114 protein-coding genes and 2 tRNA genes (1 of these 116 cut by a window edge) are annotated in these 110448 nt (G+C 70.3%); 47 read left to right on the top strand and 69 right to left on the bottom strand.

Annotation, left to right across the window (positions count from 1 at the left end):
* From parC to lepB, 5 genes are all read right to left on the bottom strand, one after another.
* On the bottom strand, positions 1–1274 hold the 5' portion of the coding sequence (gene parC, locus BO64_RS09800) for a DNA topoisomerase IV subunit A (protein WP_496403108.1). The gene continues 982 nt to the left of window position 1, outside the view; the window shows 1274 of its 2256 coding nt (coding positions 1–1274); its start codon is at positions 1272–1274; the stop codon falls past the left edge of the window.
* Between the two features lie 82 nt (positions 1275–1356).
* Positions 1357–2088: a DNA repair protein RecO gene (gene recO, locus BO64_RS09795; RefSeq protein WP_496403218.1), complete on the bottom strand. Its 732-nt coding sequence runs from the start codon at positions 2086–2088 to the stop codon at positions 1357–1359.
* A gap of 12 nt (positions 2089–2100) precedes the next feature.
* Complete coding sequence (gene era / locus BO64_RS09790) at positions 2101–3018, bottom strand: GTPase Era (RefSeq protein WP_496403107.1); 918 nt, start codon at positions 3016–3018, stop codon at positions 2101–2103.
* Positions 3015–3737 (bottom strand): ribonuclease III, encoded by a 723-nt coding sequence (gene rnc, locus BO64_RS09785; protein ID WP_496403106.1) that lies wholly within the window; start codon positions 3735–3737, stop codon positions 3015–3017. Before rnc ends, era begins: the two co-directional genes overlap by 4 nt.
* The gene (lepB, locus tag BO64_RS09780) at positions 3734–4501 is read right to left on the bottom strand and encodes a signal peptidase I (protein WP_496403105.1); all 768 of its coding nucleotides are present in this window, start codon (positions 4499–4501) and stop codon (positions 3734–3736) included. Before lepB ends, rnc begins: the two co-directional genes overlap by 4 nt.
* A 239-nt stretch (positions 4502–4740) precedes the next feature.
* On the opposite strand from lepB, the gene BO64_RS09775 reads away from it, so the two are divergent.
* Positions 4741–5637 carry an EamA family transporter gene (locus BO64_RS09775; protein WP_496403104.1) on the top strand — a complete coding sequence of 299 codons (897 nt, stop codon included), beginning with the start codon at positions 4741–4743 and terminating at the stop codon, positions 5635–5637.
* A 3-nt stretch (positions 5638–5640) separates the two neighbouring features.
* Here BO64_RS09775 and acpS read toward each other — a convergent pair whose 3' ends face one another.
* Genes acpS through pyrE form a run of 3 tightly spaced genes read right to left on the bottom strand, consistent with a single transcriptional unit; the run spans position 5641 to position 7396 of the window.
* Complete coding sequence (gene acpS / locus BO64_RS09770) at positions 5641–6039, bottom strand: holo-ACP synthase (RefSeq protein WP_496403103.1); 399 nt, start codon at positions 6037–6039, stop codon at positions 5641–5643.
* Positions 6036–6797 (bottom strand): pyridoxine 5'-phosphate synthase, encoded by a 762-nt coding sequence (locus BO64_RS09765; protein WP_496403102.1) that lies wholly within the window; start codon positions 6795–6797, stop codon positions 6036–6038. Before BO64_RS09765 ends, acpS begins: the two co-directional genes overlap by 4 nt.
* A gap of 14 nt (positions 6798–6811) precedes the next feature.
* On the bottom strand, positions 6812–7396 hold the full coding sequence (pyrE, locus tag BO64_RS09760) for an orotate phosphoribosyltransferase (protein WP_496403101.1): 585 nt from the start codon (positions 7394–7396) through the stop codon (positions 6812–6814).
* 99 nt (positions 7397–7495) lie between these two features.
* Between pyrE and BO64_RS09755 the strand changes: the two genes are divergently transcribed.
* Complete coding sequence (locus BO64_RS09755; protein ID WP_496403100.1) at positions 7496–8407, top strand: alpha/beta fold hydrolase; 912 nt, start codon at positions 7496–7498, stop codon at positions 8405–8407.
* A 15-nt stretch (positions 8408–8422) separates the two neighbouring features.
* Here BO64_RS09755 and BO64_RS09750 read toward each other — a convergent pair whose 3' ends face one another.
* From BO64_RS09750 to folK, 5 genes are all read right to left on the bottom strand, one after another.
* Complete coding sequence (locus tag BO64_RS09750) at positions 8423–10591, bottom strand: RelA/SpoT family protein (protein ID WP_496403099.1); 2169 nt, start codon at positions 10589–10591, stop codon at positions 8423–8425.
* A gap of 152 nt (positions 10592–10743) precedes the next feature.
* Positions 10744–11103: a DNA-directed RNA polymerase subunit omega gene (gene rpoZ / locus BO64_RS09745; RefSeq protein WP_496403098.1), complete on the bottom strand. Its 360-nt coding sequence runs from the start codon at positions 11101–11103 to the stop codon at positions 10744–10746.
* A gap of 104 nt (positions 11104–11207) precedes the next feature.
* Positions 11208–11525, bottom strand: a complete 318-nt coding sequence (locus tag BO64_RS09740; RefSeq protein WP_496403097.1) for a hypothetical protein — start codon at positions 11523–11525, stop codon at positions 11208–11210.
* Between the two features lie 5 nt (positions 11526–11530).
* Entirely contained in the window at positions 11531–11947 is a 417-nt protein-coding gene (locus BO64_RS09735; RefSeq protein ID WP_496403096.1) for a YciI family protein, read from the bottom strand.
* 63 nt (positions 11948–12010) lie between these two features.
* Entirely contained in the window at positions 12011–12493 is a 483-nt protein-coding gene (folK, locus tag BO64_RS09730; RefSeq protein WP_496403095.1) for a 2-amino-4-hydroxy-6-hydroxymethyldihydropteridine diphosphokinase, read from the bottom strand.
* Between the two features lie 46 nt (positions 12494–12539).
* Here folK and BO64_RS09725 point away from each other — a divergent pair, with 46 nt between their 5' ends.
* The 3 genes from BO64_RS09725 (at position 12540) to BO64_RS09715 (ending at position 15250) form a co-directional block, all read left to right on the top strand.
* Complete coding sequence (locus tag BO64_RS09725) at positions 12540–13130, top strand: LabA-like NYN domain-containing protein (protein WP_496403094.1); 591 nt, start codon at positions 12540–12542, stop codon at positions 13128–13130.
* Positions 13117–13782 (top strand): uracil-DNA glycosylase, encoded by a 666-nt coding sequence (locus BO64_RS09720; protein ID WP_496403093.1) that lies wholly within the window; start codon positions 13117–13119, stop codon positions 13780–13782. The genes BO64_RS09725 and BO64_RS09720 overlap by 14 nt, the downstream gene beginning before the upstream one ends.
* 73 nt (positions 13783–13855) lie before the next feature.
* Positions 13856–15250 (top strand): M20/M25/M40 family metallo-hydrolase, encoded by a 1395-nt coding sequence (locus tag BO64_RS09715; RefSeq protein ID WP_496403092.1) that lies wholly within the window; start codon positions 13856–13858, stop codon positions 15248–15250.
* A 63-nt stretch (positions 15251–15313) separates the two neighbouring features.
* On the opposite strand, the gene BO64_RS09710 is transcribed toward BO64_RS09715, so the two are convergent.
* From BO64_RS09710 to dapA, 4 genes are all read right to left on the bottom strand, one after another.
* Positions 15314–17140 carry a DUF885 domain-containing protein gene (locus tag BO64_RS09710; protein ID WP_496403091.1) on the bottom strand — a complete coding sequence of 609 codons (1827 nt, stop codon included), beginning with the start codon at positions 17138–17140 and terminating at the stop codon, positions 15314–15316.
* Between the two features lie 69 nt (positions 17141–17209).
* Positions 17210–17944, bottom strand: a complete 735-nt coding sequence (locus tag BO64_RS09705) for a GNAT family N-acetyltransferase (protein ID WP_496403090.1) — start codon at positions 17942–17944, stop codon at positions 17210–17212.
* Positions 17941–18399, bottom strand: a complete 459-nt coding sequence (smpB, locus tag BO64_RS09700; protein ID WP_496403089.1) for an SsrA-binding protein SmpB — start codon at positions 18397–18399, stop codon at positions 17941–17943. Before smpB ends, BO64_RS09705 begins: the two co-directional genes overlap by 4 nt.
* Before the next feature lies 1 nt (position 18400).
* On the bottom strand, positions 18401–19288 hold the full coding sequence (dapA, locus tag BO64_RS09695; RefSeq protein WP_496403088.1) for a 4-hydroxy-tetrahydrodipicolinate synthase: 888 nt from the start codon (positions 19286–19288) through the stop codon (positions 18401–18403).
* A 123-nt stretch (positions 19289–19411) separates the two neighbouring features.
* On the opposite strand from dapA, the gene BO64_RS09690 reads away from it, so the two are divergent.
* Positions 19412–21568 carry a transglycosylase SLT domain-containing protein gene (locus tag BO64_RS09690; RefSeq protein ID WP_496403087.1) on the top strand — a complete coding sequence of 719 codons (2157 nt, stop codon included), beginning with the start codon at positions 19412–19414 and terminating at the stop codon, positions 21566–21568.
* Here BO64_RS09690 and BO64_RS09685 read toward each other — a convergent pair.
* From BO64_RS09685 to BO64_RS09670, 4 genes are read right to left on the bottom strand one after another with little or no spacing between them, the layout of a single operon-like run.
* Entirely contained in the window at positions 21565–22329 is a 765-nt protein-coding gene (locus tag BO64_RS09685) for an ABC transporter ATP-binding protein (RefSeq protein WP_496403086.1), read from the bottom strand. The two genes, BO64_RS09690 and BO64_RS09685, sit on opposite strands and share 4 nt — an antisense overlap.
* A complete protein-coding gene (locus tag BO64_RS09680) occupies positions 22326–23312 on the bottom strand; it encodes a FecCD family ABC transporter permease (protein WP_496403085.1) in 987 nt (328 codons plus the stop codon). Before BO64_RS09680 ends, BO64_RS09685 begins: the two co-directional genes overlap by 4 nt.
* Entirely contained in the window at positions 23309–24037 is a 729-nt protein-coding gene (locus tag BO64_RS09675) for an ABC transporter substrate-binding protein (RefSeq protein ID WP_496403217.1), read from the bottom strand. Before BO64_RS09675 ends, BO64_RS09680 begins: the two co-directional genes overlap by 4 nt.
* A gap of 56 nt (positions 24038–24093) precedes the next feature.
* Positions 24094–24729, bottom strand: a complete 636-nt coding sequence (locus tag BO64_RS09670; protein WP_496403084.1) for a TetR/AcrR family transcriptional regulator — start codon at positions 24727–24729, stop codon at positions 24094–24096.
* 132 nt (positions 24730–24861) lie between these two features.
* Between BO64_RS09670 and BO64_RS09665 the strand changes: the two genes are divergently transcribed.
* Together BO64_RS09665 and BO64_RS09660 are read left to right on the top strand one after the other, a co-directional pair.
* Positions 24862–25779 carry an RsmD family RNA methyltransferase gene (locus BO64_RS09665; protein ID WP_496403083.1) on the top strand — a complete coding sequence of 306 codons (918 nt, stop codon included), beginning with the start codon at positions 24862–24864 and terminating at the stop codon, positions 25777–25779.
* Positions 25776–26564 (top strand): TrmH family RNA methyltransferase, encoded by a 789-nt coding sequence (locus tag BO64_RS09660; protein ID WP_496403082.1) that lies wholly within the window; start codon positions 25776–25778, stop codon positions 26562–26564. The genes BO64_RS09665 and BO64_RS09660 overlap by 4 nt, the downstream gene beginning before the upstream one ends.
* A 20-nt stretch (positions 26565–26584) precedes the next feature.
* On the opposite strand, the gene hrpB is transcribed toward BO64_RS09660, so the two are convergent.
* Complete coding sequence (hrpB, locus tag BO64_RS09655; protein ID WP_496403081.1) at positions 26585–29020, bottom strand: ATP-dependent helicase HrpB; 2436 nt, start codon at positions 29018–29020, stop codon at positions 26585–26587.
* A 125-nt stretch (positions 29021–29145) separates the two neighbouring features.
* Between hrpB and BO64_RS09650 the strand changes: the two genes are divergently transcribed.
* From BO64_RS09650 to BO64_RS09630, 5 genes are all read left to right on the top strand, one after another.
* A complete protein-coding gene (locus BO64_RS09650) occupies positions 29146–30675 on the top strand; it encodes an amino acid permease (RefSeq protein ID WP_496403080.1) in 1530 nt (509 codons plus the stop codon).
* An 83-nt stretch (positions 30676–30758) separates the two neighbouring features.
* Positions 30759–31436 carry an MBL fold metallo-hydrolase gene (locus tag BO64_RS09645; RefSeq protein ID WP_496403079.1) on the top strand — a complete coding sequence of 226 codons (678 nt, stop codon included), beginning with the start codon at positions 30759–30761 and terminating at the stop codon, positions 31434–31436.
* Between the two features lie 66 nt (positions 31437–31502).
* Positions 31503–32240 carry a response regulator gene (locus BO64_RS09640; protein WP_496403078.1) on the top strand — a complete coding sequence of 246 codons (738 nt, stop codon included), beginning with the start codon at positions 31503–31505 and terminating at the stop codon, positions 32238–32240.
* Entirely contained in the window at positions 32237–33574 is a 1338-nt protein-coding gene (locus BO64_RS09635; RefSeq protein ID WP_496403077.1) for an ATP-binding protein, read from the top strand. The genes BO64_RS09640 and BO64_RS09635 overlap by 4 nt, the downstream gene beginning before the upstream one ends.
* 284 nt (positions 33575–33858) lie before the next feature.
* Positions 33859–34071, top strand: a complete 213-nt coding sequence (locus BO64_RS09630; RefSeq protein ID WP_496403076.1) for a con-10 family general stress protein — start codon at positions 33859–33861, stop codon at positions 34069–34071.
* Here the strand turns inward: BO64_RS09630 and egtB are convergent.
* Positions 34068–36269, bottom strand: a complete 2202-nt coding sequence (gene egtB, locus BO64_RS09625) for an ergothioneine biosynthesis protein EgtB (protein WP_496403075.1) — start codon at positions 36267–36269, stop codon at positions 34068–34070. The genes BO64_RS09630 and egtB overlap by 4 nt on opposite strands.
* A 293-nt stretch (positions 36270–36562) precedes the next feature.
* On the opposite strand from egtB, the gene BO64_RS09620 reads away from it, so the two are divergent.
* Positions 36563–37102: a sigma-70 family RNA polymerase sigma factor gene (locus BO64_RS09620; protein ID WP_496403074.1), complete on the top strand. Its 540-nt coding sequence runs from the start codon at positions 36563–36565 to the stop codon at positions 37100–37102.
* 152 nt (positions 37103–37254) lie between these two features.
* Entirely contained in the window at positions 37255–38814 is a 1560-nt protein-coding gene (locus BO64_RS09615; RefSeq protein ID WP_496403073.1) for a long-chain-fatty-acid--CoA ligase, read from the top strand.
* Here the strand turns inward: BO64_RS09615 and BO64_RS09610 are convergent.
* Positions 38811–40253 (bottom strand): MFS transporter, encoded by a 1443-nt coding sequence (locus tag BO64_RS09610; RefSeq protein ID WP_496403072.1) that lies wholly within the window; start codon positions 40251–40253, stop codon positions 38811–38813. The genes BO64_RS09615 and BO64_RS09610 overlap by 4 nt on opposite strands.
* A 192-nt stretch (positions 40254–40445) precedes the next feature.
* Between BO64_RS09610 and BO64_RS09605 the strand changes: the two genes are divergently transcribed.
* Positions 40446–40670, top strand: a complete 225-nt coding sequence (locus tag BO64_RS09605; protein WP_496403071.1) for a hypothetical protein — start codon at positions 40446–40448, stop codon at positions 40668–40670.
* On the opposite strand, the gene BO64_RS09600 is transcribed toward BO64_RS09605, so the two are convergent.
* Entirely contained in the window at positions 40664–41152 is a 489-nt protein-coding gene (locus BO64_RS09600; protein WP_496403070.1) for a hypothetical protein, read from the bottom strand. The genes BO64_RS09605 and BO64_RS09600 overlap by 7 nt on opposite strands.
* Positions 41153–41215: 63 nt before the next feature.
* Entirely contained in the window at positions 41216–42703 is a 1488-nt protein-coding gene (locus tag BO64_RS09595; protein ID WP_496403069.1) for a flavin-containing monooxygenase, read from the bottom strand.
* Between the two features lie 232 nt (positions 42704–42935).
* On the opposite strand from BO64_RS09595, the gene BO64_RS09590 reads away from it, so the two are divergent.
* On the top strand, positions 42936–44462 hold the full coding sequence (locus tag BO64_RS09590) for a flavin-containing monooxygenase (RefSeq protein WP_496403068.1): 1527 nt from the start codon (positions 42936–42938) through the stop codon (positions 44460–44462).
* A gap of 190 nt (positions 44463–44652) precedes the next feature.
* Here the strand turns inward: BO64_RS09590 and BO64_RS09585 are convergent.
* The 3 genes from BO64_RS09585 to BO64_RS09575 form a co-directional block, all read right to left on the bottom strand.
* Positions 44653–44742: transfer RNA gene (locus tag BO64_RS09585), tRNA-Ser, on the bottom strand.
* Positions 44743–44862: 120 nt separating this feature from the next.
* On the bottom strand, positions 44863–45135 hold the full coding sequence (locus BO64_RS09580; RefSeq protein ID WP_496403067.1) for a sel1 repeat family protein: 273 nt from the start codon (positions 45133–45135) through the stop codon (positions 44863–44865).
* A 150-nt stretch (positions 45136–45285) separates the two neighbouring features.
* Positions 45286–46014: a glutathione S-transferase family protein gene (locus BO64_RS09575; RefSeq protein ID WP_496403066.1), complete on the bottom strand. Its 729-nt coding sequence runs from the start codon at positions 46012–46014 to the stop codon at positions 45286–45288.
* Between the two features lie 189 nt (positions 46015–46203).
* Here BO64_RS09575 and BO64_RS09570 point away from each other — a divergent pair, with 189 nt between their 5' ends.
* On the top strand, positions 46204–46665 hold the full coding sequence (locus BO64_RS09570; protein WP_496403065.1) for an RcnB family protein: 462 nt from the start codon (positions 46204–46206) through the stop codon (positions 46663–46665).
* Positions 46666–46677: 12 nt separating this feature from the next.
* Here the strand turns inward: BO64_RS09570 and gatB are convergent, their stop codons facing one another.
* Positions 46678–48177, bottom strand: coding sequence for an Asp-tRNA(Asn)/Glu-tRNA(Gln) amidotransferase subunit GatB (gatB, locus tag BO64_RS09565; protein ID WP_496403064.1), 1500 nt, complete (start codon positions 48175–48177; stop codon positions 46678–46680).
* Positions 48178–48309: 132 nt separating this feature from the next.
* On the opposite strand from gatB, the gene BO64_RS09560 reads away from it, so the two are divergent.
* Complete coding sequence (locus BO64_RS09560) at positions 48310–48624, top strand: hypothetical protein (RefSeq protein WP_496403063.1); 315 nt, start codon at positions 48310–48312, stop codon at positions 48622–48624.
* Between the two features lie 78 nt (positions 48625–48702).
* On the opposite strand, the gene gatA is transcribed toward BO64_RS09560, so the two are convergent.
* Both gatA and gatC read right to left on the bottom strand, forming a co-directional pair.
* The gene (gene gatA / locus BO64_RS09555; protein ID WP_496403062.1) at positions 48703–50175 is read right to left on the bottom strand and encodes an Asp-tRNA(Asn)/Glu-tRNA(Gln) amidotransferase subunit GatA; all 1473 of its coding nucleotides are present in this window, start codon (positions 50173–50175) and stop codon (positions 48703–48705) included.
* Positions 50175–50462 (bottom strand): Asp-tRNA(Asn)/Glu-tRNA(Gln) amidotransferase subunit GatC, encoded by a 288-nt coding sequence (gatC, locus tag BO64_RS09550; RefSeq protein ID WP_496403061.1) that lies wholly within the window; start codon positions 50460–50462, stop codon positions 50175–50177. The genes gatA and gatC overlap by 1 nt, the downstream gene beginning before the upstream one ends.
* Positions 50463–50533: 71 nt before the next feature.
* On the opposite strand from gatC, the gene ruvX reads away from it, so the two are divergent.
* The 10 genes from ruvX (at position 50534) to rpmG (ending at position 61805) form a co-directional block, all read left to right on the top strand.
* On the top strand, positions 50534–51010 hold the full coding sequence (gene ruvX, locus BO64_RS09545) for a Holliday junction resolvase RuvX (protein WP_496403060.1): 477 nt from the start codon (positions 50534–50536) through the stop codon (positions 51008–51010).
* A gap of 100 nt (positions 51011–51110) precedes the next feature.
* Entirely contained in the window at positions 51111–52091 is a 981-nt protein-coding gene (locus tag BO64_RS09540) for an aspartate carbamoyltransferase catalytic subunit (protein ID WP_496403059.1), read from the top strand.
* Positions 52088–53380 carry a dihydroorotase gene (pyrC, locus tag BO64_RS09535; protein ID WP_496403058.1) on the top strand — a complete coding sequence of 431 codons (1293 nt, stop codon included), beginning with the start codon at positions 52088–52090 and terminating at the stop codon, positions 53378–53380. The genes BO64_RS09540 and pyrC overlap by 4 nt, the downstream gene beginning before the upstream one ends.
* Before the next feature lie 113 nt (positions 53381–53493).
* Positions 53494–54129 (top strand): glycerol-3-phosphate 1-O-acyltransferase PlsY, encoded by a 636-nt coding sequence (gene plsY, locus BO64_RS09530; RefSeq protein ID WP_496403057.1) that lies wholly within the window; start codon positions 53494–53496, stop codon positions 54127–54129.
* On the top strand, positions 54126–55220 hold the full coding sequence (gene dprA, locus BO64_RS09525; protein WP_496403056.1) for a DNA-processing protein DprA: 1095 nt from the start codon (positions 54126–54128) through the stop codon (positions 55218–55220). Before plsY ends, dprA begins: the two co-directional genes overlap by 4 nt.
* A 101-nt stretch (positions 55221–55321) precedes the next feature.
* A complete protein-coding gene (gene topA, locus BO64_RS09520) occupies positions 55322–57886 on the top strand; it encodes a type I DNA topoisomerase (RefSeq protein ID WP_496403055.1) in 2565 nt (854 codons plus the stop codon).
* Positions 57887–57960: 74 nt separating this feature from the next.
* Positions 57961–60279, top strand: coding sequence for a ribonuclease R (gene rnr, locus BO64_RS09515; protein WP_496403054.1), 2319 nt, complete (start codon positions 57961–57963; stop codon positions 60277–60279).
* Between the two features lie 76 nt (positions 60280–60355).
* Positions 60356–61072: an NUDIX hydrolase gene (locus BO64_RS09510; protein ID WP_496403053.1), complete on the top strand. Its 717-nt coding sequence runs from the start codon at positions 60356–60358 to the stop codon at positions 61070–61072.
* A gap of 25 nt (positions 61073–61097) precedes the next feature.
* On the top strand, positions 61098–61508 hold the full coding sequence (locus BO64_RS09505; RefSeq protein ID WP_496403052.1) for an NIPSNAP family protein: 411 nt from the start codon (positions 61098–61100) through the stop codon (positions 61506–61508).
* A 129-nt stretch (positions 61509–61637) separates the two neighbouring features.
* The gene (rpmG, locus tag BO64_RS09500; RefSeq protein ID WP_496403051.1) at positions 61638–61805 is read left to right on the top strand and encodes a 50S ribosomal protein L33; all 168 of its coding nucleotides are present in this window, start codon (positions 61638–61640) and stop codon (positions 61803–61805) included.
* 87 nt (positions 61806–61892) lie between these two features.
* On the opposite strand, the gene BO64_RS09495 is transcribed toward rpmG, so the two are convergent.
* Complete coding sequence (locus BO64_RS09495; RefSeq protein ID WP_496403050.1) at positions 61893–63257, bottom strand: PleD family two-component system response regulator; 1365 nt, start codon at positions 63255–63257, stop codon at positions 61893–61895.
* 4 nt (positions 63258–63261) lie between these two features.
* A complete protein-coding gene (locus BO64_RS09490) occupies positions 63262–63627 on the bottom strand; it encodes a response regulator (RefSeq protein WP_496403049.1) in 366 nt (121 codons plus the stop codon).
* Between the two features lie 100 nt (positions 63628–63727).
* Here BO64_RS09490 and BO64_RS09485 point away from each other — a divergent pair, with 100 nt between their 5' ends.
* The 6 genes from BO64_RS09485 (at position 63728) to clpA (ending at position 69840) form a co-directional block, all read left to right on the top strand.
* Complete coding sequence (locus tag BO64_RS09485; protein WP_496403048.1) at positions 63728–64411, top strand: hypothetical protein; 684 nt, start codon at positions 63728–63730, stop codon at positions 64409–64411.
* Positions 64412–64413: 2 nt separating this feature from the next.
* Entirely contained in the window at positions 64414–64872 is a 459-nt protein-coding gene (locus BO64_RS09480) for a ribonuclease H (protein WP_496403047.1), read from the top strand.
* A gap of 25 nt (positions 64873–64897) precedes the next feature.
* On the top strand, positions 64898–65758 hold the full coding sequence (locus BO64_RS09475) for an ROK family protein (protein WP_496403046.1): 861 nt from the start codon (positions 64898–64900) through the stop codon (positions 65756–65758).
* A complete protein-coding gene (locus BO64_RS09470; RefSeq protein WP_496403045.1) occupies positions 65755–67050 on the top strand; it encodes a DNA polymerase IV in 1296 nt (431 codons plus the stop codon). Before BO64_RS09475 ends, BO64_RS09470 begins: the two co-directional genes overlap by 4 nt.
* A gap of 141 nt (positions 67051–67191) precedes the next feature.
* Positions 67192–67521 (top strand): ATP-dependent Clp protease adapter ClpS, encoded by a 330-nt coding sequence (gene clpS, locus BO64_RS09465; protein ID WP_496403044.1) that lies wholly within the window; start codon positions 67192–67194, stop codon positions 67519–67521.
* Positions 67522–67527: 6 nt separating this feature from the next.
* Positions 67528–69840: an ATP-dependent Clp protease ATP-binding subunit ClpA gene (clpA, locus tag BO64_RS09460; RefSeq protein WP_496403043.1), complete on the top strand. Its 2313-nt coding sequence runs from the start codon at positions 67528–67530 to the stop codon at positions 69838–69840.
* A gap of 99 nt (positions 69841–69939) precedes the next feature.
* On the opposite strand, the gene BO64_RS09455 is transcribed toward clpA, so the two are convergent.
* From BO64_RS09455 to BO64_RS09435, 5 genes are all read right to left on the bottom strand, one after another.
* Entirely contained in the window at positions 69940–70377 is a 438-nt protein-coding gene (locus tag BO64_RS09455; RefSeq protein ID WP_496403042.1) for an HIT family protein, read from the bottom strand.
* A gap of 68 nt (positions 70378–70445) precedes the next feature.
* Positions 70446–71618: a GNAT family N-acetyltransferase gene (locus BO64_RS09450; protein WP_496403041.1), complete on the bottom strand. Its 1173-nt coding sequence runs from the start codon at positions 71616–71618 to the stop codon at positions 70446–70448.
* Entirely contained in the window at positions 71615–72361 is a 747-nt protein-coding gene (locus BO64_RS09445; protein WP_496403040.1) for a glycerophosphodiester phosphodiesterase, read from the bottom strand. Before BO64_RS09445 ends, BO64_RS09450 begins: the two co-directional genes overlap by 4 nt.
* Positions 72358–72819: a RidA family protein gene (locus BO64_RS09440; protein ID WP_496403039.1), complete on the bottom strand. Its 462-nt coding sequence runs from the start codon at positions 72817–72819 to the stop codon at positions 72358–72360. The genes BO64_RS09445 and BO64_RS09440 overlap by 4 nt, the downstream gene beginning before the upstream one ends.
* 91 nt (positions 72820–72910) lie before the next feature.
* Positions 72911–73345, bottom strand: coding sequence for a phasin family protein (locus tag BO64_RS09435; RefSeq protein ID WP_496403038.1), 435 nt, complete (start codon positions 73343–73345; stop codon positions 72911–72913).
* Between the two features lie 272 nt (positions 73346–73617).
* Here BO64_RS09435 and BO64_RS09430 point away from each other — a divergent pair, with 272 nt between their 5' ends.
* Complete coding sequence (locus BO64_RS09430; protein WP_496403037.1) at positions 73618–74889, top strand: D-alanyl-D-alanine carboxypeptidase; 1272 nt, start codon at positions 73618–73620, stop codon at positions 74887–74889.
* Positions 74890–74963: 74 nt separating this feature from the next.
* On the opposite strand, the gene BO64_RS09425 is transcribed toward BO64_RS09430, so the two are convergent.
* The gene (locus BO64_RS09425) at positions 74964–75386 is read right to left on the bottom strand and encodes a J domain-containing protein (RefSeq protein WP_496403036.1); all 423 of its coding nucleotides are present in this window, start codon (positions 75384–75386) and stop codon (positions 74964–74966) included.
* A gap of 4 nt (positions 75387–75390) precedes the next feature.
* A complete protein-coding gene (locus BO64_RS09420; RefSeq protein WP_496403035.1) occupies positions 75391–76224 on the bottom strand; it encodes a division plane positioning ATPase MipZ in 834 nt (277 codons plus the stop codon).
* Between the two features lie 147 nt (positions 76225–76371).
* Between BO64_RS09420 and panC the strand changes: the two genes are divergently transcribed.
* Entirely contained in the window at positions 76372–77220 is an 849-nt protein-coding gene (panC, locus tag BO64_RS09415) for a pantoate--beta-alanine ligase (protein WP_496403034.1), read from the top strand.
* Between the two features lie 4 nt (positions 77221–77224).
* Here panC and BO64_RS09410 read toward each other — a convergent pair whose 3' ends face one another.
* Positions 77225–77635 carry a DUF1489 domain-containing protein gene (locus BO64_RS09410; protein ID WP_496403033.1) on the bottom strand — a complete coding sequence of 137 codons (411 nt, stop codon included), beginning with the start codon at positions 77633–77635 and terminating at the stop codon, positions 77225–77227.
* A gap of 116 nt (positions 77636–77751) precedes the next feature.
* On the opposite strand from BO64_RS09410, the gene BO64_RS09405 reads away from it, so the two are divergent.
* From BO64_RS09405 to BO64_RS09370, 8 genes are all read left to right on the top strand, one after another.
* Positions 77752–79548, top strand: a complete 1797-nt coding sequence (locus BO64_RS09405) for a patatin-like phospholipase family protein (protein ID WP_496403032.1) — start codon at positions 77752–77754, stop codon at positions 79546–79548.
* Between the two features lie 346 nt (positions 79549–79894).
* Entirely contained in the window at positions 79895–81058 is a 1164-nt protein-coding gene (locus BO64_RS09400) for a CaiB/BaiF CoA transferase family protein (RefSeq protein WP_496403031.1), read from the top strand.
* Positions 81059–81112: 54 nt separating this feature from the next.
* On the top strand, positions 81113–82021 hold the full coding sequence (locus tag BO64_RS09395; RefSeq protein ID WP_496403030.1) for an SDR family NAD(P)-dependent oxidoreductase: 909 nt from the start codon (positions 81113–81115) through the stop codon (positions 82019–82021).
* Positions 82022–82101: 80 nt separating this feature from the next.
* On the top strand, positions 82102–83085 hold the full coding sequence (locus BO64_RS09390; protein WP_496403029.1) for a hypothetical protein: 984 nt from the start codon (positions 82102–82104) through the stop codon (positions 83083–83085).
* A 255-nt stretch (positions 83086–83340) separates the two neighbouring features.
* Complete coding sequence (locus BO64_RS09385; protein ID WP_496403028.1) at positions 83341–83622, top strand: hypothetical protein; 282 nt, start codon at positions 83341–83343, stop codon at positions 83620–83622.
* Complete coding sequence (locus BO64_RS09380; protein WP_496403027.1) at positions 83615–83878, top strand: hypothetical protein; 264 nt, start codon at positions 83615–83617, stop codon at positions 83876–83878. The genes BO64_RS09385 and BO64_RS09380 overlap by 8 nt, the downstream gene beginning before the upstream one ends.
* Positions 83875–84675 carry a helix-turn-helix domain-containing protein gene (locus tag BO64_RS09375; RefSeq protein WP_496403026.1) on the top strand — a complete coding sequence of 267 codons (801 nt, stop codon included), beginning with the start codon at positions 83875–83877 and terminating at the stop codon, positions 84673–84675. Before BO64_RS09380 ends, BO64_RS09375 begins: the two co-directional genes overlap by 4 nt.
* Entirely contained in the window at positions 84672–85457 is a 786-nt protein-coding gene (locus tag BO64_RS09370; protein WP_496403025.1) for a thioesterase family protein, read from the top strand. The genes BO64_RS09375 and BO64_RS09370 overlap by 4 nt, the downstream gene beginning before the upstream one ends.
* Here the strand turns inward: BO64_RS09370 and BO64_RS09365 are convergent.
* From BO64_RS09365 to BO64_RS09340, 6 genes are all read right to left on the bottom strand, one after another.
* Complete coding sequence (locus tag BO64_RS09365) at positions 85454–85846, bottom strand: DUF3574 domain-containing protein (protein ID WP_496403024.1); 393 nt, start codon at positions 85844–85846, stop codon at positions 85454–85456. The two genes, BO64_RS09370 and BO64_RS09365, sit on opposite strands and share 4 nt — an antisense overlap.
* On the bottom strand, positions 85843–87009 hold the full coding sequence (locus BO64_RS09360; RefSeq protein WP_496403023.1) for an isovaleryl-CoA dehydrogenase: 1167 nt from the start codon (positions 87007–87009) through the stop codon (positions 85843–85845). The genes BO64_RS09365 and BO64_RS09360 overlap by 4 nt, the downstream gene beginning before the upstream one ends.
* 40 nt (positions 87010–87049) lie before the next feature.
* A complete protein-coding gene (locus BO64_RS09355; RefSeq protein ID WP_496403022.1) occupies positions 87050–88366 on the bottom strand; it encodes a lysozyme in 1317 nt (438 codons plus the stop codon).
* A 72-nt stretch (positions 88367–88438) separates the two neighbouring features.
* The gene (gene mgtE / locus BO64_RS09350; protein WP_496403021.1) at positions 88439–89869 is read right to left on the bottom strand and encodes a magnesium transporter; all 1431 of its coding nucleotides are present in this window, start codon (positions 89867–89869) and stop codon (positions 88439–88441) included.
* Between the two features lie 141 nt (positions 89870–90010).
* A tRNA-Leu gene (locus BO64_RS09345) sits at positions 90011–90095 on the bottom strand.
* 59 nt (positions 90096–90154) lie between these two features.
* Entirely contained in the window at positions 90155–90463 is a 309-nt protein-coding gene (locus BO64_RS09340) for a FliM/FliN family flagellar motor switch protein (protein ID WP_496403020.1), read from the bottom strand.
* A 12-nt stretch (positions 90464–90475) separates the two neighbouring features.
* On the opposite strand from BO64_RS09340, the gene lipB reads away from it, so the two are divergent.
* Entirely contained in the window at positions 90476–91198 is a 723-nt protein-coding gene (lipB, locus tag BO64_RS09335) for a lipoyl(octanoyl) transferase LipB (protein WP_496403019.1), read from the top strand.
* A 3-nt stretch (positions 91199–91201) separates the two neighbouring features.
* Here lipB and BO64_RS09330 read toward each other — a convergent pair whose 3' ends face one another.
* Positions 91202–91600 (bottom strand): DUF805 domain-containing protein, encoded by a 399-nt coding sequence (locus BO64_RS09330; RefSeq protein WP_496403018.1) that lies wholly within the window; start codon positions 91598–91600, stop codon positions 91202–91204.
* Positions 91601–91626: 26 nt separating this feature from the next.
* Positions 91627–93600 (bottom strand): acetyl-CoA carboxylase biotin carboxylase subunit, encoded by a 1974-nt coding sequence (locus BO64_RS09325; RefSeq protein WP_496403017.1) that lies wholly within the window; start codon positions 93598–93600, stop codon positions 91627–91629.
* A 74-nt stretch (positions 93601–93674) separates the two neighbouring features.
* Here BO64_RS09325 and msrB point away from each other — a divergent pair, with 74 nt between their 5' ends.
* Positions 93675–94172, top strand: a complete 498-nt coding sequence (gene msrB / locus BO64_RS09320) for a peptide-methionine (R)-S-oxide reductase MsrB (RefSeq protein WP_496403016.1) — start codon at positions 93675–93677, stop codon at positions 94170–94172.
* A gap of 60 nt (positions 94173–94232) precedes the next feature.
* Here the strand turns inward: msrB and BO64_RS09315 are convergent, their stop codons facing one another.
* From BO64_RS09315 to rpsM, 19 genes are all read right to left on the bottom strand, one after another.
* Entirely contained in the window at positions 94233–95525 is a 1293-nt protein-coding gene (locus BO64_RS09315) for a BON domain-containing protein (protein WP_496403015.1), read from the bottom strand.
* A gap of 64 nt (positions 95526–95589) precedes the next feature.
* Positions 95590–97122: an acyl-CoA carboxylase subunit beta gene (locus BO64_RS09310; protein WP_496403014.1), complete on the bottom strand. Its 1533-nt coding sequence runs from the start codon at positions 97120–97122 to the stop codon at positions 95590–95592.
* A 120-nt stretch (positions 97123–97242) separates the two neighbouring features.
* A complete protein-coding gene (locus tag BO64_RS09305) occupies positions 97243–97980 on the bottom strand; it encodes an ATP12 family chaperone protein (RefSeq protein WP_496403013.1) in 738 nt (245 codons plus the stop codon).
* Between the two features lie 40 nt (positions 97981–98020).
* Positions 98021–98998, bottom strand: coding sequence for an RluA family pseudouridine synthase (locus BO64_RS09300; RefSeq protein ID WP_496403012.1), 978 nt, complete (start codon positions 98996–98998; stop codon positions 98021–98023).
* A complete protein-coding gene (gene crcB, locus BO64_RS09295; protein WP_496403011.1) occupies positions 98995–99375 on the bottom strand; it encodes a fluoride efflux transporter CrcB in 381 nt (126 codons plus the stop codon). Before crcB ends, BO64_RS09300 begins: the two co-directional genes overlap by 4 nt.
* Positions 99376–99419: 44 nt before the next feature.
* Entirely contained in the window at positions 99420–99914 is a 495-nt protein-coding gene (locus tag BO64_RS09290) for a CC0125/CC1285 family lipoprotein (RefSeq protein WP_496403010.1), read from the bottom strand.
* A gap of 84 nt (positions 99915–99998) precedes the next feature.
* Positions 99999–100745: an RluA family pseudouridine synthase gene (locus tag BO64_RS09285; protein ID WP_496403009.1), complete on the bottom strand. Its 747-nt coding sequence runs from the start codon at positions 100743–100745 to the stop codon at positions 99999–100001.
* A 76-nt stretch (positions 100746–100821) separates the two neighbouring features.
* Positions 100822–100953 carry a hypothetical protein gene (locus BO64_RS09280; protein WP_496403008.1) on the bottom strand — a complete coding sequence of 44 codons (132 nt, stop codon included), beginning with the start codon at positions 100951–100953 and terminating at the stop codon, positions 100822–100824.
* A gap of 54 nt (positions 100954–101007) precedes the next feature.
* On the bottom strand, positions 101008–102312 hold the full coding sequence (locus tag BO64_RS09275) for a replication-associated recombination protein A (RefSeq protein ID WP_496403007.1): 1305 nt from the start codon (positions 102310–102312) through the stop codon (positions 101008–101010).
* A 25-nt stretch (positions 102313–102337) separates the two neighbouring features.
* Positions 102338–103741, bottom strand: a complete 1404-nt coding sequence (locus BO64_RS09270; protein ID WP_496403006.1) for a Do family serine endopeptidase — start codon at positions 103739–103741, stop codon at positions 102338–102340.
* Positions 103742–103809: 68 nt separating this feature from the next.
* Entirely contained in the window at positions 103810–105051 is a 1242-nt protein-coding gene (locus BO64_RS09265) for a TCR/Tet family MFS transporter (protein ID WP_496403005.1), read from the bottom strand.
* A 51-nt stretch (positions 105052–105102) separates the two neighbouring features.
* Positions 105103–105570: an SRPBCC family protein gene (locus BO64_RS09260; RefSeq protein WP_496403004.1), complete on the bottom strand. Its 468-nt coding sequence runs from the start codon at positions 105568–105570 to the stop codon at positions 105103–105105.
* Positions 105567–105896: an ArsR/SmtB family transcription factor gene (locus tag BO64_RS09255; protein WP_496403003.1), complete on the bottom strand. Its 330-nt coding sequence runs from the start codon at positions 105894–105896 to the stop codon at positions 105567–105569. Before BO64_RS09255 ends, BO64_RS09260 begins: the two co-directional genes overlap by 4 nt.
* On the bottom strand, positions 105893–106345 hold the full coding sequence (locus BO64_RS09250) for a VOC family protein (RefSeq protein ID WP_496403002.1): 453 nt from the start codon (positions 106343–106345) through the stop codon (positions 105893–105895). Before BO64_RS09250 ends, BO64_RS09255 begins: the two co-directional genes overlap by 4 nt.
* 45 nt (positions 106346–106390) lie before the next feature.
* Positions 106391–107659 (bottom strand): alkaline phosphatase family protein, encoded by a 1269-nt coding sequence (locus tag BO64_RS09245; RefSeq protein ID WP_496403001.1) that lies wholly within the window; start codon positions 107657–107659, stop codon positions 106391–106393.
* A gap of 93 nt (positions 107660–107752) precedes the next feature.
* Positions 107753–108169 carry a 50S ribosomal protein L17 gene (gene rplQ / locus BO64_RS09240; RefSeq protein WP_496403000.1) on the bottom strand — a complete coding sequence of 139 codons (417 nt, stop codon included), beginning with the start codon at positions 108167–108169 and terminating at the stop codon, positions 107753–107755.
* A gap of 179 nt (positions 108170–108348) precedes the next feature.
* Positions 108349–109365: a DNA-directed RNA polymerase subunit alpha gene (locus BO64_RS09235; RefSeq protein ID WP_496402999.1), complete on the bottom strand. Its 1017-nt coding sequence runs from the start codon at positions 109363–109365 to the stop codon at positions 108349–108351.
* A 73-nt stretch (positions 109366–109438) separates the two neighbouring features.
* Positions 109439–109828 (bottom strand): 30S ribosomal protein S11, encoded by a 390-nt coding sequence (rpsK, locus tag BO64_RS09230; protein ID WP_012521811.1) that lies wholly within the window; start codon positions 109826–109828, stop codon positions 109439–109441.
* 15 nt (positions 109829–109843) lie between these two features.
* Entirely contained in the window at positions 109844–110212 is a 369-nt protein-coding gene (rpsM, locus tag BO64_RS09225) for a 30S ribosomal protein S13 (protein ID WP_496402998.1), read from the bottom strand.
* Positions 110213–110448: the final 236 nt, after the last annotated feature.

The raw sequence follows: 110448 nt of genomic DNA, 5'->3' as shown, positions 1-110448 counted from the left end.
ATCTCGGTGAGGCCGAAGGTCTCGATCAGCTTTTCCTTGGGCTTGTCCTCGAACCGGACGATGCGGATCACCTCGTCCAGATTGAGGTAGGCGATCATCAGGCCGTCGAGGATGTGCAGACGGGCCTCGATCTTCTCCAGCCGGTGGCGGGCCCGGCGGACCAGGACGTCACGGCGGTGATCGAGGAAGGCCTGCAGCGCCTGCCGCAGGTTCATCACCCCCGGCGTGCCGCGGGCGTCCAGGACGTTGAGGTTCACCGAGAAGCGGGTTTCGAGGTCGGAGAGCTTGAACAGGCTCTCCATCAGGACTTCCGGCTCGACGTTGCGGCTCTTGGGCTCGAGCACCAGGCGCACGTCCTCGGCGGACTCGTCGCGCACGTCGCCCAGCAGCGGGGCCTTCTTGGCCTCGATGAGCCCGGCGAGCTGCTCCACCAGATCGGCCTTCTTCACCTGATACGGGATCTCGGTGACGACGATCTGGTACATCCCCTTGCCGAGATCCTCCTTCTCCCAGCGGGCGCGGACGCGCACCCCGCCGCGGCCGGTGGCGTAGGTCTCGATGAGGTTGCCGCGCGGCTCGACGATGACGCCGCCGGTGGGAAAGTCGGGGCCTTGGACATGGGCCATCAGGGCCTCGGTGGAGGCCTCGGGCTGCTCCAGCAGCAGCAGACAGGCGTCGATCAGCTCGCCGGCGTTGTGCGGCGGGATCGAGGTGGCCATGCCCACAGCGATGCCCGTGGCGCCGTTGGCCAGCAGGTTCGGGAAGCCGGCGGGCAGCACCACCGGCTCCTCGTCCGAGCCGTCATAGGTGGGCTTGAAGTCGACGGCGTCCTCTTCGATGCCGTCGAGCAGCAGGGTCGCGGCCACCGTCAGCTTGGCCTCGGTGTAGCGCATGGCCGCGGCGTTATCGCCGTCGATGTTGCCGAAGTTCCCCTGCCCGTCGACCAGCGGATAGCGCTGGGCGAACGACTGGGCCATGCGGACCATGGTGTCGTAGATCGACTGGTCGCCGTGCGGGTGGTAGCCGCCCATCACCTCGCCGACCACCTTGGCGCACTTGCGGGCCGCCGCGTCCGGGTTGAGCCGCATCTCGCGCATGGCGTAGAGCACCCGCCGCTGCACGGGCTTGAGGCCGTCGCGCACGTCGGGCAGCGCCCGGTCGGTGATGACGCTGAGCGCATAGGCCAGATAGCGCCGCGACAGCGCTTCGGAGAGCGGTTCCTCGATGATCCGGTCGGGATCGCCGGACCCGGGCGGGGCAGTCAGGACGGTCATCCGGCCCTTCTAGCAAGACGCGGGATTCGGGGCGACGCCGCAGCGCGCCGCAGGGGCGCGGCCGAGGCGCGCGCGGCGAGGGTCAAAGCCGCCCGGCCTCGGCCAGGCGATCAAGCAGCCAGACCCGCGCCGGCGGCAGGGGCCGGTTCAAGGGCCCGAAGATGAAGGCCTCCAGGAAATGGCCGGTGAGCCTGAGGCCGGCGGCCACGTCGCCGGGGCGCAGGCCGTACTGGGCCGCCAGCAGGAACGGCGGCAGGGCCAGGAGGCGGTCCTTGTAGGGCTCGCCGGCGGCGCGGCTGACCGCCCGGCCAGTGCGCGGGCTGACGTAGATCAGGTCATCCACGGCGCCGGTGGCGGCGCACCTGGAGAGGTCGAGGCCGAAGCCCAGGTCCTGCAGCAGCCCCGCCTCGAAGCGGACGAACACCGCCGGCCAGACGTCGGGCAGGACGAGGGCCCCGGCCAGGGCCTCGAAGGCGAGGAACGCCCCGGGATGCGGCTCGCGCTCGGGCAGCGCCCCGGCTGCCACGGCGGCGGCGGCCGAGAGGCCCGACAGCGCCAGGGGATCGTCGAACAGGGCGGCGGGCCCCTCGCCCACCGGCTCCAGCGCAGCCGAGCCCAGCTGGTCGGCCACCCGGGCCCGGTAGCGGACAATGACCCGGGCGCCGGGCTGGAGGAACGGCCGCACCTTGCGTGAATTGCCCCCGGCGACGTGGGCCGCGTACTTGCCGCGACCGGCGGTCAGGAGTTCGACGATGGCCCCGCTCTCCCCATGGGCGCGGGCGGCCAGGACATAGGCGTCGTCCTCGAACTCCATCATCGGAGCATATCAGGCGTCGTAGTCGAGCCCCATGGGGCCGTAGAACTCGCGCTTGTCGGCCCACTTCTCGTCCACCTGCACGTGGAGGAAGAGATGCACCGGCCGGTCGAGGATGGCGGACAGCTCCTCGCGGGCCTTCTGGCCGATCCACTTCACCGTCTGGCCGCCCTTGCCGAGGACGATGGGCCGCTGGCTCTCGCGCTCCACATAGATGACCTGCTCGATGCGGGCCGAGCCGTCGTCGCGCTCCTCGAACTTGGTGGTCTCGACGGTCGCCGAGTACGGCAGCTCCTCGTGCAGGCGCAGGTACAGCTTCTCGCGGGTGATCTCGGCCGCCAGCAGCCGCGCCGGCAGATCGGCGGTCTGGTCCTCGGGGTAGAACCAGGCGTTCTCGGGCATCAAGGCGGCGAGCCGCTTCTTCAGGTCCTCCACCCCCGAGCCGGAGGTCGCCGAGATCATGAAGACCTCGTCGTAAACGCCCGTATCGAAAAGCTTTTGCGACAGCCCCAGGAGCTGGTCGCGCTTCACGGCGTCGATCTTGTTGAGGGCCAGGATGACCTTGCGGCCGGCGGCCTTCAGCCCCTCGACGATGCTCTCCACATCGGCCTGGGCCTTGCGGTCGGCGGGCTTGTCGCCGAGCTCGGCGGCGGCGTCCACGAGGTGGACCACGGCGTCGGCGTCCTCGGCCCCGCCCCAGGCGGCGCGGACCATGGCCCGGTCCAGGCGACGGCGCGGCTGGAAGATCCCGGGGGTGTCCACCAGCACGATCTGGGCGTCGCCCTCGATGGCCACCCCGCGCACCGGGAAACGCGTGGTCTGGACCTTCTGGGTGACGATGGTGACCTTGGCCCCCACGAGGCGGTTGGTCAGGGTGGATTTGCCCGCATTGGGCGCGCCGATGATGGCGCAGAATCCGGCGCGGCTCATTCGGCGCCCTTTCCGGGCTCAGGCCCTTCACGTTTCAGCAGCATGGACTGGGCGGCGGCCTTCTCGGCCGCCTGGCGCGAGGGCCCCTCGCCGCGCTCGGCGCCGAAGCCCTGGACCGTCACCTCCACCGTGAAGCTCGGCGCATGGCTCGGTCCCTCGCGGGAAATGATCTCGTAGCTCGGCAGCGGCAGGCCCATCCCTTGCACCCATTCCTGGAGCTGGGTCTTGGGGTCCTTGGCCCGGGGCTCGTCGAGCCGGGCGAACTCCTCCTCCCAGAACTTCAGGAAGAACGCGCGGGCCGTCTCCAGGCCCCCGTCGATATAGAGGGCGGCGATCAGGGCCTCGCAGGCGTCGCCCAGGACCGCATCGGACTTGCGGGCGCCGACCTTGGTGGCCGAGGCCGACATGCGCATGGCGGCGGGCAGGCCGCACCGCTTCGCCGCCCGGGCGCAGGCATGGTAGTTCACGAGGCTAGCCAGGAGCCGGCTCATCTCGCCTTCCCGAGCGTCCGGGTCGAGGGCCATCAGCCGCTCGGCGGCGCACAGGTTCAGCACCCGGTCGCCGAGGAACTCCAGACGTTCGTTGTGCCGCACCGCCCGGGCGCCGTCGCCGACGCTGGCGTGGGTGAGGGCCCGCTCCAGCAGGTCGCGGTCGACGAAGACATAGCCGATGCGGCGCTCAAGCTCAGCTACGGCGGCGGCTCGCGTGTTTCCGCTCAATGCAGGACCTTGAAGAAGCGGCTGACGCGGGCGTCGAGCACCCAGGTCCACGGCTTGAAGATCGAGGCCTCGGGCTCCCACGACAGCAGGATGATCTGAGCCTTGCCCACCAGGTTCTCGGCCGGAACGAAGCCCACGCCGCCGGCGCCGGGCGGCACGCGGCTGTCGGACGAGTTGTCCCGGTTGTCGCCCATCACGAAGTAGTAGCCCTCGGGCACCACGAAGACGTCGGTGTTGTCGAGGTCGCCGTCGGTCCCGAAGTCCTGGGTGTCGAAGGCATGGCCGGCGATGGTCTCGCGGTACTGGGCCACCTGGCGGACGAAACCGCCGAGGTCGGTGCGGCCCGGGGGCAGCTGCTCGCGCGGCACCGGGGCGCCGTTGAGGTAGAGCAGGCCGTTCTTCATCTGCACGCGGTCGCCCGGCAGGCCGATGACGCGCTTGACGTAGTCGGTGCGGTTGTCGCTGGGCAGCTTGAAGACCACCACATCGCCGCGCTTGGGCTCGGAGCCCAGGATCCGCCCCTCGAACAGCGGCGGGCTGAACGGGATGGAGTGGCGCGAGTAGCCGTAGCTGAACTTCGAGACGATGATGTAGTCGCCTTCGTAGAGGTTCGGCTCCATCGAGGCCGACGGAATGGTGAACGGCTGGAAGAAGATCACGCGCAGGAACAGCGCGATCAGCAGCGCGTAGACCACCGTCTTGATGATCTCGAAGAATTCGTTGGCGGCGCCCGACTTGTGTGCGGTCTGCACGTTCTCGCTCATGAACCGTCCCTGGAGGCCCCGGCGAACCGGGCGGAATGTGGGTTAGACGCTGCTTAGCCCATGAGCAAGCGCCGCGCCCGTGAACGTGTTGTCACCCAGACCGGCCGCGTCATTGCGACGAAGGCCCGTTTCGACGGGGCGTCCGACGGCGGGCGGCCGCCGCAGGCCCGCCCGGTGGTCGGTCCACACGAACGGAACTGGACGGTGCGCGCCGTCAGGAGCGTCGCTATCTAGCTTGCATGAGTCGCCCCGCCCTGCCGCCCTTGCACGCCCTGCTCGCCTTGGCCGTGGTGGCCGTATGGGGCACCAATTTCGTGGTCATCCGCTGGGCCCTGGACGATCTGCCGCCGCTGCTGTTCGCAGCCCTGCGCTTCACCTTCGCCCTGCTGCCGGCGGTGTTCTTCCTGAAGAGGCCGGCCGTGCCGTGGCGCAATCTGGCGGCCTATGGGGTGCTGATCGGCGTCGGCCAGTTCGGCCTGCTCTACATCGCCATGACCCAGTGGATCTCGCCGGGCCTGGCCTCGCTGGTGGTGCAGATCCAGGCGTTCTTCACCGTGGGCTTCGCCATGGTGCTGGCGGGTGAAAAGATCCGCCGGTTCCAGGTGGCGGCGCTGGGCCTGGCGGCCCTGGGCCTCGTCTGGCTGATGGCCCACACAAGCGCCGAGGTGACGGCGCTGGGCCTGGCGCTGGTGGTGGGCGCGGCCCTCGGCTGGGCCGGCGGCAACACCGTGGCCCGGGCCGCCGGGCCAGTGAACATGCTGGCCTATGTGGTGTGGTCGAGCCTGTTCGCGGCCCCGCCCCTGTTCGTGCTCTCGTTCCTGTTCGAGGGCTGGCCGGCGATCAGCCAGGGCCTTGCCGCCGCCGACGCGGCAACCTGGGCCTGCGTGCTGTGGCAATCGGTGGGCAACACCATCTTCGGCTACGCCAGCTGGGCCTGGCTGCTGGCGCGGCACCCGGCGGCGACCATCGCGCCGCTGTCCCTGCTGGTGCCGGTCTTCGGCATGGGCGCCTCGGCGGTGCTGCTGGGCGAGCCCCTGACCTCGTGGAAGCTGACCGCTGCGGCGCTGGTGCTGGGAGGCCTGGCCCTCAACACCCTCTACCCGGCCTGGGAACGGCGCCGGGCGATCCAGGCCTGAGGCCTATTCCGGCAGGGCCTCGATGATCACGAAGGCCTGGGCGTAGGGGTGGTCGTCGGCAAGCGACAGGTGGATGTGCGCCTTCATTCCCGGCGGGGTGATCTCCTGCAGCCGCTTCAGGGCGCCGCCCGTGAGGGCCATGGTCGGCTGGCCCGAGCGCATGTTGACCACGCCCATGTCGCGCCAGAAGACGCCCCGGCGGATGCCGGTGCCCAGGGCCTTGGCGCAGGCCTCCTTGGCGGCGAAGCGCTTGGCGTAGCTGGCGGCGGCGTCCGCCTTGCGGTCCGAGCGGGTGCGCTCGATCTCGGTGAAGACGCGGTGACGGAAGCGGTCGCCAAACCGGTCGAGGCTCGCCTGGATGCGGCGAATGTCGGACAGGTCTGAGCCGATGCCGATGATCATGCGGCCTTCACGGCCCGGGCTTCGTCCATCAGGGCCCGCATCCGCTGGATGGCGGGGCCGAGGCCGATGAAGATGGCCTCGCCGATCAGGAAGTGGCCGATGTTGAGCTCGGCGATCTGCGGAATGGCGGCGACGGGCCCGACCGTCTCATAGTCGATCCCGTGGCCGGCGTGGACCTCGAGGCCCAGGCGTTCGGCCTCGGCGGCGGCGGTCTTCAGGCCCTCCAGCAGGCGGGCGGCGTCCTCGTGGCGCCCCTGACGTACGGCCTCGCAATAGGCCCCCGTGTGCAGCTCCACCACCTTGGCGCCCACGGACTTGGCCGCCGCCACCTGCGCCGCATCGGCGTCGATGAAGCAGGAGACGCGGATGCCCGCCTCGGACATGCGCCCCACCACCGGGGCGATGACGTCGTGACCCCGGACCACGTCGAGGCCGCCCTCGGTGGTCACCTCCTCGCGGCGCTCGGGCACCAGGCAAGCGGCGTGCGGCCGGTGGCCGAGGGCGATGGCCTCCATCTCGGGCGTGACGGCGCATTCGAAGTTCAGCGGTCGGCCGCGCCGGCGGCAGATCACCGCCAGGGCGTCGATGTCGGCGTCCGAGATGTGCCGGCGGTCCTCGCGCAGGTGGGCCGTGATGCCGTCGGCGCCGGCGGCCAGGGCCAGCTCGGCGGCCCGCACGGGATCGGGATAGCTCTCGCCCCGGGCGTTCCGGACGGTGGCCACATGGTCGATGTTCACGCCGAGACGGAGCCTGGACATGGGTTCGAGCCCCCTCAGCCCTTCAGCCGCCGGCTGCCGGGATCCTCGATGGGAATGGCGGCCAGTTCAGGCGGCAGCTGGTCGGCCGGATAGGCCGGCACGTCCAGCTGGGCCAGGGCCACCAGCGGCGCGCCCGGATCGGCCCGGCCGCCCGAGCGGTCGACGATGCAGGCGGCGACCACCACATCGCCGCCCGCCTTGCGGATGGCCTCGACGCATTCCCGCGACGACAGGCCGGTGGTGACGATGTCCTCGACCATGGCGATGCGGGCGCCCTCGGGGATGGAGAAGGCCCGGCGCAGCTTGAACTCGCCCCCCTCGCGCTCGACGTAGATCGACGGGCAGCCCAGGTGGCGGGCGGTCTCATAGCCGGGGATGATGCCGCCCACGGCCGGGGAGACGCACAGGTCGATCTGGCCGGCGGCGGCCCTGATCTTCTCGGCCAGGGCCTTGCAGAGGCGCTCGGTCCGCTCCGGGTACTGGAAGACCAGGTTCTTCTGCAGGAAGACGCTGGAGTGCAGGCCGGAGGAGAGGACGAAGTGGCCTTCGCGCAGGGCTCCGGCGGCACGGAATTCGTTGAGGACGTCTTCGGTGTTCATGAACCCGGGAGATAGTCGCCTTTCACCGGCGGCGGAAGATGCCAGCCGTTGCGGCATGGCCCTGGACGCCCCTACCCTGGCCGCATGGTGAAGTTTCTGGTGGGCGCGGTCCTGGTCATCGGCGCCTGGATCGTGGCGGGCCTGGTCATCGTGGCGACGGCGGCCCAGGCCAAGCCCCGGGGCGAGTTCGTGGACGTGGGCGGCCGCAAGCTGCGGGTGGTGTGCGAGGGCCCGGCGGGCGCGTCCCCCAGCATCTGGATGGAGCACGGCGCCTTCGGGGCGGCCACCGACTTCGCCGCCATCCAGCAGAAGCTGACGGCCCGGGGCCTGCGCAGCTGCGCCTACGACCGGGCCGGCCTCGGCCATTCCGACCCTGCCCCCGACGCCCGCGACGGCGATGCGGCGCTGGCCGACCTGGAGCGGCTGATGGCGGCGGTCGGCGATCCCGGCCCCTACGTCCTGGTGGGTCACTCCATGGCGGGCCTGCATGTGCGCCGGTTCGCCACCGAGCATCCGGACCGGACGGTGGGCTTCGTGCTGGTGGACGCCACCACGCCCGAGGCCATCGAGGAGCCGCGGACGCTGAAGTTCCTGCGGGTGTTCAAGACCGTGGTGCGGACGGGGGCGGTGGCCGGCAGCCTGGGCCTGACCAAGCCCCTCTACTACTGGGCCGAGCGCATCGGCCTGCCCGAGGACCGGGTGGCCGAGAAGCGGCGCATCTGGGTCTCCGGCCGTCATGCCCGGGGCGCAGCCCGGGAGGGCCTGCAATGGGAGCGCGCGGCGCGGCAGGCCCTGGCGGCTGGCCGGCCGCCCCGGGAAATGCCGGTGGCGGTCATCCTCGCCGGCGACCGGGCGCCCGACAGCCCCCGGATGGCCCCGGCCAAGGCCTCGGCCCACGGCTATTTCGAGAACGTGCCGCAGGCGACCCACACCAGCATCCTGGGCCTGACCCATGGCGAGGCCGTGGTGCGGGGCGTGGAGCATGTGCTCGCCGCCGGCGCCGGCCGGTGAGCTGATGGGCCGCGCCTAGCTCTTGGTCCGCTCCACCGTCTCAACGCAGGGGTTGGCCCGCAGCGCGGCGGAAATGTGCGTCAGGTGGCGGGCGTCGTTGACGTCGACGTCGATGTCCACGTCGAAGAAATCCTGCTGACGGTGGTGCATGCGCAGGTTGACGATGTTGCCGCCGGCCTCGCCGATGATGCCGCAGACCTGCCCGAGCACGCCCGGGGCGTTGCGGATGGTGGCGGTGATGCGGGCCCGGGCGATGGCGTTGCGCTCGGCCTCGGGCGTCCACTGCAGGTCGCGCCAGAGCTCCTCGCGGTCCTCGAACTCGGCCAGGCGCTCGCAGTCGATGGTGTGGACGGTCAGGCCCCGGCCATCGGTCTCCAGGATGCCGACGATGCGGTCCCCCGGCAGCGGCGAGCAGCACTCGCCGAAGTGGATGGTGACGCCGGGGGTCAACCCCCCGCCGCGGACATAGAGCCGGGCGGACTTGCCGTCTCCAATGTGGCGGCGGGCCGAGGCGGCCTCGCGCTCGGCGGCCTTGAGCCCCGGGAAGACGGCCTCCAGCACCTGCCCCGGCGGGGCGCGGCCACGGCCCACGGCCTCGAACAGGTCGTCCTCGGTAGCGAGGGCGAACCGCTCCATGGCCGGCCGCAGGGAGACCTCCTTGCGGCTCTTGCCGGCGGCCTCGAAGGCCTGGTCGATGGTGGCCCGGCCGAGGCGCACGAACTCCTCGCGCTCGGTCTGGCGGATATGGCGGCGGATGGCCGAGCGGGCCCGGCCGGTGACCGTGAGCGAGCGCCAGTCCGGCGGCACCACGGGCTTGCCCCCGCGGATCACCTCGACCACGTCGCCGTTCTGAAGAGTCGTCCGTAAGGGCTTGAGTTCGCCGTTGATTTTGACGCCGATGGTGGTGTCGCCGATGTCAGTGTGGACCGCATAGGCGAAGTCCAGCGGCATGGCCCCGCGCGGCAGGCTGACCAGCCGGCCCTTGGGGGTGAAGACGAACACCTGGTCGAGGTACATCTCGAGCTTGGCGTGCTCGACCAGTTCCTCGGCGTCGCCCCCGTGCTCCAGCACCTGGACGAGGTGGCGCAGGTTGACCAGCGGGTCGCGGCCCCCGGCGGCCTTCTGATGCTCGGCGTCGAAGCCGTAGCTCTCGTTCTTGTAGCGCCAGTGGGCGGCCACGCCCTCCTCGGCCACCTGATCCATGGCCTCGGTGCGGATCTGCATCTCGATGCGCATGCCGCGGGGGCCGACCACCGTGGTGTGCAGGGAGCGGTAGTTGTTCCGCTTGGGCGTCGAGATGAAGTCCTTGAACCGCTCGGGCACGCTGGGCCAGGCGCGGTGGATCACCCCGAGGGCGCGGTAGCAGTCGTCTTCGGTGTCGACGATGACCCGGAAGGCGTAGATGTCGGAGAGCTGGGAGAAGCCGATCGACTTGCGCTGCAGCTTCCGCCAGATCGAGAAGGGATGCTTCTCGCGGCCGTAGACGCGGCTCGGAATGCCGGCGTGGTCGAGGCGGCTGGTGATCTCCTGGCTGACCAGGGCGACCGCCCCGCCCTGCTCCTCGCGCAGCACCTCCAGGCGGCGGATGATCGCATCGCGCGCCACCGGATTGAGGTGGGCGAAGGCCAGTTCCTCCAGCTCGGCGCAGATGCGGTGCACGCCGATGGAGCGGGCCAGCGGGGCGTAGATGTCGAGGGTCTCGCGGGCGATGCGCTCGCGCTTGGCCGGCGTCTTGATGAAGTGCAGCGTGCGCATGTTGTGAAGCCGGTCGGCCAGCTTCACGAGCAGGACGCGCACGTCCTTCGAGATCGCCAGGATGAACTTCCGCAGGTTTTCCGCCTGGCGGAGATGTTCCGAAGACAGCTCCAGCTTGGAGAGCTTGGTGACCCCCTCGACGAGCTCGGCGATCTCGGCGCCGAACAGCCGCTCGATGTCCTCGCGGGTGGCGTCGGTGTCCTCGATGACGTCGTGCAGCAGGGCCGTGACGATGGTCGCGGTGTCCAGCCGGTATTCGGTGAGGATGCCCGCCACCTCGATGGGGTGGGCGAAGTACGGGTCGCCGCTGGCCCGCTTCTGCGAGCCGTGCTGGCGCATGGCGTACACATAGGCCCGGTTCAGCAGCGCCTCGTCGGCGCTGGGGTCGTAGGACCGGACCTTCTCGATCAGCTCGAACTGCCGCAGCATCCGCGGCCGCTTGGGCACGCCCGTGGGGGGCCTGGCCGAAGACGCGGGCGCTGGGGGCGCGGAAGGCTCGACCGCAGGACCCGCGGCGCGAGTTTCCGGGAGGGCGGCGGGTTCCGCCGCCTCTCTAGTGAGTGGTTCTGCGCCTTCCGGGCTCAGTACCGCTCCTCCTGGCCGCCGTCGCGGTCGCTCTGCAGGGCGCGGACCAGCTCCAGCTCGCTCATCTGCATGTGGGTCGGATCGGCCAGCAGGGCGAGGGTTTCGGCCTCTTCCTCGGCTTCCGAACGCTCGTCGACACGCTGCAGCGTGCCGATCAGGGTTTCCTTCAGCTCCTCGGCGTCGACCACGTCCTCGGCGATCTCGCGAAGGGCGACGACGGGGTTCTTGTCGTTGTCACGATCAACCATGAGCTGCGCACCGGCCGAGATCGCGCGGGCGCGATGCGCGGACAGCAGAACCAGCGCGAAGCGGTTCGGGACCTTTTCGATGCAGTCTTCGACAGTGACGCGAGCCATGGAGTCCTCGGAACGGGGATAGAACCGGCGAAAATATAGGTTCGATCCCCGTTGTGCAACGCCGCATCCCGCGCCGGGACGTCGCGGACGGGGCTTTCCAGGCCCTACGCGGGCCGAACGAGGCGGCGGACCATAAGGCCGAGGAGCGCCGCGGCGGCGAGCGCCGGGAGGGCCGCGGCCGCCGCCCGCAACGTCCCCGTCACCGCCCCGGCGAGAATGTGGGAGGGCGGCGTTGCGCCGCCGCCCTCCAGCCGGCTGACCAGGAACGAGGCGGAAAAGCCCAGCGCGAACCAGAAGGCCAGGCCCGCCGCCGCGCCCCACAGCACGCCGCGCCAGCCGAACCGCCAGGCGAGCAAAGCCAGGGCCAGGGCCTCGGCGGCGATGAGGACGAGGATCCAGCCCGGCGCGGTGAGCAGCGTCACGGGCCCTATTCCGGGTTCATCACGCGCTCGGCCTGTTCGCGCAGCTCGCCCGTGAAGATATCGCCGAAATCCTCCAGCTCGAAGACCTGGCGCACCTCGAGCGTGACGTTGGCCTCCTCGAGCACCGCCGGCCAGCGGAGCGCCCAGGCCATGACCTCGTCCCAATCCCTGGCCTCGACCAGGGTGTAGCCGGCGATCAGCTCCTTGGTCTCGGTGAAGGGCCCGTCGACGACCAGCGGCTTGCCATCGGTGAAGGTGATCCGCTTGCCCCGGCGGCTGGGATGCAGGCCGTCGCCCCCGAGGATCTTCAGATGGCGGCCCATCTCCTCGTGATAATCCATCATCGCCTGGGCCAGCTCGCGGCTCGGCATGACGCCGGCTTCCGTCGCCTCGTCGGCATGGCGTATGAGCATGAAGCGCATGTCGGTGTCTCCCTTTGATGCGCCCGAAGGACGGTCCGGGCCGGCCCTGCCCGACAAAATGGCTCAGACAGGCCGGGCGTCCAGCCCGACCGTGGCCTCCGCCGACAGTTCGGCGGCGGTGCGGCCGAGCACCGGATGGCGCCAGCCGGGGGCGATCTCGGCCAGCGGCCCCACGACGAAGCGGCGCGCATGGGCGCGCGGATGCGGCAGGACCAGTTCGGGCGTCTGCATCACCATCCGCCCGTGGGCGATGAGGTCGAGATCAAGGGTGCGGGCCGCGTTCGGCGCCCCCCGCTCGCGGCCGAAGGCCTGCTCGATGGACAGGAGCGTTCGAAGCGTCTCCAGCGGCGGCCGGTCCGCCTCGACAAGCGCGACGCCGTTGCGGTACTCAGGCCCTTCCGGATCGGGCCAGGCGGCCGAGCGCCACCAGGACGACCGTTGAAGGATTTTCAAGCCCGCCGCCGGGAATCGCGCCAGCACCGCCTCCAGCAAAGCCTCGGATGAGCCGAAGCCGCCGGCGAGGTTGCTGCCCAGCGCGATGACCACCGCGTCATCCGGAGCGGGCGCCGCAGATTTCGGGATTTTCGCGATTATGACCTTCTACCCCACGGACCGCCTGGCGCTGTTCATTGACGGGGCCAACCTCTATTCGGCGGCCAAGAGCCTCGGCTTCGACATCGACTACCGCAAGCTGCTCGAGGAGTTCCGCAAGCGCAGCGTGCTGGTTCGGGCCTACTACTACACGGCCCTGGTGGAGAACGACGAGTACTCGCCGATCCGGCCCCTCGTGGACTGGCTGGACTACAACGGCTACCGGCTCGTGACGAAGGCGGCGCGGGAATATGTGGACAGCCAGGGCCGCAAGCGCTGGCGCGGCGACATGGACGTCGAGATCGCCGTCGACATGATGGAGATGGCGGGCAGCGTCGACCACGTGGTGCTCTTCTCCGGCGACGGGGACTTCCGGGCCCTGGTGGAGGCGGTGCAGCGCAAGGGCTGCCGGGTGACGGTCATCTCCACCGTGAAGAGCCAGCCGCCGATGGTGTCGGACGAGCTGCGCCGGCAGGCGGACAATTTCGTGGACCTGACCGAACTCGCCGACCTGATCGGCCGGCCCGCGCGGCTGCCCAAGTTCCTGTCCGAAGCCCGCGCCCAGGCGGTGGATCCCGATGCGGGCGCTTGAGGCGCCCCCCACGGCGGAGGTTCCGCCCGAGGCCCCGCGCGACTGCCCGCTCTGCCCGCGGCTGGTGGCCTATCGCGAGGCCAACAAGGCCTCGATCCCCGGCGGCTTCAACGGGGCGGTGGCCTCGTTCGGCGACGAGTCCGCGCGCCTGGCGGTGGTGGGGCTCGCCCCCGGCCGCATGGGCGCCAACCGGACGGGTCGCCCGTTCACCGGCGACGGGGCCGGGCTCATCCTCTACGAGACCCTGATCAAGACCGGCTTCGCCCGCGGCCGCTACGAGGCCCGGGCCGACGATTCGGTCGAGCTGGTGGACTGCATCATCACCAATGCGGTGCGCTGCGCCCCGCCGGGCAACAAGCCCGAGACGGCGGAGGAAGCGGCGTGCCGGCCGTTCCTGGCCGCCCGGCTGGCGGCCCTGCCGAACCTGAAGGTGGTCGTCACCCTGGGCGACGTCTCCCGGCGCAATGTGCTGCGGGCCCTGGGCCTGAAGGCCTCGGCGGGAATCGCCGGCCACGGGACCGAGTTCGCCGCCGGCCCCTACACCGTGCTGAACAGCTATCACTGCTCCCGACTCAACACGAACACCGGGCGCCTGACGCCGGAGATGTTCGAGGCGGTTTTCCGGCGGGCGCGAACGCTGATCGAGGCCTGACGCGCTGGACGGTTGACGGGCGGCCGGGCGGCTTTAGCGTCGCGGCCAAGCTTTTGAACCGGAGTCTCTGCGCGTGATCCGCACCCTGACCGCCAAGGCCTTCGCGGCCACGGCCCTGGCCGCCGCCCTCGCCTCGCCCGCCTTCGCGGCCCCGCCCCCGGGCCTGCACGACGAGGCCCTGGACATCCTCACCAAGAGCATCGCCTACCGGACGGTGAATCCGGGCGACCAGATGGTCCCCTATGCGGAGTTCCTGAAGGGCGTGCTGGTGAAGGCCGGCTACAAGGCCGAGGACGTGCGCATTCACGAGATGGCCGGCACGGCGGCGCTGATCGCCCGCTATCCAGGGACCGACGCCAAGAAGAAGCCCATCGTCATCCTCGGCCACATGGACGTGGTGGAGGCCAAGCGCGAGGACTGGGAGCGCGATCCGTTCACCCCGGTGGTGGAGAACGGCTACGTCTATGGCCGCGGCGCCGAGGACAACAAGTTCGATGTCTCGATGGTGGTGGCGACCCTGGCCCAGCTGCGCCGGGAAGGCTGGAAGCCCGGCCGCGACGTGATCCTGGCGCTCTCCGGCGACGAAGAGACCCAGATGGCCACCACCCAGTGGCTGGCCAATGAGCTGAAGCACGCCGAATTCGCCCTGAACGCCGACGGCGGCGGCGGCTCCCTCGACAGCGAGGGCCGGCCGGTGGCCTACGGCCTGCAGGCGGCGGAGAAGACCTACGCCGACTTCACCCTGACCATCACCGACCCCGGCGGCCACTCCAGCGCGCCGACGCCCGGCAATCCGATCTACCGGATGACGCGGGCCCTCGGGAAACTGTCGGCCTACAGCTTCCCGGTGATGTCGAACGAGATCACCCGCGCCTCGGCGGCCGCCCTGGCGCCCAAGCGGCCGGGGGCCCTGGGCGAGGCCCTTAAGCGGTTCGCGGCCAATCCCGAGGACGCCGAGGCCATCGCGGTCCTGTCCGCCGACAAGGACGTCGCGCCCCAGCTGCGCACCACCTGCGTGGCGACCATGATTTCGGGCGGGCACGCCACCAACGCCCTGCCCCAGCGCGCCGAGGCCAACGTCAACTGCCGCATCTTCCCGGGCGTGCCGGCCGAGGAGGTCCGCAAGACCCTGGAGCAGGTGATGGACGAACCGGGCCTGACGATCACCCGGGCCGCGGACGGTTCGGTGGACAGCCCCGCCTCGCCCCTGCGCCCCGACGTGATGGCGGCGGTGAAGAAGGCGGTGAACGCCCGCTATCCGGGCCTTTCGGTGACGCCGTCCATGTCGAGCGGCGCCACCGACAGCATGCACTTCCGGGCCGTGGGCGTGCCCAGCTACGGCGTGGCCGGCCTGTTCATGCGCAACGAGGACAGCTTCTCCCACGGCCTCAACGAACGCGCCCCGGTGGCCGCCATCGACGGCTCCCTGGACCACTGGCGTTCGCTGCTGAAGGACCTGGCGAAGTAGGACGGCGATCCCCGCAGGCCGCCCCGGACGCTCCAGCCTCCGGGACGACCTGCGGCGCGACGCTTAGCTCGCGCCGGCGATGTAGGCGCCGACCCGCTGTTCCAGGACGTCCAGCGGGATGGCGCCGGCGGCCAGCACCGCCTCGTGGAAGGCCCGGATGTCGAACTTCGGCCCCAGGGCCTTCTCGGCCTTGGCGCGCAGTTCGCTGATCTTCAGCTGGCCGATCTTGTAGCTCGTGGCCTGACCGGGCGAGGTGAAGTAGCGGTCGATCTCGCTCTGGATGTCCCGCTCGGAGTTCAGGGTGTTGTCCCGCATGTACTGGACGGCCTGATCGCGGCTCCAGCGCTTGGCGTGGATGCCGGTGTCCAGAACCAGGCGGGCGGCGCGCCAGATCTCCAGGCTGAGCCGGCCGAAGTCGGCGTACGGGTCCTGATAGAAGCCCGCTTCCTTGCCGAGCTTTTCGGCATAGAGCCCCCAGCCCTCCTGGAAGGCGCCCTGGTAGGCGTAGCGGCGGAACATGGGCAGGTCCGCCTGCTCCAGCGAGCGGGCGATCTGGAAGTGATGGCCCGGAGCGCCCTCGTGGTAGGCGATCGCCTCCAGCTGCGGCTTGAACACCTGGGTCATGTCCGAGAGGTTCACGTAGAAGATGCCCGGCCGCGAGCCGTCCGGCGTGCCGACGTTGTAGAAGGCCACCGAGGCGGTCTGCTCGCGGAACGGCTCCACGGCGCGCACATCCAGCGCCCCCTTCGGCAGGGCCGAGAACTGCTTGTCCGCGGCGGTGGCCATGTAGGTGGCGATGATCTGCTTGGCGTCGGCCAGGTACTGCTGCTTGCCGGCGTCGGTGTTGGGATAGCGGTACCTCGGGTCGGTCTTCAGGTGGGTGAAGAACTCGGCCAGGGAGCCCTTGAAGCCCACCTTGTCCTTGATGGCCTCCATTTCGCGGCGGATGCGCGCCACCTCGTCGAGGCCGATCTGGTGGATCTGGTCGGCGGTGAGCGGGGTGGTCGTATAGAAGGCCAGCAGGTCGGCGTAGAAGGCCTCGCCGTCGGGCAGCGCCCAGACGCCCTTCACATCCGTGGCCTTGGCCTGCATCCGCTCGAGAGCGGCGATGTAGCGGCGATAGCCGTTGGCCCACTGGGTCTTGAGGGCGGCCTCGCCTTCCTTCAGCAGGCGGGCTTTCTCGGCCTCGTCGGCCTTGAGGGCCGCCACCTTGCCCTTGAAGTCGGCCCAGACGGCGTGGTCAGGACCACCGTCGAACGGGGCGCCCTTCAGCTGGTTCTGGGCGTCGGGGATCACCCGGCCGAAGACGAAGGCGGGCGGCAGGAAGCCCTTTTCGGTGCGCTGGTCGATATCGGCGCTGACCTCGCCCGCCACGCGCTCCACGGCCCGCAGGCGCGAGACATAGGCCTCGGCGTCGGCGACGCTGTCCACGCGGTGGACGTTGATCAGCATCACCGGAATCTGGTCGAGGGCGCTGCCGGTGGAGGTGACGGCGTAGTTCTGCCAGTACCACTTGTCGAAGACGCGCTGGGTGGCGACCGCCTTCTCGAAGAGGTCGTAGCTGACCTTGGCGCTGTCGCTCAGCCTGGCGCGGTCAAACTCGCGCTTCATGCGGGCGAGCTGGGCCTCGGCGACGGCGAGTTGCCGGTCCTGGCCGGCCTTGGTGTAGTCGCCGAGCTCGCCGTAGCGCTCCTTCATGCCGAGCTGGCTGAGGCTCTCGGGGCTGAGACGGGCGCTCTCGAGGAAGGCCTCCTCGAAGAAGGCCGCAAGGCGCGCGTCCTCGGACTGGACGGCGGCCGCCGGAGCCGGCGCGGCGGCGGGTTGAGCGATGGCGGGCGCAGCGGCCAGGGCGATGCTGAGCGCCAACACGGAACAGGCAGTACGGATCATGAAAAATCCCCCAGGGGTTGTGGCTGGAGGTCTAGGCGCCGGCGCTCCGCGCCGGAAGTGAATTCTTGGTCAGGCTTGCCGCCAGTAGCGATAGCGCCAGGCCGCCTCGAACCCGGCGCGGCGGTAGAGGCTGCGGGCCGGATTGTCCTCTTCCACCTGCAGGAAGACGTCGCGGACGTCCCGGCTGAGCGCCGCGCCGCCAAAGGCGGCGAGCAGGCGGCCGGCATAGCCCCGGCGGCGAGCGGCGAACGCGGTGCGCATACCGTGGATTCCGGCCCAGCCGTGGCCGAAGCTCAACGCGCCCACGGCCAGGGTCCGCCCCGCCTCGCGCACGGCGCCGTAGAGCGCGTCGGGAGAGCGGGTCAGCACCTGCACCCGATGAGCGCCGTCTTCGGGATCGAACCCGTCGCCCAGGAAAACCTCGCCCCAGGCGCCGTCGGGCCTGGCGAGCAGCTCCGCCCGGGCCTCGCAGAACCCGGAGAGCACCAGGGCTTCGGCGGTCTTCACCCAGGTGGGACTGGCCGGCGCAAAGCCCCTCGCCTCCAGCGCCGCCCGCACCTCGGCCAGGCCGTCGACGTCGGCGATTCGGAAGGCGGGCGGAAGGCCCTGGCTGCGGTAGGCGTCGACGATCGCGTCGAGGGCGGCGGGCGAGGCCTCGTGGGAGAGCGGCGTCGCCGAGCGGGCGCGGCCCACGGTCCCGGCGTCGAGGGGGACCAGCCAGCCGTTGATCTCCAGCACCTGCGGCGGCGCCACCGCCGCGACCGTGGCCCGCTCGATGGCCTCGATCTCGGCGGGTCCGATCATCCCCGCTCGCGCAGCAGCCGGGCCTTGTCCCGCTGCCAGTCGCGCTCGGCCGTGGCCTGGCGCTTGTCGTGGGTCTGCTTGCCCTTGGCGAGGGCGATCTCGAGCTTGGCCAGGCCCTTGTCGTTCCAGTAGAGCCGGGTCGGCACGATGGTGCGCCCTTCCCGCTGGACGGCGCCGATCAGCCGGTCGATCTCGCGCCGCTTCATGAGCAGCTTCCGGGGCCGCCGGGGCTCGTGGTTGAAGTGCGGCCCGGCCTGGGCGTAGGGCGGAATGTCGGCGTTGATCAGCACGATCTCGTCGCCCTCCACCGCCGCATAGCTCTCGGCGATGTTGGCGCGGCCGTTGCGCAGGCTCTTCACCTCGGACCCGGTCAGGGCGATGCCCGCCTCGAAGGTCTGTTCGAGGAAGTAGTCGAACCGCGCGCGACGGTTCTCGGCGATCAGCTTGCCAGCCATCTCAGTCGATGAGGCCGGCTTCCCGCAGACCCGCCAGCACCTCGGCCCGAGCGGCTTCGGAGCACGGCGTGATCGGCAGGCGGGTCTCGTCCGTGCACAGGCCGAGGTGCGCCAGGGCGAACTTGGTGGGCGCGGGCGAAGCGTCGGCGAACAGCGCCTTGTGCAGGCGGATCAGCCGGTCCTGGGCGGCCAGGGCGGCGGTCCAGTCGCCGGCCATGATGGCGTTGTAGAAGTCGGCGCACTGTTCCGGGGCGACGTTGCAGGTCACCGAGATGCAGCCGTGGCCGCCGTGGGCCATGTAGCCCAGGCCGCAGTCGTCATTGCCGGAGAGCATGGTCCAGCCCTCGCCGCACTCCACACGCTGGACGCTGGCGCGCGCCACGTCGCCGGTGGCGTCCTTGATGCCGACGATGTTGGGCAGCTGGGCCAGGCGGGCCAGCGTGGCGTTGGAGATGTCCACGCTGGTGCGGCCCGGCACGTTGTAGACCAGGATCGGCAGCTGCACCGCGTCGTTGATCGCCTTGAAGTGGGCGTAGAGCCCCTCCTGGCTCGGGCGGTTGTAGTAGGGCGTCACCACCAGGGCCGCGTCGGCGCCGATGGCCTTGGCGTGCTCCACCAGCTCGATGGCCTCGGCCGTGGAATTGGAGCCCGCGCCGGCGATCACCGGCACCCGGCCCCGGGCCGTCTGGACGCAGAGTTCGACGACCCGCCGATGTTCCTCGTGGCTGAGGGTGGCGGTCTCGCCCGTGGTGCCCACCGGCACGAGGCCGTGGACGCCGCCGGCGATCTGGCGTTCGACCAGGGCCACGAAGGCGTCCTCATCGACCTTGCCGTTGCGGAACGGAGTGATGAGCGCCGGAAGGACGCCCCGGAACATGGGCTCGGACATGGTGTGCAAATTGCCGTGAAGGGTCGCCTGTTGGGGCGACGTTCAGATTTCGGCGGACAATATGTTGGCGTGGGCCAAGCCCGCAATGTCGATTCCGCGTCTGTTTGATCGTCGGGGGAGAGGTTGGACTCCAAGACCCGTAAAGCGTTCCTGGCGGCAAGCCTGGTGGTGCTCGCCGCCGCGGTGGCCCGCGCCCAGCCGGCGGACCCCATCGGCGACCTCCTGCGCCAGACGCCTGCGGCCCAGCCGAACGCCCAACCGACTGGCCAACCGACCGCCCAGTCCCCCGCCCCGGCGAGCCTGCCGACGCCCGCGCCGGCGCCCCAGGCCGCCCGCCGGGCGCTGAGCGCCGCCGACCAGACCCTGTTCGCCCAGGCCCTGGCCTCGGCCAAGCGGGCCGACGTCGCCGGCGCCCGCAACGCCATCGCCGCCCTCAGCGACCCGATCGCCAAGAAGACCGCCACCTGGGCGCTCGTGGACGCCGCCGCCGAAACGCTCGGCTTCTACGAGGTGGACGCCGCCCGCCGGTCCATGGAGGGCTGGCCCCGGGCCGCCCGCCGCCAGGCGGTGGCCGAGAAGCTGCTGGAGACCTCGGGCAAGAGCCCGGCCGAGATCATCGCCTGGTTCGGCGGCCAGGAGCCGCAGACCGCCTATGGCGCCATCGCCCTCGCCTCGGCCTATCGCATGCAGGGCCAGGCCCAGGCGGCCCGGGACCTGCTGCGCCGCTGGTGGACCACCAAGAGCTTCGAGGCCGACGCCCAGCGGACCATGCTGGCCCGCTTCCCCGAGGCCTTCACGGCCGAGGACCATGTCCGCCGGGCCGACATCCTGCTCTATGGCCCGCAAGGGCCGGCGGCGCGGGAGATGGTGGCCCTGCTGCCCGCCGACCGGCAGGCGCCGGCCCTGGCGCGGATCGCCCTGCGCTCGGACGCGGCCAACGCCAATGACCTCTACGGAGCCCTGACGCCCGCCGACCAAGCCTCGCCGGGCGTGGCCTTCGAGCGGGCCGGCTACCTGCGCCGCAAGGGCCTCGACACCCTGGCCCTGGCCCAGGTCCCGAACTTCCCCAGGACGGTGGTCACCCAGGAACAGGGCGACCGCATCTGGTACGAGCGCCACCGCCTGACCCTGGCGGCCATCCGCAACGGCGACTGGCGCGCCGCGTACCAGTCCGCCGCCAACGCGGGGCTCACCTCGGGCGCCAATGCGGCGGACGCCGAGTTCTACGCGGGCTGGATCGCGCTTTCGAAGCTGAACGACCCGGCCGCCGCCGGCCGCCACTTCGCCAATCTGGAGCGGATCGGCTCCTCGCCCATCACCAAGGGCCGGGCCTATTACTGGCTGGGCCGCGCCGCCGAGGCGCGCCGCGAGGCCGCCGCGGCCCAGGGCTTCTATGCCCAAGGGGCGCAGCACCTCACCACCTTCTACGGCCAGCTCGCCGCCGAGAAGCTGGGCATGCGCCTGACCCTGCCGAAGGATCCCGAGCTCACCGCCGCCGACCGGGCCCGGTTCGAGGCGCGCGAGCCGGTGCAGGCCGCCCGGCTGCTGGCCGAACAGGGCCAGCGCGACCTGTTCCGGGTCTTCGCCCTGCACCTGGACGACGTGGTGCCCACGAGACAGGAGGCGGCGCTGCTGGTCGACCTGGTGCGCAACTACGGCGACCAGGACACCTCCATGAAGGTGGTGCGGGCGGCGGCCCAGCGGGGCCTCATCCTGGCCGACCGGGGCTATCCCTATCGCACGCCGCCGCAGGTCGCCGGCGCGCCCGAGCCGGCGCTGGTGCTGGGCATCACCCGCCAGGAAAGCGGTTTCGACCCGCGGGTGCGCAGCCACGCCGACGCCCGGGGCATGATGCAGCTGCTGCCCGCCACGGCGGCGACGGTGGCCAAGCGGATCGGCGTCGCCCACACCACCGAGATGCTGTGGGAGCCCGACCACAACATGCGCCTGGGCTCGGCCTTCCTCGGCCAGCTCGTGGAGCGGTTCTCCGGCTCGTACATCATGGCCGCCGCTGGCTACAACGCGGGCCCCGGCCGGCCGCCGCAGTGGGCGGCCATGTGCGGCGATCCCCGGACCAGCTCCACCGACCCGCTCGACTTCATCGAGTGCATCCCCTTTTCCGAGACGCGCAACTACGTGATGCGGGTGATGGAGAACATGCAGGTGTACCGGGCCAAGCTGAACGGCGGCTCGGCCCCGATCACGCTCTCGGGCGACCTGAAGCGCGGCGGCTATGGCTATCCGGGCCCTGAGCCGATCCGCACCGCCGCCGGCCGCTAGCGGCGGCGCGCGGCCAGCATCGGGCCGTCGGGCGTCAGGGCCAGGCGGCCCTCCAGGGCGAAGGCCTCGGCCAGCACCTGGGGGGTCAGCGCCGCCTCCGGCCTGCCCTCGGCGATGATCCGCCCCCGGCTCAGCACCACCAGGCGGTCGCAGTAGCGGGCGGCCAGGGCCAGGTCGTGGAGGGTGAGCACGACGGCGCGCCCCTGCCCCGCCTCCTCGCGCAGAAGGTCGAGGGCCAGGAGCTGGGCGTCGGGATCGAGGCCGGCGATGGGTTCGTCGGCCACCAGCAGCGGCGGGGCGGCGGCCAGGAGGCGCGCCAGCAGCACCCGGGCGCGCTCGCCCCCCGACATCTCAAGCACCCCGCGATCCTTCAGGGCGGCGAGGCCGACCCGTCCGAGGGCGGCCTCGGCGCGGGCCTGGGCCTCGGCCGGACGCAGGTGGAAGGCGCCAAGGCCGGCGATCCGGGCGGCGGTCATGTTCCAGCCCACATGCCGCTCCTGCGGCAGGTATCCGGCCAGGCGGGCCCGCGCGGCTTCGCGCAAGGACCGGACGTCCCGTCCGGCGAGTTCGGCCCGGCCGGCGGCGAGGCGCACGAGGCCGAGGGCGGCGCGCAGGAGGGTCGTCTTGCCCGAGCCGTTGGCGCCCACGACGCCCAGCATCTCGCCGGGACGGACCTCAAGGCTGACGCCATCCAGCACCACGGCGGGGCCGCGCCGGACGACGGCCTCGCGCAGGGCCAGGGCGGGAACGCCGGTGCTCATCCGCGCCAGCTCCGCGCGGCGCGCCAGGCGATCAGGGCGAACAGCGGGGCGCCGAACAGGGCCGTGACCACCCCCAGCTTCAGCTCCAGGTCGGTGGGGATCAGGCGGGCGGCGAGGTCGGCGGCGGCCAGCAGCACCGCCCCGGCCAGGGCCGAGGGCAGCAGCACGCGGCCGGGGTCGCCGCCGGCGCCGGCGCGGACCAGGTGCGGCGCGGCCAGGCCCACGAAGCCGACGATCCCGGCCATGGCCACCGAGGCGCCGGTGAGCAGCGAGGCGCCGGCCACGGCGGCGGCCCGCAGGCGGGTCATGGGCAGGCCCGAGAGCGCGGCGGCCTCCTCGCCAAGGGTCAGCATGACGAGGCCCCGGGCGGCATAGACCGACAGGCCCGCGCCCACGGCCAGGGCGGGCAGCTGGCGGACGATGTCCAGCCAGTCGCGGTTGGCCACCGAGCCGAGCAGCCAGGAGAAGACCTCAGCCAGGGTGACGGGGGACGGCGAGAAGTTGAACACCAGCGAGGTCAGGGCCCCGAGGAAGGCCGAAAGGGCGACCCCGAACAGGATCAGGGTCTCGGGTTCGCGGAACCGCGCGGCGAGCCCCGTGAGCACCAAGCCCACCAGCAGGGCCGCGGCCAGGGCGGCCGCCTCGATGGCCCCCGGCGTGCCGGCCAGCCCCAGGGAGATCGCCAAGGCCGCCCCCAGGCCGGCGCCGCCCGAGACCCCGAGCACCCCGGGATCGGCCAGGGGGTTGCGCAGCAGCCCCTGCATCACCGCCCCCGCCAAGCCCAGGGCGGCCCCGACCACCAGGGCGGCGGCGGTGCGCGGCAGGCGGATCTCCCAGAGGACGACGCCCGGGCCGGAGGCCGGATCGGCGAAGGCTTCGGCCACCTGGGCCGAGGTGAGCTGGGTCTCGCCCAGCAGGAGGCCGCCCGCGGCGAAGGCCACGGCCGCCAGGGCCAGCAGGAGGTTGAGGACCGCGGGCCTCATCGCGGCGCCTTGGCGGCCAGCAGTTCGGCGGCCTCAGCCGCGCCCCAGTCCGGACAGCCCAGCAGCGCGCCCGGCAGGCTCGCCACCTGGCGGGCGGCGGCGGTGCGCTGCAGCACCCGGTGGCGGCCCACGCCCCAGCTGTCGCCCGAGAGCTGGAAGGTGTCGAAGAAGCCCAGCACCACCGTCCGCGGCGGCGACATGGCCATCTGTTCGAGGGAGATGGTCTGGTAGCCCGGCCGGGTCTCCACATTGGTCATGCCGGCGGCGCGCAGCACCGCGTCCACCAGCGTTCCCCGCCCGGCGGTGACGCCGCCGGGGGTCATGTAGAGGGCGGGCGCGCCGCGCCAGGCGCCGGCGGCGCGGGCCAGGCGGGCGTCCATCCGGGCGATCACCGCCTCGCCCTGGGCCCGGCGGTCCAGGACGGCGGCCACGGCCCGCACGCTCGCCCGCACGCCGTCGAAATCCGTCGCATCGGGAATGGTCACCACCGTCACGCCGCGCTTGCGCAGCGCCGCGATCAGCCGGGGCTCCCCGCCCCAGTAGCGGACCACCACGTCGGGACGGACGGCCAGGGCGGTCTCCAGGTCCACCCGCCGCTTGGGCAGGCCGACGGCCAGATGGCGCAGGCGCGAGTCGGCGTCGTCGGCGCGGGTGGAGACCCCCACGATGTCAGGCCGGGCGGCGAGGCCCATGACATACTGGTCGGCGCAGGCGTCGAGCGACAGGACGCGCGGCCCGGCCTGGGCGGCGCCGGCGGCGAGCGAAAGCCCGAGGACCAGGCCTAGTCGATGACCAGGCCGTGCAGCATGCCCTCGAGGCTGAGCTTCATGAGCGTCTCGGAATCGGCCCAGCCGAACCCTGGCCGGGCGATCAGCAGGGCCACCACCCCGTGGCAACCCATCCACAGCGCCTGGGCGGCCGAGTCGGCCTCGCCGGTCCGCAGCCGGCCCTGGGCGGCGATCTCGCGCACCGCGCCGGAGAAGATCTCGTAGCATTGTCGGCTCAGGTCCGCCGTGCCTTCGGGCCAAGGCTGCGCCGATACCGGACGCGGCGTGCAATAGACAAGCTGGTAGGCGTTGGGGTGCGCCAGGCCCCAGCGCATGTAGGCCTCCAGCATCATCCGCACCCGCACCACCGGATCGAGCGGCTTGGCCGCGATCTCGCGGTTGGTCTCGTAGAGATTCCGCAGGGTCCGCTCGCAGATCTCCAGCAGGATGCACCCCTTGTCCTGGAAGTGCATGTAGAGGGCCGTGGACGAGACGCCGACCTCGTCGGCGATCTTGCGGATCGTCGCCCCCTCGTAGCCCTCGGCCACGAAGATGCGCTCGGCGGCTTCCAGAATCTCGGCGCGGCGCAGGTGCCCGTCGCCCTTGGCCTTGCGCGCGGATTTCCGCGACGTCGTCTCCACAGCTGTCACGTCTGCTCTGGTCCCCAAGTGCCCTGCCGCCAGCGGAGCCCAAATCCCGGGCGGTGACAAGCCCACGTTACGGAAACCTGCCGGCGCCGGCGCGGACTGGACGCGGCGCGCAGCTTGCGCTTCAAGGCCGCCATGAGCCGCCCTACCGTCGCCGACGCGCCCGGCGTGATGCGCACCGAAGGCTGGGCGGACTATGCCCTGCTGGACTCGGGCGAAGGCAAGAAGCTGGAGCGTTACGGCCCCTATACGGTGGTCCGGCCCGAACCCCAGTGCCTGTGGGCGCGCCGACGCCCTGACCTGTGGGACAAGGCCGACGCCGTCTTCGACCCCACCGCCGACGACGAGGACGCCGGCCGCTGGCGATTCCGCGGCAAGCCCAAGGAAGCCTGGCCGCTGGCCTGGCGCGACGTGCGCTTCCTCGGCCGGTTCACGGCCTTCCGGCACCTGGCGTTCTTCCCCGAGCAGGCCGCCAACTGGACCTTCCTGGACGAGGCGGTCCGCAAGGCCGGCCAGCCCAAGGTGCTGAACCTGTTCGGCTATACGGGCGTCGCGACCCTCGCCATGGCCGCGGCCGGCGCCCAGGTCACCCATGTGGACGCCTCGAAGAAGGCGGTGACCATGGCCCGGGAGAACGCCGATCTGTCCCGGCTCGCCGACCGGCCGATCCGCTGGATCGTCGAGGATGCACGGCGCTATGTGCAGCGCGAGGTGCGCCGGGGCTCGAAGTACGACGGCATCATCCTCGACCCGCCGAAATATGGCCGCGGGCCCGACGGCCAGGTGTGGCGCCTGTTTGAGGACCTGCCTGAACTCGCCCGGCTATGCGCTGAACTTCTTTCGGAAAACGCCTCATTCCTGATCCTCAACGCCTATGCCGAGCGCATCTCGGGCGCGGCGCTCTCGGGCCTGCTGGCCGAGGTGCTGGACGGACGCGGCGGGCGGATCGACTGGGGCGAGCTGGCCCTGGTGGAGGACGCCCCCAAGGGCCGGCCGGAACGCGCCATCGGCATGAGCTTCTACGGCCGCTGGTCCCGGGAGGGCGCTGCGTGAGCCGCACGATCACGTCCCTGTCGAACCCGACCGTGAAGGCCGTCCGCGCCCTGCACCTGCGCAAGGACCGCGACGAGACCGGCCTGTTCCTGGCCGAGGGACTGAAACACGTCACCGAGGGCGTCGAGCTGGGGCACGCCCCGCGCATCCTGATGTACGGCCCGGAGGCGGCGAACCACCCGCTGCTGAAGAAGGCGGCCGAGGCGACCCGCGCCGCCCGGGGCGAGGTCATCGAGGTCAATCACGACATCCTCGCCAAGGTGTCCAAGCGCGACAATCCGCAGGCCGTGGTGGGCGTCTTCCGGCAGATGTACCGGCCGCTCGCCGAGATCGACCCAGGGGCGGCCTCGTGCTGGGTGGCCCTGCACCGGGTGCGCGACCCAGGGAACCTGGGAACCATCGTGCGCACCGCCGACGCGGCCGGCTGCGGCGGGGTGATCCTGGTGGGCGAGTGCTGCGATCCCTATTCGGTGGAGGCGGTGCGGGCCACCATGGGGTCGATCTTCGCCGTGCCCCTGTCGCGGGCGAGCGAGGCCGAATTCGCCGCCTGGCTCAGGTCCTGGCCCGGCTCGGTGGTGGGCACCCTGCTCACCGCCACCCACAGCCACGCCAGCGCCGACTATCGCAAGCCGTCCCTGATCCTGATGGGCAACGAGCAGCAGGGCCTGACGCCGGAGATGGCCGCCCTGCCCGACCTGAACGTGAAGATCCCCATGCGCGGCCGGGCCGACAGCCTGAACCTGTCGGTGGCCACCGGGATCATGATCTACGCCGCCACCAGCTGACGGCCGGCGCCCGGGCCGGGTCAGGTTCCCCGGGGCTTGGCCCGGGTGGTCGGGGCGGCGCTGGCCGGGTCCTCGGGCCAGACGTGTTTGGGATAGCGGCCCCGCATCTCGGTGCGGACCTCCTTCCACGAGCCCTTCCAGAATCCGGGAAGATCCCTGGTGGTCTGGATCGGCCGATGGGCGGGCGACAGCAGGCTGAGGGTCAGCGGAACGCCGCCGACGGCAGGGTGCTGGGACAGGCCGAACACCTCCTGCACCCGCACGTCCACCCGCGGCCCGGCCTCGGCGGCGTAGTCGATGGCGAAGCTGTTGCCGGTGGGCGCTGTCCAGCGGGCCGGCGCCTCGGCGTCGAGGCGGCGCTGGACGTCCCAGGGCACGAGGCTGCGCAGGGCGCCGTCCAGCACGTCGGGCTTCAGGCCGTTCAGGCCGCGCAGCCCCTCCAGCACCGGGGTCAGCCAGTCGTCCAGGCGTTCCAGAAGGGCTGCGTCGGACAGGTCGGGCCAGGCCTCGGGGTCCCGGGCGTGCAGGAAGGCGGCCCGCGCGCGCAGGGAGAGCGCCGCCTCGCCCCAGGGCAGGATTTTCAGCCCCTCGCGCCGCACCCGGTCGGCCAGAGCACGGGCGATAAGCGCCGGGTCGGGGCTGTCGTCGATCTCCTCGCGCACGGCGAGCCGCCCCAGGCGAGTGATGCGCTTGGCCCGCAGGCGCCCGCCGCCAGTCTCTTCCAGCCGCTCCTCCACCTCGAACTGGTCGGCGAAGGCGGAAAGGTCGGCCTCGTCCAGGGGCGCGGCCAGCAGGATGCGGTCACGGCGCTCGCCGCCGCCCAGCTCGCCCACGGCCAGCCAGGATTCCCGGGCGAGCGCATCGGTGGGCTCGACGAAGGCGCCCCGGCCGGTGACCAGCTGGAACTCGCCCTGCCCGCCCCGGGCCTTCGCCACCCGTTCGGGATAGGCGAAGGCGAGCAACAGGCCGTCGGACAGCGGCTCTCCCGTCCCGCCCTTGGGCGCAAGGGCGGCCCAACGGTCGGCCAGGGCCTTGGCGTCCCGGGCCCTGGGGCTGCGGTCGCGTTCGAGCTGTTCCAGGCGGTGGCGCAGGTCGGCGTCGCGACCGCCCAGGCCCCGCTCGGTCATCAGGGCCGCGATGCGCGCGGCGCGGGCCGCCTGGCCGGTCTCGGCGGCCTTGAGGACCATGTGGGCCAGCCGCGGGGCCAGGGGAAAGTCCGCCAGGGCCCGGCCGTGGGCGGTGAGCACCCCGGTCTCGTCCAGGGCCTCCAGCCGCCGCAGCAGCGCCCGGGCCTCGGCGAAGGCCGCCGGCGGCGGCGGATCGAGGAACGCCAGGTCCGAGGCGTCCTTCGCCCCCCAGCGGGCGAGATCGAGGGCGAGGCCCGACAGGTCCGCGTCGAGAATCTCGGGATCGCCATAGGCCGGCAGGGCGCGGGTCTCGGCCTCGTCCCACAGGCGATAGCAGGCGCCGGGCTCGGTGCGGCCGGCGCGGCCCCGGCGCTGGTCAGCGGCGGCGCGGGAGACCCGCACGGTGGCCAGGCGCATGAGACCGCTGGCCGGATCATAGCGCGGCACGCGGGCGAGGCCGCAGTCGATCACCACCCGCACGCCCTGGATGGTCAGGCTGGTCTCGGCGATGGAGGTGGCCAGCACCACCTTGCGGCGCCCCGGCGGCGCAGGCTCGATGGCCCGGTCCTGGTCGCGCGGGTCGAGAGCGCCATACAGGGGCGCGATGTCCACGTCCGGCCGCCGCAGGCGCTCGCCGAGCCGCTCGGCGGCGCGCAGGATCTCGCCCTGGCCGGGGAGGAAGACCAGGATGCTGCCGGTCTCCTCCGCCAAGGCCCGTTCCACGGCCCGGACGATCCGGTCCTCCAGGCGCAGGGTCTCGTCGCGGCCGAGGTAGCGGGTCTCCACCGGGAACATCCGCCCCTGGCTTTCCACCACCGGCGCATCATCCAGCAGCCGGGCGACGGCGGCGCCATCGAGGGTGGCCGACATCACCAGCAGCCGAAGGTCCTCGCGCAGCAGCTTCTGGGCGTCCCGAGCCAGGGCGAGGCCGAGGTCGGCGTCCAGGCTGCGCTCATGGAATTCGTCGAATATCACGCAGCCGACCCCGGCCAGCTCCGGGTCGGCCAGAATCATCCGGGTGAAGACCCCCTCGGTGACCACCTCGATGCGGGTCCGGGCCGAGACCTTGGACTGCATCCGCACCCGGTAACCCACGGTGGCCCCGACCGGCTCGCCGAGGGTCTGGGCCATCCGGTGGGCGGCGGCTCGGGCGGCCAGGCGCCGGGGCTCGAGAACGATGATTCTCCCCGCGCCGAGCCAGGGCTCGTCCAGGAGCTCCAGTGGGACAACGGTGGTCTTGCCCGCGCCGGGCGGCGCGACGAGCACGGCGGCGTTCGCTTGCGCAAGTTGCGCCTTCAGCGCAGGCAGAGCCTCGTGGACCGGTAGCATCGGCGGGGCTCTAGCGAATGGTCGGCGCCCTCGCCAGCGTTGCGTGCTTGACCGAGCGCGGCAAGCACGCAACGGTCCGCCAGCTTTTTCAACGGCGGCCAGGGGGGTCGCTGCTCGGAGGGAATATGTGGCGCGTTAAGCCGCTCGACGCGATCCTGGCGACCGCGGAAAAGAAATCACTTCATCGCTCTCTCGGCGCCTTCCAGCTCACCATGCTGGGCATCGGCGCCGTGATCGGCACCGGCATCTTCGTCCTCACCGCCGAGGCCGCCCAGAAGGCGGGCCCCGGCATGATGCTGTCCTTCGTCATCGCCGGCGTGGTCTGCGCGATCGCCGCGCTCTGCTACGCCGAGATGGCGTCGATGGTGCCGGTGTCCGGCTCGGCCTACACCTACAGCTACGCCGTGATGGGCGAGATCGTGGCCTGGATGGTCGGCTGGGCGCTGATCCTGGAATACGCCGTCGCCGCAGGCGCGGTGTCGGTGGGCTGGTCCGGCTACGTGGTCGGCCTCATTGAGGCGGCGTTCGGGATCGACATCCCCGCTGCGCTGACCCTCGGGCCGTTCGACGGCGGCTTCATCAACCTGCCGGCCATGTTCGTGGCGGGCCTGGTGACCTGGCTGCTGGTGATCGGCACCAAGGAAAGCGCCACGGTCAACGCCATCCTGGTGGCGATCAAGGTGACGGCCCTGACCCTGTTCATCATCCTGGCCGTGCCGGTGATGAACATGGAGCAGTTCACGCCCTTCATGCCCCTGGGCTTTGCGGGCGTGTCGGCGGCCGCGGCCTCGATCTTCTTCGCCTACGTCGGCTTCGACGCCGTCTCGACGGCGGCCGAGGAGACCAAGAACCCGCAGCGCAACATGCCCATCGGCCTGATCGGCTCCCTGGGCTTCTGCACCATCTTCTACCTGCTGGTGGCCTCGGGTGTGATCGGCACCGTGGGCGCCCAGCCGGTGATGGGAGCCAATGGCGCCCACCTGGAGCCGGGCAGCCGCGAGCTGGCCGCCGCCTGCGCCGCCATCAACGACGGCGCGGTGGTCTGCTCGAAGGAAGCCCTGGCCTGGACCCTGCGCCAGATCGGCTGGCCGCAGATCGGCAACCTGCTGGGCCTGGCCGCCGGCCTCGCCCTGCCCTCGGTCATCCTGATGATGATGTTCGGCCAGACCCGCATCTTCTTCGTGATGAGCCGGGACGGGCTGCTGCCGTCGGCGTTCTCGAAGATCCACCCGAAGTTCAAGACGCCGCACGTGATCACCGTGCTCACGGGCATGGCTGTGGCGCTGTTCGCGGCGTTCTTCCCGGTGGGCCAGCTCGCCAACATCTCGAACTCGGGCACGCTGTTCGCCTTCGCCGCCGTGTCGATCGCGGTGATGGTGATCCGCAAGACCGATCCGAACCGGCACCGGCCGTTCAGGACGCCGTTCGTCTATCTGACGGGCACGCTCTCGGCCGTGGGCTGCGTCTACCTGTTCTTCAGCCTCGACGATAAGAGCAAGTGGCTGTTCGTGATCTGGGCCCTGGTCGGCCTGGTGGTCTACTTCGGCTACAGCCGCTCGCGCAGCCACGTCGGCCGCGGGATCGTGGAAACACACGAGCTCGACACCGACGCGCCGCCGACCGCGGTGCCGCCGATGCCGGGCGCCTCGGACTAAGCACAGGCCGAGACAAGACGGAGAGGCCCGGGGCGCGCCCCGGGCCTTTTCTTTAGGGCCGCGAACCTCGATCATAGGACGACATGAACGCTCCGCAGCCGCCCCTTCCGATCCGCGCCATCATCGCGCCGGTCACCCCGCTCCAGCAGAACTGCACCCTGGTCTGGTGCGTGAAGACGAAAAAGGCCGCGGCCATCGATCCCGGCGGCGAGGTTCCGCGCCTGCTGCAGGCCCTGAAGGACCAGGACCTGACGCTGGAGAAGATCTGGATCACCCACGGCCACCTGGACCATGCCGGCGGCGCCGCGGCGCTGAAGGAGGCCACGGGGGCGCCCATCGAGGGGCCGCATCCGGACGATCAGTTCTGGATCGACGACATCGCCGCCTCGGGGGCCCGCTGGGGCATGCCGGACGCCCGCTCGTTCACCCCGGACCGCTGGCTGGGCGACGGCGACACCGTCACCCTGGGCGAGACCGAGTTCGAGGTCATCCACTGTCCCGGCCACACCCCGGGCCATGTGGTGTTTTTCCACCGCCAGGCCCGCTTCGCCCAGGTGGGCGACGTGCTCTTCCAGGGCTCCATCGGGCGGACCGACTTTCCGCGCGGCAACCATGCCGACCTGATCGCCTCGATCACCCAGAAGCTGTGGCCGCTGGGGGACGACGTCCGCTTCGTGCCCGGCCACGGGCCGATGTCCACCTTCGGCCAGGAGCGCCGCACCAATCCCTTTGTCGCGGACTCGGTGCTGGCCGGCGAGTAAGCGCGGTGAAATACGAGTTTCATACGAGACATTCGAGGGTTACCGCGTCAGCGCATCCTGGCGTCCATGGAGCTTGCCCCTGACATGGTCGGCGCCGGCGCGCGCATCCTGATGGTGGACGACGATCCGGGCATCCGCGACGTCGTCTCGGACTTCCTGGGCCGACATGGCTACCGGGTGGAAACCGCCGCCGACGCGGCCGAGATGGAGCGCGTCCTCGAGCGGAACTCCGTGGACCTGATCGTGCTCGACGTGATGCTGCCCGGCGAGGACGGCCTGGCCATCTGCCGGCGGCTGACCGCCCAGGAGACCAGCCCGCCGATCATCATGCTCTCGGCCATGGGCGAGGACACCGACCGCATCGTCGGCCTGGAGCTGGGCGCTGACGACTACCTGGCCAAGCCCTGCAATCCACGCGAGCTGCTGGCCCGGGTGCGCGCCGTGCTGCGCCGGGCCGAGCACCGGGGGGCGCCGGGGACGCTGGGCGCAGGCTGCGAGTTCGCCGGCTGGCGGCTCGACCTCGTGCGCCGCGAGCTGCGCTCGCCGGCCGGGGTGGTGGTGAACCTGTCCTCGGGCGAGTTCTCCCTGCTCCGCGCCTTCGTGGAGCGGCCGCAGCGGGTGCTGACCCGCGACCAGCTGCTGGAATACGCCCGCGGGCCCGACAGCGACGCCTTCGACCGGGCCATCGACGTGCAGATCAGCCGCCTGCGCCGCAAGCTGGACGACAGCGGCGACAGCCACGACCTGATCCGCACGATCCGCAACGAGGGCTACATGTTCACCGCCAAGGTGAAGCGCACATGACCCGAGAGGGGCGCCCCGCCGCCTCGTTCTTCGTGCAGCTCCTGACCCTGACGGGGCTCACCCTGGTGGCCGCCTGGGCCATCAGCATCTTCCTCCTGTTCCGGCTGCCCCCGCCGACCCCGGACATCTATCGGGTGAGCGAGATCGCGCGCACGGCGGAAGGCCAGCCGCCGACCTTCACCGAGCGCCCGCCCCTGCGCCGCCGCATGGAGGACGAGCCACCCGCGCCGCTGCTGGAAGGCCGGTTCGTCCCCCTGATCCGCGCCCGCATCGCCCAGGACCTGGGCATGAATCCCAAGGACGTGGTCATCGCGGGCGAGCGCGGTCCCCTGGCCGACCGGCGGGTCAGCCGCGTCCTGCGCGACCGGGCGGCCCGTCAGGGCGTGCGGGAGGAGCATTTCCTTACCGCGCCGTTCGAGGTGGGCCTGCGCCAGGCCGACGGCCGCTGGCTGGTGATCGGCACCCGGCCGCAGTTCGGCCTGTCCGACTGGCAGAAGCGGGTGGCCCTGTGGTTCGTGCTGTCGGCCCTGGCCATGGCGCCGGTGGCGTGGATCTTCGCCCGGCGGCTCTCCACCCCGATCAAGGGCTTTGCGGGCGCCGCCGAGCGGCTCGGGCGCGACCCCACGGCGCCGCCGCTGGAGCTGAGGGGCCCCACCGAGATCGCCGTGGCCACCCGCGCCTTCAACGAGATGCAGCAGCGCCTGCGCCGCTACGTCGAGGACCGCACGGCCATGGTCGCCGCCATCGCCCACGACCTGCGCACGCCCCTCACCCGCCTGCGCTTCCGCATCGAGGCCCTGCCCGACGAGCAGCGCGCCAAATTCGCCTCCGACCTCGACCAGATGGAGGAGATGATCACGGCCACCCTCGCCTTCGTGCGCGACACCAGCCGGGCGGGCGAGCGCACGCCCCTGGAGCTGTCCTCGCTGCTGGAGAGCCTGTGCGACGAGATGGCCGAGACGGGCGCCCCGGCCGAGATGGAGCCCGGGGACAAGGTGGTGCTGGACGGCGACCCCATGGCCCTGCGCCGCCTGTTCGCCAACCTGCTGGAGAATGCGGTGAAGTTCGGCGGCCAGGCCCGGGCGCGGGTCTTCCGCCACGAGGCCCATGCGATCGTCGAGATCGACGACGACGGCCCCGGCATTCCGCCCGAGGACGCCGAGCGGGTGTTTGAGCCGTTCTACCGGCGCGAGCCTTCCCGCAACCGCAAGACCGGCGGCATCGGCCTGGGGCTGGCCGTGGTGCGATCCATCGCCCGGGGGCACGGCGGCGATGTCGAGCTTGTGAACCGCCCATCAGGCGGCCTGACGGCGCGGGTGCAGCTGCCCCTCTAGAGGGCGTGCGGCCACGCCTGGCCCGCCCCGCCCAAATGCGGCGGGAATAAGAAGCATCCCCCTACGCAACCTCTGCCGGGGCTCACGGGTTAGCCAGACCGTGAACCCCTGCGAGGCGTCATGTCCGAGCCGGAAGCCCTGCAAGACCAAGACCCGCCGGCGAGCGGCCGCGCCGACCCCGCGCCGCCCTGGGACTCCGACTGGCCGCGTGAAGGCGAGCGGCCGGGCGGACACGCCTCTCCAGACCTGCCCCTCCCGTCGCCCGATTAGGAGAGTTGAGACAAATGCCCAGCGTCGATACCGGAAAGCCGAGAGCCCGACGGGGCTTCGCTGCCATGAATCCTGAACGGCGTCGCGAGATCGCCCGCAAGGGCGGCGCAAGCGTGCCCGGGGAGAAGCGCAGCTTCGCCAAGGATCGCGATCTGGCCGCCTCGGCCGGGCGCAAGGGCGGCGAGGCCTCGCGCGGCGGCGGACGCACCCGCGGTCGCGAAGGCTAGGACGTCGTCAACGAGACGATGGCGAAGGCGGGGTGGGCGCAGGCCCACCACCGCTCCAGCCTCCAGCCGGCCGCACCGGCCAGTTCCGCAAAGCCCTCCAAGGTAAACTTGTAGGAATTCTCGGTGTGCAGGGTCTCGCCGGCCGCGAAGCCGAACCGGCGGCCGGCCACCGTGACCACCTGGTCCTTCAGGCTCACCAGGTGCATCTCCACGCGGCCCTCGGCCTCATTCCAGACGGCCCGGTGAGCAAAGGCGCCGAGGTCGAAGTCGCCCCCCAGCACGCGATTGATCCGCTTGAGCAGGTTCAGGTTGAAGGCCGCCGTGACGCCCTGGGCGTCGTCATAGGCCGCTTCAAGCGTGGCGCGGTCCTTCTTCAGATCAATCCCCACCAGGAAGCGGGCGCCCGCTCTCAGCAGCCGACGCGCAACCGCCAGGAATGCCTTGGCCTCATCCGGGGTGAAGTTGCCGATGGTGGAGCCCGGGAAGAAGCCGACCACCGGCCGCCCCGCCGTCTCCGCCGGCAGCGCCAGGGCGCGGGTGAAATCCTCGCGCAGCGGCGTCACCACGAGATCGGGATAGTCCGCGCCGATGGCCTCGGCCGCCGCCTCCAGGGCCGAGGCGGAGATGTCGATGGGCGTGTAGACGGCGATCTGCGGCGCTGCATCCAGCAGGATTCGGGTCTTCACGCTCGCGCCGCTTCCGAACTCCACCAGGGCCGCGCCCTTCGGAATGAGTTGCGAGATCTCGGCCGCCGCCTCGCGCAGCAGGCCGACCTCGGTGCGGGTCGGATAATATTCCGGCAGGTCAGTGATGGCCTCGAACAGCCGCGAGCCCTCGGCGTCGTAGAGGTACTTGGGCGACAGGCGCTTCGGAGAGCGCGAAAGCCCCTCGACCACGTCGGCCTCGAAGTCGCGCCCGGCCTCGCCCAGGCCGTCCTTCGCCAGGCGCACGCCCGCGAACATCCAGCGCTGATGCGGATAGAAGAAGTTGCGGTAGGTGCGCCGCACGTGGCCGTCGGGCGTAACGCAGGCGCCGCCGCGCAGGACGAACTGCCCGGCCATGAACTTGCCGTTGTACTCGCCCACCGCCCCGGCCGCCGGCCGGAAACCCGGATAGGCGCCGTAGGCGCTGGACGTCCATTCCCACAGGTCGCCGAACATCTGACGCAGGCCGGTGCCCGACGGCGCGGGGCGCGGCGTCAGATGGCCTGAGGCCAGGAAAACGCCCTCCCCCCCAATATCGGCCGCAGCATGCTCCCATTCCGCCTCGGTGGGCAGGCGCGCCCCGGCCCACGCCGCATAGGCGCAGGCCTCGTAGTAGCTGACATGGGCGACCGGCGCGGCGGGGTCCACGGGCCGGAGGCCGCGCAGGGTCATGGTCATCCAGCCCTCCTCGCCCTCGCGCCAGTAGAGCGGCGCCCGCCAGCCTTCGGCCTGCACCCGCGCCCAGCCATCGGAAAGCCAGAGCTCGGGCCGCTCATAGCCGCCGTCGGCCATGAAGGCCTGCCATTCGCCGTTGGTCACCAGCCGGTCGGCCAGGCGGAAGGGCTCCAGCCAGACCCGATGCCGCGGCGTCTCGTTGTCGAAGGCGAAGCCCGGGCCGTCGTGACCGATCTCCACGAGGCCGCCTTCGAAGCCGACCCAGCCCAGCGGGGGCGCGGATGCAGGCGGCGCCGGCCGCGGGGGCGCATAGGCCGGATCCAGCGGCGAGGCGGCGAACAGGTGGAGGACATCCATCAGGATCAGCTCCTGATGCTGTTCCTCATGGGCGAGGCCGAGGTCGAGGAGCCTCGCCAAGCCCGACGGCGGCTCGTCCGCCAGCAGCCGCGCCATGGCAGCGTCCACATGGGCGCGGTAGGCCAGCACGTCATCGAGCGACGGCCGGGTCATCAGGCCCCGGGCCGGCCGGGGCTGACGCGGGCCTATCGCCTCGTAGTACGAGTTGAACAGATAGGCGAAGCGGGGGTCGAAAGGCCGGTAACCCGCCAGCGCCGGCGTCAGCAGGAAGGTCTCGAAGAACCAGCTGGTGTGCGCCAGGTGCCACTTCACCGGACTGGCGTCCGGCATGGACTGGACCTGCATGTCCTCGGGCGTGAGCGGCCGGATCAAGGCTTCGGTGGCCTGGCGGACCGTCAGGTAGCGGTCCAGGGCGTCGGAGACGGGCGTGGTGGCGTCCTGGCCGCGTTCGATCGGTCGCATGGTCCCTCCCAAGACGCAGGCGTCCCTCATGTGGGCAGGCCCCGCGGCCCGGACAACGACCGGCGTCGCGCGCCGACATGGGAGCCGCACGCGGGCCTGAATCCGGACGCCGGTCGGCAACGTGAGCCTCGCCCGGAAGTTCCGGGAATCTGAAGGTTTTTCCGCCCTGCCCGGGGCCGGAACAGATGCATGGGGGGCGCGTTCAACGGCCGACCCAGCCACTCCAGCGCCCCGACCCGACCGCGGCCCCGCCGGCCGCCGCCCAGGGTCGTTCCGGGCCCGAAAGGACCAAAATGGATTCGTCGTCCAGTTGGCGGGACGAGGTCGTGGGCCTGATCCCTGCGCTGCGGGCCTTCGCCTGGTCGCTCAGCCACAACGGCTCGGACGCCGATGATCTCGTCCAGGACACGCTGATCAAGGCCTGGAGCAACCGGGACAAGTTCGAGCCCGGCACCAACCTGCGGGCCTGGCTCTTCACCATCCTTCGGAACACCTACTACACGAACGTTCTGCGCCGGCGCCGCGAGGTCCGCGACGAGGCGGGCGAATACGCCGGCAGCCTGAGGTCTCCGCCCACGCAGGACTGGAGCGTGGCCATGCGCTCGCTGCAGGCGGCGCTGCAGCAACTGCCCGACGAGCATCGCGAAGCCCTGATCCTGGTGGGCGCCGCGGGCCTTTCCTATGAGGAGGCGGCGGAGATCTGCGGCTGCGCCCTCGGCACCATCAAAAGCCGGGTCAACCGGGCCCGCGCCCGGCTGCTGAAGATCATGGACGCCGAGGACGCCAGCGACGTCATGGCCCTGGAGACGACCGCCACCCGGGGCAACGCCTAGGGGGCGGAACAGCCTTCACCCCAGGCGCCTGGTCGAGCGCGAACGGCGTTGCCCCTGGGACACATTGGCGGGACGGCACCCATCTACTAGCGTTCGGATAACAAGGGCGCGCCCGCAAGCAGGCGCCCCGGAGGGAACGAGCGGGAGGGGGCATGGGCCAGGACGGCATACGGCTGCTGACAGACATTCCGGCGGTGCACGGCGCCGAACGTGGGGACAAGGTCGCCGTCGAGTTCGAGGGTCGCACCCTCACCTACGCCGAGCTGGACCGGCGCTCGAACCAGGTCGCTGGTCTGCTGCAGCAGGCGGGCGTGAAGCCGGGCGACCGGGTAGCTTGGCTCGGTCGGGCCTCGGAGGCCTGGTACGAGATCTTCTTCGGGGTCGCCAAGGCGCGGGCCTGCCTGGCGCCCATCAACTCCCGCCTCGCCCCGCCCGAGATCGCCTTCATCCTCGACGACAGCAGCGCGGACATCTTCTTCGTCAGCCCCGAGTTCTTCGACTGCGCACAGACGGTGGTGAGCCAGGTGAATCGGCCGATCCGCCTGATCGGCGTGGGCGGGACGCGCCCCGGCTTCGACAGCTACGAGGCCCTGCGCGAGGCGGCGCCGGCGCCCGACCTGGTCCGCCCCGCTCACGAGGACGACGTGCTCCAGCTCTACACCTCGGGCACCACCGGCCTGCCCAAGGGCGTGCGCCTGACCCACGGCAACTACGCCGCCTTCCTGGAGCTGCGCTATCACGTGCCGGGCTTCGCCTATGATCCCGACGACGTGGTGCTGATCCTGATGCCGCTGTTCCACGTGGCGGGGACCAACATCGGCTTTTCGGGCATGGCCTCGGGCTGCCGCATCGTCCTGATGGCCGAGTTCGACCCGCCGAAGGTGCTCGAGACCATCGAGCGCGCCCGGGTGAACCACACGTTCCTGGCGCCGGTGATGATCAATGTCCTCCTGCAGACGCCACAGATCGCCGAGACCGACTTCTCCAGCATGAAGACCGTCTCGTACGGCGCCTCGCCGATTTCCGAAGCGGTGCTGAAGGCGGCCACCGAGCGGTTCGGCTGCGGCTTCATCCAGTTCTACGGCATGACCGAGACCTGCGGCGCGGGCGCCACCCTGTCGCCCGCCGACCACCGCGGCGAGTTGCTGCGCTCGTGCGGCGGGGCCTGGTACTCGCTGGAGGTGCGGGTGGCCGACGAGGACGGGCGCGAACTGCCGCCCGGCGAGATCGGCGAGATCGAGATCCGCGGGCCGATCGTCATGGCCGGCTATTGGAACCGGCCGGAGGCCACCGCCGAGACCATCCGCCCCGACGGCTGGCTGCGCACGGGGGACGCCGGCTACCGGAACGCGGACGGCTTCTTCTTCGTCCACGACCGGGTGAAGGACATGATCGTGTCGGGGGGCGAGAACGTCTATCCGGCCGAGGTGGAGAACGCCATCCTGGGCTGCCCCGGGGTGGCCGACGCTGCCGTCATCGGCGTGCCCGACGACCGCTGGGGTGAAGCGGTGAAGGCGATCTGCGTGAAGAAGCCCGGCGAGAACCCCGATCCGGCCGACATCATCGCCTGGGCCCGCCAGCGGATCGCCGGCTACAAGGTCCCCAAGAGCGTGGACTTCATCGACGCCCTGCCCCGCAACCCGTCGGGCAAGGTGCTGCGGCGCGAACTGCGCAAGCCCTACTGGGAAGGCCGCGAGCGGAAGGTCGGCTAGAAGCCGGTCGTCTCGGCCACGTCCTCGTCGGCGGGGGCGGCCTTGGGCGGCTTGGGCCGCTCCACCCGGACACGGCTCAGGCTGACGCCGGCCCCGCCCAGGGCCACCACCGCGGCGGTGGCGAGGGCGGCCGAAGCGGCGTGGGCGCCGGCGGCATGGAAGAAGACCGCCGTGGTCACGGCCCCCGCGGTCTGGCCGAGCAGCCGGGCGGTGGCCAGCATGCCGCCGGCCGCGCCGCTGCGGTGGACCGGCGCCGAGCTCACCAAGGTGCGGTTGTTGGGCGACTGGAAGAAGCCGAAGCCCAGGCCGCACAGCGCCATGCGCCAGGCGATGTCGAGGCTTGAGGCCCCCGTCGGCAGCAGGGCCAGGAGCAGAAGGCCGGCGGCGAACAGGGTCAGGCCGATCCCGCCGAGGGCGCCGGCCGGATAGCGGTCGGACAGGCGCCCGGCGAGCGGCGCCGAGACGCCCACCGCCAGGGGCCAGGGCGTCATCAACAGTCCCGTCTCCACCGCTGTGCGGCCGAGCACCTCCTGGAAGTAGAAGGGCAAGGCCACGAAGGCCATCATCTGGGCCGAAAAGCTGGCGATCGACGTGGCGATGGACAGGCCGAAGATCGGGATTCGCAGCAGGTCGAACGGCATCAGGGGCGCCGGCTGCGCCAGTTCGCGGCGCACGAGGAAGACCGCGGCCACCGCGCCGATGGCGAGCTTCCAGAGCCCCGCAGCCAGACCGTCCCTGGCGAGGCTCTCGGCCCCGAGGATCAGGAAGCCGAAGGCCAGGGCGTTGAGCCCTGCGGAGATCACGTCGAACGGCCGCCCCGAGCCCTTGGTGCGCGGCAGGAACATTGCGCCGATGCCAATGGCCAGCACGCCCACGGGCACGCTGATGGCGAACAGCCACTGCCAGGAGGCGTGGGCCAGGACCGCCGCCGCCACCGTCGGCCCGGCGGCCGCGGCCAGGGAGATGACCAGCGCATTGGCCCCGATGCCGCGCCCCAGGAGATGCTTGGGATAGGTGAAGCGCACCAGGGCCGCGTTGATGCTCATCACTGCCCCGGCGCCCAGGCCCTGCACCACCCGGCCGGCGGTGAGCTGAGCGAGGCTGTCCGAGAGCGCGCAGGCCAGGGAGCCCAGGGTGAAGACTACAAGGCCCGTGACATAGACCCGGCGATAACCCAGCCGGTCGCCGAGGGCCGCCAGGGGAAGCAGGGTGACGGTCACCGCCAGCTGGTAGGCGTTCACCACCCAGATCGAAGCGGCGGCGCTGGCGTTCAGCTCGCCGGCGATGGTCGGCAGGGCGACATTGGCGATGGCTCCGTCCAGCACCGCCATGGACAGCGCCAGCCAGATGCCGAGCATGGCCCAGTAGCGACGGGGCGTCGGCAGGCCGTCCTGGGGCTCGGCGCGATGGGCGTCGGTGTCGACTGGCGGCGTGGGCATGGGCCTTCGGCAAAGAGCGGCTGCCCGCGTATCCCCGGCGGACGGTCCGGGGTCAACCGCGCACGCCCCTAATCGGCTCCCGACTTATCCCCGACTTTCACCGCCCCGACACAGCAAAGCTTGTTGACTTCACGAAAAATAAACCTTTTCCGGCGGGTAGAATCGCCGACGCGTTCGTCGTATAACGCCGATATGCACGAGCGCAGCTTCAGACCCGATCTGACGGGCTCGGACGAGAGCCTGGACGATCTTCTCACCCGCCTGAAAGTCCAGTTGAGCCGGCCGAAGACGACAGGACGTCGCCCGCCGCCGGACGAGGGCCACTTCGTCACGTCTCGCCGACCCCGCGGCGGCGCCGGGGGCGCCGAGGCGCCTCTGCCGGTCGAGCGGCCGCCGGCGGACTGCTACGCCTACTGACCCTGCTCCAGGCCGTTCAGGCGGCCCATGGTGAAGTTGGCGGCGAGCACGCACCGCACCTGGCCATCCTTCACGCTCACGGTCGCCGGCTGGCCCGCGCCGACCTCGAAATAGTGGTCGCCGTGAGGCGCGCTGACCTTCAGACCTTTCGGGCTCGTGAACTGGCAGACCGGATAGACGGTCTGGCTCCAGCCGCCGCCGTAGCGCAGGCCCGTGCACTCCACGTGCCCGAACTGACGATAGAAGGTCACGCCCTCGTAGACGGTTCCCTGCCGCGCCTTCAGGCCCTTGGCCGCGAACTCGGCCTCGCTGATTTCCGGACACGCCGGGCCGTCGATGGCCCATTCCCGCGCCAGGGTCAGGGCCTCTTCCCGCCCCTTGAGATACGAGCCGCCGAACAGCCAGCCGGCCAGGCCGACCGCCACCACGCCCGCCGCCCCCAGAATCGCGACCTGTCCACCGGTCAGCCGCCTGCGCGCCATGCCCCTCTCCCGCAAGAATCGAGGCCAAAGGCGTAGTCGAGCGTCCGACGGACCGGCAAGGCCCTAGGCGGCGAGCCTGGGCTCCGCCTTGGTCTGGCCCTCGGGATTGCTGAAGCGCAGCACACCGTCGTCCAGCTTGCCGTAGCGCAGGGCCATCAGGTCCATGGCGTAGTTCTGGTAGAGGCGCCACGGCGGCTTGTTGCCCTGCTTGGGGAACTTGGCCATGGCCCGCTGGACGTAGCCCGACGAGAAGTCCAACCACGGTTCGTGCTTGATGGTGGGATCGTCGTTGATGGGCGTGGCCTGCCGCATCCCCGTGCGCTTCATATGGTTGAGAAGCCGCGCGACATACTCGCAGGTGAGGTCGCACTTCAGGGTCCAGGAGGCGTTGGTGTAGCCGAACGCCGAGGCCATGTTCGGCACGCCCTCGTACATCATGCCCTTGTAGGACAGCGTCTGGGAGGCCTCCACGCGGCGGCCGTCGACGACGATCTCCACCCCGTTCCAGACCTCGAGGACCAGCCCGGTGGCCGAGACGATGACGTCGGCCTTCAGTTCGCGACCCGACTTCAGGAGGATCCCCTCCTCGGTGAAGCTCTCTATGTGGTCGGTGACCACTGAGGCCGCGCCCGAGCGGATCATCTTGAACATGTCGCTGTCGGGCACCAGGCACAGGCGCTGGTCCCAGGGATTGTAGGTGGGTGTGAAGTGGGTCTCGACGTCGTAGTCGGGCCCGAGTTCCTGGCGAACCATCTTCAGGATGCGCGCCTTCACCTGCTCCGGCTTGGTGCGCGCCATCTTGAAGAAGTACATGCCGAACAGGACGTTGCGCCAACGGATGATGTCGTAGGCAAGCTTGCCCGGCAGCCGGGCGCGCAGCCAGTTGGCCAGCCTGTCCTCGGCCGGCCGCGAGACCACGTAGGTCGGCGAGCGCTGCAGCATGGTGACGTGGGCGGCGTCCTTGGCCATTTCCGGCACCAGGGTCACGGCCGTGGCGCCCGAGCCGATGACGATGACGTTCCGGCCCCGGTAGTCGAGGCCCTCGGGCCAGCTCTGTGGATGGACGAAGTCGCCCTTGAACCGCTCGCGGCCCGGATAATCGGGGGTGTAGCCGCCATCGTAGGAATAGTAGCCGCCGCACAGGAACAGGAAGCTGCAGGTGAAGCGGACGGTCCTGTCGCCCTGTTGCGCCTCGACGGTCCAGAGGGCGTCCTCGGTGGACCAGGAGGCCTTCTTCACCTTGTGGCCGAAGCGGATATGGCGGTCGATGCCGTGCTCGGCGGCGGTTTCCCGGACGTAGCGCAGGATCGAGGGGCCGTCGGCGATGGCCTTGGCTTCCTTCCAGGGTTTGAAGGAATAGCCCAGGGTGTACATGTCGCTGTCCGAGCGGATGCCGGGGTAGCGGAACAGGTCCCAGGTGCCGCCGATGGCGTCGCGGCCTTCCAGGATCACATAGGAGCGGTCAGGCGCCTCGGTCTTGAGATGGTAGCCCGCGCCGATCCCCGAGAGACCCGCCCCCACGATCACAACGTCGAAGTGTTCGACAGCCATTCGGTTTCCAACCCTGTTCTTGGTTCTTGGCCGCAGGATAGCTAACCGGCGTTCAGTTACCAGCGAAAAGCCACGCCGCAGGCGGCGCCGACCCCGGGCGCCCAATCGGCGGGCGCTTAAAGTTATCGTTGATCAGTTACCTTTGATCTGCATCAAATCGCGGATGGCGCGGCGGCCCGATCCTGCCGCGCGATGGAGCCGCGCCACACGAGCGCGGCCGGAGGAGGACGCCATGACCCAAGCCGCAACGGCGCCGCGGGCTGCAAGCGGGGCCGAACATTTCGACGTGCTGATCGTGGGCGCCGGCATTTCGGGCGTCGGCGCCGCCTACCACCTGAAGCATCAGCTCCCCGGCAAGAGCTTCGTGGTGCTGGAGACGCTGGAGAGCTTCGGCGGCACCTGGCTCACCCACAAGTATCCGGGCATCCGCTCGGACAGCGACCTCTACACCTTCGGCTACCGCTTCAAGCCCTGGGTCGGCCCGCCGATCGCCACCGCCGAGGAGATCCTGCGCTACATGGGCGAGGTGATCGACGAGAACGACCTCGGCCGGCACATTCGCTACCGCCACCGCATCACCACCGCCAGCTGGTCCAGCCGCGACAACCTCTGGACCATCGAGGCCGAGCGCCTCGACACCGGCGAGGCCGTGGCCTTCACCTGCAACTTCCTGTGGATGTGCCAGGGCTACTACCGGCACTCCGAGGGCTATACCCCCGACTGGCCGGGCATGGCCGACTTCAAGGGCCGGATCGTCCACCCGCAGACCTGGCCGGACGACATCGACCTTTCCGGCAAGAAGGTGATCGTGATCGGCTCGGGCGCCACGGCGGCCACCCTGACGCCGGCCATCGCCGACACCTGCGCCCACGTGACCCTGCTGCAGCGCTCGCCCACCTATTTCGTGCCCGGCCGCAACGCCAACGAGCTGGCCGACACCCTGCGCAAGCTGAAGATCGACGAGAGCTGGATCCACGAGATCGTCCGGCGCAAGCAGCTGCACGACCAGGCCGAGTTCACCCGCCGCTCGTTCGAGGAGCCCGAGGCGGTGCGCGCCGAGCTGCTGGCCGGGGTCAGCGCCTTCGTCGGCCCCGAGATCACCGCCAAGCACTTCACCCCCAGCTACCGCCCCTGGCGCCAGCGGATCGCCTTCGTGCCCGACGGCGACATCTTCCAGTGCGTGAACCGCGGCAAGGCCTCGGTGGTGACCGACCACATCGACCGTTTCACCGAAAAGGGCGTCCGGCTGCAGTCCGGCGAGGAGTTGGAGGCGGACATCATCATCACCGCCACCGGCTTCAACCTGAACGTCCTCGGCGATATCGCCTTCACGGTGGACGGCAAGCCCCTGAACTTCTCCGAGACCGTGACCTACCGGGGCATGATGTTCACCGGCGTGCCGAACCTCGTCTGGGTGTTCGGCTATTTCCGCGCGAGCTGGACCCTGCGAGCGGACCTGGTGGCCGACTTCGTCTGCCGGCTGCTGAAGCACATGGACGCCAAGGGCGCGCGAAAGGTCGAGGTGGCCCTGCGGCCCGAGGACAAGGACATGAAGCTCCTGCCCTGGATCGATCCCGAGAACTTCAACCCGGGCTACCTGATGCGCGGCATGCACCTCCTGCCGCGCCGGGGGGACAAGCCCGAGTGGCAGCACAGCCAGGACTATTGGACCGAGAAGGACGAACTGCCGCTCATCGACCTGGACGATGCGGCCTTCGTCTATGCGGGGATCCCGGCCAAGGCCGCCGAGCCGGCCTGACCGCCCTGCCCCGACCTGCGCCTAAGCGCCGGTCCCGAACCTCGGGGCCGGCGCTTTTGTTTGGCCCTGGCGAGGCAAGCCGCGGGCGCGAGTCGGCCCCGCCGATGGTCGCATCACGGCCACGCCGTCGAAGACCGCGTCGCGCCGGCGCAAAAGCCGACTTCAAGAACCTGATTTTATGGGAAGAAAGTGGCGGTGACGGAGGGATTCGAACCCTCGATACGCTTTCGCGTATGACGATTTAGCAAACCGTTGCCTTCAGCCACTCGGCCACGTCACCAGCTCGCCGGGGCGGCAGGCCGCCCGCGGAGGGCGGTTATTAGCCGAGGAAGGTCGCTCTGCCTAGCGGGGTGAACCGGCAAAATGAGCTGGAATTTCGTCCGAGGCGGCCGGACCCGGCTCAGCCCCGGGCCAGCCACTCCCGGGCCTGCCGCTGGGCCTCGGCGACCTCGTCGGCGGCCATCTCCTCGGCCAGCTCCTTGCGGTAGATCTTGGCCTCCACCGAGCCGCGCATGGCGGCCAGGTTGAACAGCATGTGGGCCGAGACATAGTCCAGCGGCGCACCGCCCTGGCCCGTGGAATAGAGGAGGCCCAGCCGGAACAGTTCGTCGCCCGTGGCGTCGGGCGTCGGGAGCGGCAGGCCTTCAACCTTCGTGTCCATGCTCGCCAGCATGATCAGCGTCCCTGTACGGGCCGTCGGCTCCGATTCTCGGCGCCTCTGCTCGGCCCTACGAGACGTCAAAAACCAACGTTCGACTGAACACATGGTTAAGGCCGCGGTCGCCCCGGCTTCATCCGGGGCGGCGCAGCCGAGACGCGGCGCCTAGCGGGCGCGCTGGCCGAACAGGACCTTGCGGGCCTCCTCGGCCTCCTTGCCCGAGGCGTTGAGACCGGGGCCGCGCCGGAGCGTCTCGCCCTGCTCCAGGGCCCGCTTCACCGCCGGGCGGGCCAGGATGGCCTCGTGCCAGGCCTTGGTCCGGGGGAACTCGTCAAAGTCGATGCCCACGGCCTTCCAGGCGCTGACCCACGGGGCCGTGGCCATATCGGCGATGGAATAGTCCCCAGCCAGATACTCGTGCTTCTCCAGCCGGCGCTCCAGAACGCCGTACAGGCGATGGACCTCGTTGGAGTAGCGGATCGCCCCATAGGCGAGGTGCCGCTGGTCCGAGGTCATGGCCGGGGCGTAGTTGCGGAAGTGGTTCGCCTGGCCGCTGTTCGGGCCGAGGTTGGCCATCTGCCACATGAGCCATTCCTCGACCTGCACCCGGCCGCGCTCGTCGGCGCCGTAGAACTGGCCGGTCTTGCGGCCCAGGTACTGGAGGATCGCCCCCGACTCGAAGACCGAGATCGGCTGACCGCCGGGGCCGTCGGGATCGACGATGGCCGGCATCCGGTTGTTGGGGCTGATCGCCAGGAACTCGGGCTTGAACTGGTCGCCGCGACCGATGTTCACCGGCACGATCGTGTAGGGCAGCCCCATCTCCTCGAGCGCGATGGTCACCTTGTGCCCATTGGGCGTCGGCCAGTAGTGCACCTCGATCGGCGAAGCCATGTCGTTCCCTCTTTCTTGATTGATGAGCCGGCCCAGCCGCATAGATGGCGAGAGCGCGGGCCGTGACAAGGCGCCGCGGCCGGGACATCCACATCCGCGGCGTCCGACGGCGGCGAGCGTTCAGCCTCAGTTCACGCGGACCGGGGCATGGTCGGCGCCGTGAACTGGCCAACATCGGAGACTCGCGGCGTGAACCGACGCCTGATCCTGACCCTCGTGGCCGCCCTGACGGTCACCGCCTCGCCCATCGCGGCCGAGCTGGCGTTCGCTCAAGGACGTGGCGATGGACGAGGTCATGGACGCGGACGAGTCGAGGACGGCCGCGGCGCGCGGCCTGAACGAGCCCGCGGCGGGGACGACGGCCGCAGGCACGAGCGGCGCGGCCCTGAACCCCGCAATCCTGGCCCCCGCAGCCCCGAGGCCCGCAACTACGACCGTCGCGAGCCCGGCCAGGGGCCGCGCGGCGGCTATGGCCCGCCGGCCGTGCGGCCGGGCGGACGCCTGCCGCCCGAGTATCGGGCCCCGCCGGTGGCCGACTATCCGCGCTATCGCCTGCGCCCGCCGCCGGCCGGCTATTCCTGGCGCCGCGCGGGCGACGCCTTCGTGCTCACCGATCGCGACGGGCGCGTCTATGACGTGGTGCCGGACTAGACGCCCAGCCTCCTAGACGCCCAGCTTCGCCTTCAGGAGCTGGTTGACCGTCCCCGGGTTGGCCTTGCCCTGGGTGGCTTTCATCACCTGGCCGACGAACCAGCCGATGGCCTGGGGCTTTTCCTTCACGGCCTCGGCCTGACCCGGATTGGCGGCGATCAGCTCGTCGATGATCTTCTCAAGGGCGCCGGTGTCGGACACCTGCTTCAGGCCCTGCTTCTCGACGATCTCGGCCGCGCCGCCCTCGCCCGCCCACATGCGCTCGAAGACGTCCTTGGCGATCCTCGAGGAGATCACGCCCTCTTCGATGAGTTGCACCAGCTCGGCGATGGCCGCCGGGCCGATGGGCGATTCGGAGATATCCTGGCCGGCGGCCGACAGCTTGGCGGCCAGGTCGTTGGTGACCCAGTTGGCCACAAGCTTGGGATCGCGGCCCTTGGCGGCGGCTTCGTAGAAGTCGGCCTTGGCCTGTTCGGCGATCAGCACCCCCGCGTCATAGGCCGAGAGCCCATATTGCGACTGGAAGCGCGCCTTCTTGGCGTCGGGCAGTTCGGGCAGGCTGGCCTCGATCTCCTTCACCCAGGCCGGGTCCAGCACCAGCGGCAGCAGGTCCGGGTCGGGGAAGTAGCGGTAGTCATGCGCCTCTTCCTTGGAGCGCATAGAGCGGGTCTCACCCTTGTTCGGATCGAACAGGCGGGTCTCCTGCTCGACCTTGCCGCCGTCCTCCAGGATCTCGATCTGCCGGCGGGCCTCGTACTCGATGGCCTGCTGCATGAAGCGGAACGAATTGACGTTCTTGATCTCGCAGCGGGTGCCCAGGTGGCTGAAGTCGCCGGTCTCCCGGTACTTCTCATAGGCGCCGGGGCGGCAGACCGACACGTTCACGTCGGCGCGGAGGTTGCCCTTCTCCATATCGCCGTCGCAGGTGCCCAGATAGACGAGGATGGTGCGCAGCTTCTTCACATAGGCCGCCGCCTCGTCCGACGAGCGCATGTCGGGCCGCGAGACGATCTCCATCAGGGCGGTGCCGGCCCGGTTCAGGTCCACATAGGTGAAGTTGGGGTCTTGGTCGTGCAGGCTCTTGCCGGCGTCCTGCTCCAGGTGCAGCCGCTCGATCCGGACGGTGAAGGTGGAGCCGTCGTCGCGCTCGACGGTGACCTCGCCCTCCCCCACGATCGGGTGCTGGAACTGGCTGATCTGATAGCCCTGCGGCAGGTCCGGGTAGAAGTAGTTCTTCCGGTCGAAGCGGCTCTTCAGGTTGATCTGGGCCTTGAGGCCCAGGCCCGTGCGGATGGCCTGCGCCACGCAGTGGCGGTTGATGACCGGGAGCATGCCCGGCATGGCCGCGTCCACCAGGCTGACCTGTTCGTTCGGCCCGGCGCCGAAGCCCACGGCGGCGCCCGAGAACAGCTTGGCGTTCGAGGAGACCTGGGCGTGGACTTCCAGGCCGAGGACGACTTCCCACGGACCGGTGCGGCCCTGGATCAGCTTGGTGTTGGCGGCTTCGCTCATGCGGCGTTCCCTAATCCCGCTCGCGCGCGAGGTGAAGCACGATCACGCACCCTCTTGCGCAAAGGCCATGAAATGGCCTCAAGGTTGCGTGCGCCTAACGGCGTTCAGAAACCTGGGGGAAGGAACACCCGAATGAAGACTATCGCCCTCGCCGCCGTCGCCGCGGCCCTGCTCGCGAGCCCCGCGCTCGCTCAGGAGCATAACCACGCCGATCACGGCGCCGCCGCGGCCGCCGCGTCGGACAAGCTGTCGGTGGAGAGCACGCCGATCGGCGAGATCATCAAGAACGAGAAGGCCAAGGCGGCCCTGGAGCAGGCCCTGCCCCAGATCAGCGCCTTCTACGACCAGATCGGCACCATGACGCTGGCCCAGGTCGCGCCGCTGAGCCAGGGCGCCATTGACGACGCCAAGCTCAAGGAAATCCAGGCCGAGTTCGACAAGCTCTAAGAGCCGAGCCGTCTGAAACGCGAAACGCCCGCCGGACCCCGGCGGGCGTTTCTGATTCCAGGCCTTCGGCTCAGGCGCTCACCACCACTTCTTCGGCTTGGCCTTGAAGTCGGCGGCCTTCTCGATGGCCGAGCCCAGCGAGAACAGGGTGCCCTCGTCGAGGTTGCGGCCGATCAGCTGCAGGCCGAGCGGCAGGCCCTGCGAATCGAGGCCGGCGGGCACGCTCATGCCCGGCAGGCCCGCCAGGTTCACCGTCACCGTGAAGATGTCGTTGAGGTACATGGCCACCGGATCGTCCGACTTCTGGCCCAGGGCGAAGGCCGCCGAGGGCGCGGTCGGGGTCAGCAGGGCGTCCACCTTCTGCCAGGCCTGGTCGAAGTCGTCAGCGATGCGCCGGCGCACCTTGAGGGCCTTCAGGTAGTAGGCGTCGTAGTAGCCGGCCGAGAGGACGTAGGTGCCGATCAGGATTCGGCGCTTCACCTCGGCGCCGAAGCCCTCGGCGCGGGTCTTCTCATAGGTCTCGGCGAGGTTCGCGCCCTCGACCCGCAGGCCGTAGCGCATGCCGTCATAGCGGGCGAGGTTCGAGGACGCCTCGGCCGGGGCGATGATGTAGTAGGCCGGCAGAGCGTACTTGGTGTGCGGCAGGCTCACCTCGACGATCTCGCAGCCGGCCTCCTTCAGCCAGGCGATGCCCTGTTCCCAGAGCTGCTCGATCTCGGCCGGCATGCCGTCGACCCGATATTCCTTCGGGATGCCGACGCGCAGGCCCTTCACGGACTTGCCGCAGAAGCTGGCGAAGTCGGGCGTCTCCACTGGCAGGCTGGTGGAATCCTTCGGGTCGTGACCGGCCATGGAGGTCAGCAGGATCGCCGCGTCCTCGACAGTGCGGGCCATCGGACCGGCCTGGTCCAGCGATGAGGCGAAGGCGACGACGCCCCAGCGGGAGCAGCGGCCGTAGGTCGGCTTGATGCCGACGGTGCCGGTGAAGGCCGCGGGCTGACGGATCGAACCGCCGGTGTCGGTGGCCGTGGCGCCCAGGCAGAGGTCCGCCGCGACCGCCGCGGCCGAACCGCCCGACGAGCCGCCCGGCGTCAGCTTGGCGTTCCCGCCTTCCGCCCGCCAGGGGTTGGCCACCGGCCCCCAGGCCGAGGTTTCGTTGGACGAGCCCATGGCGAACTCGTCCATGTTCAGCTTGCCCAGCATCACCGCCCCGTCGCGCCACAGGTTGGCGGTGACGGTGGACTCGTAGGTGGGCTTGAAGCCGCGCAGGATCTTGGAGGCGGCGGTGGACTCCACGCCTTCGGTGCAGAACAGGTCCTTGATGCCGAGGGGCGCGCCTTCCAGGCGGCCAGCCTCGCCGCGGGCGCGGCGCTCGTCGGACGCCTTGGCCATCTCCAGCGCCTTGTCGGGCGTTTCGACCACGTATGCGTTCAGCGCCCGGGCGGCCTCCACGGCCTCCACATGCGCCTGGGTGAGCTCCACGGCCGAGAAGGCCTTGGACTGCAGCCCCTCGAGGGCCGCCTTCAGGGTGAGCGAGGTCAGCTCGGCCATTACTCGACCACCTTCGGCACAACGAAGAAGTTCTTTTCCGCCTTGGGCGCATTGGCCAGCACCCGGGCGGGATCGCCGCCGTCGGTGACGACGTCATCGCGCATGGGCAGCGCGGTCTCCACCGAGGTGGTCAGCGGCTCGACGCCGTCGGTGTCCACCTCGTTGAGCTGCTCGATCCAGTTCAGGATGCCGGACAGTTCCCTGGCCAGCGATTCCAGTCTGTCTTCCGGCTCGGCGATCCGGGCGAGCCTCGCGACCTTGCGCACGGTCGCGGCGTCGATGGCCATGGGGCCCTCCTTGAAACTCAGGCGCGTGGGTTAGCCGTGCGGCGCGTCATTTTGCAAGCTATGACGACCCGATGGCCGTCATCGATCTCCTTGAACTGCCCGCCGCGGCGGCGCCGAACACTCCCCTGGTCGGCCTCGACCTGGGTGAAAAGACCATAGGCGTCGCCGTCTCCGACGCCACCCGCATGGTGGCCTCGCCCCTGGAGCTGATCCGCAAGACCAAGTTCACGGACGACGCGGCGGCGCTCTTCAAATTGATGGAGAGCCGGCGCGCCTCGGGGATCGTCATCGGCCTGCCGGTGAACATGGACGGCGCCGAGGGCGCCCGGTGCCAGTCGAACCGCGCCTTCGCCCGCAACCTTCTGCGCCTGCGGCCCGAACTGCCCATCGCCTTCTGGGACGAGCGGATGTCGACCATGGCGGTGAACCGCATGCTGGTGGACGAGGCCGACATGAGCCGGGCCCGCCGGGCCGACGTGGTGGACAAGATGGCGGCCGCCTGGATCCTCCAGGGCGCGCTGGATCGCCTGCGCAACCAGGCGCCCTGACGCCGCCCGGCGCACGCCCGTCAACGGCGCGGACGAACGCCGGTCGGTTAAGCCCCGCCCTTCCCTCGCGTCGAAAACCCCCCTATGACGCCGCATCGAGATGAGCGGCGCCCCTACCGGATTGAATGAGGTCCTGCAGCGGACCTTCGCCTTCCCCAAGCGCCATTTCCTGTCCGTGACAGACCTGAACGAGGTGGAGGTGGCGAACCTCCTCGACCTCGCCGACGGCTTCGTCAGCCTCAACCGCCAGACCTCGAAGAAGCTCGACCTGCTCAAGGGTCGCACGCTGATGAATCTGTTCTTCGAGAACTCGACGCGGACGCAGTCCTCGTTCGAACTGGCCGGCAAGCGCCTGGGCGCGGACGTGGTCAACATGAGCCCGCGCTCGTCGTCCATCGCTAAGGGCGAGACCCTGATCGACACGGCGGTGACCCTGAACGCCATGCAGCCCGACCTGCTGGTGATCCGCCACTCCTCCTCGGGCGCGGCCGCGCTGCTGTCGCAGAAGGTGGGCTGTTCGGTGGTCAATGCGGGCGATGGCCAGCACGAGCACCCGACCCAGGCCCTGCTGGACGCCCTGACCATGCGCCGGGCCTTCGGCCGCATCGCCGGCCTCAAGGTGGCGATCTGCGGCGACGTCCTGCACAGCCGCGTGGCGCGGTCGAATATCGCCATGCTGCAGATGCTGGGCGCCCATGTGCGCCTAGTGGGGCCGCCCACCCTGATCCCGGGCGCAGCCCACCGCTGGAACGTCGAGGTGTTCCACGACATGCGCCAGGGCATCGCCGGCTGCGACGTGGTGATGATGCTGCGCCTCCAACTCGAGCGCATGGACGGGGTCATGGCCCCCTCGCAGCGCGAGTATTTCCGCTTCTATGGCCTCGACCGCGAGAAGCTGGCTTTCGCCGCCCCGGGCGTGCGGGTGATGCACCCCGGCCCCATGAACCGCGGCGTCGAGATCGACTCCGAGGTCGCTGACGACCTCTCGGTGAGCCTGATCCAGGACCAGGTGGAGATGGGCGTCGCCGCCCGCATGGCCGTGCTCACCTCCCTGGCGACGCGCCTGGACAACGAACGATGAGCGCCCGTCCCGTCGCCTTCACCAACGTCCGGCTGCTCGACCCGGCGTCCGGCTACGACGGCCCCGGCGCGGTAGTGGTCGCCGACGGCGCCGTCGCCGACATCGCCCAGGGCGGCGACCTCGGCGCCCTGGGCGCCGACGTGGAGGTGGTGGACGGCGGCGGCAAGCTGCTGATCCCCGGCCTCATCGACATCCGGGTGAAGACCGGCGAGCCCGGCTTCGAGACCAAGGAGACGCTGAAGTCGGCCGGCCGCGCGGCGGCGGCGGGCGGCGTCACCACCATCGTGGTCCAGCCCGACACCTCGCCCGTGGTCGACGAGCCGGCGGTGGTGGACTTCATCCTGCGGCGCGCCCGGGACATCGAGCTGGTCAATGTCTATCCCGCCGGCGCCGCCACCAAGGGCGCCAAGGGCGAGCGGATGGCCGAGATCGGTCTGATGCATGAGGCGGGCTGCCTCTATGTGACCGACGCCGACCGGCCGATCGTCAATTCCAAGGTTTTCCAGCGGGTGCTGAGCTACGCCAAGGCGTTCGACACCCCCGTGGCCCACCGGCCGGCCGACCCATGGCTGTCGGCGGGCGCTGCGGCCACCTCGGGCGAATTCGCCGCGCGCATGGGCCTGCCGAACGTGCCGGCGGTGGCCGAGAAGATCATGCTGGAGCGGGACCTCGCCCTCGCCGAGACCACCGGCGCCAAGCTGATCGTCGACCAGCTGACCACCGCGGGGGCCCTGGAGAGCTTCGAGCGGGCGGTGAAGCGCGGGGTGAACGCCACCGCCACCACCTCCATCAACCACCTGTCGTTCAACGAGCTCGACATCGGCGACTACCGGACCTTCTGCAAGCTGGACCCGCCGCTGCGCAGCGAGGACGACCGCCAGGCGGTGATCGACGCCGTGGCCTCGGGCCTGATCAAGGTGATCGTCTCGGCCCATGCTCCCGCCCCGGCCGAGGACAAACGCCTGCCCTATGACGAGGCCGCCCCCGGCGCCGTAGGCCTGGAAACCCTGCTGGCCGCCCTGTTGGCCTTCCATCACGAGGGCCGCATCCCGCTGATCGACCTGATCCGCACGGTGACCGCCGCCCCGGCCGAGCTGCTGGGGCTGCCCGCCGGCCGCATCGCCAAGGGCGCTCCCGCCGACCTGGTGCTGGTGGACCCGAACGCGCCGGTGGTCATCGACGCCGACAAGCTGGTCTCCAAGTCCAAGAACTCGCCTTTCGACGGCCGCCGCCTGCAGGGCAAGGTGCTGCGGACCGTGGTCGCCGGCCGCACCGTCCATTCGGCCTGACGGCGGGGCCGGGCCGGCCCTTCGTTCTCTTTTCGTTTCCATAGTCGCGCTTGCCGTTCTAGACTTCGCGCGCCCGGCCGCTAGGACTCCCCTCCTGCACTGGGGGAGCGACCATGTCCGAATCTCTGAACGCCGTCCTGACCGGCGCCGCCCTGGTCGGCGGTTACCTTCTGGGCTCGATCCCCTTCGGGGTCATCGCCACCAAGCTGGGGGGCGCGGGCGACGTGCGCGCCATCGGCTCGGGCAACATCGGGGCCACCAACGTCCTGCGCACCGGGCGCAAGGACCTGGCGCTGATCACCCTGCTGGGCGACGGCGGCAAGGGCGCGGCGGCGGTGTTCCTCGCCTGGCTTGCGACGCGCGGGGCGTCGGCCGAGGCCCAGGCCGCCCTCACCGCCCTCGCCGGAGCCTCGGCGTTCCTGGGCCACCTGTTCCCGGTCTGGCTGCGGTTCAAGGGCGGCAAGGGCGTCGCCACCTTCTTCGGCACCCTGCTGGCGGCCGCCTGGCCCGTGGGCGTGCTGGCGGGCGCGGCCTGGCTGGTGACCGCCTTCGTCTTCCGCATCTCGTCCCTGGCGGCCCTGGTCGCCGCCGCCCTCGCCCCCGCCTTCGTGTTCCTGGTGAAGCGGCCCGAGCCCATCGCCCTGATGGCCCTGTTCATGGCCATCCTGATCTATGTCCGCCACGCGCCGAACATCCGCCGCCTGCTCAAGGGCGAGGAGCCGCGCATCGGGGACTCCAAGACAGAGTGATCCGCAAGCTCTCCGACGCCCAGCGCCGCGACTGGCTGCGGCTGGCCCGGACCGAGAACGTCGGGCCGGTGACGTTCGACCAGCTCATCGGGCGTTTCGGCGAGCCTGCCCTGGCCCTGGCCGCCCTCCCCGACCTCGCCCGGCGCGGCGGGCGCATGAAACCCCTGGCGGTCCCGAGCGAAGCCGAGGCCGAGGCGGAACTTGAGGCCGGCGCGGCCCTGGGCGCCAGGCTGATCGCCGCCTGCGAGCCCGACTTCCCCCTGCCGCTGGCGGCCCTCGACCCGCCGCCGCCGCTGATCTGGGTGCGCGGCAGGGCCGAACTGCTCTCCCGCCCCTGCGTGGCCGTCGTGGGAGCACGGGTGGCCTCCGCCGCCGGCCAGCGCTTCGCCCGCGGCCTGGCCGCCGACTTGGGCCGGACCGGCCATGTGGTGGTCTCGGGGATGGCCCGGGGCATCGACGGCGCCGCCCACGAGGGCTCCCTGCCCACGGGCTCGGCGGCGGTCCTGGGCGGCGGGGTGGACGACGTCTATCCGCCCGAGCACCGGCCGCTGTACGACCGCCTCGTGGCCGAGGGCTGCGTGGTGTCGGAAAACGAGCCCGGCCGCCGGGCCGTGGCCAAGGATTTTCCCCGCCGCAACCGCATCATCGCCGGCCTTTCCCGGGCGGTGGTGGTGGTGGAGGCCGAGCTGCGGTCCGGCTCGCTGATCACCGCCCGCCTGGCCGCCGAGCAGGGACGCGAGGTGCTGGCCGTGCCCGGCTCGCCGCTGGATCCCCGAGCCCGGGGCGCCAACGACCTGATCCGGCAGGGCGCGGCCATCTGCGAAGGCGTCGACGATGTGCTGCGGGCCCTGGAGGGCCTGCGCGACCTGGGCGAGCCGGACCGGGCCCGCTACCGGCCGCCAGCCCCGGCCGACGGCGATCCGGCGCTGCTCCGCAGGGTCGCCGACCTGCTCTCGCCCACGCCCGTCAGCCGCGACGAACTGGTGCGGATCACCGGCGCGCCGGCCCCGGCCGTGTTCGCCGCCCTGGTGGAGCTTTCGCTGGCCGGCCGGGCCGAATTGCTGCCCGGCGGCATGGTCAGTTCCGCGTGAGCCCCTTTAGGGGCTCGCCTCGTATGCGTCTTGCTGGCCGTTGACAGGGGGTCTAGGCCGCCCCCACCTTCCGCGCCTCTCAAGGGGACCAGACCACCTTTATGAACGTCGTCATCGTCGAGAGCCCGGCCAAGGCCAAGACCATCAACAAGTACCTGGGGCCCGACTTCAAGGTGCTGGCCAGCTATGGCCACGTCCGCGACCTGCCCGCGAAGGACGGCTCGGTGCGCCCGGACGACGACTTCGCCATGTCGTGGGACGTGGACTCCAAGGCCGCCAAGCGGCTGTCCGAGATCGCCGAGGCCGCCAAGGGCGCCGAGCGCCTGATCCTCGCCACCGACCCCGACCGCGAGGGCGAGGCCATCTCGTGGCACGTGCTGGAGGTCCTGCAGAAGAAGCGGGCCCTGAAGAACGCCAAGGTCCAGCGGGTGGTGTTCAACGCCATCACCAAGTCCGCCGTGACCGAGGCCATGGCCAATCCGCGCGACCTCGACATGGAGCTGGTGGAGGCCTACCTCGCCCGCCGCGCCCTGGACTACCTGGTGGGCTTCACGCTCTCGCCAGTGCTGTGGCGCAAGCTGCCGGGCGCCAAGTCCGCCGGGCGGGTGCAGTCGGTGGCCCTGCGCCTGATCGTCGACCGCGAGCTCGAGATCGAGCGCTTCAAGAGCCAGGAATACTGGACCGTCGAGGCTGAGGTGGCCGCCGGCGGCGATCCCTTCACCGCCCGGCTGGTGAAGCACCAGGGCAAGCGCCTCTCCAAGTTCGACCTCGCCAACGAGGCCGCGGCCTTCGCGGCCCGGGACGCGGTGAAAGCCGCGGCCTTCAAGGTCGCCGCGGTGGAGCGCAAGCCCGGCCGGCGCTCGCCGCCGCCGCCCTTCACCACCTCCACCCTGCAGCAGGAAGCCGCCCGCAAGCTGGGCTTCTCGGCTCAGCGCACCATGCAGGCGGCCCAGAAGCTGTACGAAGGCGTCGACATCGGCGGCGAGACGGTGGGTCTCATCACCTACATGCGGACCGACGGCGTGCAGACCGCGCCCGAAGCCCTGGACGAGGCCCGAGCCGTGATCGCCGGGCTGTACGGCAAGGACTACGTCCCCGAGAAGCCGCGCTTCTATTCCACCAAGGCCAAGAACGCCCAGGAGGCCCACGAGGCCATCCGCCCCACGAGCCTGGCCCGCAATCCCGGCAAGCTGCGCCTGGAGGGCGACCTCGGCCGGCTCTACGAGCTGATCTGGAAGCGGATGATCGCCTCGCAGATGGAGGCCGCGCGCATCGAGCGGACCACCATCGACCTGGAGAGCGCCGACGGCCAGACCGGCCTGCGCGCCACCGGCCAGGTGGTGACCTTCCCCGGCTATCTCGCGGTCTATGAGGAAGGCCAGGACGATCCCGAGGACGAAGAAGGCGGCCGCCTGCCGCAGGTGGCGGAAGGCGCCGAGGCCACCGTCCGCCGGGCCCAGGCCGACCAGCACTTCACCGAGCCGCCCCCGCGCTATTCCGAAGCCAGCCTGGTGAAGAAGATGGAGGAGCTCGGCATCGGCCGGCCCTCGACCTACGCCTCGATCCTGGAGCGGCTGCGCGACCGGGCCTACGTCCGCATGGAAAAGCAGCGGTTCGTGCCCGAGGACCAGGGGCGGATCGTCACCATCTTCCTTGAGGAGTTCTTCCGGAAGTACGTCGAGTACGACTTCACCGCCGAGCTGGAGAACCAGCTCGACCAGGTGTCGGCGGGGGACCTCGACTGGAAGGTGCTGCTGCGCAACTTCTGGGCTGACTTCAACGCCAAGGTCGGCGAGCTGGGCCAGATCGGCACCCGCGAGGTGATCGACGCCCTGGACGAGAGCCTGTCGTCCACCCTCTTCCCGCCGACGCCGGACGGCTCGGACCCGCGGGCCTGCCCGCGCTGCGGCTCGGGCCGGCTGAGCCTGAAGCCCAGCCGCACGGGGGCCTTCGTCGGCTGCTCGAACTATCCGGAATGCCGCTACACCCGCCCCTTCGGCCCCCCCGGCGTGGAAGGCGACGGCGCCAGCGGCGACCGGGAGCTGGGGACCGACCCGGCCACCGGCGAAGCCGTCTGGCTCAAGGCCGGCCGCTTCGGCCCCTATGTGCAGCTCGGCGAGGGCGAGAAGCCCAAGCGGGCCAGCCTGCCCAAGGGCTGGAGCGCCGCCGACATGGACCTGGAAAAGGCCCTGCGGCTGCTGCGCCTGCCGCGCGAGGTGGGCCTGCACCCCGAGGACGGCCAGCCGATCCTGGCCGGCATCGGCCGTTACGGCCCGTTCGTGCAGCACAACGGGACCTACGCCAACCTGCCGAGCGTGGACGAGGTGTTCGAGGTGGGGCTCAACCGGGCCGTCGACCTGATCGCCACCAAGCGCGCCGGCGGCAAGCGCGGCGGCGGGGCCGACCAGGCGCCCCTGAAGGACCTGGGCGCGCACCCGGCGGACGGCCAGCCCGTGCGGGTGCTGGCCGGGCGCTATGGCCCCTATGTGAAGCACGGCTCCACCAACGCCACCGTGCCCAAGGGGACCGACCCGGCGGCCCTCACCCTCGAGGAGGCGGTGAAGCTGCTGGCCGAGCGGGAAGCCAAGGGCGGCGGCAAGAAGAAGCCGGCCAAGAAGGCGGCCGCCAAGAAGCCGGCGGCGAAAAAGGCCAAGGCCGACGCCTGACCTCGTCAGGCTGATCGGGGGCGAACTGATCGGGAGCCGGGCCGCGGGCGTGGCGTTGTGCTAAGCACCGCGCCATGGCCCGACCGCAAAAGACGAAACCCGCCCGAGTTCCCCAGGGCCTGCCCGACCGCGACACCCTGCTCGCCTACATCCGCGAGCACGGCGAGACCGACCGCGCCGCGCTCGCCCGGGCCTTCGGCCTGAAGGGCGCCGATCGCCGCGCCCTGCGGATGATGCTGAGCGACCTGGAAGCCGAGGGCGTGCTGTCACGCCGCAGCCGCCGGGGCCTGGCCGAAACCGGCGCCCTGCCCGAAGTCGGCGTGGCCGCCGCCGTGGAACGCAGTCCGGACGGCGACCTGATGGTGCGCCTGATCAAGGGCGAGGACGCTCCCCTCGTGCCGCTGGCGCCGGGCGGCGAGGTCGTGGGCCCCGCCCCCGGCCTGGGCGACAAGCTGCTGGTCCGCTTCGTCCGGCTGGAGAACGGCGAGGTCGAGGCCCGCCTGATCAAGCGCCTGGGCCAGAGCGCCCACCGGATCCTGGGCGTGGTCCGCAAGGCCCGCCGCGAGGTGCGGCTGGAGCCGGTGGACCGCCGCTCCAAGGACAGCCTGGTGCTGCCGGACGGCGGCGAGCTGCGCGACGGCGACCTCGTGGTCGCCCAGGTGGAAGGCTCCGTGGGCCGGTACGGGCCCAAGCGGGGCAAGGTGCTGGAGGTGGTGGGCCGCGAGGACGAGCCCCGGGCCGCCTCGCTGCTGGCCATCCACGCCCACGGCATCCCCACCGGCTTCTCCCAGGCGGCCGAAGCCGAGGCCGAGGCGGCCGAGCCGCCGACCCTGGCCGGGCGGGAGGACCTGCGGGACGTCCCGCTCATCACTATCGACCCGGCCGACGCCCGCGACCACGACGACGCCGTCTTCGCCGAACCGGACGCCGACGAGAACAATCCCGGCGGCTGGATCGTCTGGGTCGCCATCGCCGATGTGGCGGCCTATGTCACGCCCGGCTCGGCCCTGGACCGCGAGGCCCGCGAAAAGGGCAACAGCGTCTATTTCCCCGACCGGGTGGAGCCGATGCTGCCCGAGCGGCTGTCCAACGGCCTGTGCAGCCTGCGCGAGGGCGAGAACCGCGCCACCATGGCCGTCCGGATGGTGTTTGGGGCCGACGGGCGCAAGCGCTCACACCGGTTCGTGCGCGGCTTGATGCGCTCCGCCGCCAAGCTCTCGTACGAACAGGCTCAGGCCGCCATCGACGGCCGTCCCGACGACAAGACCGGCCCGCTGCTGGAGGGCGTGCTCAAGCCCCTGTGGGCCGCCTATGGGGTGCTGAAGAAGGGCCGCGACGCCCGCTCGCCCCTGGCCATCGAGAGCCTGGAGCGGAAGATCGTCATCGGCGAGGACGGCCAGGTGGTCTCGATCACCCCCAGAACCAGCCTGGAGGCGCACCGGCTGATCGAGGAATTCATGATCCAGGCCAATGTCTGCGCCGCCGAGACCCTGGAGCAGAAGAAGATCCCGCTGATCTACCGGGTCCATGACGCCCCCAGCCAGGAGAAGATCTTCAACCTTGCCGACTTCCTGGCGACTCTGGGCCTGCCCTGGACCAAGGGCGAGCCGCCGCGCACCGAGCGGTTCAACCGGCTGCTGGACGAGACCCGCGACACCCCGCACGCCGAGATCGTCAACGAGGTGGTGCTGCGGACCCAGATGCAAGCGCACTACTCCACCGAGAATATCGGCCACTACGGGCTGAACCTCGCCAAGTACGCCCACTTCACCTCGCCCATCCGCCGGTACGCCGACTTGGTGGTCCACCGGGCGCTGGTGAGCGCCCTCGGCCTCGGCAATGACGGCCTTACCGAGCGCGACGTGGCCACCATGAAGGGCACGGCCGAGCACATCACCGCCTGCGAGCGGCGGGCGATGGCCGCCGAGCGCGACGCCACCGACCGCTACGTCGCCGCCTTCCTCGCCGACCGGGTGGGGGCCGAGTTCGAGGGCAAGATCACCGGCGTGACGCGCTTCGGTCTCTTTGTGCGGCTCACCGAGACGGGGGCGGACGGCCTCGTGCCGGTCTCCAGCCTGGGCGGCGAATATTTCATCCATGACGACCGGGCTCACGCCCTGGTGGGCGAGCGGAGCGGCGCGCGCTGGCCTTTGGGCATGACCGTGCAGGTGCGCCTGCGGGAGGCGACGCCGCTCACCGGCGGCCTGCTGTTCGAGATGCTGAGCGAGCCCGCCCCGCCCGACCGCTCGGCCCCACGGCCGCGGCTGGGCGTGCGCAGCCGCGGCGACCGGGAGTTCCGCGGCCCCGGCCGGAGCCGGTCGGGTCCGAAGGTGCGCGGCGGCGGCGCGGGCCGGACGCCCAAGTCCAAGGGCAAGAAGAAGCCCCGCCGCTGAGCCCCGCGCCTGCCCGCCGGAGCGTGACGCCGGGTCACGCTTTCCAGCCGCCATTTCCCCCGCCACAGTTGAGCCGATGTCCGACGACGCGCCCGCCCTGCCCCTGAAGCCCGAAGGCCCGCCCCGCCCAGCCGGCCAGAAGGCGGTGCGGCCCAAGAGCGCCGCCACGGTGATGATCATCCGCCGTGACGGGCCCAGGCCCCGGGTGCTGATGGGCCGCCGGCACGGCGGGCACTCGTTCATGCCCGACCGCTGGGTGTTCCCCGGCGGGCGGATCGACCGCAGCGACTATCGCGCCCCCTTCGCCACCGACCTGAAGCCCGAGACGGCCGCGGTGTTCGACGCGCATCTCAAGGTCGGCAAGGGCCGGGCCCTGGCCCTGGCGGCGGTGCGCGAAACCTGGGAGGAAGCCGGCCTGCTCCTCGCCCGTCAGGCCCCGGCCCCGCCGCGGACCGGCCCGTGGCGGCCCTTTGTCCAGCAGGGCGCCCTGCCCGACCTCGAGGCTCTGGAGGTGATCGCCCGGGCCGTCACCCCGCCCAGCGTCGGCAAGCGATTCGACACCTGGTTCCTGATGGCCGACGCCGAGCGGCTGATGAGCCTGGAGCGCCAGCCCGACTGCGGGGAGTTGGAGGAGATCGCCTGGGTGGAGTTCGGCGAGGCCCTGGACCTGCCGCTGCCCACGGTGACGCGGGTGATGATCCGCGAAGCCGAGCTGCGGATGAGCGATCCCGCCCGACCTCGGCCATATTTGCGCTACAAGGATCGCGTCGCGGGACGCCCCGCCTACCTCTGAAGCGCCGTTAAATGGGGCCTTCGCCATGCTCCGTGGCCTGCTTGCCGCCCTGCTGCTGATCTTCACCGTCCCGGCCGCCGCCAAGGCCGCCGAGGAGGGGCGACCGATCAACCAGCTCCGCGTCTATGAGATCTTCGAGAGCAACAAGGCCGCCTTTCACGACCGCTTCCGGGACCACGCGGTCCGGATCATGGCCCGTCATGGCTTCAAGATCCTGTCCATGTGGGAGGCCAAGCGCGAAGACCGCACCGAGTTCGTCTATCTTCTGCAGTGGAAGGACGAGGCCGAGATGAAGGCGGCCTGGGCGGCGTTCATGGCCGACGCCGAATGGGCCGAGATCAAACGCATCACCGCCGCCGACCATGGCCGACTCGTGGGCGAGATCGAGGAAAAGACCTTGGTCGCCACGCCCTATTCGGCCCCGCTCGCCCCCTGAAACGGCGGCGCGAGCGTCGTGATGCGAGGCGGTCATTGACTTCCGGCCGAGGATTCGTATTTTCCCCGCCTCTCCGAACACCCGCCGGCGGTGCGATCCCGTTTGGCCCCGCGTATTTAAGGACCTGACATGGCGAAGCCCGCCTCCATCAAGATCCGTCTCAACTCCACGGCGGACACCGGCTTCTTCTACGTCACGAAGAAGAACGCCCGCACCAAGACCGACAAGATGGTGCTGAAGAAGTACGACCCGATCGCGCGCAAGCACGTCGAGTTCCGCGAAGGCAAGATCAAGTAAGGTCGACGCGACCTTCGATCTTCCTATGAAGACGCCCGGCCCCGCGGCCGGGCGTTTTTCGTTTTGGGATCCGCCCTCGCCCCGGGGCTACGCCGCCCGGGCGATGACGCGGTTGCGGCCCCTGGACTTGGCCTCATAGACCGCCTCGTCCGCCCGCTTCAGCAGGGCCTGGACGCTGTCGGCCGGGCCGCTGCTGGCCGCGACGCCGATGGAGATGGTGACGCTGAGCAGGTCGCCGCCCGCCATGGCCCGGAACGGCGAGCCGGCCACATGCAGGCGCAGGCGCTCGGCGATGCGCTGGGCGTCGGCCAGGCCCGTGTGGGGCATCACCACCACGAACTCCTCACCGCCGTGGCGCACCGGCAGGTCCACGGCCCGGACATTGGAGGCCAGGCGCACGGCGAACTCGCGCAGCACCTCGTCCCCTACGTCGTGGCCGAAGCTGTCGTTGATCTTCTTGAAGTGATCGATGTCGATGACCAGCACCGACACCGGCTCGCCGTCGGCTGCGGCCCGGCGCATTAGCGCCTCGAGCTGGCCCTGCATGTACCGGCGGTTGTGCAGGCCGGTGAGCTGGTCGGTGACAGCCAGCTCCAGGGAATGGTCGAGGTTGGTGCGCAGATAGTCGGTGTAGCGCTTGCGGCGGATCTGGGTCTTGGCCCGGGCCGCCAGCTCGCCGGGGTCGATGGGCCGGGCGAGGACGTCGTTCACCCCGATCTCCAGGGCCTTCACCGTCCGCTGGCGCTCGTCCGGATCGACCACCGCCAGGATCGGCAGGCCCCGGGTGGTCTCGTCCGAGCGGATTTGGGCGGCCAGGCGCAGGCCGTCGAACGCCTTGGCTCCGGCGTTGACGATGACCAGGTCCACGGGCCCCTTGGCGGTCAGCAAGGCCTTGTCCGGCTCGGTCTCGATCACCGGCCGGTGCTCCACCGACAACTCGGAACTGACCCGCTGGGCCTGGCGGACATTGTCGTCGACGATGAGGATCCGGCCGCCCGTCCCGCCCAGGCGCGAGGCGGCGCCCGCAATCACGCCCATGCGCCGGCCCGACGCCTCGCGCTCACGCAGCTCGTCGATCACCGCCTTCAGCCGGGTGAGTGAGCGCACCCGGGCGAACAGCATGACGTCGTCGATGGGCTTGGTCAGGAAGTCGTCGGCCCCTGCCTCCAGCCCCGCCACCCGGTCCGCCCGGCCGTCCAGGGCGGTGACCAGCACCACCGGCACATGCCGCGTCTCGGGATCGTCCTTCAGCCGGCGGCAGACCTGGAAACCGTCCATGCCGGGCATCATCAGGTCGAGGAGCACGATGTCGGGCCGCTCGGCGACGGTCATGGCCAGGGCCGTGGGCCCGTCGGACGCCGTCAGCACCTCGTAGTATTCGGCCGTCAGCTTGGCTTCGAGGAGGCGGACGTTCGCCTCGATGTCGTCCACCACGAGGATGCGGGCGGACATGGCCTCAGTCCAGCAGGCGTCGGATGGTGTCGAGGAAGTGCGAAACCGAGATCGGCTTGGAGATGTAGGCCTCGCAGCCGCCTTCGCGGATCCGCTCCTCGTCCCCCTTCATGGCGAAGGCGGTGACGGCCACCACCGGAATATGGGCCAGCTCGTCGTCCTCCTTCAGCCACTTGGTGACTTCGAGGCCGGAGATTTCCGGGAGCTGGATATCCATCAGGATGAGGTCGGGGCGATGCTCGCGGGCGAGCGACAAGGCCGCGAGACCCTCACGGGTCTCGATGATGTCGTAGCCCTGGGCTTCGAGCAGATCATGAAAGAGCTTCATGTTCAGCTCGTTATCCTCGACGATGAGGACCTTCTTGGCCATTCGTGACCCGGCGCCTTCTTCGAGGTCGGGCCGCGAACGCGACCTTCCCCAACTGTGCGGGTTTGATCCCACGGATATACTTAAACTTCGTTAGCCGCGTTTGGACGAGACCTTGCCGCAGACCCAGCCGCCCGCCGCCCTCAATCGCCCCGCCCCGAGCCTCGACGCGCTCGGCCTGTCGCGGGAGCGGCCGCTCGTACTGGTGGACGTGGACGAGGTGCTGGGCCTCTTCATGCAGGGGTTCGGCGACTTCCTCGCCGGCCGCGGTCTGGAGATGCGCATCGACCGCTTCGCCCTGTTCCAGAACATCTACCGGCCCGGCGAGCCCCAGCACCTGGACCTGCAGGAGGGCAAGGCGCTGTTCGACGCCTTCTTCGCCAGCCACTGCCACGAGATCGAACCGGCCCCGGGCGCCGTCGCGGCCCTCAACCGCCTGGCCGCCCACGCCGAGATCCTGATCCTGTCCAACGCGCCCGCCCAGGCCGAGCGGCTGCGGGCCCAGTGGCTGGCCAGCCACGGCCTGAAGCACCCGCTGATCCTGAACACCGGGCCCAAGGGGCCGATCGCAGCGTCCCTCACCCGGCAGACGCCGCACCGCACCGCCTTCGTGGACGACCTGCTGCCAAACCTCGACTCGGTGGCCGACCATTCGCCGGGCACCACCACCTTCCAGCATGTGGCGGACGAGCGGTTGCGCCCCCTGGCGCCGGCGTCCGAGCGGCATCGGCGCATCGACGACTGGGCCGAGCTTGCCGAAGCCATCGAAGCGGCGCTACGGCGCTAGCCATGTCCGACAGCATTCGCATCTGGCTGGCCGTGTCCTACGCGGCCCCTTTCCGCACCGGCGGCTGGGCCTTCGTGCGCAGCGCCGGCGGCGCGGTCTCCGGCGCGGCCGGGGGCGACCGCCGCATCACTGGCGACCGTCTGGCCCTGTCCGCCCTGCTCGCGGCGCTGAAGGACGCCGCCGGGCCGGTGGAGCTCGTCACGGCCGATCCTTTCCTCGCGGCCGCGCCGGAGCGCCTGGCGGCCACCGGCGAGGACGCGCCCACCGAGGACCTCGACCTCTGGGGCCAGGTGGCCACGGCCTTCAAGGCGCGGCCGGTCCGGATCGCCCGGCAGGCGCCCACGCCGGGCAAACCCCTCGCCTTCGCCGGGGCCTGGGCCGAGCAGGCCCGGGAGCGGGCGCGGAACGGCGCCTTCGCCTTTCCGATCCCGAAACCCAATCTCGCCAAGGCGGGCGCCTGAGGAACAAATCGGGTAGAACGGCCGCATGATCCGCTTCGGCGTGGATTTCGGCGGCACCAAGATCGAGGCGGCGGCCCTCGACGGCGAGGGCCGGTTCGTGGCCCGGGTCCGCGGGCCCACGCCCCGGGACTACGACATGGGCCTCGAGGCCGTCCGCGCCCTCACCGCCGAGGCCGAGCGGCAGGCCGGGGTGAAGGCCGAGCGGGTGGGCGTAGGCGGGCCGGGCTCTCTCTCGCCGCGGGATGGCCTGATCCGCAACGCCAACTCCACCCAGCTGAACGGCCGCCCCTTCGCGGCGGACCTGGCGCGGGTGCTGGAGCGGCCGGTCCGCTACGCCAACGACGCCAACTGCCTGGCCCTCTCGGAGGCCGCCGACGGCGCCGGCGCGGGCGCCGAGGTGGTGTTCGCCGCCATCCTGGGCACCGGCTGCGGCGGGGGCCTGGCGATCGGCGGCCGCCCCATCGTGGGCCGTAACGCGGTGACCGGCGAGTGGGGCCACACGCCCCTCCCCTGGCCGACGCCCGAGGAACTGCCCGGGCCGTCATGCTGGTGCGGCCGCCGGGGCTGCCTGGAGCTGTGGATCAGCGGGACGGGCTTCGCCCGGGACGCCGGACGGCCCGCCGAACAGGCCGCCGCCGAGGACGGCCCCGCCCTCGCCCGCTACATCGACCGCCTGAGCCGCGGCCTGGCGGTCATCGTCGACCTCCTGGATCCGGACGTGATCGTTCTGGGCGGCGGCATGTCGAACGTGAACGCCCTCTACACGCGCCTGCCCGCGGCGATCGCCCCGCACGTCTTCTCCGACGTCTTCGAGACGCCGATCCGCAAGGCCCGCCATGGCGACAGCTCGGGCGTGCGCGGCGCGGCCTGGCTGTGGCCCGCATGACGGCGCCAGCGAAGACGCCCCTGCGGGCCCTGTGCCGGGACTGCTTCTGGACCGGCGCGGACGAGGTTCGGCGCTGCCCCGTCTGCGGCTCGCCGCGGGTGGTTGTCCACGAGGAGCTGGGCGAACTTTCCATCGCCCACATGGACTGCGACGCCTTCTACGCCAGCGTCGAAAAGCGCGACCGACCCGAGCTGCGCGATCAGGCCGTGATCGTGGGCGGCGGCAAGCGCGGCGTGGTGACCACCTGCTGCTACATCGCCCGGATCAAGGGCGTGCGCTCGGCCATGCCGATGTTCAAGGCCCTCAAGGCCTGCCCCGAGGCGGTGGTCATCAAGCCCGACTTCGCCAAGTACCGGGCCGAGAGCAAGCGCATCCTGGGCTTGGCCGCCGAGCTGACGCCGCTGGTGCAGAACCTGTCCCTGGACGAGGCCTGGATGGACCTGTCGGGCACCGAGCGGCTGCACGGCGCCCCGCCGGCGGTGACCCTGGCCCGCCTGCAGGCGCGGATCGAGGCCGAGACCGGCCTTACCGTCTCCATCGGCCTCGCCCCCAACAAGTTCCTGGCGAAGATCGCCTCCGACCTCGACAAGCCCCGGGGCTTTTCGGTGATCGGCGCGCGGACGGCCCAGGCGTTTCTGGCCCCCAAGCCCGTGGGCGTTCTCCCGGGCGTCGGGCCGGCCATGGCCGCCTCGCTGGAGAAGGCCGGCTTCCGGACGGTGGGCGACCTCGCCCGGGCCGACGTCAAGCTGCTGGCCGAGCGCTGGGGCGCCCACGGCCTGCGGCTCTCGCGCCTCGCCCACGGGGAGGACGCCCGGCCGGTGAACCCCAACGAGGAGCGCAAGGGCATCAGCGCCGAGACCACCTTCAACGAGGACCTCTCCCGGGTGGCGGACCTCGAGGACATGCTGGCCCCGCTCTGCGAGAAGGTGGCCCGCCAGGCCCGCGCCGCCGGCGTCGCAGGCCGGGTCGTGACGTTGAAGCTTCGGACCACCGACTTCCGGATCGTCACCCGGCGACGCACGGTGGCCGTGCCGACCCAGACCGCCCGGACGCTGTTCACCGTGGGCCGGGAGCTGCTGACGAAAGAGGCGACCGGCCGGCCCTGGCGGCTGATCGGCATCGGCCTCTCCGACTTCGTGGACGCCGAAGCCGCCACGGCGGATTTCTTCGCCGAGGCCGAGCGCAAGGCCCTGGCCAGCGAAAAGACCCTGGATGCGATCCGCGCCAAGTTCGGCAAGGACGCCGTCACCTCGGGCCGGATGCTCAAGACCAAGGCGCTCAACGAAGAGTGATCGGACGGTCCGGCGCATTGGCGGGCGGCGTGGCCATGCACGCTTTCCACCGCGCCGTGACGCTTTGACCCTTCCAAAAGGCGCCGTCTTCCATATCTAATCAAGGCGGCGCGCGTGTTTGCGCCTAGGGAGATCGGAGCCATGAGCGAGCGCAAGGAAGGTGACGTTGGCGCCGGCGTTCGGTCGAGCGTGATCACCCAGACCAAGCCGAAGACGCAGAAGCCGTCGATGTATCGCGTTCTGATCCTGAACGACGACTACACGCCGATGGAATTTGTCGTCTACGTACTCGAGCAGTTCTTCAACAAATCGCGCGAAGACGCGACCCGCATAATGCTGCACGTTCATCAACACGGCGTCGGCGTCTGCGGAGTCTACACATACGAAGTGGCGGAAACAAAAGTGGCCCAGGTCGTTGATACGGCGCGGCGACACCAACACCCGCTGCAGTGCACCATGGAAAAGGATTAAGGCCCTTTGCCTTCATTTTCGCGCCAGCTCGAAGAGTCCCTGCACCGCGCGGTCGCCTACGCCAACCAGCGTAAGCACGAATACGCCACCCTTGAGCACCTGCTGCTCTCCCTAATGGATGACGAGGACGCCGCGGGCGTCATGCGCGCCTGCGACGTGGACCTGGGCGCGCTGCGGACCACCCTGACCAACTACGTCGACAACGAGCTCCGCTCGCTCGTGGTGGACGACGGCGAGGACGCCAAGCCCACGGCGGGCTTCCAGCGCGTGATCCAGCGCGCGGTGATCCACGTCCAGTCCTCCGGGCGTGAGGAGGTGACCGGCGCCAATGTGCTGGTGGCCATCTTCTCCGAGCGCGAGAGCCATGCCGCCTACTTCCTGCAGGAGCAGGACATGACGCGGTACGACGCGGTGAACTACATCGCGCACGGCATCGCCAAGAAGGCCGGGGCCTCCGAGCCCAAGCCCGTGAAGGGGGCCGAGGACGACGAGAAGCCGGCGGTGAAGACCGGCGGCGAGGCGCTGGAAGCCTACTGCGTCAACCTCAACGAGAAGGCCAAGCAGGGCAAGGTCGACCCGCTGATCGGCCGGATGGCCGAGGTGGAGCGCTGCATCCAGATCCTCTGCCGCCGGACCAAGAACAACCCGCTGCTGGTGGGCGACCCCGGCGTGGGCAAGACCGCCATCGCCGAGGGCCTGGCGCGCAAGATCGTCAACAAGCAGGTCCCCGAGGTCCTGGCCGAGGCCACGATCTTCTCCCTCGACATGGGCGCCCTGCTGGCCGGCACCCGCTACCGCGGCGACTTCGAGGAGCGGGTCAAGCAGGTGGTCAAGGAGCTGGAGAACCACCCCAACGCGGTGCTCTTCATCGACGAGATCCACACGGTCATCGGCGCCGGCGCGACCTCGGGCGGGGCCATGGACGCCTCCAACCTCCTGAAGCCGGCCCTGGCCTCGGGCGCCCTGCGGTGCATGGGCTCGACGACCTACAAGGAGTTCCGTCAGCACTTCGAGAAGGACCGGGCCCTCGTCCGTCGCTTCCAGAAGATCGACGTGAACGAGCCGACGATCGAGGACACGATCAAGATCCTGAAGGGGCTGAAGTCCTACTACGAGGACTTCCACAAGCTCCGCTACACCAACGACGCCATCAAGGCGGCGGTGGAGCTGTCGGCCAAGTACATCACCGACCGCAAGCTGCCCGACAAGGCGATCGACATCATCGACGAGGCCGGCGCCTCGCAGATGCTGCTCACCGAGGGCAAGCGGAAGAAGACGCTGGGCGTGAAGGAGATCGAGGCCGTGGTGGCCAAGATCGCCCGCATCCCGCCCAAGTCGGTCTCCAAGTCGGACACCGAGGCGCTGAAGCAGCTCGAAAGCGACCTGAAGCGGGCGGTGTACGGGCAGGACGAGGCCATCGAGCAGCTGTCCGCGGCCATGAAGATGGCCCGGGCCGGCCTGCGCGACGCCAACAAGCCCATCGGCTGCTACCTGTTCACCGGCCCCACCGGCACCGGCAAGACCGAGACCGCCCGCCAGCTGGCGGCGACGCTCGGCATCGAGCTGCTGCGGTTCGACATGTCGGAGTACATGGAGCGCCACACGGTGAGCCGCCTGATCGGCGCGCCTCCGGGCTATGTGGGCTTCGACCAAGGCGGCCTGCTCACCGACGCCGTCGACCAGCATCCGCACGCCGTGGTGCTGCTGGACGAGATCGAGAAGGCCCACCCGGACGTCTACAACATCCTCCTGCAGGTGATGGACCACGGTCAGCTGACCGACTCCAACGGCAAGAAGATCGACTTCCGGAACGTGGTCCTGATCATGACCACCAACGCCGGCGCCGCCGACGCCCAGCGCAACGCCATCGGCTTCGGCCGCGGCAAGCAGGACGACGAGGTGGAGGAAGCGCTGAAGCGCCAGTTCACTCCCGAGTTCCGCAACCGCCTGGACGCCATCGTCCACTTCCACGCCCTCACTCCGGAGATCATCCGGCAGGTCGTGCAGAAGTTCATCATGCAGCTGGAGGCGCAGCTCGCCGACCGGCACGTCACGATCGAGACGGACGAGGACGCCACCGACTGGCTGGCCAAGAACGGCTTCGACGAGCTCTACGGCGCCCGACCGCTGGCCCGGGTCATCCAGGAGAACATCAAGAAGCCTCTGGCCGACGAGATCCTGTTCGGCCGGCTCACCAAGGGCGGCCACGTCAAGGTGGTGCTCAAGGACGGCAAGCTAGCCTTCGAGATCGAGGGGCAAACCCGCGAGCCCGGCGCCCCGGTGGTGGAAACCCCCGCCGACGAACCGGAAGCGGTCTGACGGCTCTCCAGGACCAAACAAGAAGCCCCGGGGCGATCCCCGGGGCTTTTTCGTGGCCGCTCGTTGGAATGTCGGGCCGTCCGATCACGGCCGGAGGCGTCATGCGATCCGGGCGGCGATCTGCTCGGCCAAGGTCTTCAGTTCCTCCACATCGGCCATGCCGCCCTCGGCGTGCCGGCCCATAGGCACGCCGTTCCAGCGGGGGATGACGTGGAAATGCAGGTGGTAGACGGTCTGGCCGGCGGGCGCGCCGTTGAACTGGGTCACCACGAGGCCGTCGGGATTCAGGGCCGCGCGCACGGCCTTGGCCACCCGCTGCACCCCCTGGATCAGGTGAGCCAGCTTGTCAGGCTCTTCCTCGATGATGTTCCGGGCCGAGGAGTGCTTGGGGATCACCAGCACATGGCCCTTGGACTGCGGGAAGACGTCCATGAAGGAATAGACGTGATCGTCCTCGTACACGCGCACGGACGGCATCTCGCCGCGCAGGATCTTGGCGAAGATGTTGTCGTGATCGTAGGTCCCGTCCAAGCTCATCGTACGCGCTCCTGACACATCCGCCGCAACGCCTAGCAAATCGTCCCGCAGCGGGGAATGCCGCGCCGTCAGACCGGCGGCGAGCCTTGCCGGAACGGCGAATATTCCTCGGTCAGCCACTCGATCTCGTGGTCCACGGCGGCGCGCTCCTGCTCCAGGAAGCGCTCCACGGGACCGCGCAGGGCGGGATCGGCGATGTAGTGGGCCGAATAGACCGGTGTCGGCAGATAGCCGCGGGCGATCTTGTGCTCTCCCTGCGCGCCGGCCTCCACCCGGGGCAGGCCGCGTTCGATGGCCCATTCGATGGCCTGGTAGTAGCAGAGCTCGAAGTGGAGGAACGGGATGTCCTCCACGCAGCCCCAGTGGCGGCCGTAGAGGCAGTCGTCACCGATGAGGTTCAGAGCCCCAGCGATCCAACGCCCCTCGCGCCTCGCCATCACCAGCAGCACCCGGTCGGCGAGGCCCTCGCCCAGCAGGGAGAAGAACGACCGCGTCAGATAGGGGCGACCCCATTTGCGCGAGCCGGTGTCCATGTAGAACCCGAAGAAGGCGTCCCAGTGCGCTTCGGTCAGGTCCGCGCCGGTGAGGCGGACGATCTCCACCGACGCCTGGGCCTCGCGCCGCTCGCGACGGATGGTCTTGCGCCGCCCGGACGAGAGCGCCGCGAGGAAGTCCTCGAAATCGCCATATCCCTGATTGCGCCAGTGGTACTGGCGACCCTCGCGCAGGCCGAAGCCCGCCTCGCCCATGAACCGCCACTCGGCCTCGGTGGGGAAGTTCACATGCAGAGACGAGGCTCCGTAGCGCTCGCACAGGCCAAGGGCCCCGCCGAGCAGGAGCTGCTGCGCCGCCCGGGCATCCACGTCCGGCCGGACCAGCAGGCGCGGGCCAGTGGCGGGCACGAAGGGCGCCGCCCCAAGGAGCTTGGGATAGTAGCGCCCCCCGGCCCGCTCGTAGGCGTCCGCCCAGGCATGGTCGAAGACATATTCGCCCTGGCTGTGAGCCTTCAGGTACAGCGGCATGACCGCGGCCACCTGTCCGGCCTCGTCCTCGACGGACAGGTGCTGCGGCCCCCAGCCCTGACGCTCCACGGCGCAGCCGCCCTCCTCCAGGGCATGGAGGAAGTCATACAGGACGAACGGGTTGCCGAGGTGCGCGCGATTGGCGGCGCAGGCGTCCCAGGCCTCGCGGCCGATCTCGGCGATACGGCGGGAGATGTTCACCGCCGGCTTGAGCTTCACGCCCGGAACCCCTCGAAGATCAGGTTGTCGCAGCTGTCCTTCACCGCCGCCCACTGCTCGGGCGTGCGGACGGTCCATGCGACCACCGGCATGCCTTCGGCCCGCAGGCGGGCGGCGTTGGCGTCGGGCAGCATGTCGAAGCTGAGGGCCAGGAAATGCGGTCGGGCGATGGCCACATGCTCCAGGTTCCGCAGCGCCCGGCGCAGGTCGGCCGGCATGTCGGTCCGGTCGCTGAAGGAATAGCTGTCGAGCCCGCGCAGCACGCCAGGATAGTGGTCGGCGAACCAGGCGTGGCTGTAGGGATTGAAGCCGATGACGGCCAGCGGGCCGTTGTGGTCGGCGATCACCTCGTGGACCCGGCGCTCCAGCGGGCCGACGTCGCCCGCCGGCGTCTTCAACTCGACATGCACCATGGCCCGATGCCCGACAACGGCGAGCGCTTCGAGCAGCGTGGGGACTTTCTCGTCCGTGCCCTTGAGACTGAGTTCGGCCAGGTCGGCGGCCGTATGGTCGCGGACACGGCCGGTCTGGCCCGTCATCCGCTCGAGGGTGTCGTCGTGGAAAACCATCGCCTCGCCGTCGGCGGTGAGCTGGACGTCGAGTTCTATGCCGTAGCCGGCGGCGCAGGCCGCCTGGAAGGCGCCGAGAGAATTCTCGGGCGGGCCGTCGGGGCTCCAGAGCCCCCGGTGCGCGATCGGCGGGTGGAAAAGAAGATCCCAGGCCTCGCCGAAGCGCTCCCTCACGACAGCTGCACCACCGCGTCGACCTCGACCGCGAAGTTCAGCGGGAGGCGATAGACCCCCACCGCCGAACGGGCGTGGCGCCCGGCGTCGCCGAACACCTCGACCATCAGGTCGGAGCAGCCGTTAACCACCTGCGGAATATCGAAGAAGTCGGGTCCGGCCTGGACGAAGCCGCCCAGCTTCACCACCCGCACCACCCGGTCGAGGTCGCCGTCGCAGGCGGCCTTCATCTGGGCGATCAGGTTGAGGCCGCACAGCCGGGCCGCGCGCTTGGCCGTCTCGGCGTCCACGTCGACGCCGACCGTGCCCTTGATGCCGCCGGAGGCGTCCACCGACACCTGGCCGGAGATATGCAGCAGGTCGCCAGAACGGACGAACGGGACGTAGTTCGCCACCGGCGCGTTGGGCTGCGGGAGGGTCAGGCCGAGTTCGGCCAGGCGGGCTTCGACTTTGGACATGGCAAAGGTCTAGCGCCCGACTGCGCACAGGAAAAGGGCCGGCCCTTGCGGACCGGCCCTCAGGTACGCGGGTACTGAAAGGAAGAGCCGCCTAGCGGACGGCCTGCAGCTTCTCGACGACGGCGGTGACGCGCTCGTTGAGCGGCTTCACAGAGTCCTTCATCGACGCCGAGACGGTCTCGGTCATCTTGCCGACCTCGGCCATGTAGGTCTCGAGGGCGGTCTTGGCGAAGGCGGTCTGAAGCTCCATCACCTCCTGGACGCTCTTGGCGCCGGCGAGCGAGCGGGCGGCGTTCACCTGGGTCTCGAAGGCGGTCTTGGAATAGGCCATGGCCTGGGCGCCGAGGGCTTCGACGCCCTTGGTGGCGGCCGTCACCGAGGCGACGACGGCCTCCAGGTTCTTCTTCGACTGGGTGTTCATCTCATTGAGCGCGGCCAAGGTCTTCTCGACACTGTCCTTGAACGCGACGCTGCTGGCGGCGGTGAGCTGTTCGACGGTGGTCTTCGCGGCTTCGGCGGTGGCCATGTGGCGCACTCCTGGCGAGAGAAAGGGGAGGAAACTGGGGGCCGAACGCACGCGGGTCCCCTAGAAAACGCACCCTCTTGTCTCATGTTGCAGTGCAGCAGTCAACGCGTTTTGTGCACTGCAACATAGCCAGCTTCGCCACCCCGTTGGGCACGCGCGGCATTTCGTCCGTTCAACTCCTGTTTACTCTACCGAAAGGCTGCGACTGTCATGGTAGGCAGTCCCGGCGGCGCTTCGCGCCAAGCCTAACACTCAGATTCGACGGACGAAGCATGTTCCAGCACGCCCGCCGCCTTTTGGTTTCCTTCGGTATCGCCGCGTCCATGGCCCTTGGCGCGCTGGCCCCGCAGGCCCAGGCGCAGGTCCCCTACGCGATGCTCTCCCAGAGTTCGTCGAAGGCCGCGGCCATCGTCGTCGACGCCAAGACGGGCGAGGTCCTGTACGAGAACCGCGCCGACAGCCCGCGCTATCCGGCGTCCATCACCAAGGTGATGACCCTGTACCTCACCTTCGAGGCCCTCGCCTCGGGCAAGCTGAGCCTGGATGACCGGGTGGTGTTCTCGCCCCGGGCTGCGGCCCAGGCGCCGACCAAGCTGGGCGTGCGCGCCGGCGACTCCATCAGCGTCGACGAGGCCATGAAGGCCCTGGCCACCAAGTCGGCCAACGACGCGGCGGTAGCCCTCGCCGAGAAGCTGGGCGGCACCGAGCAGCGCTTCGCCGCCCTGATGACCCTCCGCGCCCAGGAGTTGGGCATGCGGAACACCCACTTCGCCAACGCCTCGGGCCTGCCCGACAGCCGCCAAGTCTCCACCGCGCGGGACATCGCGATCCTGTCCCGGGCGGTGATGCGGGACTACCCGCAGTACTACAAGCTGTTCAGCACGACCTATTTCAATTTCCGCGGCCAGAACCTGCGGAACCACAACGGCCTGCTGCACCGCATGGAAGGCGTCGACGGCCTGAAGACCGGCTTCACCAACGCCTCGGGCTTCAACCTCGCCGTCTCGGCCGTGCGTGACAACCGCCGGCTGATCGCCGTGGTCCTGGGCGGACCGACGACGGCGGCGCGAGACGCCACCGCCGAGAACCTGTTGCTGACCGGCTTCGAGCTGATGGAACGCCGCGCCCGCGGCGAGAACATCCAGGTCGCCCAGAGCTTCTTCGAGGCCAATCCGATGCTGGGCAGCCGTCCGGCGACGCATACGGCCCAGGGCGACCGCGACGAGATGAAGATCGTCCTCGCCTCCACCGCCCCGCCCATGCGCGCCTCCAAGATCGACGTCGTCGACAAGAAGAGCGCCGCCAAGGGCAAGTGGACGGTCCAGGTCGGCTCGTTCGGCAACCGCGACTCCGCCCGCGAACAGCTGGCCATCGTCGAGAAGCGGTTCGCCAAGCACTTCAGCTCGGCCAAGGGCTACGCCGAGAAGGACGGCTCCAAGTATCGCAGCCGCTTCTCGGGCTTCACGGAGTCCTCCGCCAAGGCCGCCTGCCAGGCCCTCAAGGCCAAGAAGCAGCCCTGCATGGTGATCGCGCCCTCTGCCTGATCGGCCCTGTACAGCGCAAAATTCGCGAGCGGCGTCGTCCCATCGGGGCGACGCCGTTTCGATTCCGGGGCCGCCTATTTGCCAAGCAGGCGGTCGCGGGCGGCGTTGAGCTGGGCCGCGAGGCCCACCGTGCCGCCCTTGTCGGGATGGGCCAGTCGCATGAGGCGGGTATAGGCGGCCTGGATCTCGGCCCGGCTCGCGCCCTCCTCCACGCCCAGGATGCGCCGGGCCTCGGCCTCGCTCATGCGAGCCGACGGCGCAGTCGCGGACGCCGCGCCGGTGCGCCGAGTGGAGACCGCCAGGCCCAGGCCGACGACCACCAGGACGATGGCCGATCCCCATGCGCCGCGTACGCCGAGCCAGGCTGCGCCGGTGAAGGCGGCCACGGCGAAGGCGCCGGTGATGAAGCGCCATTCCCGCCGCTTGAGCACCGGCTTGCGGCGGCCGGCCATCAGGAAAAGCGCCAGGGCCAGGCAGCCCACGGCCAGATAAATCATGCGGCTATTCCGCCGCGATCTTCTCGCCGTCGTCCAGGCCGGTGAAGCCCAGGGCGCCCATCAGCGCCCGCAGTTCCTGGCGGGCCGCCACGTGCTGCAGCGACATGGCTACCGGACGAATGGTGGGCGACAGATCCGCCACGGTCAGCCCGAAGGGGAACAGCTCGCGATAGATCACCCGGTCGCGCAGGCCCGGGCCGACGCGGAAGCCGACCTTGCGCGACAGGGCCGTCACCCGCTCATCCAGGCGTCTTCTGTTGCGGGCCTCGGTGGGCGCGAGACGGTTGCGCAGCACCACCCAGTCGGTCTGCCGGCCGGTGGCCAGGGCGTGCGCCTTGCGGCAGGCCCAGACCGTCTCGGAATAGAGGCTGTGGCGCTTCAGCTCGAGGGTCACCGGGTCGACCTGGCCCAGCATGTCGAAGTCCACGAAGCTGTCGTTCATGGGCGTGACGATGAGGTCGGCCTTGCCGTGCGCGGCCCGGCTGATGGCGGTGTCGCTGCCGGGGGTGTCGATGAGCACGAAGTCGGCCGCCTGGCTCACCTCGGCGAACGCCTCCTCGAAGCGGGCAAGCTGCTCGGCGTCGGGCGCCTTGGCCAGGGCGTCCCCCGCGCCGCTGATGGGGTGTTCCAGCGGCATCGGCGCGTCGGCCGAATTGGCCGTGAGCCAGACCTTCCGGTTGGCGAAGAACCGGTTCAGCGTCTGCTGACGCAGGTCCAGATCGAGCACAGCGACCCTGGCGCCGCCATGCAGCAGCGCCGTGACGATGTGAATGGCGATGGTGGACTTGCCCGCCCCGCCCTTTTCATTGCCCACGACAATGACGCTGGCCTGCCCCATGGGTCCCTCGGCTCCGACTCAATTCCTTAACGTGAGCCTTTTGTGTGGCGCGCCGTCAACGCGCCGATGCGCGCGCCCTGTGGACGGCCCGAACCTCTGGAGCGCGCGGATGGACGGCGCGTCCCGGCGGGCGTAAGCGCACGCCCCATGACCCTGAAGATCGTCCGCACCGTCGCCGAGCTCCGCGCCCAGGTGGCCGCCTGGAAGGCCGCCGGCGAGCGCGTGGCCCTAGTCCCCACCATGGGCGCCCTGCACGAGGGGCACCTGTCTCTGGTGCAGCTCGCCCGCACCCATGTCCAGCGCGTGGTGGCCAGCGTGTTCGTCAATCCGACCCAGTTCGGGCCGAACGAGGACTTCGACGCCTATCCGCGCAACGAGGCGCGGGACGCCGAACTGCTGGCCGGGGCGGGCTGCGACATGCTGTTCGCCCCCACGGTGGCCGAAATGTACCCCGACGGCTTCGCCACCACCGTCACCGTGACGGGCGTCTCCGAGCCCCTGGACGGCCAGGCCCGCCCCGGCCACTTCGCCGGGGTTGCGACGGTGGTCTCCAAGCTCCTCAACCAGGCTCAGCCGGACGTCGCGGTCTTCGGCGAGAAGGACTATCAGCAGCTGCAGGTGATCCGCCGGCTGGTCCGCGACCTCGACCTTCCCGTGGAGATCGTCGGCGCCCCGACGGCGCGGGCGGCGGACGGCCTCGCCCTTTCCTCACGCAACGCCTACCTCACCGAGGCGGAGCGGGCGATCGCGCCCCAGCTCAGCGCCGCCCTGCGCGCGGCCATCGCCGAGCTGAACGCGGGCGGGCGCATCGACGCCGCCGAGGCCAGGGCCGTGGAGACCCTGCGGGCCGCGGGCTTCGGGCGGATCGACTATGTGGAGGTGCGCGACGCCGCCGACCTCTCGCGCCTGGGCCCCGGCCCGGTGGACCGGCCGGCCCGCATCCTCGCCGCCGCCGTCCTGGGCCGCACGCGGCTGATCGACAACATGGCGGTCTGACCGCCTACCAGGCTCCGGCTTCGCGCAGCTGGCGGGCGAGTTCCGGCGGGATTTCGCCGAACGCCTCATCGTCCAGGTCCGGCGGGGCGTCCTTGGCCTCGAGGTACCGCCAGCCCTGGAAGGCCCGGCGCGGCGTGGGGGCGACGCGGACGATGGTCTCGTCCAGGGTCACATGGCAGCGGGCCTCGGGGCCCTCGCCGACGGTGTCGATGGCGAGGATGCGCTGGCGGCACAGGATATTGCCCCGGAACACCCGGTAGACCGAGCCGCCGTCCAGCATCTCCGCAGCGCGCTTGGGGGTCTGGCGGGTCCGCAGGATCCAGGGCTCTCCTGGCCGGGCCGAGACCTTGCGCCAGGCGAGGAGGTCCTCAACGGTGTCGCAACCGACCACCAGCTTGATCATGTGGAGCGCCATGGCGTCTGGATTAGGCCGCCGCCCCGCGCTTGCAAAGTGCGGCGGGCGGCCTCAGCGGCGAGCCGCCCGCCAGCCGGCCGATAGCCTTGAAGCCCCGCCCGGCGCTAGGCTTCGCCATGCTGCCTGAGCTTCCCGCCGATTCGTCGCTGGCGCGGCTGTTCCGCCAGGCCGAGGCGCGCGATGCGGCGCGGTGGTTCTCCCTGCCCGGCGGCCAGACCCTGTATGCGGCGGGCGATCCTGCCGACGAGCTCTACGTCCTGCACGCCGGGCGCCTGGGCGCCTTCCGCCACGAGCCGGGCCAGGAGCCGACGTTCCTCGGCGTGATCCGCCCGGGAGAGCCGGCCGGCGAGATGGCCCTGGTGGCGGGCCTTCCGCATTCGGCCGACGTGGTCGCCCTGCGCGACTGCGAGATCGTCGCCCTGCCCCGCGACGTGTTCCTGCGGGCCTGCGAGGCCGACGCCTCGGTGATGACGGAACTCGCCCGGCTGATGATCCTGCGCACCCGGCAGGCGGCGACCCGCGGGCCGCTCGGCGAGCCCTCGGTGTTCGGCTTCATCAGCCTCGGCCAGCCGGGCCCCGTGCGGCCGGTGGTCGAGCGGCTGGAGCGGGCGATCGGCGACCTCGGCTATTCCTGCACCACCGTCGGGGTCGAGGCCGCAGGCGCCCCCACCGAATGGTTCTCGGACGTGGAGCGGACGCACGACTTCGTCCTCTATGTGGCTGAGGCCGAGGACGGCGGGTGGCGCCCCGTGGTGGCCCGGCAGGTGGATCGGCTGTTCCGGGTGGGGCGCGGCGACCACAAGCCGCCCCGGGAGCCCTTGCACACCAAGTCGCCCCTTCAGGCCCAGCAGCTCGTCGACCTGATCCTGCTCCAGCCCGCCGGGACCGCACGGCCCACGGGGTCGGAGGCGTGGCTGGATGCTGCGGGCGCCGCCCGCCTTTTCCACCTTCGCCGGTCCGGCGAGGCGGACGTCCGGCGCCTGGCGCGGGTGCTCACCGGCCAATCGGTGGGCCTGGTCCTGTCGGGCGGCGGCGCCCGGGCCTACGCCCACGTCGGCGCGATCAAGGCGCTGCGCGAACGCGGGGTGCCCATCGACTTCGTCAGCGGCGTCTCCATGGGCGCGATCATCGCCGCCGGCTGCGCCATGGGCTGGGACGACGCCGAGATGGAGCGGCGCATCCGCGAGGCCTTCGTGGACTCCAGCCCCCTGGACGACATCGCCCTGCCCTTGCTGGCCATGACCCAGGGGCTGAAGGTGAGCGAGCGCCTGGCGCAGCACTTCGGCGAAACTCAGATCGCCGACCTGTGGCTGCCGTTCTTCTGCCTGTCGTCCAACCTGACCACCGGCGCCTATCACCTGCACCGGCGCGGCCTGCTGCGCCACGCCCTGCGCGCCTCGATCTCGCTTCCCGGCGTACTGCCGCCGGCCACGGACGGCGCCGACGTCCTGGTCGACGGGGCGGTGATGAAGAACTATCCGGCCGACATCATGCGGGCCAGCCAGCTCGGTCCCGTGGTCGGCGTGGACGTCACGACCGCCCGCAGCATCACCGCCGAGGACGTGGCGCGCCCCTCGTCGGTCTGGCGCTGGGTCCGCTCGGGCCAGTGGCGCAACGGCCCGCCCATCGTCTCCCTGCTGATGCGGGCGGCCACGGTCTCCACCGGCCGCGAACTGGCCGCCGCCCGCGAGGCCACCGACGTCCTGGTCCTGCCCGACGTGAGCGGCATCGAAATCCGCGACTGGGCCGCCTTCGACAAGGCGGTGGAGGCCGGCTACCGCGCCACCCTGGAGGCGCTGGACAGGCTGCCCCGGCCGGTCACCGAGCTGCGCCGCCGCCTTAGCCTCGCTGAAGAGGCCGCCCTGGCCAAGGCCGCGCCCTTCGGGGGGACGCGGTCCACGGCGGCGGAATAAACCCTACGGCGGCGTTTGCGGCCGGCGCCGGCGGGACCCATATTCAGGACGTCCTGTTCAACAGCTGAAAGGAGGTGATCCAGTGTCTCATTTGTCGATCGCGACTGCGCTGGAAATCTCCGTGGAGTTTCACGGTCGCTGACCCAGCGCTCTCGCGGACAAATGCTGGGCGTTCCATAGCGTCCAACAGAAGCGGAAGCCCCGGCCCTGCGCCGGGGCTTCTTGCATTCGAGACTGAGGCCCGGACCGGAGCGAAAAACCTGCGCTGTTCCGTCACGTAAGCGCGGCGGATTGGCCTTGGCGCGGCGCGGACGCGCCCCCTAGGATCGGCGCAGGAGGCGTTCGCATGCTGCCGCTGGAAGGCGTGAGAGTTCTGGACATGGGCGCGGTGCTGATGGCGCCCTATGCCGCCCAATGGCTGGCGGACTTCGGAGCCGAGGTCATCAAGGTGGAGGCGCCGGTGGGCGACACCACCCGGCGGATCGGCCCCGGCGCCGAGACCAACATGGCCTCCATGTTCCTGGCCTCCAACCGCAACAAGAAGAGCATCGTCCTCGACATCAAGACGCCCGAAGGTCGCGAGGCGCTGCTGGCCCTCGCCGGCACGGCGGACGTGCTGATGCACAACAACCGCCCGCAGAAGATGCGCGCACTCGGCCTCGACCCGGAGACGCTGCGGGCCCGCTATCCGCGGCTGATCTACGCCTGCCTCCACGGCTTCGGCGAGACCGGACCCTATGGCGGCCGGCCGGCCTATGACGACATCATCCAGGGCATGTCGGGCCTGGCCGATCTCGCGGGCCAGCGGGCGGGCGCGCCCGCCTACCTGCCCACCGCCGCGGCAGACAAGACGGCGGGCCTCGTGGGGGCGATCACCATCCTGGCGGCCCTGACCCGCCAGCAGCGCACGGGCGAAGGCTGCTACCTCGAAATCCCGATGTTCGAGAGCCTGGTGGCCTATACCGCCGTCGAGCATCTCTACGGCCGCCAGTTTGACCCGCCCCGGGGGCCGGCCTCGTATCCGCGCGTCATGACGCCCGAGCGGCGGCCGTTCGCCACCGCCGACGGCTATATCTGCGCCCTGCCCTACACCGACCAGCACTGGCGGCGGTTCTTCGAGGCGGCCGGGCGGCCCGAGGCGGCTGACGACCCACGCTTCCAGGGCATCGCCGCCCGGACCGAGAACATCGGCCCGCTCTACGCCATCGTCAGCGAGATCCTGCTCACCAAGACCACCGCCGAATGGGCGAGGATCCTGGACGAGCTGGAGATCCCCAACTCGCCGGTGAAGAGCCTGGACGACCTGATCGAAGATCCGCACCTCAAGGCGGTGGGCCTGTTCCAGACCCTGACGGCGCCGGACGGGAGCACCCTGCGGATGGTCGCCCCGCCGGTCCTGATCGACGGCGAGCGGCCGCCGGTGCGGATGCCGCCGAGGCTTGGGGAACATACGCGCGAGGTCCTGCTGGACGCGGGCCTGAGTCCGCAGCAGATCGACGCCCTCACCTGACCGCCGAGGCGGTCACGAACGACGAAAGCCATAGACGCAAGAAAGGGGAAAGACGTGGGTGTTCTGAGCGGGAAGGTCGTGCTGGTCACCGGCGCGGCGGGCGGCATCGGCAAGGAATGCGCCCTGCTGGCGGCGCGGGAAGGCGCCAAGGTGGTGGTCAACGACCTGGGCGGCAGCGTCTCGGGCGGCGACCTGGGCGATGCGGGCCCGGCCGAGGCCACGGCCCAGGAGATCCGCGCCGCCGGCGGCGAGGCCGTCTCCAACTCCGACAGCGTGGCCGACATGGCCGGCGTGCGCCGGATGTTCGAACAGGCCATGGATACCTTCGGCGGCCTGCACGCTGTGGTGAACCCGGCGGGCATCCTGCGGGACAAGATGTTCCACAAGATGGACGAGGCGGACTGGGACGCGGTGATCCAGGTCCACCTGCGCGGCGCCTTCAACGTCACCCGCGCCACCATCGAGCACTTCCGCGACCAGCAGGACGGTTCGTACGTCCACTTCACCTCGACCTCGGGCCTGATCGGCAACATCGGCCAGGCGAACTACGCCGCCGCCAAGCTGGGCGTGATGGGCCTGTCGCGGATCGTGGCGATGGAAGGCGCCGCCAAGAACGTGCGCTCCAACATCATCGCCCCGTTCGCCTGGACGCGGATGATCGCCACCATCCCGATCAAGGACGAGGCCTCGGCCCAGCGCGTGGAGCGGATGAAGAACTTCATGCGCGCCGACCAGGTGGCCCAGGTGGCCGTGGCCCTGGCCGCCTCGGACGTCACCGGCCAGATCTTCGCCGTGCGCGGCAATGAGGTGGTGCTGTTCAACCAGCCCCGGCCGGTGAAGTCGGTGACCAAGGTCGAGGGCTGGACGCCCGAAAGCCTGATCGCCCAGGCCTTCCCGGCGATGAAGGCCAGCTTCACCGACCTCGGGGCGACGGCCTCGGTGTTCCCGTACGATCCGGTCTAGTCGCCGGAGGCGCTCAGGGGCGGGCCGTCGGCGACGGTCCGCCCTGCCCTTGTCGCCGCCTTTCTGGCATAGCCCCCGGCATGAGCATCAAGCCCCAGGGGCAAGCGCCGCACGCCGGTGCGCCGGACCTCGACCTGGCCACCCGCCACCGTCTCGTCGGCCGGGCCGCCCTGGCCTACCTCCTGGACGTCATCGCGATCTCCCGGGACGGGCGCCATCCGCTGGATGCTCTCCTGATCGGCACGATCAGCCAGGCCAATGTGGCGCCGGTGTCCGCACGGGCGGACCTGCAGATCGCCCTGGCCACCGCCGAGGCGCCGCCATCCGACGACATGCGCCGGCCGATCAGCATCAACGCCCTGGCCACGTCCCTGCGCCTGCCCTTCGAGACCGTACGTCGCCGAGTGCACGGCCTGCAGCGGGCCGGCTACTGCCGCATCGAACCGGCCGGCGTGATCATCCCCACCGAGGTGCTGATCACCGAGAACTACCTCAGCCTGGCCTTCCAGGCCTATGAGCGCCTGCGCGCCTTTCACGGCGAACTCAGCAACCTCGGCGCCCTGACCGGCCTGTCGCCGACGACCGTGGAGCACGACCAGGGCTTCCTGCCGCTGCGCGCCGCCGCCCGGGTGGCCACCGACTATGTGCTGCGGGCCATGGACCTGGCCGTGGCCGAATTCGGAGACCTGGTCACCGTCCTGCTGCTTATGGAGATCGTGCGCTCCAACACCGAACACCTGGGCCTGTCTCCCGAGCCGCCCCAGATGGTGGACGGCGGTGGACGGCTGCTCGACGCCCATCGTCGGCCCGCGCCCCTCAGCCGCGTGGCCAAGCGGATCGGCGCCCCGCACGAGACCGCCCGCCGGCATGTGGTCCCGTTGCTGGAGACGGGCGCGGTGCAGCGGGTGCGGGGCGGACTGGTGGTCCCGGCGGCGACCCTCGCCCAGCCCCCGACGATGCGGTTCATGGGCGGCAACGCCATGCATCTGCGCCGCATGTTCGCCGCCCTCTCCCAGCTCGGCGTCCTGGCCGTCTGGGAGGCCATGCAGGCGCCTGCGGCCTGATCGCCTTTCCAGCCCGGCGACGATGCGCTATGGAGGCTGGCCCTGTCCTGAAGGATCAGCTTCGCCGATGCGCACTCCGCGCCCGATCACCGCGATGATGATTATTACCACCGCCCATAACGGACGGGGGCGATCCCACGCGGCCTGACGAACCGCCAAGATCGCAAGTTTCAGCAACCCCGCTCCGGCCAGGACGCGGGGTTTTTCAATGGCTTTCGCGCCCGGCCGGGGCCTTCCCACAGAAGGACCCGTCCCATGACCGAACCCCTCAAGCGCCTCGCCGACGCCGCCGAACGCTTCGCCCGGCGGCTCCCCAGGACCAGCCGGATCGAGGTGCGGCTGGACAGCGCCCACGGCCTGCCCGCCCTCTGCGCCGTGGAAGGCGTCTTCTCCCGCCTCCTGCCGGCGGGCACCGCCAAGGAGCTGGTGTGGCTCACCCGCATGCCCGACGCCACGGGCGACCGGCTTCAGCTCCGGGCCTATGGCGACGACAACGCCCTTCTCGCCGAGGATGTGTTCGAGGCCGCCGATGCGTAGGGACGTCTATCTCATGCTCCTGCCGCCCGGCACGGACGCCCTCGTCCGCGCGCTGACGGTGGTGGCGCGAATGCCGGGGGAGATCGCCCGGCTCACCCACGCCGACGGCTCCGCTCGCCTGGAGATGCGCGGCCTCAGCCTGGAGGCCGGCCAGTTGCTCGCGGCGCGGCTGCGCGCCCTGCCCTGCGTGACGGGCTTCCATTACCTGCCAGGTCGTGGACCCGCCGCGGCGGCCCCGGATAGGCTTGCTTCATGACCTCCCGGACCAAGCCCGTTGGGGAACACATCCGTGACTGGCGGCAGCGGCGGCGGATGAGCCAGCTCGACCTCGCGCTGGAGGCCGACATCTCCACCCGGCACCTGAGCTTTCTGGAGACCGGCCGGGCCATGCCCAGCCGAGAGATGGTGCTCCACCTCGCCGAACGGCTGGAGATCCCGCGCCGGGAGCAGAACGTGATCCTCATGGCCGCCGGCTTCGCCCCGGTGTTCGCCGAGCGCAGTCTGGACGATCCCGAATTCGCCGCCGCCCGCCGCGCCGTCGACCTGATCCTCAAGGGCCACGAGCCCTACCCGGCCCTGGCCGTGGACCTGCGCTGGAACCTGGTGGCCGCCAACGCCGCCGTGGCGCCGCTGCTCGAGGGGGTCGATCCGGCGCTGTTGGCCGGGCCGGTCAATGTCGTGCGGCTGGCCCTGCATCCCAAGGGCCTCGCCTCGCGGACGGCCAATCTCGCCGAGTGGCGCGATCACCTGCTCGAGCGGCTGCGCCGGCAGGCCGACCTGACGGCCGATCCGGGCCTCATCGCCCTCATCGACGAGGTGAAGACCTATCCGGCGCCGCCCGCCTCCGACCGGCGCCCCGAGGACTACGGCCAGGTCGCCGTGCCCTACCAGTTGCTCCAAGGCGAAACCCTGCTTTCCTTCTATGCCACAACCACGGTATTCGGGACGGCCGTGGACATTACCCTTTCCGAGCTCACCCTCGAGACCTTCTTCCCGGCCGATCCGGCGACCGCCGAGATCCTGGCCCGTAGCCACGCCCGTCTCGCCGCATGACCGACGCCGTTTTTGAAGTGAAGGGCGCGTCCGCGCGCGCGACCGCCTGGGCCTCCGGCCCCTGGGATCCGGGCCTGATGCACGGGGGCGCCCCGTCCGCCCTGATCGCCTGGGCCGCCGAACAGGTGGAGAGCCCCGCGCCTATGCGCATCGCCCGCCTGACCATCGACCTGTTGCGCCCCGTGCCGGTGGCCGAGGTGACGGTGGAGATGAACGTCCTGCGCCAGGGCCGCAAGATCCAGCTCCTGGAGGTGCGCCTGTCCGCCGCCGGCGTCGAGGTGACCCGCGGGACGGTTCTGAAGGTGCGCGAGACCGACCTGCCCCTGCCCGGCGACCACCTGCCCGGCCTGGACGAGGCGCCGCCCGAGGCCGCAAAGCCAGGCGAGACCCGCATGGGCTCGGTGAACAACTTCGGCGGCAACTTCGAAATCCGCGCCGTCCGCGGCATGTTCGGCGAACTGGGCCCGGCAGCGGTGTGGTTCCGGCAGCACCGGCCGACGGTGCTTGGCCAGCCGATCTCCCCCGCCATGCGCGCGGCGGCCGTGGCCGACTTCTCCAACGGCATCTCCTCGGTCCTGCCGTTCGAGGACTGGACCTTCATCAACGGCGACCTGACCGTCAGCCTGGCGCGGCCGCCGCGGGGCGAATGGATTCTTTCCAACGCGGTCAGCTGGCTCGCCCACGACGGCGGCGGCCTCGCCATGACCCGCCTCGCCGATCGCGACGGCTATTTCGGGATCGCCCAGCAAAGCCTGGTGCTGGAGCGCCGGCAGGACCGCTAGGCGGCGACGCAGGCTTCCTGGGTCACCACCACCGTCTCGCGGCGGAACCGGCGCTTGTAGGCGGCGCGCACGGCCTCCAGGCGGCCGGCCTCGTCACGCTTTCCGGGCAGGACGATCTGAACCACCTTCTGCGCCTCGCGGATCAGCTGGTTTTCGGCCCCGCGCCATTGGCGGCCGCCGTCGAGCACCGTGACCCCATCCGGGAAGCGCGGCATGACCTCCTGGTCCACGAAGGCGCGGATGTCGGCCTCCGCAGCCGGCGGCCCGCCTGCGCCGATGAAGAGCTGAGCCGTGCGCAGATATTCTTGGCCCGCCGAGCACGCGGGCGCCGGCGCGGTGGCGCAGCCCGCCACCGCCAGCACCGCGATCACGCCCGCAACCCGCCTCATCCGCCTACCAGCTCCCGTCCGATCAGGAAGCGCCGGATCTCGTTGGTGCCGGCGCCGATGTCGTACAGCTTCGCGTCCCGCAGGAATCGCTCGACCGGATATTCCTTCGTGTAGCCGGCCCCGCCCAGGGCCTGGATGGCCTCAAGCGCAACCTTCACCGCGTTTTCGCTGGCCATCAGGATGGCGCCCGCCGCGTCGAACCGGGTGGTCAGGCCCGCGTCGCAGGCCCGGGCGACGGCATAGACATAGGCCCGGGCCGAGTTCAGGGCGACGTACATATCCGCCACCTTGGCCTGCATGAGCTGGAAGCTGCCGATCGGCTTGCCGAACTGCTTGCGCTCCCGGACGTAGGGCAGAACCACGTCCATGCAGGCCTGCATGATGCCGAGCGGCCCGCCCGCGAGCACCGCCCGCTCATAGTCGAGGCCGCTCATCAGCACGCCGACGCCGCCGTTCACCGGCCCCAGGACGTTCTCCTCGGGCACCTCGCAGTCCTCGAACACCAGCTCGCCGGTGTCGGAGCCGCGCATGCCCATCTTGTCGAGCTTCTGGGAGACGCGGAAACCGTTGAAGCCCTTCTCGATGATGAAGGCGGTGATGCCGCGGCTGTCCGCTTCCGGATCGGTCTTGGCGTAGACGATCAGGGTGTCGGCGTGCGGGGCGTTGGTGATCCAGAACTTCGTCCCATTCAGGACGTAGCGGTCGCCCTTCTTCTCCGCGCGCAGGCGCATGGAAACCACGTCGGAGCCCGAGCCCGCCTCGCTCATGGCCAGGGAGCCCACATGTTCGCCCGAGATCAGCTTGGGCAGATAGCGGCGCTTCTGTTCGTCGCTGCCCCAGCGCCGGAGCTGGTTCACGCACAGGTTCGAGTGGGCGCCGTAGCTGAGGCCCACCGAGGCCGAGGCGCGCGACACCTCCTCCATGGCCACCACATGCTCAAGGTAGCCGAGACCGAGGCCGCCGAACTCCTCCTCCACGGTCACGCCGTGCAGGCCGAGCTCGCCCATCTCGGGCCAGAGGTGGCGGGGGAAATCATTGGTGCGATCGATCTCCGCGGCGAGCGGAGCGATCCTGTCGGCCGAGAAGCGCGCTGTGGTCTCGCGGATCATGTCCGCGGATTCGCCAAGGCCGAATTCGAGCGTGGGTCCGTGGTTCGGGATCATGGCGCTTCGGTAGCACGGGCCGCCGAAGGCCGCGACAAGCCTAACCGCGTTCAGACATCCGGCCGAGCCGTTCCAGCAGGCGGAAGACGGCGACCGCGAAGAAGCCGATCCCGGCGAGGCCCGCCGCCCACGCCACCACCAGCGAACTCCCCCCCGCACCCGCGGCCGAAGCCGCCCGGGCGTTGAGCCCCCAGAACAGGCCGAAGCCGAAGAAGGCCAGGCCCAGCAGGGCGAGCACCAGGTCGGTGACCAGGCCGCTCTTCTCGGCCTTGCGGGGCAGCGGCGCCACCCGCGCCGGAATGAACTCATGCACCGCCGTGTCGTCGATCAGCACTCGCGGCGGCTCCGGCTCGTCGCCGACGACCCGGGTGGCGTCATTGGCAGGCTGCGGCGCCTCGAAGGCGGCCGCCGGCGGCGGGGCGGGCTCCTCCACCGCAGGCTCGGCCTCCGGAGCCGCATCCGCCGCAAGATCCGGCGCCGGCTCGAACTCGGCCGTGATCGGCGGGGCGAAGTCGGCCTGCGGGCGCACTTCCACGGTCTCGGGCGCCGGTTCGGCGACAGGCTCCTCGAAAGTCCTCTCCCAGGCGCTCTCGCGAATCGGCTCAGGCGGGGGCTCAGACGGGCGGTCAGACCGCGGATCCGGCCGCGGCTCGGCGTCGCCCTCGGGATAGATGGCCTGCAGCCGGGCCGTCACCGCCTCGGCGGCGGCGCGGACCACCGCGCCGGGCTCGGGCTCCTCGGCCTGAGGCTCGGCCGGGGCTTCGCCCTCGCGCCCGATCTGCACGGTCTCGCCGTCCAGGTCGGCCACCAGCTCGGTCGGCCGCTCGCCGGGTATCAGGTTGAGGGCGTCGAGGTCGAGCAGCGGTCGAAGCACCGGCGACGGCGCCGTGGGCCAGGCCTCGCCCGGCGGGGTGAGGAACAGGGCCTTTTCGGCCGCCCTGCGGCGCACCAGGGCGTCGAGCACGATGCGCCCGCCCTGGAACTCGGTCTTGCGCCACAGCTCCATGGCGCAGGCCGCCTGCAGCGGCTCCCCGGCGTTCAGCCGCGCCAGCACCTGCGAACTGCGGAAGGCGTCGGTCCCCAAATTGAAGGCGAAGCTGACCAGGGCGTCGAACTGATTCTGGGTGAGCGGGGTGAAGACGTTCTCGTTCACCACATGGGCTACCGCGATCAGGTCGTAGATCAGCAGGGCCTCAGCGTCCTCCTCCGACACCTCGGCGCCTTCGCGGGCGGTCAGGGTGTGGCCATAGCCGATCGTCCACCGCCCGTCGGGAAGCCGGGCGGCTTTTCGGCGGTAGCCCTCGAACCGCTTGATCAGTTCGATGGCGGTCCGGGAGACGCGGTAGCGCGGACGCATGGCGTACGAAGTTTGACCCAAAACGGCACAGGCGACGGAAGCCCGCAGGCTTCGCCGCAACTTGAAGGCCACTTACAGCAGAATGAGCGCCGCGAGTCCCAGGAAGGCGAAGAAGCCTGTGAAGTCTGTGACAAACGTGACGAAAACCGAGGATGAAACCGCCGGATCCCGGCCCATCCGATCCAGAGCCAGGGGAATCACCGCCCCGGCCAACCCGGCCACGAACAGGGTGATGATCATCGAAAGGCCAAACGCCAGGCTCAGGCGCAGGTCGTGGAACAGGCCATAGATGGCCGCCCCCGTGATCACCGCCAGGACGGTCCCGTTGGCGAGGCCCACGGCCATCTCCCGGCTGATCGTGCGGATGGCGTTGAAGGCGGACAGCTCACGACTGGCCAGGGCGCGGACGGCCACCGCCAGGGTCTGGGTGCCGGCGTTGCCGCCCAGGGCCGAAACGATCGGCGTCAGGGCCGCGAGGATCGCGAGCTTCTGAATCTGGCTCTCGAAGGCGCCGATGACGCTGGCGGCCAGGGCCGCAGTGACGGTGTTGACCAGCAGCCAGGGCAGACGCGAGCGCACGATGCCCCCCACGTCCGCATCGCGCCCGGCGTCCGAAACGCCGGCCAGGGCCAGGATGTCCTCCTCGCCCTCCTCCTGGATGACGCCGACGATGTCGTCGACGGTGATCTGGCCGACCAGCCGCCCGCCCGGCTCCACCACCGGCGCCGAGATCAGGTGGTACTTGTCGAAGATGTAGGCGACCTCTTCCTGGTCCATGTCGACCGGGATTTCGGTCACCGGCTCCATGATCTGGGCGAGCGGCGAGTCGCGCTTCACCCGCAGGAGCTGGCTGACGGGAACCGCGCCCACGGGCCGGTAGCTGGGATCGACCACATAGACGTCGAAGAACAGCTCGGGGAGGTCTTCCGATTCGCGGCGGAAGTGGTCGATGGCCTGGCCGACGGTCCAGAACTGGGGCGCGGCCACCACCTCGCGCTGCATCAGGCGGCCGGCGGTCTCGTCGCCATAGGCCAGGGAGGTCTCGATGGCCGCCCGTTCCACCTCGGGCATGGCCGCCAGCACCTGGGCGCGCTTCTCCTCCTCGAGGTCGTCGACCACGTCGACGGCGTCGTCCGAATCCATCTCGCCGATGGCCTTGGCGAGGGTCGCGGACGGCACGTGCTCCAGCACCTCCTCGCGAATCTCGGTGTCCAGCTCCGAGAGAATCTCGGCCAGGGTCTCGGGATCGAGGTGCGGGATCAGCTCCTCCCGGGCGTCCGCCGAGAGGAAGCCCATGAGGTCGGCCACGTCGGCCGGGTGCAGCGCCCCCAGGAGCTCGCGCAGCCGTTCGGCGTCGCCCCGATCCAGGGCGTCCACCACATCCGAGACGAATTCGGGATTGAGCGCGTAGTCCTCGCCGAGGGCGAGGTCTTCCAGGTGTTCTTCGGGCGGGGAAAGCGCCTTGTCCTTCAGGTCAGTGAGGTCGTCCGTTTCACGGCTCATGCGGACCTCCCTGGCAATGTTGCGGACGGGCTAGCTCGTACCTCGTTGAAAACCCTGATTCACTGGCGTGGTCGAGGGCGCTGCTTCGCCCCCGATCACCAGTTCCACTCTAGCCTGACCCCCTGGGAGGGCGAAGCAGGATGGTGCGGTCGAGAAGACTCGAACTTCCACGGGTTGCCCCACAGCGACCTCAACGCTGCGCGTCTACCAATTCCGCCACGACCGCTCGTGGTGAGGCGGGGCAGGTAGCAAACGCCGAGTGCTTTGTGAAGTGCGCCGCGAAACTTAGACGCCGCCGGCCATGTAGTCGTAGACATCCGCCTCGCGCGTGACGGCGATGGCGATCTTGTCGTCGGCGATCTGGATCTCGCCCCGGGCCACCGGATGGTTGTTCGCCAGGATCCAGACTTCCTCATTCACCGTGGCGTCCAGGGGAATCACCGCGCCCCGGCCCATGCGCAGCAGCTGCGCCATCGGCAGGGTGGCGCGACCAAGCACCACCTGGATCTCGACGTTGACGGCCTTGACCTGGGACACGAGGCGGGACTCTCCGGAACACCTTCGGGCTTTGCGCGACGCGCGCCCGACGCCCACATTGACGGGAACATGCTTGACCGCGCGTTAAACACTCCGCCCGCCCTGCGCTTCGGCCGGGACGACCAGACCCCCGCAGGCTGGGCGGTCTCGACGGGCTACGTGGACTATCCCGCCGCCGTGGAGGCCATGGAGGCCCGGGCGGCCGCCATCGCCGAAGGAGCCGCGGGCGAGCTGGTCTGGCTCCTGGAGCATCCGCCGCTCTACACCGCCGGCGTCTCGGCCAAGCCGGCCGACCTGCTTCAGCCCGACCGATTCCCCGTGTTCCAGACCGGCCGGGGCGGCCAGTTCACCTACCACGGCCCCGGCCAGCGGGTGGCGTATGTCATGCTGGACCTCACCAAGCGCCGGCGGGACGTGCGCGCCTTCGTCGCAGCCCTGGAGGCCTGGGTGATCGGCGCCCTGGACCATTTCAACGTCACCGGCGAGCTGCGCGAAGGCCGGGTCGGCGTGTGGGTGGAGCGCAAGGCGCCGGGTGTACCGACCCGCGAGGACAAGATCGCCGCGATCGGGGTGAAGTTGCGCCGCTGGGTCTCGTTCCACGGCATCTCGCTGAACGTGGAGCCGGACCTCGCCCACTTTTCGGGAATCGTCCCCTGCGGCCAGACCGAGCACGGGGTGACGAGCCTCGTGGACCTGGGCCTGCCCGTGACCATGGACGAAGCCGACGCCGCCCTGAAGGCCAGCTTCCGCGAGGTGTTCGGCGAGGTCGTGGACGCCGACCCGCCTGTCTGAGGGTCAGACCGGCGCCAGCGGGCGGAGCGGATTGAGGCCGTAGCGGTTGGCGCCCATCTCGCCCGGCATCACGGCCAGCTCCACCACCGCCCAGATCAGCACCAGGAAGAACGGGAAGTCGAAGAAGCCGATGGGGTGCGGCCAGCAGGCGGCGATGGACAGCAGGATCAGCGCCGCCCACCAGCCCGAGCGGCCGCGGTCGTGCAGACGCTTCGAGAGCACGCAGGCGCCGCAGTAAATCAGCACCGGATAGACCAGCCAGCCGGTCAGGAGCCGCGGCAGCAGCCCCTCCACGAGCGCTTCGTAGAGGGCCGCAAGGCCGAGCAGCACCACGGCGGCCACCAGCGACGGCAGGCGCGGCGCCCGGCCGTTCGCCGAGAGGAACAGCTCCGAAAAGCCCATCGGGCGCCCCCGCCGTGATTCCTACATCAGGCGAACTCTACCAGAACCTCGTCGGCCGCGACGCTGTCGCCGGACTTGGCGTTCACCGCCTTCACGGTGCCGTCCCGCTCGGCGCGGATGATGTTCTGCATCTTCATGGCCTCGAGCACGGCCACCACCTCGCCGGTCTTCACCTCCTGGCCGGCGGTGACGTCGATGGAGACCACCAGGCCCGGCATGGGCGAAAGCACCAGCTTGGAAGTGTCGGCGGCCTTCTTGGGCGGCAGTTTCTCGTGCAGTTCGGCCGAGCGCGGGGTCAGCACCAGCACCTGGGCCTGGGCCGCCCGGTGGCGGATGATGAAGCCCTCCGCCGCCGGCTTCACCGTGACGGTGAACGGCGTCCCGTCCAGCTTGCCGCGGAACAACGGCCGGCCCGGCCGCCAGTCGATGTCGGTCAGCCGCCGGGTGCGACCCTTGCTCTCCACCACCAGCGCCTCGCCATCGGCCGAGACCCGCACGGCCCGCTTCTCGTGGCCGATGACCTCGATCCATTCGTTGCGGAGCAGGTCCGGCGCGACCCGGGCCTGGAGGGTGCGGTGCATGGACAGCGCCACGGCGCCCATGATGTCGCGCTGCAGCTCGGTGGGCGGCAGGCCCTGGAAGCCGTCCGGGAACTCGTCCTTGATGTAGCTGGTGGACAGCTTGCCCGACCGGAACCGCGGCTGATCCATCACCGCGGCCAGGAACGGGATGTTGTGGCCCGGCCCCTCGATGTGGAAGTCCTCGAGGGCCCGGCCCATGGCGTCGATGGCCGCCTCGCGGGTCTTCCCCCAGGTGGAGAGCTTGGAGATCATCGGGTCGTAGAACATCGAGATCTCGTCGCCCTCGCGGACGCCGGCGTCGTTGCGCACCTTGGCCGCCCCCGCCGGGCCTTCCACGGGCGGTTCGTAGCGCACCAGGCGGCCGATGGACGGCAGGAAGCCGCGGTAAGGGTCCTCGGCGTAGATGCGGCTCTCGATGGCCCAGCCGTTGATCTTCAGGTCCTTCTGGCCGAAGGCGAGTTTCTCGCCCGCCGCCACCCGGATCATCTGCTCCACGAGGTCGATCCCGGTGATCAGCTCGGTCACCGGATGCTCCACCTGCAGGCGGGTGTTCATTTCCAGGAAGTAGAAGCTGCGGTCCTGGCCGGCCACGAATTCCACGGTGCCGGCGCTGTCATAGCCCACGGCCCGGGCCAGGGCGACGGCCTGCTCGCCCATGGCGTGGCGGGTCTTGCCGTCCAGCAGCGGGCTCGGCGCCTCCTCGATGACCTTCTGGTTGCGGCGCTGGATCGAGCACTCGCGCTCGAACAGATGGACCACATTGCCGTGCTTGTCGCCCAGCACCTGGATCTCCACGTGCCGCGGGCTTTCGATGAACTTCTCGATGAAGATGCGGTCGTCGCCGAAGCTGGACTTGGCTTCGGCCCGCACGGCCGGGAAGCCCTCCTCCACGTCCTTGCGGCTCCAGGCGACGCGGATGCCCTTGCCGCCGCCGCCCGCGGAGGCCTTGATCATCACCGGGTAGCCGATCTCCTCGGCGATCTGCACGGCGTGGTCGGTGTCGGCGATCTCGCCCACATGGCCGGGCACGGTGGACACCCCGGCCTTGGCGGCGAACTTCTTGGACTCGATCTTGTCGCCCATGGCCTCGATGGCCTTGGGGTTCGGGCCGATGAAGACAATGCTCTCGGCGGCCAGCCGCCTAGCGAAGCTAGCGTTCTCGGACAGGAAGCCGAAGCCGGGGTGCACCGCCTCAGCTCCGGTCTGGCGGACGGCCTCGACGATCTTGTCCTGAAGCAGGTAGCTCTGGGCGGCCGGGGGTGGACCAATGAAGACCGCATCATCGGCCATTTCCACGGCCATCGAGTCGGCGTCGGCCTCGGAGTAGACGATGGCCGTCTTGATGCCCATCCGACGGGCCGTCTTGATGATGCGGACGGCGATCTCGCCCCGGTTCGCAATCAGGATCTTCGAAAACATTCCGTCCCTTACGCGCCGCCGCATGGGCGCCCTGCGTCTTTCACTTGCGAAGCGGCGACCTTAGATTGACGAACATGAGCACGCCAGCGGTCTCCCCCTCCGGTTTTGACCTCTCTCCGCCTGACGCAGAGGAACGCAAGGCCCTCGAAGCGGGCCTCTCCCGCGAGGAGGCCGAGGTGCTGCTGCACCATGGGACCGAGGCCCCGTTCTGCGGCGGCCTGCTCGATCAGAAGGACGACGGAATCTACTGCTGCCGGCTCTGCGCCCTGCCCCTGTTCCGGCACCAGACCAAGTTCGAGAGCGGCACCGGCTGGCCGTCGTTCTGGGCGCCCTTCGACGAGACCCACGTGAAAGCCGTGCGCGACACCTCCTACGGCATGATCCGCATCGAGACGCTGTGCGCCCGATGCGGCAGCCACCAGGGCCATGTGTTCCCGGACGGGCCGCCGCCCACGCGGCTGCGCTACTGCATCAATTCGGTCTCCCTGGAGTTCGTGCCCACCGGCGCGCCCCTGCGCGACCCGCTGCACCGGGGCGATAACGCCGCCCTGGCCGCCGCCCTCGGCAAATAGTCCTCGGGCAAACGGCCGGCGGCCCCTCCCCGGCGTGACCGGGAAGGAGCGCCGGATGTCTTACGACCGCCGGCTCGTAGAGCTGGTCGCAGCGGTATCGTCGCTGGGCGAGACCCCGCCATGGGCGTTGGCGTGGCCGGCGTCCTTGCGCATCTGGGCGTCCAGCACGCTGTCGCCGTAGCCCGGCGCGGCGCTGGTGAAGAACGAGCCCTGGTCCACGCGCAGGTTGTTCTGCACGTGACGCACGCCCGCGATCTCCTCGACGCAGCGCTCGGCCCGATGCTTGGCCTCGCGGGTCTCCACTGTCCCGGAAAGCGTCACCTCCCCGCCGGAGACCGAGACATTGATGTTGGAGGCGTCGACCCAGGGATCGTCGGTCAGCCGCTGATGGGCGTCGTCGCTGATCCGCTCGTCCGACCGCTTGTAGTCCTTGGGGCCCCGGCCGCGATAGCCGCGGTCATCCGCCCAACGGGCTTGCCGGGGCTCGTCGGAGCCATAGGGCTCGCGACCGCCGGAAAGGTCGCGGCGCACCTCGTCCATCGCCTCGCCGAACCAGGTCTTCGCCCGCTGCAAGAAGCCCCCGCCTGACCGGCCGCGATAGTCGGGGCGATCCGCGCCGCGCTCCCAGTCGCGGATGCCGCCGTGGTCTTCGGTGCGCCCGGCGTCGCCGTAGCCTCGCTCGTAGTCGTAGCCGCCGATGCCGCCGGACGCCGGCCGGCGCATTTCACGGGCGTAGCGCCGCTCCAGGTCCCGGTCGGCGTCATAGCCGCGGGGGACATCGCCATAGGCGCGCCCGCCCTGGCCGTATTCCTCCCGATAGATGGGCTGGCGCCGATCGTCGCCGTAGAAGCGGCCGCCGCGGGTGTAGTCCTGGCGCGCGAACCTCAGGCCGCGGGCCCGCTCCAGGTCGTATTCGTCGTTCTCATAGGCGGGGCTGACGCCCTGGTAGTCCGGCTCCTGCCACGCCGGCCGGTCGTGACCGGGCCGCGGGCCGTAGCTCCAGCCGCCCTCACGCTGATCGGCGGCGTAGGACGGCCCCGGGCGGCCAGGCTCGGCGCGATTGTACTCGGCGCCAGTGTCGCGCTCGCCGAACACCCGGTCGCGGTCACGGCCCTCGACTCGGGCCGCATAGCGGTCGCGGCTGGTGGGATAGTCGTCGCCATAGCGGTCGCGACCACCGAAGCCGCCGTCGGGCCCATAGCCGCCGGGGGAGCCGCCGAAGCTGCGGTCCTCCTGCCAGAGACGGCCCTGCCGCGAGTCCGGCCGGTCGTCAGCGCCCCGGCCATAGGCCTCGTTACGCCAGTTGCGCTCGCGCCAGCGCCGTTCGCGCTCCTCGATCCACCGATCGGGCATGGGAACTCCTCCTGTTCTGCAGGCAAATGCTTGCAGGCAGAACCAGGAGCGCCGGGGGTGGTTCCTAGAGCGGGATGTTGTCGTGCTTCTTCCAGGGGTTCTGGAGTTGCTTGCCCTTGAGGCTCTTGAGGGCGCGCACGATCCGGCGACGGGTGCCGTGGGGCATGATCACATCGTCGATGTAGCCTCGTGAGGCCGCCACGAACGGGTTGGCGAAGCGGGCCTTGTATTCGGCCTCCCGGGCGGCGATGGCGTCGGGGTCGCCGATCTCGGCGCGGAAGATGATCTCCACCGCCCCCTTGGAGCCCATCACGGCGATCTCGGCGGTCGGCCAGGCGTAGTTCACGTCGCCACGGATGTGCTTTGAGCTCATCACGTCATAGGCCCCGCCATAGGCCTTGCGGGTGATGACCGTGATCTTCGGCACGGTGGCCTCGGCGTAGGCGAACAGCAGCTTGGCGCCGTGGCGGATCAGGCCGCCCTGCTCCTGCTTGGTGCCGGGCATGAAGCCGGGCACGTCCACGAAGGTGATGATCGGGATTTCGAAGGCGTCGCAGAAGCGCACGAAACGGGCGCCCTTGCGGCTGGCGTCGATGTCCAGCACCCCGGCCAGGGTCTGCGGCTGGTTGGCGACGATGCCGACCGTCTGGCCGTCCATGCGGGCGAAGCCGACCACGATGTTCTTGGCGAAGTCCGGGCTGATCTCGAAGAAGTCGCCCTCGTCCACGACCTTCAGGATCAGCTCCTTCATGTCGTAGGGCTTGTTCGGATTGGCCGGCACCAAGGTGTCGAGCGACGGCTCCTCACGCTCGGGATCGTCGAAGCTCTTCCGGACCGGCGGCTTCTCACGGTTGGACAGCGGCAGGAAGTCCACCAGCCTGCGAACCTGGGTCAGGGCCTCCAGATCGTTCTCGAAAGCGCCGTCGGCGACGCCGGACTTCAGGGCGTGCACGCGGTAGCCGCCCAGCTCCTCGTGGCTGACCTCCTCGTGGGTGACGGTCTTCACCACGTCCGGGCCCGTCACGTACATGTAGGAGGTGTCCTTCACCATGAAGATGAAGTCGGTGATGGCCGGCGAATAGACGTCGCCGCCGGCGCATGGCCCCATGATCACGCTGATCTGCGGGATGACGCCCGAGGCCAGGGTGTTCTCGAGGAAGATGTCGGCATAGCCGCCGAGGGCCGCCACACCCTCCTGGATGCGGGCGCCGCCGGCGTCGAACAGGCCGATGATCGGCGCGCCAACCTTCAGGGCCTGACGCTGGACCTTGAGGATCTTCTCGGCGTGGGCGCTCGACAGCGAGCCGCCGAAAACGGTGAAGTCCTTGGAGAAGACATAGACCACCCGGCCGTTGATGGAGCCCCAGCCGGTCACCACGCCATCGCCCGGGATCTTCTGCTTGTCCATCCCGAACTCGCTCACCCGGTGCTCGACGAACATGTCGAACTCCTCGAACGAGCCTTCGTCGAGCAGCAGGTCGATGCGCTCGCGGGCGGTGAGCTTGCCCTTGGCGTGCTGCGCAGCGATGCGCTTCTCGCCACCGCCCAGACGGGCGTCCGCACGGCGCTTCTCGAGCTCTTCCAGGATGTGCTTCACGAACGACGTCTCCCTACGCCGGCCAAGGCGTAGTCGGGACGTTCCGGCCACGCAAGCTCACGCGGGGTGAGGCGCCTTGCGTCTGTCTGACGTTCAGAGTGACCCGAAAGCGGGTCGCGCTCAACCGGCGGCGAGGCCGCGGAACCAGCGCTCCAGCATGGCCGCCTCGCCGCGCAGGCGCTCGGTGCGTTCCGCCGCCTCGGCGTCGACGCCCCACTTCTCCTGCTGGAACGCCTCGTCGATGCGGGAGAGTTCGAAGGCCTCCGGCCCGGACACCCAGCCGCGCAGCACCGCAACGCCTAGCACCGCCGAGCCGAACAGGGCGACGCCGAATGCGAGACCCGCCAGGGTGAAGTCGTCGAGCTCCAGGGCCAGGGCGCGCACCTTCTCCAGCGTCTCGGCCGGCTGTGGCCGGTGGACGATCCCCACGGTGGTTTCGAAACGCAGGCCCGCCTCGGCCTCCGCCCTGGCGCGCAGCGGGGCCCAGGCCGCTTCCTGCCGCTCCACCAGGGCGGCCGGGTCCTCGGCGAGGTAGCAGACGAGGTCGGCGCCCGCGTACTGCGCCACCTGGTCGGCCACGGCTTCGCGGGTGGCGCCGATGGAGTCCAGCGCGGTGTTGGCCAAACGGTTGGCGTGCATCAGGGCGAGCTCGAGATGGTCGCCCTGCCCGGCCCACTCCTCAGCCACCTGCTCGGCGAGCGCACGCGTCGGCGCCTGGAACACGCGGCCGCCCGGCGTGCGCAGGTTGCGGCCGTCCAGCAGGATGCCGAAACCGCCGCCCTCGACGGCCTGCACGGTCACGTCCTTGTAGAAGCGCCGCGGCTTCTCGCCCGGCTCCACGAAGCCCTTAACCTGCACGTCGCACTCCTGACTCTTGTCCTCTCGGCCCCGCCGCGCCCTAGCGCCGGCGGCCGAAGGGTTCGGGATCGGCCTCGTGCTCGTCGAAGCCGAAACGCTCGAAACCGGCCTTCATCTCTTTGCCGATCGGCGCTTCCAGCAGCAGCGTGCCGCGCGAGGGATGCGGCAGCACCAGCCGGCGGGCGTGGAGCTGCAGCCGCAGTTCACCGGACAGCTCGGCCGAGGCGTCGGTCTTGTACTTGGGATCGCCGAGGATCGGATGGCCCATGGCCAGCATGTGGGCGCGGAGCTGGTGCGTGCGGCCGGTGTGCGGCCACAGCGCCATCCACGCCACCTTGTCCGCCGCCCGGGCCAGGGTGACGAACTCTGTCTCCGCAGTCTCGGCCCGCGGGTCCTTGGGGTCGGCGGGGACCATCATCTCGCGGTCGCCGACGCCCTTCTTGGCGAGCGGCAGGTCCAGGACGCCCTCGCCCGGCTTGGGCAGGCCGGCCACTAGGGCCCAGTAGATCTTCTGCGTGCGCCGCTTGGCGAAGGCCCCGGCCAGCTTGGCGGCGGCGGCCGGCGACTTGCCCAGCACCAGCACGCCCGAGGTGTCGCGGTCGAGCCGGTGGACCAGGCGCGGGCGCTCCAGCCCCTCGCCCCAGGCCGACAGCAGCCCGTCGACGTGGCGGGTGGTCTTGGTGCCGCCCTGCACGGCGAGGCCCGAGGGCTTGTTCAGCGCCAGGACGTCCTCGTCCTCATAGATCACCAGACTCTTGGCGTAGGCGATGTCGCGCGGGTCGAGTTCGCCCTTGGCCTTGGGCGGCGGCGCATCGGGCAGCGGCGGCACGCGCACCTGGGCGCCGGCGGTCAGCCGGGTGTCGGGCTTGGCGCGGGCGCCGTCCACGCGGATCTGGCCCGAACGGGTCAGCTTCTGGATCTGCACATGGTTCAGGTGCGGCCAGCGGCGCTTGAACCACCGGTCGAGGCGCACGCCGTCCTCGGCCTTGTCCACCCAGAGGGTCTTCACCTCTCTCATGCGAACACCCGCCGCGCGAGCATGAGGCCTGCAAACAGGGCCGTCACGGAGAGGATCGCCGAACCCGCGCCATAGGTGAAGGCTTGGCCATAGGCGCGGCGCTCAAGCATCAGAGCCACCTCCAACGAATAGGCGGAAAAGGTCGTGAAACCGCCCAGGACGCCGACGCCCAGGAGCAGACGCCAGGGCTCGGCGCCCTCGCCCCTCTGCGCGAGCACGCCGGCCAACAGGCCCATCAGGAACCCGCCCAGGATGTTGGCCGTGAAGGTGCCAGCCGGCCATCCGGAGCCGAACCAGCGAAGGGCCTGGACCCCCAGGAGGTAGCGCGCGACGGCTCCGGCCGCGCCGCCGGCCCCGACCAGCAGGAGAGCTTGCATCGCGCCCTTATGCGCCGGGCGCGGGCCGGACGGAAGGGGCCGCCTCAGACACGCGGGGCAAGGTTCTGCCGCAGGGCGCGGGCGTCATAGGCGTCGGGGGCGCGAGGCCGCTGGCCACGTCCCATCAGCACCTCCAGGGTGGCGGTCACGGCCGGCCCGCCGCCGAGGGCGAAGCTAGTCCCCAGGCCCACGCCGACGCTGGAGCGACGGCCGAAGTCGGCGCCGCCGACGCCGAAGCCCACCCGCGGGCCGCTGTCGCTCCGCCCCTGCAGCACCCGGTCGGTCACCCGGAACCAGTCGTAGCCGTTGGCCAGCGCGAGGTCTGCGGCCCGCAGCAGGGCGAGGTCGGTGACATGCTGGGCCGATGCGCCCGGACCACCCTGGAAGGTCACCCGGAAGCGTTCTGCCTCGATGCGGTACTCGGAATAGCCCACGCCGTTCGGGACCGCCGCCGGCTGATAGAGCGTCGGCTGGGTGGCGCAGGCCGACAGGGACAGCGCGCCGAGGACGGCAAGCGCGGGAAGGATCAGGCGGTTCATTCGGTCAGGCCTCTTTCCCAGCAGATTGCACGAACAGCTTTGCGGTTCCGGCGCCTGACGGGCGAACGGGGGACGTTCCCCGGCTCATCCCAGTCCGAGGGCAGCGATCAGGCCCGCCATGTCCGCAGACGGCTCGGCCTCCAGCCGCTTGGTCCCCCCGGCGGGATGCGGGAAGGCCAGCGCCCGGGCATGCAGCATCAGGCGCGGGACGGCCTGGCCGCTCACCACCAGGGCGCCGCCATAGCGCGCATCCCCGGCGATCGGCCTGCCAATGGCGGAAAGGTGCACCCGCAGCTGGTGCATCCGCCCGGTCTGCGGCTCCAGCTCCAGCAAGGCGGCGCCGTCGGTGGTCTTCAGCGTCCGGTAGCGGGAGACGGACGCCTCGGCGTCCGGGTGGCCCGGATCGCAGACCCGCATATAGGCCTCGCGCCCCTGTTCCTCCCGGCGCAGCGGCAGCTCGATGACGCCCTGCGGCGGCTCGGGTGCGCCAGGGGTGACAATGGCGTTGTAGGTCTTTGAAAAAGCCCGTTTCATCAGCGCCTTGCCGAGGAAACTTGCGGCAGGCTTGGTCTTGGCCGTGAGGATCACGCCCGAGGTGTCGCGGTCCAGGCGATGGATCAGGCGCGGCCTGGCCTTGCCGGGTCTGGCGAAGGCCCAGAGCAGTTCGTCGAGGGTGTTCACCTGCCCGCGCCCGCCCTGGCTGGACAGCCCGGCGGGCTTGTTCAGCGCCAGAATCTCGGCGTCCTCATAGAGGACCAGGCTCCGGACGAGGGCGATCTCGTCCGGGGTGAGCGGGACGGGCTTGAGCTTGTCGGACTTCGGCGGCTTCACACCGCCATCTAGCGGAGGACTCCCCACTTCGTCATCGCAAAGGCGCACCAGGCGAAGAGGACGCAGGTGACGAAGATCACGCGCCCTGCACGATCTGCATGGCCTGGGTCAGGCCCGCCCCGCCGTCCGTCAGGACGTAGTCGTAGACAAAGCTCGCCACGAACGCGGCCAGCGAGGCGAGAAAGATGGTTATCTCGCTCCCTCCCAAGGAGTCTTGGGAGAAAGCCTAGGCCTCGTCAGGTCGAATAACGACGATCGCCGATCAGGCGCCCTTCTGGCGGCGGAGGGCCGCCCAGCGCTCCAGCCGTTCCTTGATGCGCGCCTCGGTCCCCTCGCCCCGCGGCCGGTAGAACTGCCGCCGCTCCATCCCCTCGGGGAAATAGTTCTGGCCGGAGAAGCCCTCGGCGGTGTCGTGGTCGTAGGCGTAGCCCTTGCCGTAGCCGAGGTCCTTCATCAGCCGCGTGGGGGCGTTGAGGATATGGCTGGGCGGCATCAGCGAGCCGGTCTCCTTCGCCGCCCGCATGGCCTCCCTGTAGGCCACATAGACGGCGTTGGACTTGGGTGCGGCGGCCAGATGGACCACCAGCTGGGCCAGGGCGAGTTCGCCCTCGGGCGAGCCCAGGAAGTCGTAGGTGTCCTTGACGGCGTTGGCGAGCACCACGGACATCGGGTCGGCCTCACCGATGTCCTCGACGGCGGCCCGGACCAGCCGGCGGGCGATGAACAGCGGATCCTCGCCGCCCTGCAGCATCCGCGCGAGCCAGTAGAGCGCCGCATCCGGGTCCGAGCCGCGGATCGACTTATGCAGGGCCGAGATGAGGTTGTAGTGCTCTTCCCGGTCCTTGTCGTAGGCCGGACTGCGCTTCTGCAGGATCTGGCCGAGTTCCTTGGTGGTGAGCGGCCGGGCCGAGCCGATGTTGAACAGGGTCTCGGAAAGCGTCAGCAGGTAGCGCCCATCGCCGTCCGCCAGGGCCACCAGAGCCGCCCGCGCCTCGGGCTCCAGCGGCAGGGCGCGGCCTTCATGGGCCTCGGCCTTGGCCAGCAGGCTCTCCAGGGCCTCCTCATCCAGGCGCTTCAGCACATAGACCTGGCAGCGCGACAGGAGCGCCCCGTTGAGCTCGAACGAGGGGTTCTCCGTCGTCGCCCCCACCAGGGTGACGATCCCCTCTTCCACAAACGGCAGGAAGCCGTCCTGCTGGGCGCGATTGAAGCGGTGGATTTCGTCCACAAACAGCAAGGTAGCCTGGCCGGCCATGCGGCGGGCGCGGGCCTGTTCGAAGGCCTTCTTCAGGTCGGCGACGCCGGAGAAGACTGCCGACAGCTGCTGGAACTCGTAGCCGGCCTCCCGGGCCAGCAGCCGAGCGATGGTGGTCTTGCCCGTGCCCGGCGGGCCCCAGAGGATCATCGACGACAGCCGCTTGGCCTCGGCCATGCGGCGGATCGCGCCCTCGGGCCCCAACAGATGCTCCTGCCCCACCACCTCGTCGAGGCGCTGGGGGCGCAGGCGGTCAGCCAGCGGCGATGGCTGCTGGGGCGTTAGGCCTGCGGCTTCGAACAGATCGGCCATGCGGCGGGCCTTACCACAGCCCGCGTCAGAAGTTGGCGGTGATCGTCTGGCCGCCGCGCTCCAGAGTGATCTGCCAGCCGCGGGACGGCGTCTCAAGGGCGCTCACGAGATCGCGCACGCTCTCGATCCGCCGGCCATTCACCGAGCGGATGATGTCGCCCGGGCGGAAGCCCGCGCCAACGGCGAAGCCGCGACCGACGCCGGAGACCAGCACGCCCGGCCCCAGGAACGGATCGAGCCCCAGTTCGTCGGCGGTGGCCGGCGACAGGTTGATCACCGTGGCGCCGCTCAGCGGATTCTGGCCCTGGATGGTCCGCTGATCGCGGGCCGGGGTGGCGGACGGCGCCTCGGCGCGGACGGTCAGGGTCTGCTCACGCCCACCGTCCCGGCGGACCACCAGGCGAACGGTGTCGCCGGGCCGCTTAGTGGCGAAGAGGTAGTTGAGGCTGGCGGCGTCAACCACGGGCCGCCCCTCGGCGCTGACCACCACGTCGCCCTGCCGAAGGCCCGCCCGATCGGCAGGGCCGCCCGGCCAGACGTCGGCCACGAGGGCTCCCTGCGGCAGCGACAGGCCCAGGGAGCGGGCGATCTCGGAGGTGACGCTCTGGGTGCGCGCCCCCAGCCAGGGACGCACCACGGCCCGGCCGCCGCCGACGGCGGTCTCCACGACCCGCCGGACGACCGCCGCTGGCACCGCGAAACCCACGCCAGACGAACTGCCCGAACGCGAGAGGATGAAGCTGTTCACCCCGATCAGCTCGCCGTCCATGTCCACGAGCGCGCCGCCGGAATTGCCGGGGTTGATGGCCGCGTCGGTCTGGATGTAGGCGGCCGCGCCCTCGTCGTCAGGCGTGCGGTTCAGGGCCGAGACGATGCCGTTGGTCACGGTCTGCCCGACGCCGAAGGGGTTGCCGATGGCCAGCACCAGGTCGCCGACCTGGGTGTCCTCGGAATCGTCGATGGGCAGAACCGCCAGCCGCTCGCCCGGCGGCACGTCGATCTTCAGCACGGCCAGGTCCGTGCGCGGGTCGGCCAGCAGGATGCGGGCGGGGAATTCCCGGCGGTCGGCGAGCGAGACGGTGATCTCCTGGCCGTTCTCGACCACATGGTTGTTGGTGACGATCACCCCGTCGTCCCGGACGATGACCCCCGAGCCCAGGGAGTTGGTCACGCGGGCCCTAGGCGCGCCGAGGCCGAAGAGCTGCCAGAAGGGGTCGGTCTGCTGGCGGACCAGCCGACGCGCCGAGATGTTCACCACGGCCGGCGCAGCGCGCGCGACGACGGGGGCGAACGAGCTCTTCATCGCCAGGACGTTGGCCGGCGGGGCGCGGTTCGGCTGGGCGAAGCCCGAGGTTTGCTGGGCGGCGGCGGGCGTGGTCCCGAGCGAGACGACGGCCAGGGCGGGGATCAGGACGCGGACGGCGCGCATGAAGTCTCCGAAAACACGGACAACGACCGGAAATCGCCCGAGGTTTCAGGCGCAAAAAAGGCGAAGTTTCAAGCGGGCTGACTCGCGGGGGCGGGCGCCCGAGCCGCCCCGAGGGCGATGAGGAAGGCCGCTCCCAACAGGCCCGCGGCCAGGAAGATCGCCAACCCCGGCATGTTCAGCGCCGGATGCCGCAGGGACCAGGCGAACAGCTCGCCGAAGACGATCGGGCCAAAGATGGCGGCGAGGCCCGTCAGGCTCTGGTTCGCGCCCTGCAACTGGCCCTGCTCGTGCGGCGCCACCCGCCGGGTCATCAGCCCCTGGAGGCCTGGCATCAGGAAGCCGGTCAGGGCGAAGATCGGCACGCCCAGCAGATAGATGGTCCCGGTGGGCGCCAGACCGTACCAGACGAAGCCCGCAGCGCCGCCCAGCGTACCGAGCAGGACGGCGTTGCGCTCGCCGATCCGCTTCACGACCGGCCCCACGAGCGTGCTCTGCACCACAAGGCCCGCAAGGCCGGTGAGCATGAAGGTGAAGCCCATCACGGACGGGGTCCAGCCATAGCGGTGGCCCATGTAGAGGACGAAGATCGTCGGCAGCACCATGTGCGAGAGCTGGAACAGGAAGCCGATGCTGGCGAGGCCCAGGAGCCCCGGCCGCGACCGGAGCAGCTGCAGCGAGCCCACAGGATTGGCGCGGCGCCAGTCGAAGGTCTTGGCGCGCTTTTCCGGCGGCAGGGACTCCGGCAGCACGAAGTATCCGTAGAGCCAGTTCACCAGGGTCAGCGCCCCGGCGGCGTAGAACGGCGCCCGCAGGCCGAAATGGTCGGCCAGCACACCGCCCAGCGCCGGGCCGAAGATGAAGCCGACACTGAACGCCGCCCCCATGAGGCCGAACAGCCGCGCCCGCTTCTCCGGGACGGTCACGTCGGCGAGATAGGCGTTGGCGGCGGAGAAGCTCGCCGCGGTCAGGCCGTTGAGGATGCGGCCCACGAACAGCCACCAGAGGCTGGGCGCGAGGGCCATGAAGAAGAAGTCCACGCCAAGCCCCAGCAGCGAGATCAGCAGCACCGGCCGCCGCCCCCACCGGTCGGACATCAGGCCGAGGATCGGACTGGAGAAGAACTGCATCACGCCCCAGGCGGCGGCGAAGACCAGGTTCCACTCCGAGGCCGAGGCGGTGTCGCCGCCGGCGAACTGCTTGATGAGGTTGGGCAGGATCGGGATCATGATCCCGAACGAGATCGAGTTCATCAGCGCCACGGCGAAGATGAAGCCGAAGCTGGCCTGCCGGCCCCTGGTCCCGATGCCCATGCGCGCTCCCCTCACTCCAAACCCGGCGGATCCATCGCCCGCGCAAAGCTTCTAGTCGATCCAGTCCACCACGGCGCGGAGCTGAACCTGCCACCACTCGCCCAGGCGCATCTGCAGCGCCTGATCCGGAAAACCATGCCGCGCGGCGCTGTCGGCCGGCACCCGCGTGAAGCCGCGATGCTCGACGCTGACCCGGGTCTCGTCACCGACCGGCTCGAACGCCACCTCGACCTCGGTGACGAGGTCGGGCGGAAAGCTGGCCTGGCGCCAGGAAAACACCAGCCGGCGGGGGGGCTCCCACACCAGGACTCGGCCGATCTCAAACACCTTGCCGTCAGCCAGGGTCTCGGTCAGGCGTCCGCCCTCCCCGCGCTCGAAGGCCAGCCGCCCCGGCGGGCGCGGCGTGGTCTGGAAGAGGCTGTTCGGCCGCCACCAGTCGCCGATCTCGTCCACGAAGGCGGCGAAAGCCCGTTCGGGCGAGGCCTTCACCCGCAGCGCCACGAAGACCCTGGAGGTCATGCCTCTTGCTCGACGTGAGCTTTGAAGGCCGCCAGCTGAGCGCTCCAGAGCCGCTCACTCTCCTCCAGCCAGCGCAGCAGATGGACCATTGGCTCGGGCCTCAAGGCGTAGATGCGTACGCGGGCGTCGAACTCGGGATGCGATTCCTCCACGAGGCCGCCGGCGCGCAGGGCCTTCAGATGGCGGCTCATGGCCGGCGGCGAAAGCCCCAGTTCACGGGCCAGTTCCCCCGCCGGCCGCGGTCGGTCGGCCAGTAGTTCCACCACCCGCCGACGGTTCGGATCGGCCAGGGCCGCTATGGTGCGGTCGATGGCCTCCCGGCTCACAGCCAGCCTTCGATCTTCAACCCGCTGGCCGCCTCAGCCTCTTCTCGGCTGACCGCACGCACCGTCTGGCCGACCGTCCAGAAGTGGCCCTCCGGATCGCGGCAGCGATAGGTGCGGTCGCCATAGAACTGATCGGCCGGCTCCATGAGGATCTCGAAGCCTGCGGCGCGGGCCCGCTCGCAATGGGCGTCGATGTCCTCGGTCACATGGATGTGGACCGACTGGGTGTTCTGCCCGTCGATCGAGGCCGGACTGCGATGGAGGTCGGTCCACTCCGAGCCGATCATGATCAGGCTGTCGCCGCAGCGCATCTCGGAATGCGCGAGGCGCCCCTCGTCATCCTCGATCAGCATGACCACCTCAAAGCCGAAGGCGGCCTCCAGGAACTTCAGCGCCGCCTTGGGGTCGCGGTAGCACAGCGCCGACGTCAGCGAAGCTCTTTGAGCCATTGGACCATCCTTCCATCCAACGGCAATATTTCACGCATAACGCAATTATCTCGTCAAGACGGATCCGAGTTCGTCCAGGTCGCCGGCATGGGGCGCGGCCGGCACATCCAGCAGCCGGGCGAGCAACGGATAGATGTCCACATTGTCGAAGTCCGGCGCCCAGGCGCCCTTCCGGAACGCCGGGCCGTGGCCGACGAACACCGCCGTCATGTCCGGATGCGCCGGATCGTAGCCATGGGCGCCGTTCTCCGGCTTGCCCGTGGCCACCCAGTCCCGGGTGGTGATGCTCCAGCCTGTCTGCGGCAGGCAGAAGATCGGCGCGACCCGGGGGTTGGACCCATATTGGAAGCGGGCGGGAAACTCGCCCCTGCGCCAGCATTCCATGTGCGGATGGGGCTTCAACAGCGCCCGCTCGGCCTCCACCTCCCGGCCGGGCGCCGGATAGAAGGTCATCAGGGCCCCCATGGCCAGGGCCTGGCCGACATCCTGGGGCAGCAGGTCCTCAAGATAGATCCGACGGTCGGGCGAGGTAGCCGCCATGCCGTGATCGGAGACGACCACCAGGTTGGCGGCAAGGCCTCTCGCCCTCAGTCCTTCGACCAGCGCCCCGAGCGCCCGGTCCACCTCGCCAAGGGCGGCCTCCACCTCCGGCGAGCTGGGACCATAGTAGTGGCCGGCCGTATCCACATGGTGGAAGTAGAGCGCGATGATGCCGGGCCGCTCGCCCTCCGGCAGGTCCAGCCAGCCCAGGACCCGAGAGATCCGCTCGGCGTTGGGCATCTCCTCGTTGTAAGGCAGCCAGTAGGTGGGGCGCACGCCGCGCACAGCCGCCTCGGAGCCGGGCCAGAAGAGGACCGCGCTGCGCACCCCAGCCCGCTCGGCCGTCACCCAGATGGGCTCGCCCTGGTCCCACCAGCGCGCGTCGAGCACCGCGGCCTTGTTGGACAGCTTGAAGGTCACGCCGGGGATCGCCGGGTCGAGCATGTTGTTCTCGACGATCCCGTGCTGGTCCGGCCGCAGGCCGGTCACCAGAGTGTAATGGTTGGGGAAGGTCTTGGACGGAAACGAAGGCCGCATGGCCGCCCGGGCGCCATCCTGCGCCAAAGCGGAGAGCGCCGGGGTGACCCCTCGCTCCAGATAGTCCGCCCGGAAGCCGTCAATGGAGACGAGGATCACCGGCGCGCGCGCCTCGGCCTGCGCCTGGGCCTGCGCCTGGGCCTGAACCGGCGAAGGCGCCGGCGGCGGGCCCTCGGCGGGCATAGCGGCGCAGGCGGCGAGGAACAACAGGACGGCAAGCAACGGAATCACACGCATGCCTGCTCCTAAGCCGCGCCTGTGACCTCCGCGCAAACGAAAAGCCCCGGACCGCGGGGTCCGGGGCTTTCCTGGTCGTTATGTCGCCGGGACTTAGGCTTCGGCGAAGGCGTTTTCAGCCACCGGGCCCGAGTCCTTGCCCTTTTCCGCCGGATCGCGGTCGACGAACTCGATCACCGCCATCGGCGCGTTGTCGCCATAGCGGAAGCCGGCCTTCAGGATGCGGATGTAGCCGCCGTTGCGGTCCTTGTAGCGCGGTCCGAGGACCGAGAAGAGCTTGCCGACTTGCTCGACGTCGCGGACGTGGCTGATGGCCTGACGGCGGGCGTGCAGGTCGCCGCGCTTGGCGAGCGTCACCAGCTTCTCGACAAAGGGACGCAGTTCCTTCGCCTTCGGCAGGGTGGTCACGATCTGCTCGTGCTTGATCAGGCTGGCCGACATGTTGGCGAACATGGCGGTGCGGTGGGCGGTCGTACGACCCAGTTTGCGGTGGGCTTTGCCGTGACGCATTTCAATATCTCCTGGGCTCTGCGGCCCGCCGACGCCTCCGATGGTCTGGACGCGTCTTGCCTAACCAAATCCCAGCCTTGCTCCCGCCTGGGTCAACGCGAAGCGCCGGGGCCCTCCACCGCTGTTGCGGCTTCGTCGAGCCCGGACCGCCGGAAGCGGCCCGGAGCGGCGCGGTAGGATTACATCTGGTCTTCGAACTTCTTCGCCAGCTCTTCGATGTTCTCCGGCGGCCAGTTCGGCACATCCATGCCGAGGTGGAGGCCCATGCCGGCGAGCACTTCCTTGATCTCGTTGAGAGACTTCCGGCCGAAGTTCGGCGTGCGCAGCATCTCGGCTTCCGTCTTCTGGATCAGGTCGCCGATGTAGACGATGTTGTCGTTCTTCAGGCAGTTGGCCGAACGGACCGACAGCTCCAGCTCGTCGACCTTCTTCAGCAGCGCCGGGTTAAACGGCAGCTCCGGCTTGGCCTCGCCCTCGACCTTCTTCTTCGGCTCTTCGAAGGTGATGAAGATCTGCAGCTGGTCCTGGAGGATGCGCGCGGCGTAGGCCACGGCGTCGACCGGGGTGACCGCCCCGTTCGTCTCCACTTCCATGATCAGCTTGTCGTAGTCGAGCGACTGGCCCTGACGGGTGGGCTCGACGCGATAGGCGACGCGCTTGACCGGCGAGAACAGGCTGTCGACGGCGATCAGGCCGATCGGCGCGTCTTCAGGACGGTTCATTTCAGCCGGGACATAGCCCTTGCCGGTCTGAACGGTGAACTCCATGCGCACCGAAGCGCCCTCGTCGAGGGTGCAGAGCACATGGTCGCCGTTCAGGATCTCGATGTCGGCCGGAGCCTCAATCTGGCTGGCGGTCACCGCACCGGGGCCGGTGGCGCGCAGCGTCATGCGCTTCGGGCCTTCCGAGTGCATCCGCAGCGCCAGCTGCTTGATGTTCAGGACGATGTCGACGACGTCTTCACGGACGCCTTCCAGCGACGAGAACTCGTGGACCACGCCGTCGATCTGGACGGCGGTCACCGCAGCGCCTTGCAGCGACGACAGCAGCACGCGGCGGAGGCTGTTGCCCAGCGTCACGCCGAAACCGCGCTCGAGCGGTTCGGCGACCAGACGCGCCTTGCGGCTGGCGTCGGCGCCGGTCTCGATCTGCGGCTTCTCGGGACGGATGAGCTCGTTCCAGTTTCTTTCGATCACAGGGTGTCCCTCGGAACGCAGGATCGCCGGCCGCGAACGCGGTCCGGCGCCTTGAATTGCAGTACGATGTTACTCAGACCCGGCGACGCTTCGGCGGACGGCAGCCGTTGTGCGGGATCGGGGTCACATCGCGGATGGTGGTGATCGTCATGCCGACGGCCTGCAGGGCCCGCAGGGCCGACTCACGACCCGAACCGGGGCCGGAGACGTTCACTTCGAGGGTGCGGACGCCGTGTTCGGCAGCCTTGCGGCCCGCGTCCTCGGCGGCCATCTGGGCGGCGTAGGGGGTCGACTTACGCGACCCCTTGAAGCCCATGAGCCCGGCGCTGGACCAGGAGATGGTGTTCCCCTGGGCGTCGGTGATGGTCACCATCGTGTTGTTGAACGAGGCGTTCACGTGAGCGACGCCCGACGTGATGTTCTTGCGCTCGCGGCGTTTGACGCGCGCCGGTTCCTTGGCCATCGGAGCTAAACTCTCTTACTTCTTCTTGCCGGCGATCGGCTTGGCCGGGCCCTTGCGGGTCCGGGCGTTGGTGTGCGTGCGCTGACCACGGACCGGCAGGCCCTTACGGTGACGCAGGCCGCGGTAGCAGGCCAGGTCCATCAGGCGCTTGATGTTGACCGCGGTCTCGCGACGCAGGTCGCCTTCGACGAGGTAGTCGCGGTCGATCGTCTCACGAATCTGCAGAACTTCCTGGTCGGTCAGTTCGTTGACGCGACGGGCGTCATCGATGCCGACCTTCGTGACGATCTCGCGGGCCTTCGCCGCGCCGATGCCATGGATGTACTGCAGCGCGATGATCACGCGCTTGTTGGTGGGAATGTTGACGCCAGCGATACGGGCCACGTGGGAAGATCTCCTGATCACGCAAGAGAAGCGCAAACGGCGCCCCGGCCCCTCACTGCCATAGGCATAGGCCGGCGCGTCCTTCGCGCTCTTTCGCGGAAGCGCTTCGTTATAGGGATCGGCACGCTTCCGTCAATGGCGGAAACGTCCAAAGGTGAACGATTTCCTGCGCGCGCAAGGGAAAACCCCCTCCCCGCGCCGGCAGCGTTCGTTGCTGGGGAACTTGCCCGCAGATG

Source organism: Phenylobacterium composti DSM 19425 (genome assembly GCF_059568645.1).
Note: the sequence above shows the minus strand (reverse complement) of the source record. Positions and strands in the feature narration are given on the sequence as shown.

Bases quoted from the DNA above. Each gene is read 5' to 3' on its own strand.
- recO (WP_496403218.1), bottom strand. From the start codon at position 2,088: ATGGAGTTCGAGGACGACGCCTATGTCCTGGCCGCCCGCGCCCATGGG.
- era (WP_496403107.1), bottom strand. From the start codon at position 3,018: ATGAGCCGCGCCGGATTCTGCGCCATCATCGGCGCGCCCAATGCGGGC.
- lepB (WP_496403105.1), bottom strand. From the start codon at position 4,501: ATGAGCGAGAACGTGCAGACCGCACACAAGTCGGGCGCCGCCAACGAA.
- BO64_RS09775 (WP_496403104.1), top strand. From the start codon at position 4,741: ATGAGTCGCCCCGCCCTGCCGCCCTTGCACGCCCTGCTCGCCTTGGCC.
- acpS (WP_496403103.1), bottom strand. From the start codon at position 6,039: ATGATCATCGGCATCGGCTCAGACCTGTCCGACATTCGCCGCATCCAG.
- BO64_RS09765 (WP_496403102.1), bottom strand. From the start codon at position 6,797: ATGTCCAGGCTCCGTCTCGGCGTGAACATCGACCATGTGGCCACCGTC.
- pyrE (WP_496403101.1), bottom strand. From the start codon at position 7,396: ATGAACACCGAAGACGTCCTCAACGAATTCCGTGCCGCCGGAGCCCTG.
- BO64_RS09750 (WP_496403099.1), bottom strand. From the start codon at position 10,591: ATGCTGCGGCAGTTCGAGCTGATCGAGAAGGTCCGGTCCTACGACCCC.
- rpoZ (WP_496403098.1), bottom strand. From the start codon at position 11,103: ATGGCTCGCGTCACTGTCGAAGACTGCATCGAAAAGGTCCCGAACCGC.
- BO64_RS09735 (WP_496403096.1), bottom strand. From the start codon at position 11,947: ATGCGCTTCATGCTCATACGCCATGCCGACGAGGCGACGGAAGCCGGC.
- BO64_RS09725 (WP_496403094.1), top strand. From the start codon at position 12,540: ATGACCTTCTACCCCACGGACCGCCTGGCGCTGTTCATTGACGGGGCC.
- BO64_RS09720 (WP_496403093.1), top strand. From the start codon at position 13,117: ATGCGGGCGCTTGAGGCGCCCCCCACGGCGGAGGTTCCGCCCGAGGCC.
- BO64_RS09710 (WP_496403091.1), bottom strand. From the start codon at position 17,140: ATGATCCGTACTGCCTGTTCCGTGTTGGCGCTCAGCATCGCCCTGGCC.
- BO64_RS09705 (WP_496403090.1), bottom strand. From the start codon at position 17,944: ATGATCGGACCCGCCGAGATCGAGGCCATCGAGCGGGCCACGGTCGCG.
- smpB (WP_496403089.1), bottom strand. From the start codon at position 18,399: ATGGCTGGCAAGCTGATCGCCGAGAACCGTCGCGCGCGGTTCGACTAC.
- dapA (WP_496403088.1), bottom strand. From the start codon at position 19,288: ATGTCCGAGCCCATGTTCCGGGGCGTCCTTCCGGCGCTCATCACTCCG.
- BO64_RS09685 (WP_496403086.1), bottom strand. From the start codon at position 22,329: ATGAGCACCGGCGTTCCCGCCCTGGCCCTGCGCGAGGCCGTCGTCCGG.
- BO64_RS09680 (WP_496403085.1), bottom strand. From the start codon at position 23,312: ATGAGGCCCGCGGTCCTCAACCTCCTGCTGGCCCTGGCGGCCGTGGCC.
- BO64_RS09665 (WP_496403083.1), top strand. From the start codon at position 24,862: ATGAGCCGCCCTACCGTCGCCGACGCGCCCGGCGTGATGCGCACCGAA.
- hrpB (WP_496403081.1), bottom strand. From the start codon at position 29,020: ATGCTACCGGTCCACGAGGCTCTGCCTGCGCTGAAGGCGCAACTTGCG.
- BO64_RS09650 (WP_496403080.1), top strand. From the start codon at position 29,146: ATGTGGCGCGTTAAGCCGCTCGACGCGATCCTGGCGACCGCGGAAAAG.
- BO64_RS09645 (WP_496403079.1), top strand. From the start codon at position 30,759: ATGAACGCTCCGCAGCCGCCCCTTCCGATCCGCGCCATCATCGCGCCG.
- BO64_RS09640 (WP_496403078.1), top strand. From the start codon at position 31,503: ATGGAGCTTGCCCCTGACATGGTCGGCGCCGGCGCGCGCATCCTGATG.
- BO64_RS09635 (WP_496403077.1), top strand. From the start codon at position 32,237: ATGACCCGAGAGGGGCGCCCCGCCGCCTCGTTCTTCGTGCAGCTCCTG.
- BO64_RS09630 (WP_496403076.1), top strand. From the start codon at position 33,859: ATGCCCAGCGTCGATACCGGAAAGCCGAGAGCCCGACGGGGCTTCGCT.
- egtB (WP_496403075.1), bottom strand. From the start codon at position 36,269: ATGCGACCGATCGAACGCGGCCAGGACGCCACCACGCCCGTCTCCGAC.
- BO64_RS09620 (WP_496403074.1), top strand. From the start codon at position 36,563: ATGGATTCGTCGTCCAGTTGGCGGGACGAGGTCGTGGGCCTGATCCCT.
- BO64_RS09615 (WP_496403073.1), top strand. From the start codon at position 37,255: ATGGGCCAGGACGGCATACGGCTGCTGACAGACATTCCGGCGGTGCAC.
- BO64_RS09610 (WP_496403072.1), bottom strand. From the start codon at position 40,253: ATGCCCACGCCGCCAGTCGACACCGACGCCCATCGCGCCGAGCCCCAG.
- BO64_RS09605 (WP_496403071.1), top strand. From the start codon at position 40,446: ATGCACGAGCGCAGCTTCAGACCCGATCTGACGGGCTCGGACGAGAGC.
- BO64_RS09600 (WP_496403070.1), bottom strand. From the start codon at position 41,152: ATGGCGCGCAGGCGGCTGACCGGTGGACAGGTCGCGATTCTGGGGGCG.
- BO64_RS09595 (WP_496403069.1), bottom strand. From the start codon at position 42,703: ATGGCTGTCGAACACTTCGACGTTGTGATCGTGGGGGCGGGTCTCTCG.
- BO64_RS09590 (WP_496403068.1), top strand. From the start codon at position 42,936: ATGACCCAAGCCGCAACGGCGCCGCGGGCTGCAAGCGGGGCCGAACAT.
- BO64_RS09580 (WP_496403067.1), bottom strand. From the start codon at position 45,135: ATGCTGGCGAGCATGGACACGAAGGTTGAAGGCCTGCCGCTCCCGACG.
- BO64_RS09575 (WP_496403066.1), bottom strand. From the start codon at position 46,014: ATGGCTTCGCCGATCGAGGTGCACTACTGGCCGACGCCCAATGGGCAC.
- gatB (WP_496403064.1), bottom strand. From the start codon at position 48,177: ATGAGCGAAGCCGCCAACACCAAGCTGATCCAGGGCCGCACCGGTCCG.
- BO64_RS09560 (WP_496403063.1), top strand. From the start codon at position 48,310: ATGAAGACTATCGCCCTCGCCGCCGTCGCCGCGGCCCTGCTCGCGAGC.
- gatA (WP_496403062.1), bottom strand. From the start codon at position 50,175: ATGGCCGAGCTGACCTCGCTCACCCTGAAGGCGGCCCTCGAGGGGCTG.
- gatC (WP_496403061.1), bottom strand. From the start codon at position 50,462: ATGGCCATCGACGCCGCGACCGTGCGCAAGGTCGCGAGGCTCGCCCGG.
- ruvX (WP_496403060.1), top strand. From the start codon at position 50,534: ATGGCCGTCATCGATCTCCTTGAACTGCCCGCCGCGGCGGCGCCGAAC.
- BO64_RS09540 (WP_496403059.1), top strand. From the start codon at position 51,111: ATGAGCGGCGCCCCTACCGGATTGAATGAGGTCCTGCAGCGGACCTTC.
- pyrC (WP_496403058.1), top strand. From the start codon at position 52,088: ATGAGCGCCCGTCCCGTCGCCTTCACCAACGTCCGGCTGCTCGACCCG.
- plsY (WP_496403057.1), top strand. From the start codon at position 53,494: ATGTCCGAATCTCTGAACGCCGTCCTGACCGGCGCCGCCCTGGTCGGC.
- topA (WP_496403055.1), top strand. From the start codon at position 55,322: ATGAACGTCGTCATCGTCGAGAGCCCGGCCAAGGCCAAGACCATCAAC.
- rnr (WP_496403054.1), top strand. From the start codon at position 57,961: ATGGCCCGACCGCAAAAGACGAAACCCGCCCGAGTTCCCCAGGGCCTG.
- BO64_RS09510 (WP_496403053.1), top strand. From the start codon at position 60,356: ATGTCCGACGACGCGCCCGCCCTGCCCCTGAAGCCCGAAGGCCCGCCC.
- BO64_RS09505 (WP_496403052.1), top strand. From the start codon at position 61,098: ATGCTCCGTGGCCTGCTTGCCGCCCTGCTGCTGATCTTCACCGTCCCG.
- rpmG (WP_496403051.1), top strand. From the start codon at position 61,638: ATGGCGAAGCCCGCCTCCATCAAGATCCGTCTCAACTCCACGGCGGAC.
- BO64_RS09495 (WP_496403050.1), bottom strand. From the start codon at position 63,257: ATGTCCGCCCGCATCCTCGTGGTGGACGACATCGAGGCGAACGTCCGC.
- BO64_RS09490 (WP_496403049.1), bottom strand. From the start codon at position 63,627: ATGGCCAAGAAGGTCCTCATCGTCGAGGATAACGAGCTGAACATGAAG.
- BO64_RS09480 (WP_496403047.1), top strand. From the start codon at position 64,414: ATGTCCGACAGCATTCGCATCTGGCTGGCCGTGTCCTACGCGGCCCCT.
- BO64_RS09475 (WP_496403046.1), top strand. From the start codon at position 64,898: ATGATCCGCTTCGGCGTGGATTTCGGCGGCACCAAGATCGAGGCGGCG.
- BO64_RS09470 (WP_496403045.1), top strand. From the start codon at position 65,755: ATGACGGCGCCAGCGAAGACGCCCCTGCGGGCCCTGTGCCGGGACTGC.
- clpS (WP_496403044.1), top strand. From the start codon at position 67,192: ATGAGCGAGCGCAAGGAAGGTGACGTTGGCGCCGGCGTTCGGTCGAGC.
- BO64_RS09455 (WP_496403042.1), bottom strand. From the start codon at position 70,377: ATGAGCTTGGACGGGACCTACGATCACGACAACATCTTCGCCAAGATC.
- BO64_RS09440 (WP_496403039.1), bottom strand. From the start codon at position 72,819: ATGTCCAAAGTCGAAGCCCGCCTGGCCGAACTCGGCCTGACCCTCCCG.
- BO64_RS09435 (WP_496403038.1), bottom strand. From the start codon at position 73,345: ATGGCCACCGCCGAAGCCGCGAAGACCACCGTCGAACAGCTCACCGCC.
- BO64_RS09430 (WP_496403037.1), top strand. From the start codon at position 73,618: ATGTTCCAGCACGCCCGCCGCCTTTTGGTTTCCTTCGGTATCGCCGCG.
- BO64_RS09425 (WP_496403036.1), bottom strand. From the start codon at position 75,386: ATGATTTATCTGGCCGTGGGCTGCCTGGCCCTGGCGCTTTTCCTGATG.
- BO64_RS09420 (WP_496403035.1), bottom strand. From the start codon at position 76,224: ATGGGGCAGGCCAGCGTCATTGTCGTGGGCAATGAAAAGGGCGGGGCG.
- panC (WP_496403034.1), top strand. From the start codon at position 76,372: ATGACCCTGAAGATCGTCCGCACCGTCGCCGAGCTCCGCGCCCAGGTG.
- BO64_RS09410 (WP_496403033.1), bottom strand. From the start codon at position 77,635: ATGGCGCTCCACATGATCAAGCTGGTGGTCGGTTGCGACACCGTTGAG.
- BO64_RS09405 (WP_496403032.1), top strand. From the start codon at position 77,752: ATGCTGCCTGAGCTTCCCGCCGATTCGTCGCTGGCGCGGCTGTTCCGC.
- BO64_RS09400 (WP_496403031.1), top strand. From the start codon at position 79,895: ATGCTGCCGCTGGAAGGCGTGAGAGTTCTGGACATGGGCGCGGTGCTG.
- BO64_RS09390 (WP_496403029.1), top strand. From the start codon at position 82,102: ATGAGCATCAAGCCCCAGGGGCAAGCGCCGCACGCCGGTGCGCCGGAC.
- BO64_RS09385 (WP_496403028.1), top strand. From the start codon at position 83,341: ATGACCGAACCCCTCAAGCGCCTCGCCGACGCCGCCGAACGCTTCGCC.
- BO64_RS09380 (WP_496403027.1), top strand. From the start codon at position 83,615: ATGCGTAGGGACGTCTATCTCATGCTCCTGCCGCCCGGCACGGACGCC.
- BO64_RS09375 (WP_496403026.1), top strand. From the start codon at position 83,875: ATGACCTCCCGGACCAAGCCCGTTGGGGAACACATCCGTGACTGGCGG.
- BO64_RS09370 (WP_496403025.1), top strand. From the start codon at position 84,672: ATGACCGACGCCGTTTTTGAAGTGAAGGGCGCGTCCGCGCGCGCGACC.
- BO64_RS09365 (WP_496403024.1), bottom strand. From the start codon at position 85,846: ATGAGGCGGGTTGCGGGCGTGATCGCGGTGCTGGCGGTGGCGGGCTGC.
- BO64_RS09360 (WP_496403023.1), bottom strand. From the start codon at position 87,009: ATGATCCCGAACCACGGACCCACGCTCGAATTCGGCCTTGGCGAATCC.
- BO64_RS09355 (WP_496403022.1), bottom strand. From the start codon at position 88,366: ATGCGTCCGCGCTACCGCGTCTCCCGGACCGCCATCGAACTGATCAAG.
- mgtE (WP_496403021.1), bottom strand. From the start codon at position 89,869: ATGAGCCGTGAAACGGACGACCTCACTGACCTGAAGGACAAGGCGCTT.
- lipB (WP_496403019.1), top strand. From the start codon at position 90,476: ATGCTTGACCGCGCGTTAAACACTCCGCCCGCCCTGCGCTTCGGCCGG.
- BO64_RS09330 (WP_496403018.1), bottom strand. From the start codon at position 91,600: ATGGGCTTTTCGGAGCTGTTCCTCTCGGCGAACGGCCGGGCGCCGCGC.
- BO64_RS09325 (WP_496403017.1), bottom strand. From the start codon at position 93,600: ATGTTTTCGAAGATCCTGATTGCGAACCGGGGCGAGATCGCCGTCCGC.
- msrB (WP_496403016.1), top strand. From the start codon at position 93,675: ATGAGCACGCCAGCGGTCTCCCCCTCCGGTTTTGACCTCTCTCCGCCT.
- BO64_RS09315 (WP_496403015.1), bottom strand. From the start codon at position 95,525: ATGCCCGATCGGTGGATCGAGGAGCGCGAACGGCGCTGGCGCGAGCGC.
- BO64_RS09300 (WP_496403012.1), bottom strand. From the start codon at position 98,998: ATGAGAGAGGTGAAGACCCTCTGGGTGGACAAGGCCGAGGACGGCGTG.
- crcB (WP_496403011.1), bottom strand. From the start codon at position 99,375: ATGCAAGCTCTCCTGCTGGTCGGGGCCGGCGGCGCGGCCGGAGCCGTC.
- BO64_RS09290 (WP_496403010.1), bottom strand. From the start codon at position 99,914: ATGAACCGCCTGATCCTTCCCGCGCTTGCCGTCCTCGGCGCGCTGTCC.
- BO64_RS09275 (WP_496403007.1), bottom strand. From the start codon at position 102,312: ATGGCCGATCTGTTCGAAGCCGCAGGCCTAACGCCCCAGCAGCCATCG.
- BO64_RS09270 (WP_496403006.1), bottom strand. From the start codon at position 103,741: ATGCGCGCCGTCCGCGTCCTGATCCCCGCCCTGGCCGTCGTCTCGCTC.
- BO64_RS09265 (WP_496403005.1), bottom strand. From the start codon at position 105,051: ATGGGCATCGGGACCAGGGGCCGGCAGGCCAGCTTCGGCTTCATCTTC.
- BO64_RS09260 (WP_496403004.1), bottom strand. From the start codon at position 105,570: ATGACCTCCAGGGTCTTCGTGGCGCTGCGGGTGAAGGCCTCGCCCGAA.
- BO64_RS09250 (WP_496403002.1), bottom strand. From the start codon at position 106,345: ATGGCTCAAAGAGCTTCGCTGACGTCGGCGCTGTGCTACCGCGACCCC.
- BO64_RS09245 (WP_496403001.1), bottom strand. From the start codon at position 107,659: ATGCGTGTGATTCCGTTGCTTGCCGTCCTGTTGTTCCTCGCCGCCTGC.
- rplQ (WP_496403000.1), bottom strand. From the start codon at position 108,169: ATGCGTCACGGCAAAGCCCACCGCAAACTGGGTCGTACGACCGCCCAC.
- rpsK (WP_012521811.1), bottom strand. From the start codon at position 109,828: ATGGCCAAGGAACCGGCGCGCGTCAAACGCCGCGAGCGCAAGAACATC.